This is a genomic window from Bordetella sp. 02P26C-1, assembly GCF_009763255.1.
GTDB lineage: Bacteria > Pseudomonadota > Gammaproteobacteria > Burkholderiales > Burkholderiaceae_B > Bordetella_A.
In genome coordinates, this window is the sequence record NZ_WSJB01000039.1 from 57,672 (window position 1) to 138,809 (window position 81,138).

Genomic DNA, 81,138 nt, shown 5'->3' on the forward strand with positions numbered 1-81,138 from the left:
CGGCAAATCGATACGATCTTGCTGCGTCTGCGTTTCGATCAAGGCAATAACGCGTTTATCGGACGGCAGTTCTTCGATGCGGCGCGCGATGGCGGGCAGGGCGGTTTCGTCACCGATCAGAATATGCCAGTCGAAATCCATGGGCACGACCATCGAGCCGCGCGGACCCGCGATGCCCAGATGTTGACCCGGCCGCGCCTGAGCCGCCCAGGCGCCGGCGGGACCGTGATCGTGCAGGACAAAGTCGATATCCAATTCTTGGGCGTCGGCGCGAAACTGGCGGGGCGTGTAGTCTCGCGCCACCGGCCGCGGCTGATCGGCTGGGAAAGAAGGGCCATCCGGGCCAAACGTCGGCAGCACGGGCAAGGCTTCGCCCTCTGGCAGCAGAACCTTTACGTGGTCGTCAAAGGACGCCGAGACGAAATCCTGGAGATCGCCGGTGAGGGTGACGCGCACCATATGTGGGCTCAATGCCGTCACACGGCGTACCTGCAGCAGGCGCGCTTTGAGGGTATGACGGACTCTCTGTACAGCGTATCGATCGGTGAACGTATGATCCATGGTGGTCCGGGATAAGGGCGAGCCGCCGTACGGCATCAATCTTCAACTGGTGTTCGCGTCGCGCCCGCGTGGGCGAAGTTGCGTTCCAGCACATCGAGCAGCCGGCTCAACGTCTGCACCTCCTCCGGCGATAAGCCTTGAAGCGCGTCCTCGAAAAATGCGGCGCGGCGCGGTAGTGCCTCGTCCACCACCGCCTGGCCGGCAGGAGTGAGCGTCGCATTGGTGACGCGATTGTCATGGGGATCGGCGCTGCGCGCGACCCAGCCCTGCTGTTGCATGGCCTGCAGCAAGCGCGTGAGCGAGGCGGGGTCCAGGCGGCAACGTTCGGCCAGCATCTTTTGCGAACACTGGCCGTTCTCATGCAGAGTAAATAGGATGCGCCACCGCGGCAGGGCATGGCCGACGCGCGCGCTGAACGCGGCCTGCATGGCGCGGTAGGCCTGTCCCAAGTGTTGAATGACTTCTAAACCTTGTTGATTCGGCAAAACGGGGTCTCCTGCGCGGCTGCCACAGAGCGGGGATGAGGAAATTGTGCCAGGGATATAGGGCAATCGTTGCCGCGCTGGCGGGGGCGCAATCGGGCATTCCGTGCCCAGGATCATACCCGGCTCGCCGGTCCGGCATCATGTGTCGGCAAGTGTGCGTATTTTAGAAGCCGTATTTGTCAGTAAGTTAGCGCGGATTCCTGCTGCCGGTTTGTTACCATATCGCCACGTCGCTAGCTCGAGGCGGCTGGAATCCTCGCGACCCTGTCGGTTAGCGGGGATTACCCTATTATTCCTAGTCGAGGTACCCGCGGGGCATCAATGAAAACGTGGTTCAAGCGCATAGTGATCGGCCTGGTAGTGCTGGTGATCGTGGCTGTTGTCGGCCTGGCCATCTTTTTGCTCACGTTCGACCCCAATGCGTACAAATACAAGCTGGAAGAGCTTGTGCAGGAACGCTATCACCGTACCCTGGCCATTGAGGGCGACGTCGAATTGTCGTTGTTCCCGCGTATCGGCCTGTCGGTGCAGGGCGTGTCTTTGTCGGAAGTCGATAGCCCGGACATCTTTGCCTCGATTGAAAGCATGCGGCTGGCCGTGGCTGTCTGGCCATTGCTATCGGACAATCTCGTCGTCGACCACGTCGCGATCGATGGGTTCAAAGCCCGCATCGTCCGGAAAAAGAACGGCCACCTGAATTTCGAAGACCTGGCCGGCAGCGATCTGGCATCCACCGCGAAACCCGTCGGGGCGGCGGACGCCGTGGTGGGCGCAATGGCGGGTGCCACCCGTGCGTTGACCACCGGCAGCAGTACGGCGCCGGCTTCGATGCAAATCGACATCGCAGGTCTGGAACTACAGGCCGGCGAATTGCAGCTGCAGGACGAGATTTCCGGCATGGCGGTCGCAGTCACCAATCTGACCGCCAATACGGGGCGAGTCACGTATAAACAGCCTTTCGACCTGAGTTTCTCCGCGCGCGTGGAGGGCGGGCATCCGCGGATGGACGCCACTCTGACGGGTCAGGGCTTATTGACGCTGGATCCGCTGGCCCGGCGTTTTGCGGCGCAGCGCCTGGACGTGCGCATGAATGGCAACGTGCTGGGTGCCGAAGCCAAGAGCCTGAGCGCGCGGGGCAATCTGGCCTTCAATGGCCAGACCTCATCGTTGGATGTCGGCGGGCTGGAGATTCTGTTCCAGGGCGATGTGCCCGAGCAACCATCGCCCATGAAAAATGTGGAAGCCAGCCTGACGGTTCCCAAGCTGGCGCTCGACCCGCACGAACTGAAGCTGCAGCTCGACAAGGTCGCCTTGCGCGCCAAGGGAGCGTTGCCGGGCGGGCCGTTCGAAATGGCGGCGGACGCGCCGGGCTTGAGCATTTCTCCTTCCGAGGCCACCGGGCAGGCGTTGACCGGACGAGTACGCTTGCAAGGGCTGGACGCGAGTTTCGGTTTGAACGGTATCAGCGGCAATGCCAGCGAGCTGGATATCAAGGAAGTCAAATTCGACAGCACGCTGACCGAGGGCGAACGCGTGGTGAAGGCATCGTTTGTCTCGCCGGCTACGTTTAACTTCTGGCAACGGGCGATCAGCCTGTTGACCCTGCGAGGCGAAGTCAATATCACCGACCCGGCCCTGCCCAAGGGCAGTCTGCAGATACCGGTCATTGGCAGCATGAATGCCAATATGCAGAAAGACCAGGCGGGCGCCAAAATCAGCGCGGTGCTCGAAGGCGGCAAGTTTGATCTGACCGCGGACGTCAAGCAGTTGTCGAAGCTGCCCGACATTACGTTTGCGCTGGCTGTCGATACGCTCGATCTGGATAAGCTCGCCCCGCCCGTGGCGGCCGCAGCGCCGGCACCGGCCGGAGATGGCAAGCAGGACGATCCTCAGAAAAAGCCGCAGGCGGAGTCGTCGACGGAGACAGCCGCCGCTGATAACGCGTTTGACCTCTCGATGCTGGTCGGTCCGAGCGCAAATGGATCGATCAAGATCGGCAATCTGATGGTGCGCGGGCTGAAAGCCAGCGATCTGACGGCCAAGATCAAACTCGAAAAGGGCAAGCTCGATATCTCGACGCTGGCGGCATCGCTTTACGAGGGCAAGGTAGGCGGCGCGGTGTCGGTCGACGCCGCCAACGGCAATCAAATTGCGACCAAGATGAGCCTGGCGGGGATTTCCATTGGGCCGCTGCTGACCGATCTGACCAAAAAATCCGTGTTGACCGGTACCGGAAGTCTCGCGCTCGATCTGAAGACGGCCGGTTCGAATTCGTATGCCTTGATCACCGGCTTGAATGGAGGCATGCAACTGCGCTTGCGCGATGGCGCGGTCACGGGCATCAATGTGGCGCAGACCTTGCGTGAATTGAAGGCGGCTTTCACTGGCGAAGCGCAGGATCCTTCGCTGGAGGCCGACCGCGCACGCACGACCGATTTCACTTCGCTTGAGGCCGATCTGGTGTTCGTCAAAGGCGTCGCCAACGCCAAGCGCCTCGATATGGCCTCGCCGCTGTTGCGCGTCACGCAGGGCGAGCCGGCACGGATCGATTTTGTGCAGGATACGTTCGATTTTCTCGCCAAGGTGCGCGTGGTGAATACGAGCACGGGTCAGGATGGCAAAGACCTGGAGGAATTGAAGGGCATCACCATTCCGGTCCTCATCAGCGGCACATTCGACAAGCCGGTCTACACGGTGCAATGGCGCGGCGCCGCGACCGATGTATTGAAAAAGAGTCTGGAACGCGAGTTCAAGCGCGCCGTCGAAGACGAACATCTCGCACCGAAGCTCGATCGCGCCATCAAGGGAATTCTGGGCAAATGACAGCTAGTGTTTATCAACCGATAGCCGAGTGCGGCACGACCGAACAATCCCAGGCAGCGGATTATCATCGCCGCTGGTTGATTGCTAACGATGCCGGCACGTGGTTGAACCGAGAGCTATGCCCGAGGCTTGCCGAGATCGCGGTGGAGCTGCGCATGGGCTATCTCGTGATGAAGGCGCCTGGGATGTTGCGACTGGATATCCCGCTGGATGTGATCGAGGACGATGACAGCGTGCGTCGTCAGATTCTGCTGGGCGATCAAACGGTGGATGTCGTAGACGAGGGCGATCTGGCTTCGGCTTGGGTGTCGAACTTCTTGGGGATTCCTAGCCGCGTGCTGAAGGTGCATCCTGAGATGGGCGAGGTTCGCTGGCCCGTTTAATCTCGGGAAAGGTTTATTGCGCCGTCGGGCCCTGACGCCATTGCATGACGGCGTGCGCGAGTAGGCCCGCAAGCAACCCCCAGAAGGCCGAGCCGATGCCCCAGGCGCTGAATCCGGATGCCGTCGCCAGCAGCGTAATCAGCGCCGGTTCGCGTCGAGCCGGGTTTGCCATCGCGCCAGCCATGCCGTTCAGAATGGCGCCGAGCAAGGCGAGCCCTGCTAATACTGCGATGAAGGCGGCCGGTAGCGCCTGGAAAAACAACGCGACCGCACCGGCAGCCACGCTGAGAATCACGTAGACCAGCCCATATGTCGCCGCTGCGATGTAACGGCGGCGCGTGTCGGGATGGGCTTCCGGGCCCGCGCATATCGCGGCGATGATCGCTCCCATGGTGATGCTATGCGCCCCAAAGGGCGCGGCGAGCAGCCCCAATAAACCCGTGATACCGACCAGCCGCGAAGCCGCCGGCCGATAGCCGTAGGCCTGCAAAATGGCTAGTCCGGGCAAGTTTTGCGAGGCCAGGGCCACCACGAACAAGGGAACCCCGATGCTGATGGCGGCCTGCCAGGTAAACGCGGGTGAGGTCCACACGAACTGCGTCGCATGCCAATCGATCTGGCCAAGCTGCAGCTGATCTTGCGCGGCCACTACGGCGAGCCCGACGACCATAACGCCCACCACCGCATAGCGTGGCAACCAGCGTTTGCCCAGCAGATAAATCGCGCACATCGATAGGGCAAGGGCGGGCTGCTCGCCGATGCGCGTGAAGATGCCGATTCCGAAATTCAACAACACGCCAGCAAGCATGGCGCTGGCGATTTCGCTGGGCACGCGGCGCATGATGGGATCTATCCATCCCAGTAGTCCGCAAGCCAAGGTCAGCAGCGCCGCGAGAATGAAGGCGCCCACAGCTTGGTCGAACGGTACGCCGGCCAGTGCCGTGACCAGCAGCGCGGCGCCGGGCGTCGACCATGCCAGCACGATCGGCATGCGCGTGCTCAAACTCAGGATGAGGCCGCCTGCTCCGAGCGCCAAACAGATGGAACCGAGCCACGAGCCAATGTGAATCGCATCCAGGCCGGAGGCCTGGCCGGCCTGAACCATGAGCACCGCTGTGCCGCCGAAGCTCACCAGCACAGCGATCAGCCCAGCCACAACGGCGCCGAACGAGAGATCTCGCGCCAGCGGCGCGCGCCGGGCGAAGGCCTGGGCGTCGGAGGCGCTCACGCGACGGTCTTGGTCAGGCGATGATATTTGGCCAGCAGGGCATCGCGGCCCTCGTTCCATTGCGGGTGAAGCTCGATGCACTCGACCGGACAAATGACCTGGCACTGCGGCTCGTCATAATGCCCGACGCACTCGGTGCAGCGGGCCGGATCGATGACGTAGAACTCCTCGCCCATCGAGATGGCGTCGTTCGGGCATTGCGGCTCGCAAACGTCGCAATTGATGCATTCTTCGGTGATCTTCAGAGCCATGGCAGTAACGCGCGCAGGCGCGGAGGGCAGAACGTGCTCATTGTACGCCCCACAGCGAGGCGCCGGGATCAGTGCCCCGCGCGCCGCACGAAGCTCAGTTACGCCCTTTGTCGGGCCAGGACTGTTCGCGATGTTCCTTGGCCTTGGCTTGCAGCCAGCGCTCAACGGAGGGGAACACGAACTTGCTCACATCGCCGCCCAATTGGGCGATTTCGCGCACGATCGTGCCCGAAATGAACTGATATTGATCCGAAGGCGTCATGAACATGGTTTCGACTTCAGGTAGCAAATGGCGGTTCATGCCGGCCATTTGGAACTCGTATTCGAAGTCAGAAACCGCGCGTAAACCGCGCACGATGACGCGCCCGTTCTGTTCGCGGACGAAGTCTTTGAGCAGCCCGGCGAAGCTGCGGACTTCCACATTGGGATAATGGCCCAAGACTTCCTGAGCGATTTCAACGCGTTCTTCGATACTGAAAAACGGCTTTTTGTTTCGGCTATGAGCAATCCCCACGACGACCTTGTCGAACAAGGACGCCGCGCGGCGCACCAGGTCTTCGTGGCCGCGGGTTAGCGGGTCAAACGTGCCGGGGTAGACAGCGGTAATCATGTGTGGCTCCGTATCCTACGAATAGACGTACACCTTCCTCCGAATGCTGGATTATTGACTTATTTCCGCAATGCAGCAAATTGCATCAAGCCGTAGTGCACGGCACCAGCTTTGTCTTGACGGATGACTTCAAATTCGGGTGGGGGTGACAGGGGCGCTTCGGACTCTACGTACACTAAGCCATCTTCGGTCAATATACCCGGCAATTGCGGCCAAAGCCGAGGTAACCAGTCCTGGTTGAACGGCGGGTCGAGCAGCACCAGATCAAAGCGCGATGCGTCCATTCGTGCGAGCACCTGCAAGGCGTCGCCCGCGTGGATGCGCACGGACTGTGCCTGCAACTTGTCGCGCAGGGCGCGCAGGGCGGCGAGCGCGCGGCGATCCTGTTCGACCATTTGCACATGACCGGCGCCACGCGAGGCGGCTTCGAACCCCAGCGCGCCGCTGCCGGCAAAGAGATCCAAGATCTGCTTGTCGCTGTAGTTTCCTGCCCACAAATGGGTGAGCCAATTAAACAAGGTCTCCCGCACCCGGTCAGGCGTGGGCCGCAGACCGGGAACATCTTCTGGTACTGAAATCGGCGTGCGCCGGTATTGACCGGCCACGATGCGTATGGGCTTGTTGCCCGTCGGGTTTTTTTTCAAAAAACGAACCTCCTCGCGCGAATATAGCAGCCGGCCCGGCTGGCGAGGCTGCTGCACCGCGGGGAAGCGAATATACTTCGCTCATGTTCCGTTTCTTCAAGAAAAAATCCCCGCCGCCTGCGCAGCCGGTGCAGCCCGATGTTGCGCCGCCGGCAGACACATCCCTCTCTGACGAGGCCCCTGCCGCGCCTGTGCAGACGCCTGTTGCGCCTGCGCCGGCCGTCCCCGTCAGTCATCCCGTCAGCACGCCCGAACCGACGCCACCGGCTGCTCCCGCCGGCGAGAAACCGGTAAGCGAAGCCGTGCCGTCTGTCCCGGTCGGATCGGCTGCCGCGCAGCAGGCCGATCAGGATCCGCCCACGCGATTCTGGAGCCGGTGGACCTCTGGTGGGAAAGCCGAGGAAACGAAAGTTTCCCCTCCGGTTTCCCCCGATTCTGGCCAGGCGCAAACTCCGCCTCCCGCCCCGGTGCCAGCTGCCGCTCCCGCCGAAGCGCCAGAGATTCAGGTGCAAACGCCCGTCACGGACGGCGCAGGAACACAAGCGTCTACGCCGGCGTCTACCCCTGTCGGTTCAGCGCCAGCGCCACAGGCAGTACCTGAGCCCGTGTCCGAGGTTGTCCCCGCTGCGGAGCCCACTCCCAAGAAATCCTCCTGGTTAGGCCGCCTCAAGCAAGGTTTGGCGCGCACGGGGCAAAGCCTCGGAAGCCTGTTCGTCGGCGTCAAAGTCGACGAGAACCTGTTCGAGGAATTGGAATCCGCGCTCATCATGGCCGACGCCGGCCTGGAAGCGACCGACAAGCTGCTGACCGCACTGCGTACGCGTGTGCGCAAGGAGCGTCTCGACGATCCGGCAAAGGTCAAGGCGGCCTTGCGCGAATTGTTGGCCGATCATCTGCGGCCGCTCGAGCGCCAATTCGATCTGCAGAAAGCCAAGCCCCTCGTGGTGATGATCGCGGGCGTCAACGGCGCGGGCAAGACAACCTCCATCGGTAAGCTGGCCCATACGTTCCAGCGCCAAGGCGCGAGCGTGCTGCTCGCGGCGGGCGATACGTTCCGTGCAGCGGCGCGCGAACAACTGGTGGAATGGGGCGCTCGCAATAATGTCAGCGTGATTGCGCAAGACGGTGGCGATCCGGCGGCTGTGGCATTTGACGCAGTCAACGCCGGCCGTGCGCGTCAGATGGGCGTGGTGATGGTTGACACCGCCGGCCGCCTGCCGACGCAATTGCACCTGATGGAAGAGCTGAAGAAGATCCGTCGTGTGATCGGCAAGGCAGACGGCAACGCGCCACACGAGGTATTGTTGGTGGTTGACGGCAACACCGGGCAGAACGTGCTGGCGCAGATTCGTGCCTTCGATGCCGCGATCAATCTGACGGGTCTCGTGGTGACCAAGCTTGACGGCACCGCCAAGGGTGGCACGCTGGCTGCCGTGGCGGCGGGCAGCAATGGCGTACGGCCGATTCCTGTGTATTGGATCGGTGTGGGCGAGGGCATGGAAGATCTGCAGCCTTTCGTGGCAGATGAATTCGCAGCCGCGCTGTTGTCGGATTGAGTCTGGCTTCCACGCCTGGTGTAGTGCTCTAAGCTTGAACTGAACGGCTTACACCGAGGTAATCGATGGCCGGTTGAATGGGGAACTTTCTCCATTTAACCGGCCAAGTTTTTATCAGGCGTGCTTCTTGTGCTTGCGAGCCTTTCGCTTGCGTAACGGCTTACCCGAGCCTAAATCGTCCAACGCGGCTTGGGCCTCAGTCGTTAAGTGATCCAGGCGTGCGCGGATCCAGCCCAATGCGAACCAAGCTTGGGGATGCTTGTCGCTCCATGCTTCGAACCGATCGTTCGCTACCGCCAGATCGTTGATCTCGCCCAGGACATCCTGCAGTTGCGACAGCTTTTTTCCATAGCTGCTCGCCTTGTCCTGAGGCAGTAGCGATTGGGCGAACGTTAGTCCGTAGCGCAGGCGTTTGCCGCGTTTGCGCAGTTCGTGGCGCGTGGGCAGGTCCAGCGACGCGAATTGTTTGCCCTGCTTGACGACTTGTTTGTGCCAACGTTGCAGGCGGCGCGTCAAAAGATCCGCGAGGGCGGGCGATGCCGTGCCTTCGGTGACCGGTGCGAGATCGTCCGCAGGCGGCTGGTCTTGCGCTTGATCGGCGAGCGCCTGCTGCGCTGTTTCCTGTTCGGGACGGTGTTGCGAATCTTGGCTGTCTTCCGATTCCAACCCCCGATCTGACGTTGCTTCAGACTGCGACGAAGCCTCTGGTGTGGCTTCTTCGGTCAATGTCTCGCTTTGCGCCGGCGCTGCGGCGCTAGACGTCGCGGGGGCATCCGCCATTGCCGCGGCACATGCAGTGCTAATCGGGGCGGGTGATTCCTGATCCCCAGCTGCGTTGTCCGCCGTTAAAGGCGTGGTTTGGACAGTCACACTCCAAGCTAAGGTGTCCAGGAGCCAACGCTGAAACTGCGGCCCGGCCGTGAATGCCTGGGTATCGAAGTCTGCGTTCTCTTCAGGCACCTCGATGGCTGGCATGCCCGCGCGTTGCAGCATGGGCAGCACCGTTCCGATCAATACATCACGGTCGCGGCCTTGTCCCAGCTGGCCGAACAACTTGCGTGCGCCATTCAAGACCGAAGGCGGGGGCGGCGTGATCCAGCCGTCCATCAGCCGCCAAGCCGAACGCAGACGGCGCATGGCGACGCGCAGCTGATGCAAGTGTTCTGGGCGGCCGGCCGGATAGATGCCCAAGGTATCGACCTCGGCCAGCGTGGCCGCGTTGCGGATGATTTGGTCCAGGCATTCGTCGGCAATACGGGCCATGGCCTCGTGTGGGGTCATGCCCGGTTCAAGGACCACGGACTGCGAGGGACGCGGGGCCCAGAAATCCGCGATGGCGCGCGTACGTTGCGCGGCGATCGTTTCGGCGGACTCCGTGCTGGCGTCTATCTCGGCGAGCTGTTGGGCCAGGCTAGCCAAGGCATCTCCGCGTTCGGATTTGCTGCGAGCGTCCAGCACCAGGCCGTGTTGCCGCTGCCAGCGACGCGCGACCGAGAAAATCGCGGCAGGGTCGCCCTCGATCAGTTCGAATTCCAGCTCGGATATCGGCAGCTCCAAAGAGCGGGCGCGTAATACGCCAGTGTCATAGGCAAGCTCGATCGTTCCCTCGGGCGTTTGCACGTTACGCAGCAAGCGTTCTACGTCGGTTTCGTAGCGCATGCTCAACTCACCCTGCAACGATGACAAGGGCGCCTCGAACTCGGTGCCGGTATAGACGGACAGATCGAGTTCCGGGCCGTGGCGGGGATGGTTGAGTTCTATACGCGTGATGCTGTTCGCGCCGGGCATTTTGAGCGTCTGCATCCAGCTGTCGCCTTCCAGGCGCAGACGCAGCGCAATGCGCGCGCGAGCCAGCTCGCGATCCGGCGTGTCGAAATACTGGGCGTGAAGGCGGATGCGGGTGGCTTGCCGGTCAACCGCTTTGGAAACGCCTGGGCGCGCCGAGGCCGGTACGTGCAACTTCAATTCTTGTTCTGACATGGTTCAGGTGCGAAGCCGAATAAACGGCCCATGTTAACCAATAGATGAGGAGGTTTGATGACCACCGGAAGGTTAGTGCACCTGATGCGCGAGGCCAGGTCCGGCCTGTGTGCCTCGCGCTGTCCGTCGGGACTTAGAGAATGCGCTTACGCGCTTGAGTGATGATGATCTCTGCCAGGATAACAATGGCGAAGATCGCGGCCAGCACCAGCGCGACACGATCCCATTGGAAAAGATTCAACGCGGTATCCAAAGCCATGCCGATGCCGCCTGCGCCGACCAGACCAAGCACGGCCGATTCGCGCACGTTGATGTCCCAGCGCAAGAGCACAATGGACCAGAACGCTGGGCGAATCTGTGGCCAGTAGCCATACCACAGCACCGCGCCGCCACTCGCGCCCGTGGCGGTGAGGGCTTCGACCGGGCCGCGCTGGGCTTCTTCGATGGCTTCGCCGACCAGTTTGCCGACAAAACCGATCGAGCGAAACGCAATCGCCAGCGTACCCGCCAACGCGCCAGGGCCGAAGATCGCGATAAACAGCAGCGCCCACACCAGTGAATTCACCGACCGGCTGGACACGAGGATGAGTCGCGCCAATTGGTTGATGAGACGATTGCGCGTCAAATTGTTGGCCGCGAGCAGGCCCACCGGCACGGCGAGGATGACCGACAGAATCGTGCCCAGGGTCGCGATGTGCAGCGTTTCCATCAGCGCGGCATGCACGCCTTCGAAGTAAAAACCCCAGTCGATCGGCCACATCCGGCCGATCAGATCCGCCATTTGCTCGGGCGCGTCGTACAGGAATTCGGGGATGATTTCGACACTGCGCACCGACTGTACAATCGCGGCGACCACGATCAGGTATAGAGCGAATCGCAGCAGCCGCTGGCCCGAGGTGTAGCGTTGCCAGCTACGCGGATACCCGGCCGCCTGCAGATGAGTGGAGGGCGTATTCATGCGTCCTCCTGATTCGACGACTTGCCACCCAGGCCGCGCGCGGCGTTGAAACGGCGGTTAAGGAGGGTGTCAAAACCCAGGTTATCCAAGAATACTGCCCGGACAAAGCGAGCCAGGATTTCGCCCAGCATGATGATGGCGATGAGAATGATCAAAATCGCCGCGACGAAATCGTAATCGAAGCGTTGGAACGCCGAGAACAACGTGCCCCCGATACCGCCCGCGCCCACGATCCCGACCATGGTGGAGTTACGCAGGTTGGAATCGAACTGATAGGTGGCAAAGCCGATGAATCGGGCAAACACCTGGGGCAGCACGCCAAAGATAATCACATTCGCAAAGGACGCCCCGGTCGCGCGCACGGCCTCGACTTGTTTAAGCGAGATTTCCTCGATCGATTCGGTGAAAAGCTTGCCGATAAAGCCTACAGACGCGACGGCCAGCGCCAGGATACCGGCGAGCGCACCAAAGCCGACGGCCTTGACGAAGAGAATGGCGACAATGACCGGATGCAGCGAACGGCATAGCGCCACCAGCGCCCGCGCGGGCCACGAGGCCCAGTTTGGCATCAGGTTACGCGCGCCGAGCAGGCCGACGGGCAAGGCGATCAAGATCCCCAGCACTGAGGCCAGGACCGCGATCTCCAGGCTTTCCGCCAGGCCTTGCCACAATGCGTCGGGTTGTTTGATTTCCGGCGGGAACATGCGGCCCAGCAGCGTGGCGGCATGACCGAGACCCGCGCGGAATCGCTCATAGCTGAAATCCAGCTGCCCGGCGGCATATAGCGCATACAGAAAAATCGCGACGCCGATCAGCTTGGTCTGCCACGACAATGCGAAAGGACGGCGAGTTACTCCAGCCACGATTCGCCTCCGTAAATGGTCTTGAGCATCGTGGGGTCCAGGCCCTGTCCATCGCCGTCATAGACCACGTGGCCGCCCGACATGCCGACGATGCGGCTGGCGTAGCGGCGCGCCAGTTCAACATCGTGAATGTTGACGAGCACCGGGATACCGTTGGCGGTGCCTTGCTCGGCCAAGAGCTCCATGATTTCCACGGAAGTCTTGGGGTCGAGGGAAGAGGTGGGTTCGTCGGCCAGGAGCAGACGTGGCCGCTGCATCAGCGCCCGCGCGATACCCACGCGCTGACGCTGCCCGCCGGACAGCGCGTCGGCGCGTTGATCGCCAAAGCCGCCCAGCCCGACGACATCCAGTAGCCGATAGGCCCGCTCGATATCGTCGGGTTCGAAGCGGCGCATCCATGCCTTGAACGCACTGCTATAGCCCAGGCGCCCGGTAAGCAGGTTCTCCATCACGGTCAGGCGTTCAACCAGGTTGTATTCCTGGAACACCATGCCGATCTGACGGCGAGCCTGCCGCAGGGCCGTGCCGCGAATGGCGGCGAGGTCTACCGAGCCTTCCTCGGTCTCAAGGAGGATCTGCCCGCGCGTGGGGTCAATGAGCCGGTTGATACAGCGCAAGAGCGTGCTCTTGCCCGTGCCAGACGGGCCAATGATGGCCGTCAGCCCTTGACCCTGCACGTGTAGGTCGATTCCTTTGAGGACGGGTTGGCCGGCCCGGTATTCCTTGACCAGGCCTGCAATGCGTAAAGACGTGGACATAATGCTTACTGCTTGCCTTTGCTCTTGGCGGTTTCCTTGTCGTAGGCGGCGCGGTTAAAGCGTTCGCCACCCGATTCGGCGACTTGGCGCACGATGGCCCAGTCTTTCTCGTACGTGACCGGATAGAAACGATCCGCGCCGTCGAAGGCCTTTTTCATTTCGTCCGGGAAGCGGTAGTCGTAGAAGCACTTGAGCATCTTGTCGCGGAATTCCGGCGCCAGATCGTGCGCATAGGCAAACGACGAGGTCGGGAATTTCTCGCTGCGATAGATCACACGGAAGTCGTCTTCCTTGATCTGCCCGCGCTCGGCCATGCGGTGGAACACGTCCGAGGCGACGGCCGCCGCATCGTAGTCGCCGGAATTGACGCCCATGACGGACTGATCGTGCTTGCCCGAGAAAATGACCTTGTAATCCTTGTCGGGCGTGAGGCCTTCCTTGGGGAACAGCGCGACGGGCGCCATGTGGCCGGAGTTCGACGAGGGCGAGGTGTGAGCGAGCTTCTTGCCTTTCAGATCGCCCAGGGTTTTGTACGGGCTGTCTTTCTTGACGATGACGATCAGGTTGTAGCCCTGGAATCCGTCCTCGTAGCCCTTGACCGCGAACGGCACGGCGCCGGCAATGTTGACCGCGAATGCCGTGGGGCCGGTGGAGAAGCCGCCCACATGCAGGCGGCCCGAGCGCATGGCTTCGATTTCGGCGGCGTTGCTCTGCACCTGGTAGAACACCACGCGCTTGCCCGTGCACTGACTCAGATAATCGGTAAACGGTTTGAAGATATTCGCGTAGACAGCCGGGTCTTCCACGGGTGTGTAGGTAAAGACCAGGGTGGAAGGCGTCTTTTGCTTGGCGGGATCAGTGGGGGTGTCGGCCACCAGATCCTTGTTCGCATCGCAATACATGTCGTCCAGATCGCCGCGATTCGCGCAGCTTTGGGCATCCGCCGCGTGTGCGGTCTGAAAGCCGAAGATCAGCGTGGCGGCCGCGGCCGCCCGCAACAGGTGCACAGCTTGCATGGTGTTGTCTCCTTAGGGTCCGGTTTTTCCGGATCAACCTAATTCAAACACAAAAAAACGAACCTGCAGAGCCGGGAAATCACCTAGCTTTTCTTTCGGGTTTTGTTCGGCTTTTTTCGTTTGGTCTGATTTTTTGATGAAATTGCCATTAATTGGTGGATTTGCGGTATCCGAGTTTGTGCGAGATCTTGTTTGCACAGACGCGCAGTGGTCCCGCAATCGCGCCATGCCAATCGACATCGAATAACCCCGATGGCCCCAGGCAGGTCAACGCCAGCGTGATATTGCCGGTGTGATCGAAAACCGGCACGGACAGCGCATCCACGCCCGGTAATGGGTTGCCAATCGCGCGGGCCATCCCGTGCACCCGGATGTCGGCCAAGCGCGCTTCCACGTCCGCGTACGCGACTTTAGGGGGCGGCTCGCGGCCGGCGATGACGGCGGTGTCGCCTACCTCGCGCTGGATATAGTGCTCGGCGACTTGGGGTGGCAGCCAGGCGGCGAACACCTGACCGGTGGCGGTGTGCAGCATCGACATGACCGTGCCCTTGCGCATGTTGACATGCACCGGATAGCTGGCCTCGATCATATGAATCATGGTGGGACCGTGCGAGCCGAGCACGGCCAGGCCTAGCGTATGGCCGATCTCGGCTTGCAGTTCGGCGATTTCGGGCAGCGCCACGCGCACGGGGTCCAATCGTTGCAGACTCACCAATCCCATCTGCAACGCGAACGGTCCAAGTTCGTATTGGCCGGTGAGGCCATCTTGCTGCACCAGGCCGACGCGCGTGAAACTCACCAGGTAGGGATGCGCCTTGGCCGACGTCATGCCTGCCGCATTGGCCAGGTCGCGCAGCGTCAATGGCTTGCCCGCGCTCACCAGGGCCGAAAGCAAGGGGAAGCCGACCTCAATGGATTGAATGCTGCGTCGGCCGTCCGGCGGCATGTTCGCCGCGGTCTTGCTGGCCGTCATGGCTGCCCCAGCGCGACACCGCGTGCCTGCAACAGCCGTTGCGCCATCTCGACAAAACCGCCGCCACCATGACGCGAGGCCACATAGGCGGGCCGGTGCGTCAGGCGATGCAAGAGCGCCTGAATATTCGCAACCCCGACGGATAAGGGAAAGAATTCGAACATCGGTTCATCATTCGGCGAATCGCCGATGAACAGACACTCGCCCAAATGCTTTTCAATATCCTGGCCCCATTCGCGTTGGAACAAGGTGCGCGTCATGCTGAGTTTGTTGTAGTCGCCAAACCAGCCGTTGACGTGAATCGAGCTGACCTTGGCCTGCGCGCCCGCTTCTTCGAAGATGGCCACGATGCGGCTGACGGCATCATCCGATAACGCCGGCACGTCCTCGCAAAAGTCGATGGCCAGATCGGCGACACGGTAATCCTGGTCGCTCGCGACGGCCGTGCCCGGGACTTCGCGCAGCACGCGGTCGCGGATGGCGTCCAAGCGCGCCCGATTGGCCTGACGAGTCTGCGCATCGGCCCAGTAATGGCTTTTCATGCGGCGCGCCTGCCGGTCGTAGGCGTAATAGAACGCGCCGTTCTCGCCTACTACGGCCTTTACCGGCCACATGCGGGCGATGTGGTCGCACCAGCCAGCCGGGCGGCCGGTGATGGGGATGATGGCTATGCCCGCGGCCTCCAGGCGTTCGAGCGCGTGGTACGCCTCGGCGGGCAGGCGCCCCTCCGTGGTCAAGGTATCGTCGATATCGGTGAGAACGACGCGCACGGAGGCGGCGAGAGAGTCGGGGAGAGACGCTAGTGCTTGCATGGCTGTCAGGAAGTCTCGATGGAATTTTTGTCTGCGCAGTGTACCGTCGTGCAATGCGGGGCGGGCAGGTTGTCTGAGCTTTACCATGGGGACGGCGCGGCGGGCGCCCGGCTGCTGCCCAGGTGCGGGTAAAATGATTTTTTTCAGCCAGTTTCCCGACGCCATGTCCGCCCCGCTTGCCTCCGTGTCTTCCGACACAGATTCCGAATCGTTTGGTATCGCCTCTGTCGCAGAGATCATCGCCGAGCTGCGCGCCGGCCGTATCGTCATCCTCGTGGATGAAGAGGATCGCGAGAACGAGGGCGATCTGGTGATGGCGGCCGAGTTTGTGACGCCCGAGGCCATCAATTTCATGGTGACCTATGGGCGGGGCCTGGTCTGCCTGACCCTGACGGAAGACCGCTGCCGCCAGCTGGATTTGCCGCTGATGGCCGCGCGTAATGGCACCCGCTACGGGACCAACTTTACGCAGTCGATCGAGGCCGCCGAAGGCGTTGAAACCGGTATTTCGGCCGCTGATCGCGCACGCACGATTCAGGTGGCGGTGGCGCGCGACGCCAAGCCCAGCGATCTGGTGCAGCCGGGGCATATTTTCCCCGTGCGCGCGGTTCCCGGTGGTGTTCTGGTGCGTGCCGGTCATACCGAAGCTGGCTGTGATTTAACCGCGATGGCTGGCCTGACGCCGGCCGCCGTGATCTGCGAAATTCTCAATCCCGACGGCACGATGGCGCGCCTGCCGGATCTGGTGAAATTCGCCCGTCAGCACAATCTGAAGATCGGCACCATCGCCGATCTGATCCAATATCGCAGCGAGCACGAGTCGGTCGTCAAGCGCATCGGCGAGCGCACGATGCAGACCGCGTGGGGCGAGTTCCGCGCCGTAGCCTATCAGGATACGGCCAGCGGATCGGTGCACCTGGCGCTGGTCCACGGCGACATCGACGGCGAGCGCGAGACGCTGGTGCGCGTACACGAACCGACTTCCATCCTGGATGCACTCGATCACGGTACGACCGGCCACAGCTGGGGCGTCGGCCGTGCCTTGCAGGCCATCGCCAAAGCGCCGGCTGGCGTCGTCGTGCTGATGAACTGCCAATCGTCCAGCGAGCACCTGTTCGAACAAATCGCGGGCTGGACCGGCGAAGACAAACAGGCCCGTACGGACGGCGGCGATCGCTACGGTTTGCGCACCTACGGTATCGGCGCGCAGATTCTGCGGGATCTGAACGTCGGCAAAATGCGCTTGTTGGCGCGTCCGCGCAAGATGCCCAGCATGGCGGGCTTCTCGCTGACCGTTACGGGTTACGATTGCGACCCTTCCACCTCCGCCAATTCTCAATAAGGCTGAACTATGAATCCTTACGTCCTTACCCCCGATCTGAATGGCGAAGGGCTGCACATCGGTATCGTGCGCGCTCGCTTTAACGAAGAAATCGGCCTGGCCGAGCTGGACGCCTGCCTGCAAAAACTCGCTGAACTCGGCGTGGATGAGCGCGACGTGATGGTCGCTTCCGTGCCGGGCGCGCTGGAGCTGGGCGTGGCGCTGTCGCACATGGCAGAAAGTTTTGAATTCGACGCACTGATCGCGCTGGGCGCGGTTATCCGCGGCGAAACCTATCATTTTGAAGTCGTCAGCAACGAGATGGCCACCGCCATCACGCGTATTTCGCTGGAAACCGGCATCCCGGTAGCCAACGGTGTGTTGACCGTGGACACCGATGAGCAGGCTCAGGCCCGCGCCGCGGAAAAGGGCGCTGATTGCGCCCTGGCCGCCGTGGAAATGGGCAATCTGGTCGCCGCGTTGCAACCCGAAGAGGAAGACGAGGACGACGAAGACGAAGACGACGAGGACGAAGATCTTGACAACGAATAAACCCACGGCGGACAGCGCCGCGCAAGCGCGCGCCAACGCTCGCAGCGCCCGTCGTCGTGCACGCGAATTCGCGCTGCAGGGCGTTTACGCCTGGTTGTTGCGTGGCGGCCAGGGGAACCAGGACGCGGGCGAGATCGACGCACACCTGCGCGATGCCGAGGACTTCTCCGAGGCCGATGCGCAGTGGTTCAAGACCTTGCTGCATGGCGTGTTCCGCGAGGCGCCGAGTCTGCGCGAGCAGTTCACCCCCTATATCGACCGTCCGCTGGCCGAGCTGTCGCCGGTCGAGCACGGGATTTTGCTGATCGGCAGCTTCGAGCTCGTGCATCATGTCGAAGTGCCGTACAAGGTGGCGATCAACGAAGCGGTCGAGCTGGCCAAGTCGTTTGGCGGCACGGATGGCTTCAAGTTCGTCAACGGTGTGCTGGACAAGCTGGCCGCCGACGTGCGCGCGGCCGAAGTCCGCGCAGCGGCCGCGCAACGGCGTTAAGCCCGGCGCGGCGCACGGTGCTGCGGATGAGGACGGTGCAAAGCGTGAGCAACTGGCTGACCCGTCTGTGCACTGGCGGCGTGCCCGCTCGCGCGCCGGATGCCGTGCGGACGCCCTCGGCTCACGGAGGGCGTCATGCCGTCTGAATTCGACGTTATCGCCAGGTATTTCACCCGGCCCGCACCCAACGGCACGTTGGGAGTTGGAGATGACTGCGCGCTATTTCCCGTCCCGGCGGGCATGCAGATCGCGACCAGCAAGGATCTGCTGATTGAGGGCCGCCATTTCTATCCCGACGTCGATCCCGAAGCCCTGGGGCATAAAGCCCTGGCCGTCAATCTGTCGGATCTGGCGGCGATGGGGGCGAAACCGATAGGGTGTTTGCTCGGTTTGGCCCTGCCGGGGGTGGATGAACCGTGGCTCGCGGCGTTTGCACGCGGCTTTCATGCTCTCGCAGACACCCATGGCTGCGCGTTGATTGGCGGCGACACCACCCGCAGTTCGCGGGACCTGACGATCAGTGTGACGGTCTTTGGCGCCGTGGCCGCCCAACATGCGCTGCGCCGCGATGGCGCGCGCGTGGGCGATCATGTCTGGGTCTCTGGCGCGCTGGGCGCAGCGGATATCGCGTATCGGCTGCTGGACGGCCAGTTGCCGGCCGACGAAGAGCGTCTGGCCGCTACACGGCGCGCGCTGGAATGGCCCATGCCTCGGGTAGAGCTGGGGCTAGCGCTGGCTGGCCTCGCGCATGCCGCGATTGATATTTCGGATGGGCTGGTGCAGGATCTGGGGCACGTGTTGTCGGCCAGCCGGGTTGGCGCTCAGCTGCAGTTCGACGCGCTGCCTGTCGCTGCTGCGCTGCAGGGCCTGGACCACGATACGCGCATACGTGCGGTGTTAGGCGGTGGCGATGTGTACGAGCTGTGCTTTACCGCAGCCGCCGAGAACGAAGACCGCATCAGGCAGGCAGCGGCCAACGTAGGCGTGCCTGTGACCCGTATAGGCCATGTGACCGAGGCGAGTGGCCTGCAGGTGCTCGCCTCTGACGGTCGCCCGATGGCGGCGCTGCCGCGCGGTTTCGATCATTTTCCTGGGTCTTGATTCATGACCGATTTCTCTACAGATTCCTCCTCGAGCTCGATGCGTGAACGCGTCAAAGTCGCGTATCCGTCGTTTGACTGGATCCGTGCGGAGCCGGCGCGGCTGGTCGCTTTTGGTTTTGGCAGTGGTCTCATCCGTCCCGCCTCGGGCACGTGGGGCACGCTGCTGGCGTGGCTGATCTGGGCCGTGGTCGCCGGGTTTTTGTCCGATTTGGTGATTGGCGTGGCGCTGGTCGCGCTGTTCGCTTATGGCTGCTGGGCGTGTCAACGCGCGTCGCAGCAGCTGCATGTCGATGACCATGTGGGCATCGTATGGGACGAGATGGTGGCGTTCTGGCTGGTCTTGTGGCTCACGCCCGACAGCTTTATCGCGCAATTGCTGGCCTTTGGGCTCTTTCGATTGTTCGATATTGCCAAGCCGCCACCCATCAAATACTTTGACTCTCGGATCAAGGGCGGTTTTGGCGTGATGTGGGATGATATCGTCGCCGCTGCTTACTCGTTGTTTGTCATGGCGATAGCCGTGCGTCTGGGAGTCTTTGCATGAATACCTCGCATAAATCCATCGCTGGCTTGGCGCCAGCAGCTTTGGTGCCCGCGCAGGCCGTTGGGCTGGCCGAGCAGCTGGGGGGCGCGCTGCTGGGGCGAGGCTGGATGGTGGGTACGGCGGAGTCTTGCACGGGTGGATTACTCGCGGCGGCCATGACAGCCGTTGCCGGCTCTAGTGGTTGGTTCGAGCGGGGGTTCGTGACCTACAGCAACTCGGCCAAGGTCGCGGAACTGAGTGTCTCCGAGGACACTCTGGATCGATTTGGCGCGGTGAGCGAAGAAATAGCGCTGGAGATGGCAAACGGCGTGTTGCTTGCCACGCCAGGTGCGCATATCGCAGCGTCTACCACTGGCATCGCTGGCCCGGGTGGCGCGACAGCGGGCAAGCCGGTGGGCATGGTGTGCTTTGGATTTGCGATGCGTAGCGCCGATGGCATTACTTCTCGGGCGTTGACGGAGATATTCCCGGGCGACCGGTCCGAGGTCCGGCATGCTGCGGTGGTGTTCGCGTTGCGCGGTTTATTGGAACTGGTCGGGCAGCCGGTGAATCAGCATCGCGCTTGATGAATCAGGATCCCGTTTTCAGGGATCCGTTCATTGCGTTGGCGCTTCGTTTTAACGCACCGCGTTGATCTCGTCGCGCAAGCCTTGCGCGGCGGTGGCGGCGGCTTCGCGCCAGTCATCGCCGCCGCTGGCATAAAGAATCGCACGCGAGGCATTGATCATCATGCCCGTGCCGGCCTGGGTACGCCCGGCATTCACGGTGGCGGTCACATCGCCGCCTTGGGCGCCGATGCCCGGCACGAGTAGCGGCATGCTGTCGCCGATGCGCTGCCGCACGGCGGCCAGTTCGTTGGGGAATGTCGCGCCCACTACCAGACCGTATTGGCCTGTGGAGTTCCATTTGTCCGCCACCAGGCCAGCGACATGCAGATAGAGCGGTTCGCCGCTTTCCAGCTTCAAGAACTGCAGATCCGATCCGCCGGGGTTCGAAGTGCGGCACAGCACGATGACGCCTCGATCTTTCCATCCCAGATACGGCTCGACGGAATCAAACCCCATGTAAGGGTTCACCGTCAGCGCATGCGCGCCATAGCGTTCGTAGGCTTCGCGCGCGTAGTTTTCGGCGGTCGTGCCGATATCGCCGCGTTTGCCGTCCATGACGATGGGCAGGTGGGGATACTTTTCGCGGATATGCGCGCACAGCGCTTCGAGCTGGTCTTCGGCGCGATGCGCAGCGAAATACGCGAACTGCGGCTTGAAGCTGCAGGCATACGGTGCCGTGGCATCGACGATATCGCGGCAGAACTGGAAGATCGCGTCCGGTTTACCGTCGAGCTCGCGCGGAAAACGCTTGGGATCGGGGTCCAGGCCCACCTGGAGCAGCGTGTTGCCGTTAGCCCAGGCCTGTTGGAGGAGTTCAATAAAGGTCATCGGATCAGTGTAGTTTCACGCGCGGATGCGTACGCCGCAAAAGCAGTCGCGCCAGCGCCAAGGTCGCAGTGCGCCAGAGTCCCAGCACCGCATGGTGGTGCATGAGATGCAGGCTCATGTACATCAGGCGCGCCAGTGTACCGCTGACAAAGAGGCCGCGTCCCGACAGCCGGCCCATCAGGCTGCCCACGCCCGCGTCCTGTCCCAGCGATACCAGCGAGCCGTGATCCCGATAGCGATAGGGCGCGGTCGGTTCCTCGCGTCCCCGTATACGGGCAGTGAGTTTGGGTGCCAAATAAGAGGCCTGCTGATGCGCGGCCTGAGCCCGCGCCGGCACGGTGCGCTTGCCGTCGCCCATGGGCACGGCGCAACAATCGCCCAGCGCCAGGATATGCGGGTCGGGCGATTCCAGGCGCTCGTTGACGATCAACTGGCCGACACGATTGACCGGCATGCCCAGGCTCGCCATCAAGGGCAACGCCTGTATCCCGGCTGCCCACATACATAAATTCGATCGGAACTCACGCCCGTCAGCGGCGATCACGCGATCCTCGCGCACTTCAGCGACCCGGCAATCCGTTTCCACGCGTATGCCCAGGTCCGTCAGGCGCTCGTGAGCTGCCTTGGCGATTTTCTCCGGCAGCGGTCCCAGAAGACGAGGCCCGCCTTCGACCAGCGTGATGACGAGATCTCGGTCGGCGCGAAAATTTGGCAATCCATAGGCCGCCACAATGCCGCCGGCCTCATGCAGCTCGACCGCCAGTTCCACGCCCGTCGCACCACCGCCCACAATGACGACATCGAGTTCCGCTGAAGGATCGTGCACCTTGGCCTGATCGACCTGCACCATGGCTTTCAGCATGGTCAGACGGAATGCCTCGGCATTCTCGGTGGAATCGAGCGTGACCGCGTGCGTTGCGGCACCTGGCGTATTAAAGAAATTGGATTCGCTGCCTAGCGCGAGCACCAGCGTGTCATAGGGTAATTGGCGTTCAGGCAGCACCATTTCACCCTGGTCATCGCGTACCTCGGCAACCTGGATCGTGCGCCGCTCGCGGTCCACGGCTTGCACTTCGCCCAACGCGAAGGTGAAGCCGCAGAGGTTGGCCAGCATCAGGTAGGACAAGCCCTCCTGGTAAATATCGAGCGTGCCGGCCGCCGCTTCATGGAGCGACGGTTTCCAGATATGGATGGGGCGGCTATCGACCAGGGTCACGCATTGCGGGCCGTGCTTGCGTCCGAGCTTTGCGGCCAATTCCAAGCCGCCCGCGCCGCCGCCGACGATGATGACTTGATGAGGTTGGCCAGATTCTGGCCGGGCCGATGCATGGTTCATGCTGTCGAGTATACGGGCCGTCGGCTCAGGCGTATATCGGATTCACGGCTGTTCACAAACGTTGCGAAATTATCAGAATCGCAGGCTTCACAGGAATCGATCGATTGCCACCGCGAGCCAAATGCCGCCGGTCAATAGCAACATCAGCAACACCGCGGCGCTGCCCAGGTCTTTCGCGCGCCCGAGCAAGGGGTGCGTTTCGACCGATATTGCATCGGCTAGCGCCTCGATGGCCGAGTTCATCAGTTCCACCACTAGTACCGATATGACGGTGCCAATCAGAATCGCCACCTCGGTGAGCGAGCGGCCGAGAAAAAAGGCCGCCGGGATCATCACCACGGCCAAGGCCAGTTCCTGCCGGAACGCGGCCTCATGGGTGAGAGCGGCACGCAGCCCTTGCAGCGAATAGCGCATCGCGTTCAGGACGCGGCGCAGACCGCCCGAGCTTTTGAAGGGCGAAATGTGCGGAGTAGCGGACATAGATCGAATATGGGTGAGGTGGACGGTGACCGCTTCAGATCGGCAGTCACAAGGCTTTGCCTAGTGGGGATCGATTTCAGGCTCGTCGGTGACCGGTGTATTCACAGGCGGCCGGCTGCCGAACCGCTCGGCGAACTCTCGGGTAAAGACCGCGCCAAAAAAGAAGATTTGCGCGGAATAATAAATCCACAACAGCAAGGCGATCATGGAGCCTGCCGCGCCATACGCGGAAACGGCGGCGCCGCGCCCCAGATATAAGCCTATGCCCCATTTGCCAACTAAAAACAGCGCGGCCGTCACGATAGCGCCGGGGATCACATCGCGCCAGGGAATATTGATGCTCGGCAGCAGTTTGAACACCACGGCAAAAAGCGCCGTGACGACCGCGAATGAAAACAGGCTGGACATCCAGTCCGCAACCGTGGCGAACGTGGAGTTCGCCCACAGCTCTCCGTAGTACGCCTTGGCCCCGCCCAGCGCTGCGTTCATGATCAAGGACAGCAACAGGAAGAGCGCCAACACCAAAACCAGTCCGAATGCCACCATGCGGCTGCGCACCAGGCCATGCAGGCCAGACTTGCGTTGTTGCTTGGCATCCCATAGTTCATCGAGGCTGGCTTGCAGCTCGGCAAACGCCGTCGTCGCACTGAACACCAGGATAGAAATGGAAAGCAGCGCGGCGATCCAACCTCCGCCCGATTCGTGCGCGCTGGCCAGCACGGTTTGCACGACTTCGGCGCCGCGCGAGCCGATCAGACCATGCACTTGATCGAAAAGCTCCGAGCGCACGGCCTCTTCGCCAAAGAACAAGCCGGCGACGGCAATCACCAGAATCAGCATGGGCGCTAAGGAAAACACCATGTACAACGCCAAGGCCGCACCCTTGCTGGAGGCCCGACGATCTGACCATTGCTTGGCCGACGCGACGATGAGTCCGTAGAGTTCAGACGGACGGAGGACTTTCAATAAGCGAGGCGGCAGGGGCATGGGCGTACAACGAGTGCGAGTCCGGGTGCCTGCATTGTAGGAGCCGAGCCTCGCTCGCGACAAACCGAGGGTACCCAGCGGAGCGTCAATGCCGTCGAACTATCGCCGCTGTGCCCGCGAAAGGGTCCTACTCGTCAAAATCGTGCCCGGGTGTCAAAGGGGTATAACGATAGGTGGCGGGCGTGCGGCTCAACTTCACCGGTGCCCCAAGCCCCCGGTAGCCACCTTGCATTTCGACCACCATCTGGCGGTGCAGCGTGTGTGGATGAGCCAAGGCTTGATCGACCGATAGCACTGCCGCCGCCGGTACCCCCAGGGCCATGAGCCGGGCAGCGAGGTCTTCGGCGTTTTGGTCGGCGAGCGATCGGGTCAGCTCGCCGCGCAACGCCTCCCGGTTAATAGAACGCGCCCCGGCCCGGCTAAAGCGCGGGTCGTCGACCAGTTCCGGGCGGTTAAGACATTGGCAAAGCAGGCCGAATTGTCGATCGTTTCCGACCGCGAGAAAGATCGGCCCGGTCGCGGTGTCCAATGCGTCGTAGGGGTAGATATTAGGATGCGCGTTGCCGGTAGGCCGGGGTTGAACGCCGTCCAGAAACCAGTTGGCCGCATGCGGGTGTAGCAACGATAGGCCACTATCGTAAAGGGCGGCTTCCACGAATTGACCTTTGCCGCTGCGTTGCTTTTCGTGAATCGCCAGTAAGATGCCGATGACGGCGTTCAGCCCGGTCACCATATCGACCACGGGCAAGCCCACGCGCAGGGGCGGCCCGCCGGCATCGCCATTGACGCTCATCACCCCGCTCATGGCTTGTACCGCGGCGTCATAGCCAGGCAGACTGCCCAGCGGGCCGTCGGTACCGAAGCCCGACACCCGACACCACACCAGCCCGGGGTGTTCCGCGCTGATCGCGTCGTAACCCAGGCCCCAACGCTCCATGGTGCCGGGTTTGAAATTTTCTACCAGTACATCCGCCTGGCCGATTAATTCGCGCACAGTCTGCTGTCCCTCGGACGAAGCCAGGTCCAGATGACGAATGCGCTTGTTGCGGTTTAACCCGTAATAGTATGAAGCCACGCCGTCTTTGAAGGGCGGGCCCCAGGTGCGCGTGTCATCGCCAGCCGGCGGCTCGATCTTGATCACCTCGGCGCCATGGTCACCGAGAATCTGAGCGCAATACGGGCCGCCGAGAATCCGCGATAAATCCAAGACCCGGACGCCCGCAAGGGCACCCGGTTTTGTGGCGTTGGCTTGTGCGTGTTGCATACGTTGTCGTCCGTGTGATCAATCAATGCTGGCGCCAGAGTCCGCCACCACTTTCGCCCATTTGTCGCGTTCTTGGAAAACGAATGCGCCCAACGCTTCGGGCGCCAGATCTGGCGCAGATTCCAATCCTTGCTTGTCCAGAAACTCCCGGACCTTCTCGTTTTGCAGTGTGCGCTGCAGGGCTTCGTTCAGTCGAGCGACGCGGTCTGGCGGCGTGTGAGCGGGCGCGACAATGCCAAAGAAAACACTCACGTCATAACCTTCATATCCCTGCTCGGCAATCGTCGGCAGATCAGGCAAAGCGCGCGAGCGCGATGCGGTAGTCACACCCAGGGCTCGCAGGCGACCGCTTTGTATATGAGGTATTGCGGTCAGCACGTCAGTGAAACTCATCGAGATCTGACCGCCCAGCAAGTCGTTGAGGGCGGGCCCGGTGCCTTTGTAAGGGATGTGCAAAAAATCGGTGCCTGCCACCGAGTTAAATAGCACGCCCGCCAGATGCGAGGATGCGCCGCTGCCTGACGAGGCATAGCTCAGCGTCCCCGGCTTGGCCTTGGATAGCGCCACTAATTCCTTGACGTTGGTCGCCGGCACGGATGGATGCACGACGAGGATATTGGGCAGATAGCCGACCTGAATGATCGGGTCGTAGCTCTTGACCGGGTCATAGCCCAGGTTTTTATACAGGCTCGCATTGATCGCCAGCGGTCCGGAAGTGCCAAGCATCAATGTATAACCGTCGGGATTGGCACGCGCGACGGCTTCCGCGCCGATATTGCCGTTGGCGCCAGCGCGATTTTCCACAATTACGATTTGGCCGAGGATGTCAGACAGCGTGGATGCCAGCACTCGGCCCATGGCGTCTGTCGGGCCGCCGGGGGGATAGGGAATCACCAGGGTGACCGGGCGATTGGGATAGCTCTCTTCCTTTGCCCAGGTGGGCAGCGCAAACAGTCCCGCAGTGGTGGCAAGTACCCGTAGTACGTGACGTCTATTCATGATGTGTCTCCTTGGTCTTTATTGTGCGCATGGCTTGGCCAAGCGGGGCCTCGGTAATGATCGTGTTCTGCGTGGGGGGTGTGAATCATGCCGCGCCCGCGGTCTCCTTCGGTGTCTCAAGCTCGGTATCGCCAGCCAGCGGGTCACGCGGTTGCAGGCGATGTTTCAAGACCAGACGGGCCAGGCGAGCGCGTTCCTCGTCGTTGGTCTGCGTGGCTTCCCAGTACATCGCACAGGCGCTAAAGCAGTGATAGAGCGCTGAGGCGACGCTGCGCGCCTGCGCGTCGTCGCCGGTCTGAGTGACGTAGTCGGCCAGCGCACAAGCGCGCGACAAGCTATGTTCAAGAGCCCGGGTGGTCTCATCAGCCGAGCAGGCGCTCAAGAGCGCTTCACCTTGTTGCTGTAGCGCCGGCAGCGCGCCCTCGCGGCGAATCGCACGTATGACGTCGAGCGCGACGATATTGCTGGTGCCTTCCCATATCGAGCCCAGATGGCTGTCGCGCACCAATCGCGGCTCTATCCATTCCTCGATATAACCGCAGCCGCCGCGTACCTCCATGCCGTCTCCGGTGACCTTACGGGCGTCACGGCAGGCCCGAAACTTGATCAGCGGCGTCAAGATACGCAGCAATGCATAGGCCCCCGCCTCGCCTGCGTCCGAGCGGCGCAGGGCCTGGGCAGTCTGGCACACCATGCTGCGTGCCTGTTCGGCCGGCACGCGCAGTTTGTCGAGTTGGCGCTGCATCAATGACATGTCGGCGAGCCTCTTTCCAAACGCCAACCGGTGATGCGCGACATATTCGGCTTCGAAGACCGCACGGCGCATGAGACCTGCCGCCCGCACGCCGTTCGACAGCCGAGAGTTGTTGACCATGTCCGCCATTTGCACGAACCCGCGCCCCGGTTCGCCCACCAGATAGGCAACCGCGCCTTCCAGTTTTATCTCGCCGCTCGCCATCGATCGTGTGCCGAGCTTGTCCTTCAGGCGCAAGATGCGATAGTGATTGTGTTGGCCATCGTCCAGCGTCTTGGGCAGTAGGAATAACGATACGCCCTTCAAGCCCGGCTGCCCGTTTTCGGTACGCGCCAGCACCATGGCGAGCTCGGCATCCGCATTCGAGCAAAACCATTTGTCGCCATGCAGGCGCCAGGTCCCATCGTCTTGGGCATAAGCCATGGTTTCCGTGGCCGCGATGTCCGAGCCCGCCGCCTGTTCGGTCATGAACATCGCGCCTTGGTATAAGTCCTCGAAGTCTAATGTCGTCAAATGAGGCAGATAGCGTTCGACCAGGGCCGGATCGCCGAACTTTTTGAGTGTGCGCGTTAATGAGTCCGTCATAGAGACGGGGCAGCACAGCCCGAATTCCGACTGGACGAATACGTAAGTGAGCGCGTATTTCGCCAATGGCGGCATCGCGCCATGCCAGCCGAACATGTCGTCTCGATGCGAGATCGCGGCCAGGCCGAACTCGGTAAAGGCGAGACGTTCCATTTCCACATAGGCGGGATGTTTATCGATACGTTGGTCATCCACGCCGGTGCGGCTGCGCGTGATGAGGGTAGGCGGATGCTTGTCCGCGGTATCGGCCAACCGGTCTAGTGAGTCACCGGCAAGAGCACCCAGCTGTTCGAGTTTAGGCGTGAGCACCTGCATCAAACTCGGATCGAGATAGAGCGCCAGCAGTCGTGCCCAAGTGGGGTCCGACTGGTATAGGTTGGCGCCGCGGGCGTCGGGAATGTTCTTGGACGCTGACATGGCATGACTCCTTTTTTGAATATTGTCGGAGCCGTAGTCATTCGAGTCTAATATTATGTGGGTATCGAACGTTCTGGTTTTCGTATGATTGAGCTTCGTCATTTCCGCTGTTTTATCGCTGTCGCGGAGACCTTGCACTTTGGTCGTGCAGCAGAGCGCTTGGCCATGTCGCAGCCGCCGCTTACCGTGGCCATTCAGCAGCTCGAGCAACGACTAGGGACCCGTCTATTCGAACGCAACAGCAAAGGCGTGCGCCTGACGGCTGCCGGGCAGGCCATGCTCGAAGACGCGCGGCGCGTCTTGGGGCAATTCGAACAGGCGCTGGTTCATGCGCGCGATGCTGCTGAAGGAATTTCCGGCCACGTGCGGATTGGATGTGTGGGAGCGATGCTTTATCGGGGCCTGCCGCAGGCTTTGGCCTCCTATCAACATGATTTCCCGGCAGTACGCGTTACGGTGTCAGAGCTCAATAGTCAGATTCAGGTTACCCAGTTGCTTCGCGACGAATTGGATGTGGGATTCGTGCATACGGCGCGCTTGCCCAAGGGGATGCAGCGTCAACTCGTGGTGAGCGAGCCGTTTATATGCTGTTTGCCAGCGGACCATGCGCTGGCGGCGCAACCGCGTATTCCGCTCAGTACCCTGGCCGATGAGCCGTTTGTGCTGTTCGCGCGTAGCGTTTCACCGGATTATCATGCGGCGATTCTCGATGTTTGCGCGCAAGCCGGGTTCTCGCCGCGTCTGCAACATGAGGTGCGTCATTGGCTCGCCGTTGTTGCGTGGGTCGCTCAAGGCCTGGGCGTGGCGCTGGTGCCAAAGGCAATGAGCCAGTCTGGTGTGCCGGGAGTGGTGTTTCGTCCCATCGATAATGCGGTGGCCATGTCGGAGTCGTATGTCATCTGGCGTGAAGACGGCGCAACGCCGGTGGCGGGCCACTGCGTCGAGCATTTGAAGCAGTTCTTTAATGAGCATAAGCGCGCGACCGTGAGCCAGACGTAGACGGCGGCCGGGGCGCTTTTCTGACGGCCCGCTGGTACGCGTGCCGGCCATAGCTGCGCCTTATAGCGGGGCGGGCGATGCATCCGCGAGACAAAAAAACACCCCCGAGGCGCAAACCTCGGGGGTGTTTTGTCTTGGCCACTCCCCGGCGAACCGGGGAGTTTTCGCTGGGAAAGCCTGGACTTAGAAGTCCATGCCGCCCATGCCGCCCATGCCACCCGGCATGGCCGGAGCAGCGGGCTTGTCTTCGGCCAGTTCGACCACGGCAGCTTCGGCGGTCAGCAGCAGGCTGGCGACGGAAGCAGCGTTTTGCAGGGCGGTGCGGGTCACCTTGGTGGGATCCAGAACGCCTTGCTCGACCAGGTCGGTGTACTCGCCGGTAGCGGCGTTGTAGCCGTAGTTACCCGAGCCGTTGAGCACGTTGTTGACCACCACGCTGGCTTCTTCGCCGGCGTTGGTGACGATGGTGCGCAGGGGCTCTTCGACCGCACGCAGGATCAGCTTGATACCAGCGTTCTGGTCAGGCGTGTCGCCTTGCAGGCCAGCGATGGCTTGCTTGGCGCGCAGCAGAGCCACGCCACCACCAGCAACCACGCCTTCTTCCACAGCAGCGCGGGTAGCGTGCAGGGCGTCTTCGACGCGGGCTTTCTTTTCCTTCATTTCGACTTCGGTGGCAGCACCGACGCGGATCACGGCAACACCGCCGGCCAGCTTGGCCACGCGCTCTTGCAGTTTTTCACGGTCGTAGTCCGAAGTGGCTTCTTCGATCTGCACGCGGATTTGCTTGACGCGGGCTTCGATCGACTTGCTGTCGCCAGCGCCGTCGATGATCGTGGTGTTTTCCTTGCCCACTTCGATGCGCTTGGCTTGGCCCAGGTCTTGCAGGGTGGCCTTTTCCAGCGACATGCCGGTTTCTTCGGAGATCACAACGCCGCCGGTCAGGATGGCGATGTCTTCGAGCATGGCCTTGCGGCGATCGCCGAAGCCAGGCGCCTTGACGGCGGTGGTCTTCAGGATGCCACGGATGTTGTTCACCACCAGGGTGGCCAGGGCTTCGCCCTCGACGTCTTCAGCGATGATCAGCAGCGGACGGCTCGACTTGGCGACTTGCTCCAGCACGGGCAGCAGGTCACGGATGTTGCTGATCTTCTTGTCGAAAATCAGAACATACGGATCGTCCAGAGCGGCAACTTGCTTTTCCGGGTTGTTGATGAAGTAGGGCGACAGGTAGCCGCGATCGAATTGCATACCTTCGACCACGTCCAGTTCGTTTTCCAGCGACTTGCCGTCTTCGACGGTGATGACGCCTTCCTTGCCGACCTTGTCCATCGCGTCAGCGATGATTTGGCCAATCGACGAATCGCTGTTGGCCGAGATCGAGCCAACTTGAGCGATTTCCTTGCTGGTGGTGACCGGCTTGGATTGCTTGGCCAGTTCAGCCACGGCAGCGGCGACAGCCTTGTCGATACCGCGCTTCAGGTCGATGGGGTTAAAGCCAGCGGCCACGTACTTCAGGCCTTCCTGGACGATGGCTTGAGCCAGAACGGTAGCGGTGGTGGTACCGTCGCCAGCGTTGTCCGAGGTCTTGGAAGCAACGTCTTTAACGAGTTGCGCGCCGATGTTTTCGAACTTGTCTTTCAGTTCGATTTCCTTGGCAACCGACACACCGTCCTTGGTGACGGTCGGGGCGCCGAACGAGCGCTCGAGCACAACGTTACGGCCTTTGGGGCCCAGGGTGGTCTTAACAGCGTTGGCGAGAACATTCACGCCGCGCACGATACGAACGCGGGCGTCATCGCCGAAGAGAACTTGTTTGGCAGCCATTGTGAGCTTCCTTCAGAATTCGTTCAGTGGATTACTGGATCACGGCGAGGATTTCTTCCTCGCGGATGACGAGCAGCTCTTCGCCGTCGACTTTGACCGACTGGCCGGCATACTTGCCGAAGAGAACCTTGTCACCGACTTTCAGGTCGACCGGCAGCACTTTGCCGTCTTCGGTCTTCTTGCCCGGGCCGACGGCCACGACTTCGCCTTGATCCGGCTTTTCAGCGGCGCTATCAGGGATAACGATGCCCGAGGCAGTCTTGCGCTCGTTGTCCAGGCGTTTGACGATCACACGATCGTGCAGGGGACGCAGGGCCATGAGGAACTCCTGTTTCTAATAAATAGAGGTGAAATGTTCGGATTCAGTGCCGGGAGGCAGTGTTAGCACTCACCGGCGGCGAGTGCTAATTATAGGGATGATGTTGGGAGGTTCAAGGGGTAGCGTTGTATCTGTTACATTTTGATGTAACTAGGCGCGAGAGTTTTGTGCGACTCGGAACCCACTGCAGGAAGGGTCGAGAGTTTCTAGCCGGTTGCGTGCTGGCTAGCGTAGTAGGGAAGCTATTGTTTCCTCGCCTGCAAGCTGCCCAACGCTTGGGTCAGCTCGCGGGCGTTGGGGCGCGTAGCAGCGAATTCTTGTGCGGCATCATAATCGGCGCCCGTGGCTATCAAGTGGATCGCAATGGTCGGTTGCCCGGCGGCCAGCGCAAAAATCAGCGATTTGGAGGGATCGGCGCCCAACTCTCGCAGGGGAATGATCGCTTCGTATTTTGATTCGATGACCGCTGTGCACAAGGCTTCGTGCGGGTCGACTCCCGCGTAGACCAAATTACGGGCCAAAGGCGAATTGCGTTCAGAAATGGCGGCAAGCAGTTCGCGTCCGCCCGTCGTCAACGTGTTGGCCAGGTTCTTTACCAGTTCTTTATCCTTGAACTGCGCATCGCTGAATTGAGACCGGTACAGATCGTAGGGTACCAAGTGATTTTTATCGACCAAGGTATTCACCAAGTCCGGGCGCGATTGTCTAAAACATACGCGGGCCACCGTCGCTGGGCTAGAACCCGAGGCTAACAGGAAGCCCAAGGCTTCGACATCGTTGTTGGAGATTGCGACGGAGATTGCTTGCGCATCGTTTGCGCCCAAGGCGACCAGCATGCGGGTTCGCCAGTGATCGCGTAATGTAATCGCTTGGTAGAGCGCGGTTTGAAGGGACATCGCGATCCCGAAGTTCTTGGCAGACGCCATCGCATAGTTTCGTGTGACGCTCCAATCATCGGCCTGGATCGCGCGTAGCAGCCGTGCGGCATTATCATGACCCTGCTGAGCCGCAAAGGCAGCCTCGCAATCTAGGCTCATGGCGCGCGACTTCGTATATCGCGGATCCCGTGCAAATAGATAGCTCTCTAGAAGCGCTGCGCAGTCTACATCCGTATTATTGTTAAGGATTGACGCGGCATGGGCGAATTGACTGGCTTCGGCGACAGCGGCGCTGGCGCTGTCGAAGACCCTTCCGACGCGCTCTGCATCCTGCGCGGGTATATGCCGGCCCGAGCCGATGGCCGCAGCGAGCAGTAGCTTGACCGCATGCTCGTTTTTTTCGTGTTTACTCATCTCATACAGGGCCTGCGATGGATCCGCGCCTGCCCCGATGAGGAGTTCGAGTTGCGCGAGTCCGTGGGCGCGAGGCTGGCCGGAGGCGAGTGTGCAGATGATCGAGTGTGTCTCGGCGCCAGCATCCAGCAGGAACTTGACCACGGCGGAGTCGCCACGCCGCAAGCTGGTCATCACTGCCTCTTGCGTGGGCACACCATGCGCGACCAGGAATCGCGCGGTCCCGAGATCCTTGCTGCTTACCGCCATCAAGAGGGCTTGGGTGGACAAGTCGCTGACGCCCGGTTGTGCGAGTAATAACCTCAAGAGCTGAGCTTGGCGCGTGTGTGCCAGATGATGCAGGGCTCCTGACGGGTTGACCACCTGGAGTAAGACTCGGAGGGCGCGGGTATCGCCGACTTTTAACGCGCGTATTAAAGATTCGTCAGCACCTTTGCCGTCCAACGACATAAGGTGGCGCACCATGTTTACGTTTTCGGTTCGAATCGCATGCGCCCACACGACGGCAAGGTCCGCTCCGCTGGCGACCAGAACTTTCACGGCATTTGCGCCGGCGAATGACAACGCCGCCTTGTGGTTGAACAGTAGTGCTTGTAGCCCTTGCGAGGGCTCGAGGCCTTCGGAAATGAGTCGATAGAGCGTTTTGATGTCAAGGTCTGCACAGGCGTCGTACAACTCGGCCTGGAGTCCAATGATCTGCGATGTAACTCCCGGAATATTGCGTCGCTTCGCGAGAGCATCGGCGGTATAGATGTTTCCACTGCTCTCTATTAACAGAGATGCTTTTGTATAGGTCTTGTTTTTCTGAGCTAAGCGCTGCGGCGAACAATTGACGTCATGGCCGGCGTGGATCGTCGCGCCTTTTTCGATCAGCATTTTGACCAGTGGCATGTGGCCATTTTCCACAGCAAGCATCAGTGCTGTGTAGCCCTCGCGATCGAACTCGTTCAACGCGGGATGATTCATCTTTCCGCAATGGGAGATCAAGTGGAAGGCAATGTCATCACGACGCAGTTTCAAGGCGAGGTGGAGGGGATTCTGACCTTGGTCGTTGAGGGCCGAGAGATCGGGCGATAGATGGTGGATGAGGTGATAGACCTCGGCCGCATCGGCTTTCTCGATTGCGCCGAACAGCGCCTCGGTGGGATCGCTGCCATAGGGCGCATAGTGCATGTCGTAGTCGGCGCGAATCGACGGAGGGTATAACGCTTCGAGTGAGGGTCGCATAGTTCAGGCCTGAGTGGATAGCGGCGGGAATACATGGCGGGCTGGTTGCCCGCTGTTGGCCGCGCCATTTAAGTGTTGACCTGAGTAACGCTCCCCGAGGGAAATATTGCACGACTGCTGGGACTTGGTGCGAGGATTGGTCCGATTCGATATTAGAAGAGGACTAATTAACCACCCCGGCTCGCGCGGTTCGTCCCAGCCATGCCAGGTGGCGGTAACCGCGACCGGCATGGCGGTTCAAGCAGCGACACCTAAACCGTATAGTTCAGCGCGAGTCGGCCGCCATCGACAAACAGGGTTTCACCCGTGATATAGCTGGCCGAGTCGCTAAGCAGATACGCGACTGCATCGGCGACTTCGGAGGGCTCACCCAGCCGGCGCATGGGGGTGCGGCTCATCAGACGGGCGCGGGCGACCTCGTCGGCCATGACAGCGTTCTTGGCGAGTTCGGTGGCGATGGTGCCCGGCGCGACGGCATTGACGCGGATGCCGTGATCGATCAGTGCCAGCGACATGACGCGGGTCAGTTGGGCGACGCCGCCTTTACTGACGTTATAGGCGGCGATGGACGGAATCGCCATTACGGCGTTGACCGAGCTCATGTGTACGATGGCGCCGCCGCCTTGCTTGACCATGGCGCGCGCGACGGCCTGGCCAACGAGGAAAGCGCCCTTTAGGTTGATGTTGATGACGGCGTCCCAGTCTTGCTCGGTGATGTCGAGAAAGTTGCTGGTCTTGACGATGCCGGCATTGTTGACCAGCTGATCGACGCGGCCGTAGCGGGCGAGGGTTTCGGCGAGGGCTTTTTCCACGTCGGTCTTGCTGGCCACGTTGCAGGCGACGAATTGACCGCGTTCGCCCAAAGAATCCGCCAGGGCTTGTCCGCGCGCCTGATCAACGTCCCAGATCGAGACCGATGCGCCGTCTTGCGCCAGACGTCGCACGCAAGCCTCGCCGATGCCTTGCGCCCCGCCGGTGACGATGGCGACCTTGTCCTGAAAATTAAATTGTGTGTTGCTCATATGCATTCCTGTAAAGCGAAGCCGGACGCGCGCAGCGTCCGGCATGACGAGCGCTTTAACGCTCGACGGTGCGATTCCAACGCGCGTTGAAAGCCGGGCGCGTGGCGTTGATGGCATCCCAATCCAGGATAGTGGCCGTGTCCATATAGCCCTGGAAAGTCTTAAGCGTACCCGCGTTTTGCTCGGATGCCTGAGTCTTGCGGTTCGACGGGAAGTGGCCACCGTATTCCAACGCGGCCGCTTGTGCTTCGGGGCTCAGCAGATACCGCGCGAGTTTCTGCGAGAGCTCCGGCTCGCTATTGTTGGCGATCACGCATTCGCCCACCATCAAAATGACCGAGCCCTCTTTGGGCTGAGCGTACTCCACTGGAATCTCGCGTTTTTTCAGGCGGGCGATGGCGGTGGGGGTCAGCGGGAAGATTGCGGCTTCGTCGTTCTGAATCATCTCGGCAAGCTTGGCCGAGTTGGGAATGTATTCGAGCACGTTCGGGCCGATGGTGTCAGACCACTTCTTGAAACCCGGGTCGGTATTCTTGTCATCGCCACCCACGATGCGGTTATACATCAGGAATGCATGCAGGCCAAAGGTGCTGCCGGAGGCCGATTGAAAGACGACTTTGCCCTTGTATTTGGGGTCCGCCAGGTCCATCCAGGAGGTCGGCGGCTCCCAGCCTTTTTCTTTGAAAATACGCGTGTTGTAGCCCAGCCCTGTCATGCCGATATCGATACCGGCGGCCATGCGGTCTTTCATCACGGCGGCGGGGTACAGGTCTTGGAAAACCGGGTCATCGTTCATCTGCTGGCACAGGCCCATGGTGATGGCGCGCGCCATGATGCCGTCATCCAGGAACATCACGTGCATCTGCGGATTGTCTTTGTATGCCTGAGCCTTGGCGAGTATGTCGGTGGATGTGCCCGGTACGACCACAATCTTGACGTCATTGGCTTTCTCGAACGCCGGGAAGACATGCTGCGTGAAAGCGCGTTCCATGTCGCCACCGTTCATCCCGATGTACAGGGTTTTTTGCTGGGCCTGGGCGCCCGTGGCAGACGCGGCCAGCATCAGGGCGCCAGCGATCCACATTCCCAGTTTGGCGCGAGCGCCGTGTTTGTGCTTGCTCATGAGTTCTCCAGCGTGTGCTCACCTGAACATGACGACCCGGCTGCGTGAGCGGCAGGCGCGTATCGCTCGATGCGGAAGGCATCAATGGGTACGGACGTTTCACCGTCCGCCACCAGTTGGGACAAGGCCTCGCCCACGGCCGGCCCGATCTGAAAGCCGGCCCCGGAAAAGCCAAATGCGTGAAACAGGCCGGGCGTGGTGCTGCTAGGTCCAAGAACCGGATTGTGGTCCGGCATGTTGCCTTCCATCCCGGTCCAAAAACGAATGACTTGCGCTCCCCGCAAGGGCGGTAGCAACTCGGCGGCGCGCGCCAGGAGGGTGGGCAGTTCGCGGCGCGAGGGTTTGGCATAACCCTCTGAGTGCAGCGTGCCCCGTCCGCCGCCGATCACGCAGTTGCCTCGCTGGACCTGACGCGCGTAGATGCCGCCTCCCTGTATGCCGAGGCTCACGTTCATGAAGACCGGTAGCGGCTCGGTCACCATCATGAGCGGGTGAATCACCGATTCGGGCACCGGTTCACCAAAGCGCGTTGCAATCTCGTTGCCCCACGCACCCGCGCAGTTCAAGAGATAACGTGCGTATAGCGTGTCGCCACCAGCGGTTCGAATGATGAAACGCTTGCCGTCGAATCGTGTATCCGTCACGTGTTGCTGCTCGCGCACATCCGCGCCTGCGCGCGCCGCCGCTTGTGCGAATGCCGGTGAAACCAGACGGGGATTCGCATGACCGTCATCGGGGCATAACGACCCTCCCGCGAGCCGCGGGTCGAGCCAGTCGAAGCGTCGGCGTAGCTCATCGGCTTCGATGATACGCAGGTCCATGCCCCATTCGCGTGTCCGATCGCGATAGGCGCGCAGTTGGTCCAGGTCTTCTTCGGTGCGGGCGAGCTTCAGGTGGCCGCTGCGCACATATTCGCCATCGGTGCCGATGAGCGAGTGCAGCTGCGCCCACAACTCATGTGCGCGTGCCGTGAGGGGCATTTGTTCGAGCGGGCGCCCCTGGCGGCGCACCCCCCCATAGTTGACGCCGCTTGCGCGCGCACCGCAGGCTCCCATGTCGAGCAAGGTAACCGGCACGCCACGATGCCGCAGGAATAGCGCTGCGCTGGCGCCAACGATGCCGCCGCCGATGATCACGACTTCTGTCTGTGCGATGGAGCTCATGGCTGCGACCTTTGCGCCACGGTGAGATGAATGGGAATCGGCTTGACGGGAGGCTGACCGCGTAATCGGCCCACCGCCTGCGGTGATACTCCGAGCGCTTGCGACAGGACTTCGGCCGCGCCGGCGGCGCACATGCGGCCCTGGCACCGACCCATGCCCACGCGAGTCAACGCTTTAGCGCGATTGAGTTCGCAGGCTTGTCCGGCGCGCGCGACGTCGCGCAGTGTCCCCACTGTGATCTCCTCGCAGCGGCACAGCATCACCTCATCATCGACTTGCCAGTCGCTGGGGAATGGAAAGGCGATCTCCAGTGCATCGCGCACGCGGTTGATCCGTGCCAGTCGTCGCTCCAGTTCAGTCGCACGCGCCCCGTCGTGGGCGAGCCCCGCATCGGCCAGTAGGGCGAGCGCGGCGCGTTCGCCCGCCAGTTCGGCTGCGTCTGCGCCAGCGATACCCGCGCCGTCGCCGGCAAGGTAGATGCCCGGTACGGAGCTGCGGCCCGCCGCGTCTCGACGAGGTAGCCAGTTGCGGTCGCGGTCATTGAACTCGAATTCGCAGCCCAACAGGCCAGCCAGCTGCGTTTCCGCGCGTAACGTCAGGCCGTAGCCGATCGCATCGCACGCGATCTCGTGGTCGCGGCCCCGGGCGTCGCGATAGCGCAAGCCATCGACGCGCGTGTCCCCGGTTACTGCCGTTGGCCGAATCCCGCTGCGCAAGGGCACGCCGTGCGCGCGCAACCATGCCATATAGCCCAGCCCACGTGCCAAAAGCGTTGGGGCTGCGAGCATGCCAGGCAAAGCGGCCAGCCGATCGCTGCTGCGCGAAGTGTCCAACACCGCGGCCACTTTGGCGCCGGCGCGCGCATACTGATAGGCCACCAGATACAGTAGCGGCCCCGTCCCGAGGAGTACGGTACGACTTCCGATGGCGCACCCTTGATACTTCAACGCGACTTGCGCGCCGCCCAGGGTGTACACGCCGGGCGTGAGCCAGCCCCGAAAGGGCAACACGCGGTCAGTGGCGCCCGTCGCCAGAATCAGGTGGCTGTATGGCACATCTCGCGATACACCTTGCTGTATCACATCGAGAACACCATCGTCGCCGTTCCACACGAGGCTGTCCGGCAAGTAATCGACCTGATCGCGGATACCTGCCATCGTGCGATGAATGGCGTCGGCCTTTTGATGCTCCGAGCCATAGAGCTGAGCTTTGCTGCGGGCAAAACCTTCTGGAGGTTGCCGATAGATCTGGCCGCCGGCGCGCGGAGCTTCGTCGATGATCGTGGGGCGTAGTCCTGCGGCGACCAGCGTTTGCGCGGCGCGTACGCCAGCGGGACCCGCGCCGATGATGACGGGTTTGATCGTCATGGCGCCTCCTTTACGATGCTGCCGCCGTGCACGGTGTGCGTGATCACGCGCATGCCATTTTCCACAAAAGTCGAGCAGGCGCGTACACGGCGACCGTCTTCCAATTGCACCCAGCAGTCCTGGCAGGCGCCCATCATGCAGAACCCCGCGCGTGGTGCGCCGCCGAATTCCGAATGGCGCAAGTGCTCGCCTTGCGTAAGCATGGCAGTAAGTAGCGTGTCGCCTTCAAGCGCGGCGACCGCCTGGCCGTCGACCGTGAACGTCAGTGTCGTGCGATGCGTCTCGGCGACGCGTTTGAGTAAAGCCACGATATCGGCCCCGTTTGTTTACTTTTGACCGACCAGCACGCGATCCAAACCGTAGACACGGTCGAGCAGCAGCATGGTGACGGCGGTGAGCGCGATGACCAACGCGGATACCGCTGCCATCATCGGATCTACCGACTCCGTGGCGTACATGTACATGCGCACGGGCAGCGTCACGGTGCTGGGCGCGGTGATGAAGACGGACATGGTCAGCTCATCGAAGCTGTTGATAAATGCCAGTAGCCAACCACCCGATACGCCGGGCAGAATCATCGGCAGCGTGACTTTGAGGAACACCGTTCGACGATTAGCGCCCAAGGATTCGGCGGCATGTTCGATCGAATGGTCCAGCCCCACCAGCGCCCCGATGATCAGGCGCATGACATACGGGGTGATAACCACGACGTGGGCAAGCACCAGCCACGCGAAACTGCCCGTTGTCCCCATCAAGGCAAATAACCTCAGCATCGCCACCCCCAGGACAAGGTGGGGAATCATCAATGGCGAGAGAAACAAGCCGTTCAATGCATCACGCCCGGGAAAGCGATAACGCGTGACGGCGATGGCGGCGGGGATTCCCAGGATCGTCGCGATGCTGGCCGATGAAAACGCGAGCCAGAGGCTGTTGCGAAAGGCCTGCATGAAGTCGGCGTGTTCAAACACGGCCTTGAACCAGCGCAGCGAAAAGGAGGTCGTGGGAATCGACAGCGTTGAGCTCGGCGTGAATGCCACCAGGCACACGATCACCAACGGCGCCAGCACAAAGGCCACTACCAGGAAATTAAACGCGAGGGCGATAGGTCCGTTCTTTTGCATCGCGTTCACCCCAGGCTGCGGCGGTAGGATCGTTCCACCACGCGGTTGTAGGTCATCATGATGATGACGTTTGCGATGAGCAGTAGTACGGCGATCGCGGCGCCCAGCGGCCAGTTCAACTCCGTCAGGAACTCGTCATATACGATGGTGGCCACCATCTTCAGTCGTCGTCCCCCCAATAACGCCGGAATGGCGAAGGAGCTGGCGGACAGGCCGAAAACGATAAGGCTGCCGGAGAGTATTCCGGGCATCGCCTGGGGCAGAATGACACGCCACAGTGTCTGCGCACGCGAGGCGTTAAGCGAGTAGGCCGCTTGTTCAACGGTGGGATCGAGCTTTTGCAAAGAGGTCCACACCGGAATGACCATAAATGGCAGCATCACGTGCACCAGACCAATGATGACGGCCGTGGGCGTGTAGAGCAACGAACCGAATCCCAGGGCGGACGACGCCGCGCCCAGCGGGCCGCTGGGGCCCAACAGCAGGCTCCAGCCAAAGGCCCGTACCACGAGGGAGATCAATAGCGGCGAAAGTACGACCAGCAGAAAAATGGAACGCCAGGGCTTGCGCATGCGCGACAAAATATACGCCTCGGGCGCACCGATAAGCGCGCAGATGAGGGTGGTCAGGCCAGCGATCCAGAACGTGCGCCAGAATATTTCCAGAAAGTAGCCGTCGGTCAGTACCTCGATGTATTGGTCTAAGGTATAGCCGGGCTGAATACCCGTGTTGTAGTCGAACTGTGCGAACGAGAGCAGCAGCGTCAGGCCGAGAGGCGTGAGCACCAGCGTCAAGAACAGCAGTGTCAGCGGCAGCGAGGCAAGCGCGGCCGGCGGCATTCCACCGGGGCGTTGGGAGGACTGCAATGTGGTCATGGTTGCGCCTCATCAGTCAAGATGCGCAATGTGTTGTCAGCCCAGTCCAGGCCCACCATATCGCCCGGTGCATGGGGCGCGCCGCCATCGTTGGGCGTGACCATGAGCAAAGGTCCGACGGGCGTATCCAGTTCGTATTGCCATTGGCTGCCCAGAAAATAACGCGTAGTCACGCGGCCATCGAGTTTGCCCTGTCCTGCAGCGACGGGCAGCAGTTTTTCCGGACGCAGCGATAGACATACCGGGTCTCCGGCGCGAAGGCCAACGTCGTCGGCGGGCACCGTTAACGGCCCCACCTGAATTCGGCTGTCGGAGCCACCCTGTGAGACCGTGGCGGCCAACATGTTGGTCTTTCCCACAAAACGCGATATGAAATGCGTGCGGGGATGCTCGTACATGCGATAGGGCGCATCGATTTGCGTCGCGCGACCGTCTTGCATGACGACCACACGGTCGCTGATCGACAGCGCCTCGGCCTGGTCATGCGTGACCATAATAGTCGTCGTGCCGGTACGACGCTGAATGTTGGAAAGCTCGAACTGCATCTCTTCGCGCAGCTGTGCGTCCAGATTCGATAACGGTTCATCGAGCAGCAGTACCGGCGGACGAATGACCAGAGCGCGGGCGAGCGCCACGCGCTGCCGCTGACCGCCAGAGAGCTCTCGGGGATAACGATCCCCGTATTTATCTAATTTGACGAGCGCGAGCGCTTCACGCGTGCGTTTATCCCGTTCACTACGTTCCACGCGGCGCATGGTCAGTCCGAATGCCACGTTTTCGCTGACCGTCATGTGCGGAAATAACGCATAGCTCTGGAACACGATGCCGAGGCCGCGCGTGTTGGGTTTCGCGTGTGTAATGTCACGACCGTCCAGCGTGATGCGCCCGCTCGTTACCTCGGCGAAACCCGCGATCATTTGCAATGTCGTGGTTTTGCCGCAGCCTGATGGTCCGAGCAAGGAGAGAAATTCACCTTGCTCGACCTCCAGACTCATTTCGGAGACGACGCAAAGATCGCCGTAGAACTTGGAGACTTGCTCCAAACGCAGAAATGCCATATCCGCCTCTTGTCCGCTATCGCGGTGGAAAGATCACTGGCCAATGCCGGTATCCGCAGTAGAACGAGGGCAGTGTAGAAATGCCGCTATAAAAATCTTATTAGTGTTTTTCCGTAGAAAAGAATGTTTTTTTATTTTTTTCCATGTGACAGAATTAGCGTCGTAATAAGCAGCTAATAATTCCATTGAAGGAAAGTGATGGCGAAGGTGGAGAAAGAGGATTCAGCCCAGGGCCTGTTGGCCCGCGCCTTTTCGGTTTTGCGGGTACTCGCTGACGCGAATGGGGAAAGGCTGCGTCTGACGGACATTGCTGCGCGGACAAACCAGGCACCGGCTACGGCTCACCGGGTTTTGCAGGCGCTGATTCAGGAGGACATGGTCGAGCAGCCTGCCCAGGCAAAGACCTATCAGCTCAGCGTGGGGTTTTTTGCCATGGCGGCCAGCGCCGGCAATCGCCACTCGACACTGCGCGACATCTGCCGCCCGGCGCTGTTGCGTTTATCCGGAATGCTTAATGACACCATTTTCTTGTTGGTGCGCCATGGGTTTGATGCGGTGTGCCTGGACCGCATAGATGGGCCTTTTCCCGTTCGCTCTTATACGGGCGATATCGGAGGCAAGGTCCCGCTTGGCCTGGGCCAGGCGGGGCTGATACTGCTTGCACGCCTGCACGAGGCCGAGCGCGAAGAGATCATCCGATTCAATATTCCCCGTCTACGCGACCTGGGATTCATGGATGAAATCACCGTGCGCGTGCGGCTAAAGGAATGTCTGGATCTGGGCTATGCGCTGTCGACCGGGCCGGCACTCTATCCCGGCACAATCGGGCTGGCGGTGCCCGTGACCGATCGCAGCGGCTCGGTCGTTGCAGCGATCAGCCTGGCGGCGCCGTCGGAGCGTGTGAGCCCGGAACGCCTGCCCATGATCGTAGAACTATTGAAGAAAGAAGCGGCGCAGATTGGGTCACAGATCAATCCGTTCGATCCCGCGCTGCGGCGGCCGAATAATTTTTTGGGGCAGGGCGGGCGTAGTGCTTGAGTGTTGGCGCAGGCACGTCGAACGGGCGCCGCGCCAAACGTTCAAACTCCGCTGTGTCGTGGCCGCAGCAAACGCATACCTGGCGCGCATGCGAGCGGATCAATTGACGCAAACGGTGCTGGTTATGGAGTCTGGCCCCTCGGTCCTGTTCCATCATCCACTGATAAAAACGCAGGCCAGGCGGGCAGCTCGGGCGACGTGACCGCATTTCGCTCGCATGGAAATACGCATCGCCGGCCATCAGCAGCCAGCTGTCATCCTGCAGGACGGCAATACCCGCATGGCCGAGCGTATGGCCAGGTAGCGGCAGCATGACGATCTCGGGCGGTAGCCCGTCGAGCTCTCGGACCCGTTCAAATCCAAACCAGGTTTCCCCTCGGGCCGGGGCATAGCCTTTCCAGCGCGCGCGCGAAGACCACTGCTGGGGGCGGAAACGTTGACGGTCCAGCCATGAGCTTTGACGCAGCGCCACATCTTGTTCCGTCTGCATCAAATGCACGGTGGCCGCGGGGAAATCATCGAGCCCGCCAGCATGGTCGAAGTCCAGATGCGTCAGTACGATATGGCGCACATCTTCGGCGCGATACCCGAGTGCCTCGATCTGACGACGCGCGGTCATCGTTTCGCGCCACTCCGGTTTGACCAGGGCCAGGAAAAATCCGCTAAGCCGGTCGCGTGGATGTTGCACGTCCTCCAGCCCCAGTCCGGTATCGATCAATACTAGATCGCCACTATCGAGCTCGATCAACACACAATGACAACAAAGCCTGCCGCGCCAGCGCAGCCACGAGGAACGACCATCCATCAGTCTGCCGCCCGCGGGGCAGGTCGAGATGCAGTTCAAATGAATAATTTTCACGTTTAAATCTCCTCTGCCTCGGCGCGCACGCGGGTGCAGGTCCAGAAACCCCGGCCGCTATCGCGTCGCTGAGTAATGACGCCGCTGATCAGGCAAGCTCCGTTCCCGGCCGGCGCACGCGTTACATCAACCCGGTGGTGTTTCGCTCTAAGACACGCTTGACATGGGTACGCTTCATGCTGCGCCTGCGGTACTGCAACGTTGCACTGTCAGGAGACTCCTATGACCACATCGCGTCCCGACCCGTCCCCGATCACGCCGGCCACGCCGGAGCCCAGCACCAAGTCACAAGTCGATATCGCCGCGGATGTGCAAAAGGGGTTGGGCGATTCCAATAAACACAACGACGACACCCCATCGAAGCCGACGCGATCCAAAGCCACCGAGTTCGACGGATCGCCCAAGCCTGAACCTGGCGATGACAATGTGTTCAAACCCACGGACGACACGCCTTCAGTACTGCCCAAGCGATCCGGTCCAAAGAACGGGGGCTGAATGTGAGCCACGCCACCGCTGCCGAGAATAAGAAATTGCGCTGGGCCGGCGTGTGGCTCGGCTTTGCCATGGGGGGATTTTTTGACGGCATCCTGCTCCATCAAATCTTGCAGTGGCACCATTTGCTCTCCGCCATACAAACGGGTGCGCTGGGGAGCCTGCGCGCGCAAGTAACCATCGATGGATGGTTTCACGCGCTGATGTATGTCATCGCCGCAATCGGATTATGGAATCTCTATCGTTATCGATCGACTAGCGGCAAATGTCCTGACTTTAGCGTGATATGGCCACGATTCTGGATGGGCTTTGGCGTGTGGCACATCATCGATGCGGTGTTCTCGCATTGGATTACGGGCATACATCGCATCAAAATGGACTCCAGCATGCCGCTGGCGTGGGATGTGGCCTGGGTCGTGATATTCGGCATATTGCCGTTGATATGGGGCTGGCGCCGACGCGATGGCGGTTCGGGAACGCCAAGCCGTACCGGTACGAAAGCCGTGCGGGTGATGTCTTTATTCATATTGTTCGCGGGGGCCGTGAATATTTTCCCTCTGCGCGGTAATGATGACACGACCGTCGTGGCGTTGGGTTCACATGCTTCCGTCCCGGAATTTTTCGCGGCGCTTGATACGTCCGACGCGAAAGTGATCTGGACGGCGGGGCAGGGCGAGGTGTGGGTGGTTCAGGGCTTATCCCTGCGTGCCCGCTTGGCGTTGTACCAAGCGGGAGCGGTTTATGTCAGTGGTACGGCCGCGCCAGCTGGTTGCGCGGCCTGGCTGCAATCAGGCCCCCGATTGTCTCGGGTCTGAGTCAGCGTCTTCGATTGGTTTCTCGTAGGCATCGCGATCCGGCCGGGTGCGTTCTCCACCAGCGGGGTATCCGGAGTTGCTGATTTTGTCATCGTTGCTCTGATTGGCTTTCGGCTTTTTCGCGAGCTCCTGCAACTTCGCGCCCAGATGTTCGGTTTGACCTTCAGGTTGGTGCGGACACATAGCGCCTCCTTGGTTGGATTAGGAATCGAATCATTAGGGAAACGTGACATGCAAATGCCGTGCCTGGCACACCGTAGGCATGCCAGTTGCTTCATGACTGTCACCCCAGATCGCGGGGGTGAATCATCCCAACTGGAGATCACGATGGACACACAGCATTCCCGCGCTAGCGAGCATTTGATGGACTGGCTGCGCGACGCGCATGCAATGGAAGAGCAAGCGGAAACCATGTTGAAGAGCATGGCTGCGCGTATCGAAAGCTATCCTGAACTGCATCAGCGTATCCAGCGCCACATCGAAGAAACGCGCGAGCAACAACGTCTGATTCGCAGTTGTATTGAGCGACGTGGGGGCGACACGTCGTTGCTCAAGGACATGGCTGCCAAGGCGATGGCAACGTTCCAAGGTTTCTCGGGGGCGTTCGCCTCGGATGAGGTCGTTAAAGGCAGCATGTTCAGCTTTGCATTTGAAAACCTTGAAATTGCCGCCTATACCCAGTTGCAAGAGGCCGCCACCTATGTGGGCGATCTAGAAACCGCGGAGATCTGCAAACGCATCCTCGTGGAAGAGCGCGCCATGGCGCAATGGATCGAGCACAACAGCGCGGCCCTTGTTCGTCATTTCCTTGCTCGCGCGGACGATCCGAACGCACAAGCCAAACGATAACCCAGCAGTACTGTCAACGCACGCCGTCGGCGCTGGCGCGAGCCAGCCGCGGCTAACCCAAAGGAGAGCTACATGTTCGCTCACAACAAACGCCTGCAATACACCGTGCGCGTCAGCGAGGCCAATCCCGGCCTGGCTAACTTGCTGCTGGAGCAATTCGGCGGCCCGCAAGGCGAACTCGCCGCGGCTTGTCGATATTTCACCCAGGCGATTGCCGAAGAGGATCCCGGTCGCAAAGATATGCTGTTCGATATCTCTACCGAAGAGCTGAGCCACCTGGAAGTCATCGGCACGTTGGTAGCGATGCTCAATAAAGGCGCCAAGGGCGTGTTGGCCGAGGCGACCGAAGCGGAAGCCGATATCTATCGTCGCTTAAATGGCGCGGGCAACGATTCGCACGTCACCCAGGTCCTGTACGGCGGTGGCCCGGCTTTGATTAACTCTGCTGGCCAGCTATGGAATGCGGGCTATATCGATTCTATCGGCGATCCAAGTGCTGACCTGCGTTCGAACATCGCGGCCGAAGCTCGCGCCAAGATTGTCTACGAACGTCTCATCAACGCGACCGACGATCCTGGCGTGAAGGAAGCGCTGGGCTTTCTGATGACGCGCGAGATCGCGCACCAACGATCCTTCGAAAAAGCCCTGTACTCGATGGAGCCCAACTTCCCGCCCGGAAAACTGCCCGGTGACGCGCGTTTCGCCGACGTGTACTTCAACATGTCGCAAGGCGAGGGGGATATGCGCGGACCTTGGAATAGCGACGAAAACTTCAACTATGTTTCCGATCGCGAAGAGCAAGGCGGTATCGACGGAGGCGGTGGCGTTCAAGTGATGTTGAGCGAAGAAGAAAATCTGGCCGTTCAGGCCTTGGCGATGCGCACGGCGTCCGATCCTGACTCGAATCCCACCACCGGAGCCGAGCTGGGCAGTGCGTTGGCGATGAAGGGCGATAAGCCGGTAAAGTAATCCGGTCATCCTCTGAAAAAGGGTACGCGTTTCGTGTGCCCTTTTTTTTGGCTTCGCTGAAGCCGTTTATTTGACCGCGTGCAACATGCCGCGGTCCTAAACGGGTCAAGCCTTAATGGCGGTGCTTATGATGCTTGTGCTTATGTTTTCCGTGTTTGGGCTTGCCACGATGGTCCGCGTATTGATATCCATGTTTATGCCGGCGTCCGTTGTCCCAGTGGCGGCGCTTTTTGTGATCATCATCGTCAGTGAGCACATTGCCCAGCAGGCCACCCGCAGCCGCACCGCCCACGGTATATAGCGGGTCCCCATCAGATAGCAGAGCACCTGCGACACCGCCTACCCCCGCGCCGATGATTGTGTTTTGCGTTTTATCGTCGGCAACAGCCACGCTACCGACGCCCAAGGCGAGCGTGGTGGATAAAAGGACCTGCGCGATACGTGAGTGGATCTTCATGGTGTTCTCCTGTACTGAAAATCGGCCTGTAGAAACAGGGCGATAGCCATTCAGTCTGTCGTCAGGAAAACCTTAACACTCACTCCATGTGTCAGTCGCTCAGGGTGCGCTACGGTGTGTATAACCTGTTTCAGCCGCTTTCGCAGGCGGGAAACTGCGCACTTTCCCGCGATTGAACCCTAGCAAGACTTACGATGTCCTGAATAAAAAATACTTTGTTTTCATGGGCTTAAGTCGTTTATGCTTGCCGTCTGATTGTCATAGAATAGATAATTATTCTCATTTTGGTTTGGGTTGTTAACGATGCTAGTGCCTTTTCTGATCATGCTCCGCGAGGGCATTGAGGCGGCTTTGATTGTGGGCATCGTGGCCAGCTATCTGAAACGTAGCGGATCGTCGTCGATGATGTACGGCGTCACCATCGGTGTGCTGTTGGCTGTGGCCCTTTCCTTTTTCGTAGGTGCCGGCTTGCAGGTTGCCGTGGCGGAGTTTCCGCAAAAAGAGCAGGAACTGTTCGAGGCCGTAGTCGGTCTGATCGCGGTGGCGATGCTGACCTCCATGGTGTTTTGGATGCGCCGAGCCGGGGCGTCGGTAAAGGGTGAGCTGCAGCATTCGGTGGACCACGCACTGGCCGGCGGCAGAGGACGCGCTTGGGCGCTGATTGGCGTGGTCTTTTTAGCCGTCGCCCGCGAGGGGCTGGAGTCCGTGTTCTTCTTGCTCGCTATCTTTCAGCAAAGTGCGGGGTGGCAGGCACCGTTGGGAGCGATCGCCGGACTGTCGTGCGCAATCGCGATCGGTTACGGCATTTATAGCGGTGGGCTGCGTCTAAACCTGCGACGCTTCTTTCGCTTGACCGGTGTATTCATCCTGTTTGTTTCCGCGGGTCTCATGGCCGGCGCGCTGCGCAAGTTTCATGAGGCAGGCGTTTGGAATCATCTTCAAACGGTCGTGTTCGATATTGACCACATCCTGCCTCTGGACAGCCCATTGGGCACCGTCCTGTCCGGACTGTTTGGTTATCAGTCCGCGCCTGTGATGGGCGAGGTACTGGTCTATGTAGTCTTCCTCGTGGTGAGTCTTTATCTATTCCTGCGCCATCGTGCTCCTAGACTTGCACCGGCGCGTGCCTCGGCTTGACCCTCTTAATACTGATTCACCATGTCATCATCAAAGCAGAATAAGCGATCGCCTTTAAAAGTCCTGGCTGTCGCGGCATCCGGGTTGTTGGCGCTGGCGGGCATGGCTTCGTTTTGGTGGGCATCGACCTTGCCTCGCGCGCAGACGGGCGACGAGTCCCACGCAGTACGCGTGACCATACGAGACAACGTGTGCGATCCCAATGACATCACCGTGCCCGCCGGACGGACGATCTTCGTCATCACCAATGCATCCTCGCGTGCGCTGGAATGGGAGATTCTCGACGGCGTGATGGTGGTGGAGGAACGCGAGAACATTGCGCCCGGCATATCGCAAACCCTGCGGGTCAAACTATCGCCGGGGCAGTTTCAGATCACTTGCGGGTTATTGAGCAACCCGCGCGGCACGCTGACTGTAACGCCGTCGGCGGCCTCCGATGCGGAAGCGGCCAAGCCCTCGCTGGTGGCCTATGTGGGACCGTTGGCGGAGTATCGCGTCACACTGCTCACGCAAGCGGCGGCCTTGCAGAAGGCCTTGCAGGCAGCGGCGGTGGCGGTGCAGGCGGGCGATCGCGATCAGGCCAGACAGGCCTATATCCGGGCGCATCAAGCGTATGCGCGCATGGAGCCCGTAGCCGATCTGTTTGCCGATCTGGATGCGCGCTTGAACGTTCGGTCGGAATACCTGCAGCAGCGCGAGAACGACGCGGCCTTTGTTGGCCTGTACCGCTTGCAGCACACGTTATATGGAAACGACGCGTTCGATCAGGCACGTCCGGTCATAGAGGCCTTGCAAGTCGACGCCGGCGCATTACGCGAACGGCTGCGCACGCTGTCCATCGAGCCGGCCAAAATGGCCTCGGGCGCAGCGCGCGTGATGCAGCGCATGGGTGATCGTTTTACGCAGGACGCCAAGTCGCTTCCCCCCGAACTACACGCCGACATCATGCTAGCCCAAGGGGAGGGCGCTGAGCGTATCGCGCAGTTGCTCGCGCCGCTCGTCGGCAAGTCAGACCCCGCGCTGCAACAGCAGATCGATCAGCGGTTTGCGGCGTGGCACGCGTGTCTGGACGCCTATCGGCAAGAGCCCGATGAGGCATCCGCCGCACGACTGTCACAGGCCGTGCAGTCGGTCGAAGAAACCCTGGCGCAGATCAACGACAAGCTGGGGCTGGAGTAGTTTTCTCTACAGGTGTAAAGATGTCCCTCAAGCATACGTTCCATCGCAACGCTTTATCGTCGGTGTCGCGACGCCGGTGGCTCACCGCCGCGGCAAATGTCGCGGGCATGGCGGTGTTGCCCCTGCCGGCGATCGCCTCAACGAACGACGGTCAAGTCACTGATGCGCCGGCTAGCACGCATGGCGATGACCGCATCAGTTGCTGGGGAGAACATCAGGCGGGCATCGTTACGCCCCGGCCCGCGGCGGGCTTGGTCGCGTCATTCGATATTATCGCCACCGATCGTAAAGAACTCGAAAGACTGATGCGCGGACTATCCGCGCGAATCGCCTTTCTCACCCAAGGCGGCGAGGTCCCAAAGCTGGACCCGCGCTTGCCGCCCGCAGACTCCGGCATCCTGGGGCCCCTCGTGCAGCCGGATGCACTGACCATCACCGTGTCGGTAGGCGCCTCTTTATTCGACGATCGCTATGGTCTGGCGTCGCGCAAACCGCGATATCTGAAGCAGATGAGCGCGCATCCCAATGACGCGCTCGATGCCGCGCTCTGCCACGGCGATCTGTCTATCCAGTTCTGCGCGAATACGCCAGACACCAATATCCATGCGCTGCGCGACATCATCAAGCAGTTTCCCGATCTACTGGTGCTGCTGTGGAAACAAGAGGGCAGTGTTCCGCCCGTGGCGAAAAAGCCCGGCGTGCCACTGGAGAGCGCCAGAAATTTCCTGGGTTTTCGCGATGGCTCGGCGAACCCCGATGCCCACGATCAGGACGCGATGCGACGGCTCGTATGGGTGGGGCCGGACGACAACGAAGAACCCGCATGGACCTATGGCGGCACCTACCAAGTCGTGCGCATCATCCGTAATTTCGTCGAGCGCTGGGACCGCACGCCGCTGCAGGAACAACAGTCCATCATCGGCCGCAATCGCGATACCGGCGCGCCGCTCGATGGCGGGCCGACCGAGCACGATGTGCCTGACTACAGCCGCGATCCCGAAGGCAAACTCACGCCGCTAGATGCGCATATCCGGCTGGCGAATCCCCGCACCGCCGCGACCGAGCAGAACCTGATTCTGCGCCGGCCGTTTAACTATTCCAATGGCGTGACAAAGTCCGGGCAGCTAGAGATGGGCCTGTTGTTCATCTGCTATCAGGCGAACCTGGAAAAAGGCTTCATCACCGTGCAAAAGCGCCTCGATGGTGAACCGCTAGAGGAATACATCAAGCCCATCGGCGGCGGTTTTTTCTATACCTTGCCAGGCATGCGCAATAAAGAAGACTGGCTGGGACGCGCGTTGCTGGCCGCCGCCTGAGTCCGCCTGAGTCATTAACCGTATAAGGAGATCCCGTGAACATTACTCGTCATCGATGGCTAGCTGCTGCCCTATCGTTGGGCGCGTGGACGCTGCAAGCGCATGCCGCCGTATCGCCGCTCGAACTCGTAGGTCCGGTTGCCGAGTACAAGCTTTATGTCAACGAGAACATAGACCAGTTCGTTACCGACACGCGCAAATTTACCGACGCCGTGAAAGCGGGGGATATTGAGCAGGCACGCGCCTTGTTCGCGCCCACGCGGATGAGTTATGAGCGCATCGAGCCGGTCGCGGAGCTTTTTAGCGATCTGGATGCCTCCATCGACTCGCGCGCGGACGATCACGAAAAGGCCGAAAAAGACCCCGGTTTCGGCGGCTTCCATCGCATCGAGTATGCGCTATGGGAAGAAAAGAGCACCGACAATGTCAATGCCGTGGCCGATACATTGATGGCCGACGTTTTGGAGTTGCAAAAGCGTTTGGCCAACTTGACCTTTCCGCCCGAGAAAGTCGTGGGCGGCGCCGCCGTGTTGATGGAAGAAGTCGCCGCGACCAAGATATCTGGGGAAGAAGACCGCTACAGTCATACCGACCTGTGGGATTTCCAGGCTAATTTCGAGGGCGGCTATCGGATTTTTGAGTTTTTGCGTCCGCTGGTGCAGCGCGAGAATCCCGCTTTTGTGGAAAAGACCGACGCGAATTTCAAGACCGTCTTTGACACGCTCGCGAAGTACAAAACCGCCAATGGCGGCTTCGAATCGTATGAAAAACTCAGCGACCGCGACCGCAAGGTCTTGGCGGGACGGGTGAATACGCTGGCCGAAGACCTGTCGCAGATGCGCGGGATGTTGGGGTTGGATTAAATCGCTGGGTCTTGGCAGAGCGGACTCGCGCGGCGGGGGCGGCGCTGACGCTCGTCGGGCGTTTGAGTTTCGCCGCCGGAAATACCCCGGGTTTATGAATAACTCGCTATTGCGGGTTAACATGGCGCTTGCTCCGGGGTGCACGCCAGTGCTGAGATTCAGACCCGCGAACTTGACCCGGTTCACACCGGCGTAAGAAGAGCAATGACTGGACCAGGTCGCGCCTCGCGCGACCGGGCGCAGGCGGGCTTCGGGGCTTTGTATAGGACACTCGAGAGCCCATGAATCCCATCGCATCGCCAGAGGCGGATCTGCTCGCCTTTATTGCCCAAGACGGTTGTACTGACGATCAGTTCGATCAACTGGCGCTTCGCCTGTTTGCCTATCAATACCAGGCGAATGTGCCGTTCAAACGCTTTTGCCAGCATCGCGGCGTCACCCTGCGCAGTGTGCGATCGTGGCGTGATATACCCGCCGTACCCATTGATGCGTTCAAGGCGATGGAGCTGAGATGTGAGCCGCCCAAGGACACCGAGCGGGTTTTCATGACCAGCGGCACGACCCGCGCGGATGCGCGGGGAAGACATTTCCACCCACGCTTGGATGTTTACGATCTGTCGATGACGCGCAATTTTGCTCGCCGCTTCATGCGCGGCGTCGAGCGTATGCCGATGGGAATTCTGTTCCCCGACGAAACCGTGATGCCGAACTCCTCGCTGGCGCATTATCTGGCGTTGGCGAAATCGGTGTTTGGCACACCGGACAGCGAGTACTTTATGTCCGCTGACGGTATCGCGCTTGACGCGCTGTGGCGGCGTCTGGAGCAGGCCGAGGCCAGCGGCCAGCCGTATGCGCTGCTGGGTGCGAGCTACAGCCTCGTTCATGTGATGGATGCGCTGCGCGAGACCGGCCGCGTCTTTCGCCTGCCGCCGGGCAGTCGCATCCTCGATACCGGCGGCTATAAACGCCAGTCGCGCGAGTTGCCGCTAGACACCTTTTATGCCGAACTGACCGAGTTGTTCGGCGTGCCGGGCGAGCTTTGCATCAACATGTATGGGATGACGGAGCTGAGCACACAGTTCTACGATGATGGCAACGCCGTGGTCCCCTCGGTGAAATCGGGACCGCACTGGATACGTTCGCGGCTCGTTGACCCGGCAACGGGTTTTACCGTGCCTGACGGTGAACGCGGCATACTGGTGCATTGCGATCTGGCCAATTTCAACTCGGTCACGACGATATTGACCGAGGACGTGGGTGAGCCCGCGGAGGGCGGCTTTTTGCTGCTGGGCCGGGCGGCTGGCGCGCAAGCCAAAGGCTGCTCGCTGGCTGTCGAAGAATTCATCCATTCCAGCGTGGCATGACGATGGTGCGGATCGAAGCCGGTTATCTGCCCGGGCTGACAGCCGATGAGGTCAGCTGGCACAGCTTGCACTTTGGTTCAGGCGCTCGGCAGCTGGAGGTCGCCGTGCCGGTGTTGACGGCCGCGCAGATGCAGGCGTTGGCATTGCGGGTAAAACAAGCGAGCGCGCGTCATCTGCGCACGATGTCCGTATCGGAGATCATCGCCATTATCGACCGCGCGATCGCCCGTCTGCTCGATCGCGATGACCCGTATCGTCGGCAGGCCGACGCTTGGTTGCCGGTGGTCAGCGGCTTCGATGCCGAGATGGTCAGAGTCGGACTGACAGGGTTTTTTAAAACCTTTCGCGCGCCGCAGCTACATCGATTCGTCGCCGAAGACTTTACGAATCCCAAAGTCCTGGATGCTTTTCAACCCGCGCCCAAGGGCGGGGCGGTACGCGCCTATGGCCCGGCTCTGCTGGCGCATAGCTGGGCGGGAAATGTCCCCGCACTGGCATTGTGGAGCTTTGTTTGCGGCCTGCTGGTCAAAGCCGGCAATATTGGCAAGCTGCCTAGCGCCGAGCCGCTGTTCGCCGGTTGGTTCGCGCGCCTGCTGGCCGAGGTGCATCCTCCTTGGGCAGAGTGTTTCGCTGTCGTGTGGTGGCGGGGGGCGGGTGACGGCAGCGCGGACGCGTTGTATGCCCAGGCTGATACCGTCGTGGCTTATGGTGGCAATGAGGCACTGCAAGCGATTCAACGGCGCCTGCCGGTGACGACGCGTTTCCTGCCGCATGGTCATAAGCTGGGATTTGGCGTGGTCAGTGCGTCGGCGCTGGACGCGTTGAAAGCGCCCGCGCTGGCCAGGCGTGCCGCCTGGGACGTGATGCGTTACGACCAGCAGGGCTGCTATTCACCGCAGGTCTTCTATGTGCAGCGCGGTGGGCAGGTCTCGCCGCGCGCGTTCGCAGACTATATCGCGGCGGAACTTGCCAATCTGCAGCAGCGCTATCCAAGGCGCGCGCTGGATCTGAACGAATCTTCCGCCGTGGCGAAATGGCGTCAGTCGATCGAATGGCGGATTCCTTTGGACAGTGGCCCGCAGAGCGCGGACTGTTTGATCGGTGAACCCGGAGCGCCGTGGAGTGTGGCGTATGTGGATGGAGAACTTGCGCTGGCGCCCACCGGGTTGCAGCGTAGCATCGTCATCGCTGTTATAGATAGCTTGGACGATATCGCATCACGGCTGGCGGGCCGCGAGGTCTACCTGCAGACCGCGGGCGTGGCCGCAAGTCCGGCAGAGCTGTATCGGCTTGCGGAACAACTTGGCGCCGCCGGCGTGACGCGGATCAGCGCCATTGGATCGATGAGTGTGCCCGAAGCCGGCTGGCATCACGATGGCCGTTTCAATCTGTTGGATCTGGTACGCATGACCGAAATCGAGCAGTCGGCCGAAGCTGCGGCGGATCCGTTCGCGGAGTATGAGCCATGAGCGCGGCCACTCCGTTTATCGATATCCATCGCGTGGTGTATGGCTATGCCCGCGACCACCGCATCGTCGATGACGTGAGCTGGTCATTGCAGCAGGGCGGCTTTCACTGTCTGGTCGGTCGCAGCGGCTGCGGCAAGACCACCTTGCTCAAGCTGGTTGCCGGGTTGCTGACGCCGCAACAAGGTCATATTCGTCGACAGGACGGTCGCTCGGTGGTCCCCGGCCCGCAACTCGGCTATATGTTCCAGGCGCCCACCTTGCTGGACTGGCAGCGCGTACTGGATAACGTGCTGCTGCCCGTTTCGTTGCAGCGACGCCCAAGCCAGGCGGATTTCGCCCGTGCGCGCGAATTGCTGGCGATGCTGGGGCTCGCGAGTTATGAGCAACGTTATCCGCGCGAACTGTCGGGCGGCCAGCAAAGCCGCGTGGCACTGGCGCGGGCGCTGGTACTGCAGCCCGAGCTGCTGCTATTGGACGAGCCATTCGCCGCGCTCGATGCGATCACCCGTTATGAGCTGCAGGACGATTTGCTGCGTATGTGCCGCAAGCAGCGTACGACGGTGCTATTCGTCACGCATGACATTGGCGAGGCGGTGTACCTCGCCGATCGTGTGGGCGTGATGCACGCGGGTCGCCTGCTTGCCGATATCGCGGTATCGCTGCCTGTGCCGCGCACGCAGGCCTTGCGGCATGGCGTGGCATTCAACGGGATCTGCGCCGGGATCTACGACACGATGATGAGGGCAGGGCAATGAAACAAGTGCTGAGGAACCGCACGCTTTCTATTGTGTTGTTGATTGTGCTGTTGGCTGGATGGGAATTCGCGGTGCGTCAAAGCGGTATTTCCGCCTTGGTCTTGCCGGCGCCGACCGCCGTGGCCACCACGTTATGGTCCACGCTTAGTAGCGGCTATCTCTGGCCGCATATCTCGGCCACGCTTGTTGAAATGTTGTTTGGGCTGGCAGCGGGCGGTGCGCTGGGAATGGCCATGGGCATCGCGCTGGCCGAGTCGGCGCTGCTCGACCGTGTGCTAAAGCCCTATGTGATTGTGAGTCAGGTCGTGCCCAAACTGGCGCTGGCGCCGCTTTTTGTATTGTGGTTCGGCTTTGGTATCTTGCCCACTGTGATCATGACAGCGTTGATCTGCTTTTTCCCTTTGATGGAAAACACGCTGACGAGCTTGCAGCAAGTCGATCCGCATCGCGTGCAACTGTTTCGCTTGCTGGGCGCGACGCGGATGCAGACGCTATTGCGATTGAAGCTGCCTGCCGGGCTGCCCGGCATTCTGGCCGGATGGCGCGTGGCGTTGGTCCTCGCACTGGTGGGCGCGGTAGTGGGCGAATTCATCAGCGCCAGTCGTGGTCTGGGCGCGGTCATTATTGCCGCGCAAGGCATGATGGATACGCCGCTCATGTTCGCCGCGCTTGTTGCCATCGCGGTGATCGGCCTGCTCAGCTATTACGCCATTCTGCTAATCGAACGTCAGTTGTTAAAGCCCTACGGCTATCAATCATGATTGACTCAAGGATATCCACCATGCCTTTCTCTCCGTCGCGCCGTGCGCTGCTCGCGGCTTTCGCAGGGTTGGCCACGCTGCCCTACGCCCGGGCCGCGCGTGCGCAAACACCCGCGCAGGGCAAGATCACCGTGGCCGGCTGGAGCAAGCCGATTTCGGAAATCACCAACTTGCTGGTCGAGCCGGACAAAGGTTTCTTTAAGGAGCAGGGCCTGGAGCTCGTTTACCTGCCCGGCGCGGGCGGGGGCGACGCCATACGCAATTTGCTTAGCGGCCAGGCCGATGTGGCCTTCACCGATCCGGGGTCGTTTTTTATGGCGTTGGACAAGGGTGAGCCGCTGCGCGCGATCTATGACATCTACCCGCAGAACGTCTTCAATGTCGTGTCGTTGAAGTCAAAAAACATCACTCGCCCCGAGGACCTGCGCGGCAAGCGCATTGGCGTCTATAGTTTGTCCAGCGGCACGCGCCAGAATCTGCTTGTGCTGTTGCATCGCGCGGGCCTGACGGAATCGGATGTCGAGATCGTGGTCACCGGCGTGCTGAATTTCGCGCCGCTCATACAAGGACAAGTGGACGCGCTAGCCGCCACGGACACCGGTTTGCTGGTGGGCCGTCGTCGCGGCCTGGGCGAGGTGAACGTCATCGAGGTGCGCGATCATCTGAATATTTCCAGCGATATGTTCGTCGTGCGGGAATCCACCTATCAGCAACAACAACCCTTGTTGCGTGCGTTTCTGAAAGCCTATCGCGATAGCGCGGTCTGGATGATGGCGAATCCGGACGAGGCCGCCACGCTTGCCATGAAACGCGCCATCGACGGCACGGATCGTGACATGAACGCTGCCGTCATCCAACTGCGTAATGCCGCCGCGCAGGCGATTCCCGGGCCTGATGGTGCGCGACGTCCTTTGGGCGCATTCGATATGGCCGCTTGGCAGCAAGCCGCCAATGTCTATCACCAGTTGGGCCTGATACAGCGGCCTATCGATGTGTCTCGCGTGCTGGATATGCGATTGCTGCCGGAGGCTATCAATGAATGACACCCGTAAATTCGTTGGCAAGGTCGTCTTGGTCACCGGCGCCAGTCGTGGCATAGGCGCGGAAATCGCCCGAAGTTTCGCGGCCGAGGGCGCGACCGTCGTCGTCAACTACCTCAGCAATTCGGCCGCGGCCGAGGCGGTGGTGGCTCAATGTCAGGCCGCCGGCGGCGATGCTTGGTGCCTGCAGGCGGACGTCACATCGCCAGAGGCCGTGCAAGCCATGGTGAGCGCGATCGAGGACGAGGCAGGGCGCTTGGACATCGTCGTCAATAACGCCGTAAGACAATACCGTTTCGATCCACGTCGGCGCGCGACCTTCGATATGCTGAAGTGGGCCGACTACCAATCTCAGTACGATGGCTCTGTCGGCGCGGTCTTCAATGTCTGCCAGGCCGTGCTGCCGCATTTCCGCCGGCGAGCGCAAGGTTGCATCATCAATATAGCCACCAATCTTGTCGAAAACCCTGTGGTGCCTTACCACGACTACACCACGGCGAAAGCCGCTCTGGTTGGCTTCAGCCGTAACCTCGCCACGGAGCTCGGGCCGCTAGGCATACGCGTTAACTGCGTGGCTCCAGGATTGGTCTATCCTACGGATGCGAGTCGCGATACGCAGGAATCGTTTCGCGATGCCCTCATCGCCGCGACGCCATTGCGACGCATTGCCAGGCCGCAAGACATCGCCGGGCCTGTCATGTTTCTTGCGTCGGACTGGAGTGGATTTATGACAGGCCAGGTGCTGTTCGTGGATGGGGGATTGGTGATGCGGTGACGCATTGGGCGGACGCCGCAGTGGCGGTCGACGGCTCGTTCCGGCCGCGAGAGCGTGGAGCGGTGTACTTATATTAAAGACATATTGAATGGATCTTGTCGCGCTTGAGTTTTTCTATGTGGTCGCCCAGGCTGGCAGCGTGTCGCGCGCCGCGTCCGATCTCGGGGTGGAGCAGTCGACGCTGACGCGGCATATCACGCGTCTGGAGCACAGCGTTGGCATGCGCCTGTTTCACCGATCCGGGCGGGGAATGGTGCTGACAGAAAAAGGCCAAGCCATGTTTCGCGCGGCCGAAGAGGTCGTGGGCGCGTTATCCCGTGCGCGCCGCACCGCCGCAGAGCTCGCGGCCTGCGGGCCGGCAAAGATCACGATTGCTTCGCAGCCTACGATCGCTAACGCCACGTTTGGCGCGATCGCTCATGCCCTGAAGCACGAGTTTCCCAAATCGAAGCTCCGATTCGTCGAGGGCCTGGGGTCTCACATCATCGATATGCTGCAGGATGGCGACGTGGACGTGGCGTTGCTCTATCAACCCACGCAATCCAAGCTTCTGGATTATGAAGAATTACTGCGCGAGGATTTGTACTGCATCTGTCCCGCGTCGAGCAGTGTTCCGCGTCGAGCCTTAAGTGGCGCTGACTTGCTGAGTCTGCCGATGGTGCTGCCCAGTACCGTGCATGGGCTGAAGACCTGGCTGGAAGCGCTGGCTCAGGAGATCGGCATAGCACCGAACATTGCCATCGAATGTGATGGCTCCACGCATTTGATGAGCCGTCTCGTGCAGCAGAACCATGGCTATACGATTCTGCCGATGGCGGCCGTGAAGAACGAACTCGCCGCGGGGACGATCAAGGCCGTCAAGATCGATCATCCCCGCGCCACGCGCACGGTGGTCCTGGCGACCCCGCGCGGTCGTGCTCAAGTCGATAGCTATTGGAAAGTCGCGCATCTCATCAAGCAGACCGTCGCGCAATTGGTGCAGTCGGGCCAGTGGCCCAACGTGCAGCCTACACCGGGATCCGCTTGTCCGGTGTGATTTGAGCGGGGTCGGTGACCAACTCGATCAGCGCCACGCCACCGGCGTCGCGGGCGCGCTGCAACGCGGCGGGGAAATCGGCTTCGTTTTCCACTCGTTCGCCATGTGCGCCCAATGACCGCGCCAGGGCGACATAGTCAGAACCATGAATCCGGGTGCCCGACACCCGGCCCGGGTAGTCGCGTTCCTGATGCATGCGAATGGTGCCGTACATTCCGTTGTTGACTACCAGAATGATGAGCGACGCGCCGAATTCGATGGCGGTGGCGATTTCTTGCGGGTACATCATAAAGCAGCCATCGCCGGCCACGCATACTACTTGACGTTGTCCCTTGTAGCGCAGCGCCGCGGCAACGGCGGCCGGTAGTCCATATCCCATCGCGCCGCAGGTCGTTGCCAGCTCGGTGCGCGGCTGACGATAACGATAGTAGCGATGCAGCCATACCGCATAGTTGCCCGCGCCATTGGTCATGATCGTATCGTCAGGCAGCGCATCGTTCAGATGCAGAATCACCTTTGCCAGGTCTACGCCGTTTGGACGCACCTCGGTCTGGCGACGAGACGTAAAGGTGACAAAAGCCTCGCGCGCCTTCGCGGTCCGTTGCGCCCAAACCGGTGCGCCCGGCGCGGGTAGGGCAGTCAGCGCGCGCAGCGCCGCCTCGGCGGTGACGGGGGCGGCAATATCCGGCCGATACACACGTCCCAACTCTTCCGCGGATGCATGCAGATGAATCAGCTTCTGGGCGGGCGTAGGCAACTCCAGCAACGTGAAGCCGTCGGTGGGCACATCGCCCAGGCGCGTGCCGATTGCAAGGATCAGATCCGATTCTTGCACTAGCGCCCGCAACGCCGGACTCATGCCCAGGCTCATATGGCCCACGTATTGCGGGTCTTCATTATCGAGCAGGTCTTGACGGCGGAACGCGCTGGCCACCGGTAAATTCCAGCTCGACGCAAACGCGCGCAAATCCGCGCACGCGGCGGCTGACCAGTTGCTGCCGCCCACGATCAACAAAGGACGTTCGGCCGCGCTAAGCGCGTCGCCAATCTGGTCGCGCGTGGATGCCGCCAGCTCCGGCAGCTGTAGCGTCATCGGCGCGCAATCGGGCGTCGCGATGACTTCCGTCAGCATGTCCTCCGGCAACGACACGACCACCGGTCCGGGACGCCCGGACACCGCGACGTTGAAGGCGCGCGCCAGCAATTCGGGCACGCGATCCGCTTCATTGATCTCGATCACGAGTTTTGCGATGCTGCCAAAAAACTGCTGATAGTCCACTTCCTGAAACGCATCGCGGCCGCGATCGTGACGGGCGATCTGCCCAACGAACAGAATCATCGGCGTCGAATCTTGTTGCGCGATATGCAGGCCGATGCTGGCATGCGTGGCGCCCGGGCCGCGGGTGACCATGCAGATACCTGGCTTGCCAGTCAGCTTGCCGTCCGCTTCGGCCATATTGGCCGCGGCGCCTTCGTGTTTGGTGACGATCAGTTCGATCTGGTCTTCAACATCCTTTAGGGCGTCGAGAACTTCCAGATAGCTTTCACCGGGAACACAGAAGACGCGCTCAACACCGTGAGCGACAAGGGAGGAGACCAGGGCGCGGCCGGCGGTTCGTTGCGATGGAGAACTCATATTAGCGAGATAAGGGTGACTGTGGGAGCCAGAGACACGTCGTGAAAGACGTGGCCCGGACGATGGACCGCAGGTTATCTCGCTTGCGCATGCGTGGCGCTGGGATTCTTGCATAGCTGCTCTGGGAATTTCGCATAACACGGGCGCTTGGTCCGATACATGCATGTGTGCGTAGCGTGAGGCACCCACAGAACATCATCCGTTGTCGTAAGATGAAGCGGGCTTATCGGGCTTTGTCGACGCCATCGTCGATGAGCAGGCCCGTGTGGGAACCTGACAATATCTAAAACTGAGGAGCAATGCATGTCGCGTGCAACCGACCATCCCCGTCGTTTCTTCTGCAAGGCAGGCCTCGCCGCCGTATTAGTGGCCACGACCGCGCTGCCGCTGACCGCGAACGCGGCCGAATGGCCAGATCGACCGATTACCTACACTGTTCCGTTCGCGCCGGGCGGGGCGACGGATATCATCGGCCGCATCTACAGCGTGGGCGCCGCTAAATATCTGGGTCAGCCCATCGTGGTCGAGAATATCGGCGGCACTGGCGGCAGCCTGGGTACGGCGAAAGTCGCGCGCGCCAAGCCCGATGGTTACAACATCGTCGGTGGCACCATCAGCTCGCACGCCATCAACGTGAGTATTTACCCCGATATCGGCTATGACCCGATCAAGTCCTTCAAGCCCATCATCCTGACTGGCAGCCTTCCGAACGTGTTGGTGGTGCGCGCCGACAGCCCTTATCAAACCGTGCAGGACTTGATCGAAGCCAGTAAAAAGCCAGGTGCGCAGTTCAACTTCGGCTCGGCCGGCGTAGGTAGTTCCCAGCATCTGACAGGGGAATTGTTTATGAGCCGGACCGGCGCCAAGATGCTGCATATCCCCTACAAAGGCAGCAGTCCATCGCTGCAGGCCCTGATGAGTGGCGAAATCGACCTGCTCTTTGACAACATCACATCGGCCGTCCCGCTGATTCAGGCAGGTCGCTTGCGTGCGCTGGGCGTGACGTCGGCGAAGCCTTCGCCGGTTTTACCCGGCGTCGCGCCGTTGGCCGAGCAAGGCTTGCCCGGTTTTGAAGTGGTTTCCTGGCAGGCGACGTTCGCGCCGGCCGATACGCCCGACGAGATCGTGCAAAAGCTGCACGCAGCCATGAGCCGTACCCTGGAACAACCCGAGGTCCGCAAGCAACTGCAGGATCTCGGCCTCGATGTCTCGGGAGCAGGTCCCGAGGCGCTGGCGCAGTTTCAGAAAGCCGAGGTCGAGAAGTGGGCCGATGTGGCTAAGAAGGCCAACATCAAACTGTGAAGCTACCTGGCCGGTCGACGCTGCTGCGTCAACCGGCCTACCGCATAGACGATCCAGACCCTGTATGGCGCGCCAGCACGAGCGATGGATTCCGCTCGCGGCGCAGGCTCTATGTTGGGCAGCGGTGGCGCGTGCCCGATCAGGTCCCAATACGCAGCGGCGCCACCAGCTTGCGTAACGCTGCGACGGCTGACAGTGCAGTAATACGGCCTGTCTTCGGATTCTCGCTGGGCACGTTTTGAATTTCCATGCTGAACTTGGCGTCTTCCGAGTCGACTTCGATGCGATGAATATTGCGTGAAACCGTCGGATCGGCCCATATTTCCAGAATGGTACGGTCCGGCCCCACACCCGCCAGCGACAAGGACACCGCGACATTCAAGTTCGCGGGAAAACCCGTTGCGGCTTCGCGCGCGGTACCAGAGTAAATACGCGTGGGCTCCTTGATCGCGTCCAGGTCAATGTTGTTTTGCACGACATAGGGCGCGCCGGCAAAGCCGAGGGGAGGCTTGCGGCTGACCATGCGCACCTCGTTGATCGTGCCCTCGGCGGCCGCTGTTACCGCGTCCAGCCCAATCAGCGCCCCAGTGGCCACGATGATCTGCCCGCCATGCTCGCGCGCGATATCGACCAGCTGTTGATTGAGCAGTAGCGCGCCGGAACTCAGAACCAGCAGTTTTTTGCCGGCCTTCAGCACCGGCTCCGCGATACGAGGCAATAGCGCGGCCGGTGCGCACTCGACGACGATGTCGCAGTGCTCGGCCAGATGATCGATGTCGGTATAGACGGGGGCCTGTTTAAAGGTATAGGCATCGCGCGCCTTTTGCACATCGCGTACGCCCAGCGCCGCCACCCGCAGGCCCGGTATGCCAGCGTCGATCTTCTTGGCGATCGTTTTACCAATGGAACCAAAGCCGGCGATGCCGACGCGTAAGGTGGGGGAGGGAGTGCCCATGAGAATTCCTTATGATGTCCTGAGGAAAGTATAGGCGCGAACGGCACTCTGGGAAGTATTCTCGGGTATAGCCGCGGTCGCAGTGCCGAGTATCACGTGGACCTTGTTGGCGTGTCACGCCGGCGGATGACGGTTCGCCACGGCCGGCCAGCCTCTGCCTAGGGAAAATGCCATGCCAAATGCGCGCCCAGCATGGCACTATGCAGTGTTCAAAATTTGGATGGCCGATTGATGAAGCTCTATCGCGATATGGATTCAGCCGAGCTGGATGCTCAATACAACGCTCGCGCCACGGTACCGGAATCGCTATTCCTGTCCATCATGCAGGAATACGCCGAACAAAGCCGTCGTGCCCGGGAAACGCTATCGTGCACACCCGACCTTGCCTATGGCTCGCATCCCGACGAAACCTTGGACGTATTCCGCCCCGGTCCCTCCGCATCGGCCCCGCGTGCGCCGGTGTTCGTGTATATCCACGGCGGCTACTGGCGTGCGCTGTCGAAGAACGAATCCAGCAGCATGGCGCCCGCCTATACGTCGGCCGGCGCAGTGTATGTGGCGGTGAACTACGCGTTGGCGCCAGCCGTGACACTCGATACGATCGTCGACCAATGCCGTCGCGCTGTGGCTTGGGTGTATCGCAATATCGAACAGTATGGTGGGGACCCCGATCGTATTTACATCGGTGGCAGTTCGGCCGGTGGGCATCTTTGCGGAATGCTGCTCGCCAGCGGCTGGCATACGCCGTTGGGCATGCCGCTGAATGCGGTCAAAGGCGCGCTGCTGCTCTCCGGCCTGTACGACCTCGCGCCGATTCCGCACACGCATATCAACGCATGGATGAAGCTCTCAGCCGAAGACGCCGCGCGCAACAGCCCGGTGAACTATGAGCCCGCCGCCGGCTGCCCTATCGTCGTTTCCTATGGCGATAACGAAACCGATGAGTTCAAGCGGCAAAGTAGGGACTATCTGCAGCAATGGCAGGCACGTGGCTACCCCGGCGACTATGTACGCGTGCCGGGGTTAAACCATTTCGATTTGGTATTGGAATGCGGCAAGCCCGACAGTCCGTTAGCCCGCGCAATGCTCGAGATGATGGGGCTGACTCGCGATTGAGCCAGCCCTGTATGTGGCGGTTAGCCGCCGCCTAGCACCTGATGTGGCAGCCACGTGGCGATTTCCGGCACAAGCATGATGGCCACCAGGACGAACACGACGACGCCCAGGAACGGCCATACGGATCGCACCGCCTCTCCAAACGGGATCTTGGCGATGCCGCTCGTGATGAACAACAATATGGCCACCGGCGGCGTCAGGCCGCCTATTTGCGTGATCATCACCATCAGGATGCCCAGTTGCAACGGATCGATGTGAAATGCCGTGCCGACATACACAATTGTCGGCACCATCACCACCACGACCGCCAGCCCGTCCAGGATCATCGTCAAGACCAGCATGATGACCACCAGGATCGCCAGCATCAACAACGAACTGTCCGTCACGCCGCGCAGGGTCGTCAGCACGGTGTCATTGAAGTCGAGATAGTTCAACAACCATCCGAGCACCCCCGCCATACCCAGTACCCCCGCCACCATGGCGGTGGTGACGGCCGCGTCCACGATCACGCCCGGCAATTCCTTCCACGGCAGACGGCGATACCACACCTTGCTCACGATCAGGCTGTATACGCACGCCACCACGCCGGCTTCCGTCGCGGTGAATATGCCGCTCAAGATACCGCCCATGATGACGACCGGCGCCATCAGCGCTGGCCAGACGCGCTTGGTCTCTTTGCATATTTGCTTGAACGTCGAGCGCGGCTGTGTCACGCGCAACGCCGAGTTCGACGGCAGATAAGACAGCGCATAGATCATCCCCATCAGCAGCGTGGCGATCAACAAGCCGGGAATAATCCCCGCCATGAACAGCCCGCCAATCGAAACGCCCGTGATCGAACCGTACACAATCATCGTCATGCTAGGCGGAATGATGGGGCCGATGGTTGCCGCCGCCGCAACGATCGCCGCGGCCATGCCCGGCTTATAACCCCGTTCCTTCATTGCGGGTATCGTCACCGAACCCACGGCAGCGGCTTCCGCTGTCGATGAACCCGAGATATTCGCCATCGCCGTGCAAGAGATGACTGCCGTATGCCCCAGGCTGCCGCGGATGTGACCCACCAACGCTTGCGAAAACTCGATCAATCCCGCGCTCAGACCGCCACGCGTCATGATGGCGCCCGCGAGGATAAAGTAGGGCAGGGCCAACAAGCTGAAGGAATCCAGCATGGAGAAGGCTTTTTGCGGTACCAGGGCCGGTACCAGCCCGGGGATCACCATGGCGCCCACCAAGCTGACCGAAGCGATAGACAGCAGAATGGGGATGCCCATGAACACCAGCCCCAGCATCACCGCGAAAATAATGACCAAGGTCATGCCGCCACCTCCGTCGACTTCACGCGTCGAACCATGTTGGAGAGCACGCTCAGCACCAGGTAGGCGCCTCCCACGACCATGCCTGCGTATACCACCGACATGCTGATACCCAGACCGGGGCTCATCTGATATTTAGTGACCTGCATCAACCGCCAGGTAAACGCCATCAGCGCCACGCCCAAGCCGATCCACAGCAGGTCGATGATCCAGACCATCAGGCGCTGCATCGCAGGCGGGAATCGTTCAAAGAATGTATCCACACGCAAATGCGCCATGCGGTTGTACGCCACCGGAATCGCCAGGAAGACCACCCAGACAAACGCGAATTTCTGGAATTCCTCGCTCCAGCTGAGCGAGACGTTGAACACAAAACGATTGAAGACCTGCAGCGTGCCCGCGATCACGATCGCAACGAACAGCAGCGTGATCAGGGCCTCGACGAACTTATTGATGTAACGCATCGGCTTTCCGGGATGACGTGACGAGAACGGGCGCATGCCCGCCAGTGCGCCCAAAGGGGAAGACCAGGTCTTCCCCTCCAGGTTGTTGTCGCGGTAGAACGGACTTATTGCGAAGCGCGAATCTCTGCGAGCAAATCGGTCGCACCGATGTTGGCGGCGATCTTGTCTTGCAGCGCGGTCGCTTTATCGCGGAAAGGCGTGGTGTCCACCGTGGTGATGGTCATGCCCTTATCCTTCAGGAAGTCCAACGCTTCTTGCTCGCGGATCGGCGCGAGCGAGCGATTGAGGTCGCTGGCGAACTTGGCAGCGTCCATCACGGTCTTTTTCTGCGTGTCGGAGAGCTGATTCCACTCGTTCATCGAGCAAGCAAAAACGGCCGGGCCGAGGAAGTGATTGGTGATGGCGACGTTCTTGCCGACTTCGTAGAGCTTGTTGGCAACTACAGCAGCCGCGCCGTGCTCGAAACCATCCAGCACGCCGGTCTGCATGGCCGTATAGATTTCGCCGAACGACATAGGCGTTGCATTCGCGCCCATGACGTTGATCGTTTCGACGTAGATCGGACTTTGAATGGTGCGGATCTTCAGGCCTTTCAGATCGTCCGCCGTGTTGACCGTCTTTTTCGCCGTGACGACGTTGCGAGCGCCCCAGTTGTTGGTCCAGGCCAGCACCTTGATGCCCGACTTCTCCAGGTCCGCCGCGATGGCTTGACCTACCTTGCCATCCAAGGTGCGGTTCATGTGGTCGTAGCCTTTCCACAGGAAGGGCAGGTCGATCACGCCGACACGCTTGGAGAAATTGTTCAGGATCGCGGTGCCCGCGACGGCGCAGGATGCCCCCGCGCCCAGCTGCATGCCCTCGAACACAGCGCGTTCATCACCCAGCGCGCTGGAAGGATAAATACGCGCCGACACCGTATCGGAATTATCGGCCAGATAATTCTTGAATGCCCATGCGGCCAGATGGTGCTCGGACGACAAATCGCCCGCGGCCGAATGCGAAATCTTGAGTTCTTTCTTGGATTGCGCGTGGGCGGCCGGGACGGCTGCCAGCATGATCGTGGACAGTACAGCTGCGACTAAAGGGCGGGCGCGAAAGCGCACGAGTGATTGGCTCACGATGTCTCCTCCTGTGAGATGAGTCGATGTGCAAACGAGATAAATCGTTTTAGTAGATCGATTTACCGGAAACATAGCATGCGGTGCCTTTGCTGCACAGTCTCAGCTTATTAGGCTTTACCCTAATTGCCTGAAACGGCTTGTTTTAAGCATGTTTACGCGACTCATGCCATCATGCGGCCAGCGTGATATATTGGCTAAAACGATTTACTAGAACGATATAGTTATCCGTTCCAAAAGAGGAGTCCGATGGCGACGATTCAGGATGTGGCGCGGCTTGCCGATGTCTCGGTGAGTTCGGTGTCCAATGTGCTCAACGGTCGCACCGAACGGATGCGGCAGGAGACGTACGTCCGTATTGAGCAAGCCATTGAAAAGCTCGGGTATCGGCCCAACCAGATTGCCCGGCATCTGAAGACCGGCAATATACCGATCTTGGGCTTGTTGGTACCCACTTCGTCAAACCCGTCTTTTGCCCATTTGGCCGTGGCGGTCGAGCAGGTGGCCCAGTCCAAGCATAACTATCGTGTGCTGGCGTGCAATACGTATCGCGATAAACAGCTCGAAGCCAAGATGCTCGATGATCTCATCGGTCTGGGCATCCGTGCCGTCATTGTTATTTCTTCTTTAAATGACGAGCGGCATATCGAAGCGGCCATCGCCAAAGGCCTGTCGGTGGTGAGTTACGACCTGGGCATCGACCCGGACAAGCCCGCCAAGCACGATCACGTCCTACCGGACAACCGACTCGCCGGACGGCTGGCCGCCGAGCATTTAATCGCGCATGGTCATCGGCGGCTGGCTTTCGTAAAACCAAAAGGCGAAACCAGCAGCCGTCGCGAAAAAATCGAAGGATTTACCGCTGCCGTGCACGCCGCGTCAGGCTGCAGCGCGCAAGTCATCGAGATCGAAGGCGGTTCGCGTTTCGGCGATAACGAGCTGGCCAAACTCGGCCACGAGGCCGCGCAGAAAATCGCCGCGATGTCGCCCCGGCCGACGGGCATCGTCGCGGTCAACGATATGACCGCGATTGGTGTCATGGCTGGATTAAGAGAATGCGGCTTGTCTATCCCGGGGGATGTGTCTGTCGTGGGTATGGACAATATTCCAGTCTCTGAATATGTGTGGCCGCCACTCACCACGGTCGCGATGCCCGTGCAGGAAGTCGCCGAAACCATGGTCGAGCAGGCGATCTCGCGTATCCATTCCCCCGATAATCCGCCGCGCGAATTCAGTTTTCCGCCGCGCCTCGTACAACGACAGTCGGTGTCCGCACCCGCGACGCCCGCCTGAATCCCGCCGCCTTCATTCCTATCATGACACGTATTTTTCTCACGCATAATCGCGCGGCATTGCGTCATTATTATGGCGATCGTGCCTTCAAGCTGTTGTCCGAACTGGGCGATGTACGCTTTCACGACAGCGATGCCGAAACGACGGCAGACGACATCATTCAACAGGCGAAGGATTGCGAGATCCTGGTGAGCTTTCGCGTTCCGCCGGTCGATGCTGCCCTACTGCAAGCCCTGCCGAATCTGGCTGCCGTCTGTCGAGTCGCGGTCGATATACGTAATATCGATGTCGAGTGCGCCAACCGTTTGGGCGTACTGGTGACGCGCGCCACACCAGGCTTCGGGGCTTCCGTGGCGGAATGGGTCATGGGTGTAATGATCAATCTGGCCCGACACATCCATACAGCGTCGGCGGTCTATCGCGAGGGGCGGATGCCCACCGCGTTCATGGGCCGCGAGTTACGCGGCGCGACCCTGGGCATCATCGGCTACGGCACCATCGGCCAATATGTGGCCAATCTCGCGCGCGCTTTTGGCATGAAGCTCATCGTGAACGACCCATACGCCAAGCTTGATGCGCAGGCGGATATTCAGCAGGCCTCGCTCGATGCCTTGCTGGCTCAATCCGACTTCGTCGTGTGCCTGGCGCCCGCAACGCCGGAAACCGCGAATCTGATGAATATTGAGCGTTTCGAACAGATGCAGTGCTCAGCGTATTTCATCAATGCGTCGCGTGCTGAGTTGGTCAATGAAGCCGATCTATTAAAGGCGCTCGACCATAATCTCATCGCGGGATGCGCCCTGGATGTCGGTTCCGCACGGGACCAGATGCCGCCGTTGCCGCTGGGATCGCATCCAAAAGTGCTTGCCACGCCTCACGTGGGCGGCCTGACACCGGAAGCCTCCGAGCATCAGGCGATGGACTCCGTGCGCCAGGTCCGGGCGCTGATCGAGGGCCGCATTCCCGATAACAACGTTAACGCCGCGTTCGCCACGCGCGCGCGCGACCGATTCGGCATTACCTTGCCGCAAGCATAAACGCAGACAGAGGCTTTCATGATTGAATCCCGCTGGCCCGTGCCCGCAGAGGGCTGCGACTGCCATCATCACATCTACGACCTGCACACCTATCCGCTCAAGCAGACGTCTCCCGTGTCGCCGCCGCATGGCACCTGGGAGGATTATTTGGCGATGCGCGCGCAATGGGGCATCACGCGCAGTGTGATTGTTCAGGCCATGGGATACGGTTTTGACAATCGCTGCACGCTCGACGCATTGGCTGCATCGGCGGGCTCCGCGCGCGCGGTGATCTCCATGCCGCAAGGCGCCAGCGACGCGCAGCTCGCGGCGCTGGCGCAAGCCGGCGTGGTCGGCGTGCGTTTTCAGATGGTGCCCAATAGCGGCAACATCATGACTTGGGACGACCTGCCCGAGGTGGCGCGGCGCATCGCGTCGCTGGGATGGAACATCAATCTCCAGCTCGATGGCCGCACGTTGCCGGACTATGAGGCCTTAATTGCCGATCAGCCGTGTAACGTGGTGATCGATCACGTTGGCAAGTTCCTGGAGCCGGTCACGCCTCAGGATCCCGCTTTCGATTCGCTGCGGCGACTGCTCGATACCGGCCGCGTCTGGGTCAAACTATCGGCCATGTACGAAACATCGCGTACGGGCGCGCCCGATTACCAGGACGTCGGTGTCTTGGCGCAGGCCCTGGCGCATGAATATCCCGAACGCTGTCTATGGGCGAGCAATTGGCCGCACCCGGGTCAGGTGCAACGTCCCAACGACCGCGATCTCCTGGCATTGCTGGACAGCTGGTGCCCCACGCAAACCGTGCGCGATCAGATCCTGGTCCATAATCCGGCTAAGCTATACGGGTTCTGACTGCCCGGTAGGTAAACGTGAGCGCGACGCATGATTTGCTCGATCAACTGGAAGGAAGCTGGCGCCTGAGGCGCGACATCGCGGCCGAAGGCGCGACAATGACAGGCGTCGCCCATTTCACTCGCGTGGCGGCCGACGTGCTGCATTATGAAGAAACAGGCACCTTGACACTGCGCGAGGGCCAGACCTTGTCGTGTTCACGACGCTATCGCTTCATCGCGCGCGGCGATGCGCTCGTGATACTGTTCGAGGACGAACCGGATCGCGGCAGACAATTCGTCTCGCTAGGGTTTGTCCCGGCTGACGCACATACCTTGGTGGCGGCCGACACGCATCTTTGCGGCCCCGACACCTACACCGTTGCGTACAGGCTTGCACTGCCAGCCGGGTACGAGACCGAGATCTCGGTGCAGGGCCCCCGCAAGGATTACACAGCGCTCAGCCGCTATACCCGGCTCGTCGATCCTGTCTGAGCGGCCGCGTCCCTCGTCCACATTTTCCGAAGCGCGGAGTTGCTCCAATCATGCGTCTTATCCGAACGCCCAGCATGGCGGCGCTGACAGCGTTTGAAGCGGCCGCCCGGCACGAAAGCTTCACCCTGGCGGCACGCGAGTTGTCCGTGACCGAGAGCGCCATCTCCCGGCAGATCCATCTGCTGGAGGAAAGCCTGAACGTATCGCTCTTCGTGCGCGTCAAGCAGCGTGTCATCCTGACGCGCCCGGGCCGCCTGTATAGCGAACAAGTGCGCGCTTCGCTACGCGCGTTGGAACAAGATACCCGGGCGATTGCCGCGCACGGCAGCGGTCGCGGCAATCTGGAATTGGCGGTACTGCCCACGTTCGCGCTGGAATGGCTGATCCCGCGATTGCCCGCTTTTTATGCCCGCTATCCCGATATACGTATCAATATGGGTGTGCGCACCGCCCCTTTCTCGTTCGAGAATGAACACTTTGATGTGGCCATTCATCATGGCAAAGCCATCTGGCCGCATGCCACGCTGGAGTTCCTGTTTGGTGAACGCATGGTGGCCATCGCCCGCGAGGATCTGATTGGCGGGCCGCTCACGCATGCCGAAGATCTGCTGGGATACACCTTGCTCTATTCGACGACGCGGCCGGAGTCCTGGCGTCAGTGGTTTGAGCTCGCCGGCGTGGACAGAATGCCGGAGTCCATCAATAGCGCGGGCTTTGAATTGCAGTCCATGGTGGTGCGCGCGGCCGAAGCGGGGCTAGGCATCGGCCTTGTGCCCGAGTTCTTCGTTCCCGAGGCAGCGTGGGAAAAGGGCGTTATCCGAGCGCACCCGCTCTCGATGCCGGCCGAGGACTCCTATCATCTGGTCTATCCCCTGGAGACGCGGGACAAATATCCGCTGCAATGCTTCAGGGAATGGATCCATGAACAGGCAGCCGCCTTTGCGACCGAATTGGAATTGCCGATGCAAACCACTTGATGACGAAAACTCATCATATGGCAAATTTATTTTGCTTTACGCCAGGGCGTAAGCATTGAACAATCAAGAGTTTGGTAAAAAACTGCGGAGATGTACCCAATGAACGGCGCCAAGAGCCTGGTTAAAACGTTGCTCGCTTCCGGTATCGATACGTGTTTTGCGAACCCGGGCACGAGCGAAATGCATTTCGTCGCCGCCCTGGATCAAGTGCCCGGCATGAAATGCGTGTTAGGCCTGCAGGAAAACGTGGTCACCGGCATGGCCGACGGCTACTACCGCATCGCCCGTAAACCCGCGTGCACGCTGCTGCACTGTGGCCCGGGCCTGGCCAACGGCATGGGTAACCTGCACAACGCTCGTCGTGCGCGCAGCGGCATCGTCAATATCGTGGGCGATCAGGCGACCTATCATCGCCCCTTCGATGCCCCGCTGACCGCTGATACGGCCGGCATGGCGCAAACCGTATCGCAATGGGTGCGCACCAGTGTCGATAGCGCACAGCTTGGCCGTGATGCTGCCGAAGCCGTGGCCGCCGCCCGCAGTTTTCCCGGCCAGATTGCCACGTTGATTCTGCCCGCCGATGTGTCGTGGAACGAAGGCGGTGTGGTCGGTGAAGCCCTCCCGGTACCCATGCCCGCCCCGGTCGATGGCAACGCGATCGAGAACGCTGCGCGTACCTTGCGTTCGCATGGGCGCGATACCTTGATTCTGGTGGCGGGCACTGGCGTGCTGAGCGCGGCGCATCCGTGGTTGTGGCGCATCGCCCAAGCGACCGGCGCCACCTTGCTCGCTGACTTCGTTACCTCGCATCTGTCGCGGGGTCGTGGCCGTTTGCAGCTCGAACGCACGCCGTACGTGATGGAACTGGCGATCAAGGCGCTGCAACGCTTTAAACACATCATTCTGGTCAACGCCAGGCCGCCCGTGGGCTTCTTTGCCTATCCGGGCCTGCCGTCGACACAGTACGCCCCGGACGCGCAACTGCAAGTGCTGACGCGCCCCGATCAGGATCCGCTGCCCGCGTTGCAGGCCTTGGCCTCGGTGCTCAACGCACCCGAAGTCGCGATCCCAGATCCCGGCCCGCGCCCCGAGGCCGCCACCGGCGCGCCCACGCCCGAAGGCTTGGCCCAGACCGTCGCTGCCTTGATGCCCGATCACTCCATCATCTCGGATGAAAGCGTGTCTTTTGGCCGCGGCTTTTACAAGTTCAGCCATGCCGCGCCGCCTAACGACTGGCTGCATCTGGCGGGCGGCGCGATTGGCGATGGCCTGCCCGTGGCTACCGGTGCCGCGATCGGCGCGCAGAAGCAGCGTCGCGTGATCAGCCTGCAGGCTGATGGCTCGGCCATGTACTCCCTGCAGTCGCTGTGGACGCAGGCGCGCGAGCAGCTGCCCTGCACGACGATCATTCTGAACAACAGCAAGTACAACATTCTCATTGGCGAATACGCCAACGTGGGCGCGACCCCGGGCGAAACGGCAATGAGCATGCTGGATCTGGGCAACCCGTCGTTGAACTGGGTGGGCCTGGCCAATGCAATGGGTGTCGAGGCCGCGCGTGCCACTACGCTCGATCAATGTGCTGACCTGATGCGCGCCAGCTTTGGCAAGCAAGCGCCCTTCCTCATCGAACTGATGGTGTAGTAGCGGCGCAGCCGCATCGGACGGGCACGTCCCGTGCGGTGCGGCACAGGTTCAGTGATTTTTGTTTTTTACCTGGATGGAGACACAATCCATGAAATATCGTCAGCTATCTCAAATCGTGGCCGCCGTTGTCATTGGCGGTACGGCGTTATGCGCCCAGGCTGACAATTACCCGTCGCGTCCGATCACGCTGATCGTGCCGTATCCGGCGGGCGGGACCACCGACATTGCCGCGCGCACGATCGCTCAGGCAATGGGTCCCATCTTGAACCAATCCATCGTGGTGGATAACCGCGCCGGCGCTGGTGGGAACATCGGCATGGGCGTGCTCAAGCGCGCCGATGCCGATGGATACACCATCGCTATGGGCACGATTGGCACCCAGACCATCAACCAGTTCCTGTACAAGGACATGCAATTCGATCCGGCCAAGGACTTCGCGCCCCTGGCCATGGTGTTCACCACACCGAACGTGATTGCGGTGCGACAGGATTCCAAGTGGAAGACCGCTCAGGACCTTTTTGCTGACGCCAAGCAGCGTAAGAACGAGCCCGTGACCTACGCGTCGCCCGGCATCGGCTCTTCCGTGCACCTGACCGGCGCCTACATCGAACAGGCCGCTGGCGTTGACATGCTGCATGTTCCGTTCAAGGGCGTCTCGGGATCCATGCCCGCGCTGATCGGTGGACAGATCGACGTGCTGATGGATAACCTGCCCAGCACGATCAGCCAGCTCAAAGACGGTTCCCGCGTGCGCGCGTTGGCCGTGACCTCGGCTGAGCGTTCTCCCTCGTTGCCCGATGTGCCGACGCTGGCCGAATCGGGGCTCAAAGACTTCGACGTGACCGCCTGGTTCGCGCTGTACGCGCCCGCCGGTACGCCCGACGACGTGCAGGCCAAGCTTATCGATGCCGCTAAAAAGGCATTGGCCACGCCCGCGGTGCAAGAGCAGCTGTCCAAGGTCGGCGCCGCGCCTGGCAACAAGACCGGCAAGGAATTGGCCGCCTTCGAAGCCGCCGAGCGCGAGCGCTGGAGCAAGCTGATCCAGGAACGCAACATCACCACCAACTAAGGTCGCGCGCGGACCGAGGCAGCCTCCCTCGGTCCGAGTCGCCGCAAGAGCGGTGGCCGGCTTTAAGATTCGCTTCATCTTTGGACGTATAGTCAAGATATGCGAATTCTATTGGCCGAAGACGATCTTTCCCTGGGTGAGTCCATTGAATCCTGGCTCTCCCTCGATGGCTATGTGGTCGATCGCGTCATGCGGGGCGACTTGGCCGAGACCGCGCTTGCCACGCACGACTATCAGTGTCTGTTGCTGGACCGGGGTTTGCCTGGCTTAACAGGCGATGCGCTATTACGCACGCTGCGCGCTCGCCGCAACACGATTCCCGTCATCATGATCACAGCCCGCGACGCATTGCGCGATCGTATCGAGGGGCTGGATCTGGGCGCGGACGATTATCTGGTTAAACCCTTCGACCTCGAAGAACTCTCCGCGCGTATCCGCGCCGCGCTTCGGCGGTACGAGGGACGCACCGACACGCGTCTGCAGCATGGCGATCTGTCGATGGACCCCGTCGCGAAGCAGGTGACCTACCAAGGCCGTTCCATCGATCTGACCGCGCACGAATTCGCCGTATTGCAGGCGCTGCTCAGGCGTCCCGGCCATGTCGTATCGCGCAGCCAATTAGAAGACGCGCTATACGCCTGGGGCGAAGAAGTCGAAAGCAACACCATCGAAGTCCACATCCATAACCTGCGCCGCAAGCTCGATCCCGGCGTGATCAAGACGATACGCCGCCAGGGCTACCGGCTGGCGGACTGATATGCGCGGATTTCGATTACCCCGGTTACCCCGTAGATCGCGATCGGACGCGCATTCCAATACTTACTCGCTGCGCCGGCGGCTGATCTCGACCACATTGGGTTCCAGCATTGTCGTGGGCCTGGTCAGCACGGCGATCGTGCTTGCCCTGGCGTGGAAAGAGGTCAACGATACGTTCGATGACACCTTGGAAGAAGGCGCGCGCCTCGTGTTGACCCTGGGCGAAGGAACGCCTTCTCACGCGTTGACTGCGCGTGACCGCAAAGACGATGGCAAGCCCGCGCTGCGGCTGGACTATCAAATCGTGTCGCCGGACGGGGTCGTGATCAGCCGAGGCGACGACGCGCCCAAGCGGCCTTTTGTCGATCCCGGCCGTCGCGATGACCGTTTCTACGATGTGTGGGTGTCCAAAAAACGTTGGCGGGTGTATGTGCGCCAGCACAGCTCTCGCGACTTTACCGTGCAGATCGGTCAGGAATGGGAAGACCGTACCGATCTTATCGCCGACATGCTGGAGTCCCTGGCGTGGCCACTGGTGGCGCTTTGGGTGCTGCTAGGGCTGGTGAACTGGTGGCTGATCCGACGCCTGACCGCGCCGCTGGATCAATTGGCACGGGGCATCGAGGCGAAATCTCCCAGCGATCTGTCCGCCATCGAGTATCAGGGGAGGGCACGCGAAATTCGCACCGTGGTCACTGCGTTGAATCGCATGCTCAGCCGGCTGGAGCACGCCTTGGAATCCGAGCGTCGCTTTACCTCTGACGCCGCGCACGAGCTGCGCACGCCGCTGGCCGCCTTGGCATCGCGCATACAGGTCATGCAGCGTCGTCTGGCCAAGGAAGGCCCGGAGGCCGCGGCCGCCGATTTGCAGCGTCTGCGCGACGATGTCGCACGCGGTACCGCGCTGGTCGAAAACTTGCTGCAGCTGGCTCGTCTGGATCCCGAGTCGGCGGAGACCCTGGTGTCCGAGCCGGTGCAGGCCCATGCGTTGATCGATGAGGCAGTCAGGTTGTGTGCCGCCGAGGCGCAGGCCCGTTGCGTGACGATCGACGTGAACTGCCAGGTGGATACGCTGTGCGGGCACTATGACAGTCTCTGCACGGCACTGCGTAACCTGTTGCACAACGCCATTCGTTACGGTCAGGAAGGCGGCCGTGTCGAAATCAGCTTCACGCGTCAGCGGCATGTGCAGACGCTGTCCGTGCGCGATGACGGACCGGGCGTCGCCCCGGCGGACATGGCGCGCCTGACGGAGCGTTTTTTCCGGGTGCTGGGCACTGGGGTGCAGGGCAGCGGACTAGGGCTTTCCATCGTGGCCCGCGTCGCGCATTGGCATCACGCTACGTTGCGCTTTGGGCCTGGGCTGGATGGCTGTGGTCTGGGCGTGATGATCGATTTTCCATTGGAGTCTGATAACGGCTCCAGACGCTCAGATTCGCTTAATATTCACGGGCTTTAATCGCATCATGTTCAACCACGGAGCTATCCGTAATAGGAGTCCAGCATGATCCAGACCGCACGTTTTTCCCGCTTTACCCGTACCCTGTTGGTGACCTCCGCGTTGTCCTGCGCCCTGGTCGCCGGCGCGCAAGCACAAGGCTATGCGGGCCCCAGCAGCGCGCCCGCCAGTGCGCGGCAGGGCTACGCAGGTCCGTCTTCGGTGCCGGTCACGACCGTCAAGGCGCTGACAGAAACCGGCCATGATGACCAAAACGCCGTGTTGCGCGGCCGTATCGTGTCGCATGACGGCGGCGACCACTACACCTTTGAAGACGACACGGGTCGCATGAAAATCGAGATCGATGACAAGCGCTTCCCCGCCGGGGTGCGTATCGATGAGAAAACCGTGGTCGAGCTGGAAGGCGAACTCGACCGCGATCGTCACGGAGTCGAGTTCGACGTCGATCGAATTCGCGTGATGTAACGCCGCGGATTGCGGGCCTCCCAGCGGATATCCAGCGCACAAAAAAACCTCGGCCGGTCATGCAGACCGGCCGAGGTTTTTGTCATGCTGCGGGCGTAGCCGGTACGGCTCCGGTAAGGCTGCGCCCAGTGCGTGAAGCTTACACGCCGACCACGGACACCGCCTTGGTGACCAGATAGGCTTCCAGAGCCTCGGGGCCACCCTCGGAACCGTAGCCCGAATCCTTCACGCCGCCGAACGGCAGCTCGGCCGAAGGCGTGGCGGGCTGGTTGATCCACACCATGCCGACTTCCAGACGGCGCGACAGTTCGGTCACGGACTTGAACGAACGGGTGAACGCGTAAGCGGCCAGACCGAACGGCAGGCGGTTAGCTTCGCGGATGGCTTCGTCCAGCGTTTCGAAGCTGCGGATACCCGCCACCGGGCCGAACGGCTCTTCGTTAAAGATATCTGCGTCCAGCGGCACGTCGGACAGAATGGTCGGGGCAAAGAAATTACCCGTGGTGCCGATACGCTCGCCGCCGGTGACCACGCGCGCGCCTTTCTCGCGGGCATTTGCCACGATCTTGTCCATGGCGATCAGACGGCGGTCGTTAGCCAGGGGGCCCAGCGTGGTGCCATCGGCCAGACCATCGCCCACTTTCAGGCTTTCGGCATGCGCGACGAAAGCCTTTTCGAAATCGGCCTTGATCGACGAATGCACCAGGAAGCGGGTGGGCGAGATGCAAACCTGACCGGCGTTGCGGAACTTCGCCGCGCCGGATGCCTTCACCGCCAATTCGACATCGGCGTCTTCGTGCACGATCACGGGGGCATGGCCGCCCAGTTCCATCGTTACGCGCTTCATGTGCTGGCCGGCCAGAGCGGCCAGCTGCTTGCCCACGGGCGTCGAGCCGGTGAAGGTCACTTTGCGGATGATCGGATGCGGGATCAGATAGCTGGAGATTTCAGCAGGCGAGCCGAACACCAGACCGACCACACCCTTCGGAATACCGGCATCCACAAAGCAGTTCAACAGGGCCGCGGGCGAAGCCGGGGTTTCTTCCGGTGCCTTGACCAGGAACGAGCAGCCGGTGGCCAGCGCCGCGCCCAGTTTGCGCACGACCTGGTTAACCGGGAAGTTCCACGGGGTGAAGGCGGCGACGGGGCCGACGGGCTCTTTCAGCACCATCTGCTGGGCGGCCGCATTGCGTGCCGGAACGATACGGCCATAGACGCGCAACGCTTCGTTGGCGAACCAGTCGATGATCTCGGCGCCGGCCATGACTTCGATACGGGCCTCGCCCAACGGCTTGCCTTGTTCTTGCGTCAGCAGGCGGGCGATGCTGTCGGCGCGTTCGCGCACCAGCACCGAGGCACGGCGCATGATGGTGCAGCGCTCATGGGCCGACATATCGCGCCAGGTCTCGAAACCACGCTGCGCTGCCGCCAGGGCGTCGTCCAGATCCTCGCGCGAGGCGTAGGCGACTTGGCCGATCGTGCTGCCCGTGGCCGGGTTGACGACATCGATGCGTTTATTTCCCTTGGCTTCGCGCCATTCGTTGTCTATCAACAGGAGAGTGTCGGGATAACTGCTCATGAGTGCTCCAAAGGCAATGTTGCGATCAATTCATCGGTTTCCCATACGAGCGCGCCCCGTGGATTGAGACAGTCGTGGAAAACCGGAAATAGCGATGGCCGTTGCAAGGCGGGCGAAATTAAACGTTAACGACTGCAGGCCTGATCTGTCAAAAACGCAGACTGAAATTGTATAGGGATAAAGCATCGGAAATGGCGTGGAACCGAGGAAAATCTATGGAACCTAGGGTCGACCCCAAGTTGACGATAGCGCACAATGGGGCTTGATGAACTAACACCCGAGGAGTCTCCCATGCTTGTGAATGCTTATGGCGCTTATGCTGGCGACCGTCCGCTGGAATCGTTGCAGATCTCGCGCCGCCAACCGGGCGTGCATGATGTCCAGATCGATATCGCTTATTGTGGGGTGTGCCACTCCGACTTGCACCAGGTGCGCTCGGAATGGGCGGGCACGCAGTTTCCTTGTGTGCCCGGGCATGAAATCGTGGGCCGGGTGTCGGCGGTCGGCGCGCAGGTCAAGAACTTCACCATCGGCGATCTTGTCGGCGTGGGATGCATGGTGGATAGTTGTCAGCGCTGTGCGGATTGCGAAGCCGGTTTCGAGAACTATTGCGATGGCATGGTGGGCACCTACAACTCGCCCACCAAGGACGAGCCGGGCTGGACCTTGGGCGGGTATTCCCAACGCATCGTGGTGCACGAGCGTTTCGCGTTGCGCATCCGGCATCACGCCAGCCAGCTGGCTGCGGTCGCGCCTTTACTATGCGCGGGTATTACGACCTACTCGCCGTTGCGTCACTGGGGCGCGGGCCCCGGCAAGAAGGTGGGCGTCGTCGGTATTGGCGGGCTAGGCCATATGGGCATCAAGCTCGCTCATGCAATGGGCGCGCATGTGGTGGCGTTCACCACATCGGACAGCAAGCGCGAAGCCGCGCTGGCCCTGGGGGCGGACGAGGTCGTGGTGTCGCGCAGCGCCGAGGAAATGGCAGTGCACGCGCAAAGCTTTGACCTGATCCTCAATACGGTGGCCGCGCCTCATGATCTGGACGCATTCCTGGTCTTGCTCAAGCGTGATGGCACCATGGTGCTCGTCGGTGCGCCGGCTACGCCGCATCCCTCGCCCAATGTGTTTAACCTGATCATGAGACGCCGCTCGATCGCGGGCTCGATGATCGGCGGCATTCCGGAAACCCAGGAGATGCTCGACTTTTGCGCGGAGCACGGCATCGTGGCCGATATCGAGATGATTCGCGCTGATGAGATCAATGAGGCGTACGAACGCATGCTGCGCGGCGATGTGAAGTATCGCTTTGTGATCGACACGGCGACCTTGGGTGCGTGAGCCTGCGAGAGGCGGGGGCTGATATATACTCCCACCTAGTATATTGTTCAGGTGTGTCATGCCGCATTCACCGGATGAGAAAAAGCGCGTGCTCGCACGTGTGCGTCGCGTGCGCGGGCAGTGCGATGCGCTGGAGCGCGCGCTCGAAGCGGGCGCCGACTGCGGGCCCGTGCTGCAGCAGATCGCCGCGATCCGAGGCGCGATCAACGGGCTGATGTCGGAAGTGCTGCAATCGCATCTGCGAGAGGGCTTCAGCCAGCCGCCAGCGTCGCAGGATCAATACGATGAGCGCGTGCAGGAACTGGTGACGCTGGTGCGCACCTACTTGAAATAACCACTCTGGGTCAGCATGGCTGACGCCGTTAGCCTTTTCTTTACGGAGCTATTCCATGAAATCACGCGCCGCTGTTGCCTTTGCCGCAGGCCAACCACTGCAAATCGTTGAGCTCGATGTCGAACCGCCTCGCAAGGGCGAGGTCTTGGTGAAGATTACCCATACCGGGGTTTGCCACACCGATGCGTTCACGTTGTCGGGCGAGGATCCCGAGGGCCTGTTCCCGGTGGTGCTGGGCCATGAAGGCGCGGGCATCGTGGTCGAGGTGGGCGAGGGCGTGACAAGCGTCAAGCCGGGCGATCATGTGATTCCGCTCTATACGGCCGAATGCGGGGAGTGTCTGTTCTGCAAGTCGGGCAAGACTAACTTGTGCGTGGCTGTGCGTGCGACGCAGGGCAAGGGTGTGATGCCCGATGGCACGACGCGGTTCTCGTACAACGGTCAGCCGGTCTATCACTACATGGGCTGCTCGACGTTTAGCGAGTACACGGTGGTGGCGGAAGTGTCGCTCGCCAAGATCAATCCGAAGGCGAACCCGGAACACGTGTGCCTGCTGGGCTGCGGCGTGACGACCGGCATTGGCGCGGTCCATAACACGGCAAAGGTTCAGGAAGGCGATTCGGTGGCGGTGTTCGGCTTGGGCGGCATCGGTCTGGCTGTGATTCAGGGCGCGCGTCAGGCGAAGGCGGGGCGCATTATCGCGATCGATACCAACCCGGATAAGTTTGGTTTGGCGAAGGTCTTTGGCGCGACGGATTGCTTGAACCCAAAGGATTATGACAAGCCGATTCAGGAAGTCATCGTGGGGATGACGGGCTGGGGGGTGGATCACTCGTTCGAATGTATCGGCAATGTCAACGTGATGCGCGCGGCGTTGGAATGCGCCCATCGTGGGTGGGGTCAATCGGTGATTATTGGCGTCGCGGGCGCGGGGCAGGAAATTTCCACGCGGCCGTTCCAATTGGTGACGGGGCGTCGATGGCTGGGGACGGCATTCGGGGGCGTCAAGGGGCGTTCGCAATTGCCCGGGATGGTCGAGGATGCGATGGCCGGCAAGATTGAGCTCGAACCGTTTGTGACGCATACGATGGGGCTTGAGGATATTAATGACGCGTTTGATCTGATGCATGCTGGGAAATCGATTCGCAGCGTTGTGCATTATTGATCTGACGGGTTTTTAGTTGGGTTGGGGGGCCGGGTTTTTCGGCCCCTTTTTAAT

The 81,138-nt window shown here is 60.9% G+C and carries 80 protein-coding genes and 1 riboswitch (1 of these 81 cut by a window edge); of the genes, 41 read left to right on the plus strand and 39 right to left on the minus strand.

Features of this window, described 5'->3' with window-relative positions; translation table 11 throughout:
* A protein-coding gene (locus tag GOQ28_RS18060) for a siderophore-interacting protein (RefSeq protein ID WP_160357411.1) crosses the window boundary here: on the minus strand, window positions 1–561 show its 5' portion. The gene continues 270 nt to the left of window position 1, outside the view; only the first 561 of its 831 coding nucleotides appear in the window; the start codon lies at window positions 559–561; its stop codon lies beyond the left edge, outside the window.
* Window positions 562–596: 35 nt separating this feature from the next.
* Window positions 597–989, minus strand: coding sequence for a MarR family winged helix-turn-helix transcriptional regulator (locus GOQ28_RS18065; RefSeq protein ID WP_442862116.1), 393 nt, complete (start codon window positions 987–989; stop codon window positions 597–599).
* A gap of 378 nt (window positions 990–1,367) precedes the next feature.
* Between GOQ28_RS18065 and GOQ28_RS18070 the strand changes: the two genes are divergently transcribed.
* Together GOQ28_RS18070 and GOQ28_RS18075 are read left to right on the plus strand one after the other, a co-directional pair.
* Window positions 1,368–3,869 carry an AsmA family protein gene (locus tag GOQ28_RS18070; protein ID WP_160357413.1) on the plus strand — a complete coding sequence of 834 codons (2,502 nt, stop codon included), beginning with the start codon at window positions 1,368–1,370 and terminating at the stop codon, window positions 3,867–3,869.
* Window positions 3,866–4,252 (plus strand): MOSC N-terminal beta barrel domain-containing protein, encoded by a 387-nt coding sequence (locus GOQ28_RS18075; protein WP_160357414.1) that lies wholly within the window; start codon window positions 3,866–3,868, stop codon window positions 4,250–4,252. The genes GOQ28_RS18070 and GOQ28_RS18075 overlap by 4 nt, the downstream gene beginning before the upstream one ends.
* Window positions 4,253–4,265: 13 nt before the next feature.
* Here the strand turns inward: GOQ28_RS18075 and GOQ28_RS18080 are convergent, their stop codons facing one another.
* The 4 genes from GOQ28_RS18080 to rsmD all read right to left on the minus strand — a co-directional run bounded on the left by GOQ28_RS18080 (window position 4,266) and on the right by rsmD (window position 6,985).
* The gene (locus GOQ28_RS18080; RefSeq protein ID WP_236844416.1) at window positions 4,266–5,438 is read right to left on the minus strand and encodes a benzoate/H(+) symporter BenE family transporter; all 1,173 of its coding nucleotides are present in this window, start codon (window positions 5,436–5,438) and stop codon (window positions 4,266–4,268) included.
* A 38-nt stretch (window positions 5,439–5,476) separates the two neighbouring features.
* Window positions 5,477–5,731: a YfhL family 4Fe-4S dicluster ferredoxin gene (locus tag GOQ28_RS18085; RefSeq protein ID WP_160350183.1), complete on the minus strand. Its 255-nt coding sequence runs from the start codon at window positions 5,729–5,731 to the stop codon at window positions 5,477–5,479.
* Between the two features lie 94 nt (window positions 5,732–5,825).
* Window positions 5,826–6,341 carry a pantetheine-phosphate adenylyltransferase gene (gene coaD, locus GOQ28_RS18090; RefSeq protein WP_160350182.1) on the minus strand — a complete coding sequence of 172 codons (516 nt, stop codon included), beginning with the start codon at window positions 6,339–6,341 and terminating at the stop codon, window positions 5,826–5,828.
* A gap of 59 nt (window positions 6,342–6,400) precedes the next feature.
* A complete protein-coding gene (gene rsmD / locus GOQ28_RS18095; RefSeq protein ID WP_160357416.1) occupies window positions 6,401–6,985 on the minus strand; it encodes a 16S rRNA (guanine(966)-N(2))-methyltransferase RsmD in 585 nt (194 codons plus the stop codon).
* A gap of 467 nt (window positions 6,986–7,452) precedes the next feature.
* Here rsmD and ftsY point away from each other — a divergent pair, with 467 nt between their 5' ends.
* Window positions 7,453–8,541 (plus strand): signal recognition particle-docking protein FtsY, encoded by a 1,089-nt coding sequence (gene ftsY / locus GOQ28_RS18780; RefSeq protein WP_442862117.1) that lies wholly within the window; start codon window positions 7,453–7,455, stop codon window positions 8,539–8,541.
* Window positions 8,542–8,655: 114 nt separating this feature from the next.
* Here ftsY and GOQ28_RS18105 read toward each other — a convergent pair whose 3' ends face one another.
* The 7 genes from GOQ28_RS18105 to GOQ28_RS18135 form a co-directional block, all read right to left on the minus strand.
* On the minus strand, window positions 8,656–10,521 hold the full coding sequence (locus GOQ28_RS18105; protein WP_160357418.1) for a CYTH and CHAD domain-containing protein: 1,866 nt from the start codon (window positions 10,519–10,521) through the stop codon (window positions 8,656–8,658).
* A 133-nt stretch (window positions 10,522–10,654) separates the two neighbouring features.
* Window positions 10,655–11,479: a phosphonate ABC transporter, permease protein PhnE gene (gene phnE, locus GOQ28_RS18110; protein WP_160350179.1), complete on the minus strand. Its 825-nt coding sequence runs from the start codon at window positions 11,477–11,479 to the stop codon at window positions 10,655–10,657.
* Entirely contained in the window at window positions 11,476–12,342 is an 867-nt protein-coding gene (gene phnE, locus GOQ28_RS18115) for a phosphonate ABC transporter, permease protein PhnE (protein ID WP_160357419.1), read from the minus strand. Before phnE (GOQ28_RS18115) ends, phnE (GOQ28_RS18110) begins: the two co-directional genes overlap by 4 nt.
* Entirely contained in the window at window positions 12,330–13,100 is a 771-nt protein-coding gene (gene phnC, locus GOQ28_RS18120) for a phosphonate ABC transporter ATP-binding protein (protein WP_160350177.1), read from the minus strand. Before phnC ends, phnE (GOQ28_RS18115) begins: the two co-directional genes overlap by 13 nt.
* Window positions 13,101–13,105: 5 nt before the next feature.
* Window positions 13,106–14,116, minus strand: a complete 1,011-nt coding sequence (gene phnD / locus GOQ28_RS18125; RefSeq protein WP_160357420.1) for a phosphate/phosphite/phosphonate ABC transporter substrate-binding protein — start codon at window positions 14,114–14,116, stop codon at window positions 13,106–13,108.
* Window positions 14,117–14,264: 148 nt separating this feature from the next.
* Entirely contained in the window at window positions 14,265–15,089 is an 825-nt protein-coding gene (locus GOQ28_RS18130) for an IclR family transcriptional regulator (RefSeq protein WP_160357421.1), read from the minus strand.
* Window positions 15,086–15,901 (minus strand): HAD-IIB family hydrolase, encoded by an 816-nt coding sequence (locus tag GOQ28_RS18135; RefSeq protein WP_160350174.1) that lies wholly within the window; start codon window positions 15,899–15,901, stop codon window positions 15,086–15,088. Before GOQ28_RS18135 ends, GOQ28_RS18130 begins: the two co-directional genes overlap by 4 nt.
* A gap of 163 nt (window positions 15,902–16,064) precedes the next feature.
* On the opposite strand from GOQ28_RS18135, the gene ribBA reads away from it, so the two are divergent.
* The 6 genes from ribBA (at window position 16,065) to GOQ28_RS18165 (ending at window position 20,477) form a co-directional block, all read left to right on the plus strand.
* Window positions 16,065–17,243: a bifunctional 3,4-dihydroxy-2-butanone-4-phosphate synthase/GTP cyclohydrolase II gene (ribBA, locus tag GOQ28_RS18140; RefSeq protein WP_160357468.1), complete on the plus strand. Its 1,179-nt coding sequence runs from the start codon at window positions 16,065–16,067 to the stop codon at window positions 17,241–17,243.
* Between the two features lie 9 nt (window positions 17,244–17,252).
* Window positions 17,253–17,774 (plus strand): 6,7-dimethyl-8-ribityllumazine synthase, encoded by a 522-nt coding sequence (gene ribH, locus GOQ28_RS18145; protein ID WP_160350172.1) that lies wholly within the window; start codon window positions 17,253–17,255, stop codon window positions 17,772–17,774.
* On the plus strand, window positions 17,761–18,264 hold the full coding sequence (gene nusB, locus GOQ28_RS18150) for a transcription antitermination factor NusB (protein WP_160350171.1): 504 nt from the start codon (window positions 17,761–17,763) through the stop codon (window positions 18,262–18,264). The genes ribH and nusB overlap by 14 nt, the downstream gene beginning before the upstream one ends.
* A gap of 135 nt (window positions 18,265–18,399) precedes the next feature.
* Entirely contained in the window at window positions 18,400–19,365 is a 966-nt protein-coding gene (thiL, locus tag GOQ28_RS18155) for a thiamine-phosphate kinase (RefSeq protein ID WP_160357422.1), read from the plus strand.
* A gap of 39 nt (window positions 19,366–19,404) precedes the next feature.
* A complete protein-coding gene (locus GOQ28_RS18160; RefSeq protein ID WP_160357469.1) occupies window positions 19,405–19,911 on the plus strand; it encodes a phosphatidylglycerophosphatase A family protein in 507 nt (168 codons plus the stop codon).
* The gene (locus GOQ28_RS18165; RefSeq protein ID WP_160357423.1) at window positions 19,908–20,477 is read left to right on the plus strand and encodes a CinA family protein; all 570 of its coding nucleotides are present in this window, start codon (window positions 19,908–19,910) and stop codon (window positions 20,475–20,477) included. Before GOQ28_RS18160 ends, GOQ28_RS18165 begins: the two co-directional genes overlap by 4 nt.
* A 51-nt stretch (window positions 20,478–20,528) precedes the next feature.
* Here the strand turns inward: GOQ28_RS18165 and pyrF are convergent, their stop codons facing one another.
* From pyrF to GOQ28_RS18200, 7 genes are all read right to left on the minus strand, one after another.
* A complete protein-coding gene (gene pyrF, locus GOQ28_RS18170; protein WP_160357424.1) occupies window positions 20,529–21,347 on the minus strand; it encodes an orotidine-5'-phosphate decarboxylase in 819 nt (272 codons plus the stop codon).
* Window positions 21,348–21,351: 4 nt separating this feature from the next.
* Window positions 21,352–22,683, minus strand: a complete 1,332-nt coding sequence (locus tag GOQ28_RS18175) for an NAD(P)/FAD-dependent oxidoreductase (RefSeq protein WP_160357425.1) — start codon at window positions 22,681–22,683, stop codon at window positions 21,352–21,354.
* Between the two features lie 87 nt (window positions 22,684–22,770).
* Window positions 22,771–23,163: a diacylglycerol kinase gene (locus GOQ28_RS18180; protein WP_160357426.1), complete on the minus strand. Its 393-nt coding sequence runs from the start codon at window positions 23,161–23,163 to the stop codon at window positions 22,771–22,773.
* Between the two features lie 60 nt (window positions 23,164–23,223).
* Window positions 23,224–24,150, minus strand: a complete 927-nt coding sequence (locus tag GOQ28_RS18185; RefSeq protein ID WP_160357427.1) for a YihY/virulence factor BrkB family protein — start codon at window positions 24,148–24,150, stop codon at window positions 23,224–23,226.
* Between the two features lie 127 nt (window positions 24,151–24,277).
* Entirely contained in the window at window positions 24,278–25,414 is a 1,137-nt protein-coding gene (locus GOQ28_RS18190) for a CaiB/BaiF CoA transferase family protein (RefSeq protein WP_160357428.1), read from the minus strand.
* Window positions 25,415–25,432: 18 nt separating this feature from the next.
* Window positions 25,433–26,413: a Bug family tripartite tricarboxylate transporter substrate binding protein gene (locus GOQ28_RS18195; RefSeq protein WP_160357429.1), complete on the minus strand. Its 981-nt coding sequence runs from the start codon at window positions 26,411–26,413 to the stop codon at window positions 25,433–25,435.
* An 85-nt stretch (window positions 26,414–26,498) separates the two neighbouring features.
* On the minus strand, window positions 26,499–28,169 hold the full coding sequence (locus tag GOQ28_RS18200; RefSeq protein ID WP_160357430.1) for an acyl-CoA dehydrogenase family protein: 1,671 nt from the start codon (window positions 28,167–28,169) through the stop codon (window positions 26,499–26,501).
* An 84-nt stretch (window positions 28,170–28,253) separates the two neighbouring features.
* Between GOQ28_RS18200 and GOQ28_RS18205 the strand changes: the two genes are divergently transcribed.
* Entirely contained in the window at window positions 28,254–29,168 is a 915-nt protein-coding gene (locus GOQ28_RS18205) for a LysR family transcriptional regulator (protein ID WP_202109772.1), read from the plus strand.
* Window positions 29,169–29,351: 183 nt separating this feature from the next.
* Here GOQ28_RS18205 and groL read toward each other — a convergent pair whose 3' ends face one another.
* The 11 genes from groL to GOQ28_RS18260 form a co-directional block, all read right to left on the minus strand.
* Window positions 29,352–30,992 carry a chaperonin GroEL gene (gene groL, locus GOQ28_RS18210; RefSeq protein WP_160350160.1) on the minus strand — a complete coding sequence of 547 codons (1,641 nt, stop codon included), beginning with the start codon at window positions 30,990–30,992 and terminating at the stop codon, window positions 29,352–29,354.
* 31 nt (window positions 30,993–31,023) lie between these two features.
* On the minus strand, window positions 31,024–31,311 hold the full coding sequence (gene groES / locus GOQ28_RS18215; RefSeq protein ID WP_094801319.1) for a co-chaperone GroES: 288 nt from the start codon (window positions 31,309–31,311) through the stop codon (window positions 31,024–31,026).
* 242 nt (window positions 31,312–31,553) lie between these two features.
* Window positions 31,554–33,830, minus strand: coding sequence for an ankyrin repeat domain-containing protein (locus tag GOQ28_RS18220; RefSeq protein WP_160357431.1), 2,277 nt, complete (start codon window positions 33,828–33,830; stop codon window positions 31,554–31,556).
* Window positions 33,831–34,081: 251 nt separating this feature from the next.
* Window positions 34,082–34,852, minus strand: a complete 771-nt coding sequence (locus GOQ28_RS18225; RefSeq protein WP_160350157.1) for an SDR family NAD(P)-dependent oxidoreductase — start codon at window positions 34,850–34,852, stop codon at window positions 34,082–34,084.
* Window positions 34,853–34,907: 55 nt separating this feature from the next.
* Window positions 34,908–35,936 (minus strand): ABC transporter substrate-binding protein, encoded by a 1,029-nt coding sequence (locus GOQ28_RS18230; protein WP_236844417.1) that lies wholly within the window; start codon window positions 35,934–35,936, stop codon window positions 34,908–34,910.
* A 35-nt stretch (window positions 35,937–35,971) separates the two neighbouring features.
* Window positions 35,972–37,138, minus strand: a complete 1,167-nt coding sequence (locus GOQ28_RS18235; protein WP_160357432.1) for an NAD(P)/FAD-dependent oxidoreductase — start codon at window positions 37,136–37,138, stop codon at window positions 35,972–35,974.
* A complete protein-coding gene (locus GOQ28_RS18240; protein ID WP_160357433.1) occupies window positions 37,135–38,505 on the minus strand; it encodes an FAD/NAD(P)-dependent oxidoreductase in 1,371 nt (456 codons plus the stop codon). The genes GOQ28_RS18235 and GOQ28_RS18240 overlap by 4 nt, the downstream gene beginning before the upstream one ends.
* Window positions 38,502–38,813 carry a 2Fe-2S iron-sulfur cluster-binding protein gene (locus GOQ28_RS18245; protein WP_160357434.1) on the minus strand — a complete coding sequence of 104 codons (312 nt, stop codon included), beginning with the start codon at window positions 38,811–38,813 and terminating at the stop codon, window positions 38,502–38,504. Before GOQ28_RS18245 ends, GOQ28_RS18240 begins: the two co-directional genes overlap by 4 nt.
* An 18-nt stretch (window positions 38,814–38,831) precedes the next feature.
* A complete protein-coding gene (locus tag GOQ28_RS18250) occupies window positions 38,832–39,626 on the minus strand; it encodes an ABC transporter permease (RefSeq protein ID WP_160357435.1) in 795 nt (264 codons plus the stop codon).
* A 5-nt stretch (window positions 39,627–39,631) separates the two neighbouring features.
* Complete coding sequence (locus GOQ28_RS18255; protein ID WP_160357436.1) at window positions 39,632–40,501, minus strand: ABC transporter permease; 870 nt, start codon at window positions 40,499–40,501, stop codon at window positions 39,632–39,634.
* Window positions 40,498–41,559 carry an ABC transporter ATP-binding protein gene (locus GOQ28_RS18260; RefSeq protein ID WP_160357437.1) on the minus strand — a complete coding sequence of 354 codons (1,062 nt, stop codon included), beginning with the start codon at window positions 41,557–41,559 and terminating at the stop codon, window positions 40,498–40,500. Before GOQ28_RS18260 ends, GOQ28_RS18255 begins: the two co-directional genes overlap by 4 nt.
* A gap of 198 nt (window positions 41,560–41,757) precedes the next feature.
* Between GOQ28_RS18260 and GOQ28_RS18265 the strand changes: the two genes are divergently transcribed.
* On the plus strand, window positions 41,758–42,597 hold the full coding sequence (locus tag GOQ28_RS18265; RefSeq protein ID WP_160357438.1) for an IclR family transcriptional regulator: 840 nt from the start codon (window positions 41,758–41,760) through the stop codon (window positions 42,595–42,597).
* Here the strand turns inward: GOQ28_RS18265 and GOQ28_RS18270 are convergent.
* A complete protein-coding gene (locus tag GOQ28_RS18270; RefSeq protein WP_160357439.1) occupies window positions 42,530–43,456 on the minus strand; it encodes an MBL fold metallo-hydrolase in 927 nt (308 codons plus the stop codon). The genes GOQ28_RS18265 and GOQ28_RS18270 overlap by 68 nt on opposite strands.
* A gap of 222 nt (window positions 43,457–43,678) precedes the next feature.
* Between GOQ28_RS18270 and GOQ28_RS18275 the strand changes: the two genes are divergently transcribed.
* The 4 genes from GOQ28_RS18275 (at window position 43,679) to GOQ28_RS18290 (ending at window position 46,581) form a co-directional block, all read left to right on the plus strand.
* Window positions 43,679–43,951: a hypothetical protein gene (locus GOQ28_RS18275; protein WP_160357440.1), complete on the plus strand. Its 273-nt coding sequence runs from the start codon at window positions 43,679–43,681 to the stop codon at window positions 43,949–43,951.
* Window positions 43,952–43,953: 2 nt separating this feature from the next.
* Window positions 43,954–44,763: a DUF2243 domain-containing protein gene (locus tag GOQ28_RS18280; protein WP_336603813.1), complete on the plus strand. Its 810-nt coding sequence runs from the start codon at window positions 43,954–43,956 to the stop codon at window positions 44,761–44,763.
* A 327-nt stretch (window positions 44,764–45,090) separates the two neighbouring features.
* Window positions 45,091–45,612: a ferritin-like domain-containing protein gene (locus tag GOQ28_RS18285; RefSeq protein ID WP_160357441.1), complete on the plus strand. Its 522-nt coding sequence runs from the start codon at window positions 45,091–45,093 to the stop codon at window positions 45,610–45,612.
* 72 nt (window positions 45,613–45,684) lie between these two features.
* Window positions 45,685–46,581 (plus strand): manganese catalase family protein, encoded by an 897-nt coding sequence (locus GOQ28_RS18290; protein ID WP_160357442.1) that lies wholly within the window; start codon window positions 45,685–45,687, stop codon window positions 46,579–46,581.
* A gap of 112 nt (window positions 46,582–46,693) precedes the next feature.
* On the opposite strand, the gene GOQ28_RS18295 is transcribed toward GOQ28_RS18290, so the two are convergent.
* Window positions 46,694–47,038 carry a glycine zipper 2TM domain-containing protein gene (locus GOQ28_RS18295; RefSeq protein WP_160357443.1) on the minus strand — a complete coding sequence of 115 codons (345 nt, stop codon included), beginning with the start codon at window positions 47,036–47,038 and terminating at the stop codon, window positions 46,694–46,696.
* 303 nt (window positions 47,039–47,341) lie between these two features.
* Here GOQ28_RS18295 and efeU point away from each other — a divergent pair, with 303 nt between their 5' ends.
* From efeU to GOQ28_RS18350, 11 genes are all read left to right on the plus strand, one after another.
* The gene (gene efeU, locus GOQ28_RS18300) at window positions 47,342–48,175 is read left to right on the plus strand and encodes an iron uptake transporter permease EfeU (protein ID WP_160357444.1); all 834 of its coding nucleotides are present in this window, start codon (window positions 47,342–47,344) and stop codon (window positions 48,173–48,175) included.
* A gap of 21 nt (window positions 48,176–48,196) precedes the next feature.
* Complete coding sequence (gene efeO / locus GOQ28_RS18305) at window positions 48,197–49,354, plus strand: iron uptake system protein EfeO (protein ID WP_160357445.1); 1,158 nt, start codon at window positions 48,197–48,199, stop codon at window positions 49,352–49,354.
* A 20-nt stretch (window positions 49,355–49,374) separates the two neighbouring features.
* The gene (efeB, locus tag GOQ28_RS18310) at window positions 49,375–50,670 is read left to right on the plus strand and encodes an iron uptake transporter deferrochelatase/peroxidase subunit (RefSeq protein WP_160357446.1); all 1,296 of its coding nucleotides are present in this window, start codon (window positions 49,375–49,377) and stop codon (window positions 50,668–50,670) included.
* A gap of 35 nt (window positions 50,671–50,705) precedes the next feature.
* Complete coding sequence (gene efeO / locus GOQ28_RS18315; protein ID WP_336603815.1) at window positions 50,706–51,533, plus strand: iron uptake system protein EfeO; 828 nt, start codon at window positions 50,706–50,708, stop codon at window positions 51,531–51,533.
* Between the two features lie 124 nt (window positions 51,534–51,657).
* Window positions 51,658–51,749: riboswitch (TPP riboswitch) on the plus strand.
* Window positions 51,750–51,814: 65 nt separating this feature from the next.
* On the plus strand, window positions 51,815–52,897 hold the full coding sequence (locus tag GOQ28_RS18320) for a LuxE/PaaK family acyltransferase (protein ID WP_160357447.1): 1,083 nt from the start codon (window positions 51,815–51,817) through the stop codon (window positions 52,895–52,897).
* Entirely contained in the window at window positions 52,894–54,366 is a 1,473-nt protein-coding gene (locus GOQ28_RS18325; protein ID WP_160357448.1) for an acyl-CoA reductase, read from the plus strand. The genes GOQ28_RS18320 and GOQ28_RS18325 overlap by 4 nt, the downstream gene beginning before the upstream one ends.
* Window positions 54,363–55,121: an ABC transporter ATP-binding protein gene (locus GOQ28_RS18330; protein ID WP_160350134.1), complete on the plus strand. Its 759-nt coding sequence runs from the start codon at window positions 54,363–54,365 to the stop codon at window positions 55,119–55,121. The genes GOQ28_RS18325 and GOQ28_RS18330 overlap by 4 nt, the downstream gene beginning before the upstream one ends.
* Window positions 55,118–55,882, plus strand: a complete 765-nt coding sequence (locus GOQ28_RS18335; protein ID WP_160350133.1) for an ABC transporter permease — start codon at window positions 55,118–55,120, stop codon at window positions 55,880–55,882. The genes GOQ28_RS18330 and GOQ28_RS18335 overlap by 4 nt, the downstream gene beginning before the upstream one ends.
* 20 nt (window positions 55,883–55,902) lie before the next feature.
* Window positions 55,903–56,925, plus strand: a complete 1,023-nt coding sequence (locus tag GOQ28_RS18340) for an ABC transporter substrate-binding protein (RefSeq protein ID WP_160357449.1) — start codon at window positions 55,903–55,905, stop codon at window positions 56,923–56,925.
* Entirely contained in the window at window positions 56,918–57,697 is a 780-nt protein-coding gene (locus GOQ28_RS18345; RefSeq protein ID WP_160357450.1) for a 3-oxoacyl-ACP reductase, read from the plus strand. Before GOQ28_RS18340 ends, GOQ28_RS18345 begins: the two co-directional genes overlap by 8 nt.
* Window positions 57,698–57,785: 88 nt before the next feature.
* The gene (locus tag GOQ28_RS18350; protein ID WP_160357451.1) at window positions 57,786–58,733 is read left to right on the plus strand and encodes a LysR family transcriptional regulator; all 948 of its coding nucleotides are present in this window, start codon (window positions 57,786–57,788) and stop codon (window positions 58,731–58,733) included.
* On the opposite strand, the gene GOQ28_RS18355 is transcribed toward GOQ28_RS18350, so the two are convergent.
* Window positions 58,705–60,369, minus strand: a complete 1,665-nt coding sequence (locus GOQ28_RS18355; protein WP_160357452.1) for a thiamine pyrophosphate-binding protein — start codon at window positions 60,367–60,369, stop codon at window positions 58,705–58,707. The two genes, GOQ28_RS18350 and GOQ28_RS18355, sit on opposite strands and share 29 nt — an antisense overlap.
* A gap of 303 nt (window positions 60,370–60,672) precedes the next feature.
* Here GOQ28_RS18355 and GOQ28_RS18360 point away from each other — a divergent pair, with 303 nt between their 5' ends.
* Window positions 60,673–61,671, plus strand: coding sequence for a Bug family tripartite tricarboxylate transporter substrate binding protein (locus tag GOQ28_RS18360; RefSeq protein ID WP_160350128.1), 999 nt, complete (start codon window positions 60,673–60,675; stop codon window positions 61,669–61,671).
* 139 nt (window positions 61,672–61,810) lie between these two features.
* Here the strand turns inward: GOQ28_RS18360 and GOQ28_RS18365 are convergent, their stop codons facing one another.
* Window positions 61,811–62,626: an aspartate dehydrogenase gene (locus GOQ28_RS18365; RefSeq protein WP_160357453.1), complete on the minus strand. Its 816-nt coding sequence runs from the start codon at window positions 62,624–62,626 to the stop codon at window positions 61,811–61,813.
* A 228-nt stretch (window positions 62,627–62,854) separates the two neighbouring features.
* Here GOQ28_RS18365 and GOQ28_RS18370 point away from each other — a divergent pair, with 228 nt between their 5' ends.
* Window positions 62,855–63,742, plus strand: a complete 888-nt coding sequence (locus GOQ28_RS18370; RefSeq protein WP_160357473.1) for an alpha/beta hydrolase — start codon at window positions 62,855–62,857, stop codon at window positions 63,740–63,742.
* 20 nt (window positions 63,743–63,762) lie between these two features.
* Here the strand turns inward: GOQ28_RS18370 and GOQ28_RS18375 are convergent, their stop codons facing one another.
* The 3 genes from GOQ28_RS18375 to GOQ28_RS18385 all read right to left on the minus strand — a co-directional run bounded on the left by GOQ28_RS18375 (window position 63,763) and on the right by GOQ28_RS18385 (window position 66,640).
* A complete protein-coding gene (locus tag GOQ28_RS18375) occupies window positions 63,763–65,061 on the minus strand; it encodes a TRAP transporter large permease (protein WP_160357454.1) in 1,299 nt (432 codons plus the stop codon).
* The gene (locus tag GOQ28_RS18380; protein WP_160350124.1) at window positions 65,058–65,522 is read right to left on the minus strand and encodes a TRAP transporter small permease; all 465 of its coding nucleotides are present in this window, start codon (window positions 65,520–65,522) and stop codon (window positions 65,058–65,060) included. The genes GOQ28_RS18375 and GOQ28_RS18380 overlap by 4 nt, the downstream gene beginning before the upstream one ends.
* Before the next feature lie 104 nt (window positions 65,523–65,626).
* Window positions 65,627–66,640 carry a DctP family TRAP transporter solute-binding subunit gene (locus GOQ28_RS18385; RefSeq protein ID WP_160357455.1) on the minus strand — a complete coding sequence of 338 codons (1,014 nt, stop codon included), beginning with the start codon at window positions 66,638–66,640 and terminating at the stop codon, window positions 65,627–65,629.
* A gap of 249 nt (window positions 66,641–66,889) precedes the next feature.
* Between GOQ28_RS18385 and GOQ28_RS18390 the strand changes: the two genes are divergently transcribed.
* The 10 genes from GOQ28_RS18390 to GOQ28_RS18435 all read left to right on the plus strand — a co-directional run bounded on the left by GOQ28_RS18390 (window position 66,890) and on the right by GOQ28_RS18435 (window position 76,665).
* Entirely contained in the window at window positions 66,890–67,933 is a 1,044-nt protein-coding gene (locus GOQ28_RS18390; protein WP_160357456.1) for a LacI family DNA-binding transcriptional regulator, read from the plus strand.
* A gap of 23 nt (window positions 67,934–67,956) precedes the next feature.
* On the plus strand, window positions 67,957–68,970 hold the full coding sequence (locus tag GOQ28_RS18395; protein WP_160357457.1) for an NAD(P)-dependent oxidoreductase: 1,014 nt from the start codon (window positions 67,957–67,959) through the stop codon (window positions 68,968–68,970).
* Window positions 68,971–68,988: 18 nt separating this feature from the next.
* Complete coding sequence (locus tag GOQ28_RS18400) at window positions 68,989–69,819, plus strand: amidohydrolase family protein (protein ID WP_160357458.1); 831 nt, start codon at window positions 68,989–68,991, stop codon at window positions 69,817–69,819.
* 17 nt (window positions 69,820–69,836) lie between these two features.
* On the plus strand, window positions 69,837–70,292 hold the full coding sequence (locus GOQ28_RS18405) for a DUF6314 family protein (RefSeq protein ID WP_160350119.1): 456 nt from the start codon (window positions 69,837–69,839) through the stop codon (window positions 70,290–70,292).
* A 50-nt stretch (window positions 70,293–70,342) separates the two neighbouring features.
* Window positions 70,343–71,269: a LysR substrate-binding domain-containing protein gene (locus tag GOQ28_RS18410; protein ID WP_160357459.1), complete on the plus strand. Its 927-nt coding sequence runs from the start codon at window positions 70,343–70,345 to the stop codon at window positions 71,267–71,269.
* Window positions 71,270–71,368: 99 nt separating this feature from the next.
* A complete protein-coding gene (locus GOQ28_RS18415; RefSeq protein ID WP_160350117.1) occupies window positions 71,369–72,913 on the plus strand; it encodes an acetolactate synthase large subunit in 1,545 nt (514 codons plus the stop codon).
* Between the two features lie 91 nt (window positions 72,914–73,004).
* A complete protein-coding gene (locus GOQ28_RS18420; protein ID WP_236844414.1) occupies window positions 73,005–73,985 on the plus strand; it encodes a Bug family tripartite tricarboxylate transporter substrate binding protein in 981 nt (326 codons plus the stop codon).
* Between the two features lie 99 nt (window positions 73,986–74,084).
* The gene (locus GOQ28_RS18425) at window positions 74,085–74,741 is read left to right on the plus strand and encodes a response regulator (protein WP_160357460.1); all 657 of its coding nucleotides are present in this window, start codon (window positions 74,085–74,087) and stop codon (window positions 74,739–74,741) included.
* Window positions 74,742–74,838: 97 nt separating this feature from the next.
* Complete coding sequence (locus GOQ28_RS18430) at window positions 74,839–76,200, plus strand: ATP-binding protein (protein ID WP_236844415.1); 1,362 nt, start codon at window positions 74,839–74,841, stop codon at window positions 76,198–76,200.
* 45 nt (window positions 76,201–76,245) lie between these two features.
* The gene (locus GOQ28_RS18435) at window positions 76,246–76,665 is read left to right on the plus strand and encodes a YgiW/YdeI family stress tolerance OB fold protein (RefSeq protein WP_160357462.1); all 420 of its coding nucleotides are present in this window, start codon (window positions 76,246–76,248) and stop codon (window positions 76,663–76,665) included.
* Window positions 76,666–76,804: 139 nt separating this feature from the next.
* On the opposite strand, the gene GOQ28_RS18440 is transcribed toward GOQ28_RS18435, so the two are convergent.
* Window positions 76,805–78,244: an NAD-dependent succinate-semialdehyde dehydrogenase gene (locus tag GOQ28_RS18440; RefSeq protein ID WP_160350112.1), complete on the minus strand. Its 1,440-nt coding sequence runs from the start codon at window positions 78,242–78,244 to the stop codon at window positions 76,805–76,807.
* 291 nt (window positions 78,245–78,535) lie between these two features.
* Here GOQ28_RS18440 and GOQ28_RS18445 point away from each other — a divergent pair, with 291 nt between their 5' ends.
* From GOQ28_RS18445 to GOQ28_RS18455, 3 genes are read left to right on the plus strand one after another with little or no spacing between them, the layout of a single operon-like run.
* Window positions 78,536–79,585, plus strand: a complete 1,050-nt coding sequence (locus GOQ28_RS18445; protein ID WP_160357463.1) for an NAD(P)-dependent alcohol dehydrogenase — start codon at window positions 78,536–78,538, stop codon at window positions 79,583–79,585.
* A gap of 58 nt (window positions 79,586–79,643) precedes the next feature.
* Complete coding sequence (frmR, locus tag GOQ28_RS18450; protein ID WP_160357464.1) at window positions 79,644–79,919, plus strand: formaldehyde-responsive transcriptional repressor FrmR; 276 nt, start codon at window positions 79,644–79,646, stop codon at window positions 79,917–79,919.
* A gap of 55 nt (window positions 79,920–79,974) precedes the next feature.
* A complete protein-coding gene (locus GOQ28_RS18455) occupies window positions 79,975–81,084 on the plus strand; it encodes an S-(hydroxymethyl)glutathione dehydrogenase/class III alcohol dehydrogenase (RefSeq protein ID WP_160350109.1) in 1,110 nt (369 codons plus the stop codon).
* The last annotated feature ends 54 nt before the right edge of the window (window positions 81,085–81,138 follow it).

Excerpts from the sequence above, each read along its gene's own strand:
- GOQ28_RS18065 (WP_442862116.1), bottom strand. The coding sequence starts at position 989 with ATGCAGGCCGCGTTCAGCGCGCGCGTCGGCCATGCCCTGCCGCGGTGG.
- GOQ28_RS18070 (WP_160357413.1), top strand. The coding sequence starts at position 1,368 with ATGAAAACGTGGTTCAAGCGCATAGTGATCGGCCTGGTAGTGCTGGTG.
- GOQ28_RS18075 (WP_160357414.1), top strand. The coding sequence starts at position 3,866 with ATGACAGCTAGTGTTTATCAACCGATAGCCGAGTGCGGCACGACCGAA.
- GOQ28_RS18085 (WP_160350183.1), bottom strand. The coding sequence starts at position 5,731 with ATGGCTCTGAAGATCACCGAAGAATGCATCAATTGCGACGTTTGCGAG.
- coaD (WP_160350182.1), bottom strand. The coding sequence starts at position 6,341 with ATGATTACCGCTGTCTACCCCGGCACGTTTGACCCGCTAACCCGCGGC.
- GOQ28_RS18105 (WP_160357418.1), bottom strand. The coding sequence starts at position 10,521 with ATGTCAGAACAAGAATTGAAGTTGCACGTACCGGCCTCGGCGCGCCCA.
- phnE (WP_160350179.1), bottom strand. The coding sequence starts at position 11,479 with ATGAATACGCCCTCCACTCATCTGCAGGCGGCCGGGTATCCGCGTAGC.
- phnC (WP_160350177.1), bottom strand. The coding sequence starts at position 13,100 with ATGTCCACGTCTTTACGCATTGCAGGCCTGGTCAAGGAATACCGGGCC.
- phnD (WP_160357420.1), bottom strand. The coding sequence starts at position 14,116 with ATGCAAGCTGTGCACCTGTTGCGGGCGGCCGCGGCCGCCACGCTGATC.
- GOQ28_RS18130 (WP_160357421.1), bottom strand. The coding sequence starts at position 15,089 with ATGACGGCCAGCAAGACCGCGGCGAACATGCCGCCGGACGGCCGACGC.
- GOQ28_RS18135 (WP_160350174.1), bottom strand. The coding sequence starts at position 15,901 with ATGCAAGCACTAGCGTCTCTCCCCGACTCTCTCGCCGCCTCCGTGCGC.
- ribBA (WP_160357468.1), top strand. The coding sequence starts at position 16,065 with ATGTCCGCCCCGCTTGCCTCCGTGTCTTCCGACACAGATTCCGAATCG.
- ribH (WP_160350172.1), top strand. The coding sequence starts at position 17,253 with ATGAATCCTTACGTCCTTACCCCCGATCTGAATGGCGAAGGGCTGCAC.
- thiL (WP_160357422.1), top strand. The coding sequence starts at position 18,400 with ATGCCGTCTGAATTCGACGTTATCGCCAGGTATTTCACCCGGCCCGCA.
- GOQ28_RS18160 (WP_160357469.1), top strand. The coding sequence starts at position 19,405 with ATGCGTGAACGCGTCAAAGTCGCGTATCCGTCGTTTGACTGGATCCGT.
- GOQ28_RS18165 (WP_160357423.1), top strand. The coding sequence starts at position 19,908 with ATGAATACCTCGCATAAATCCATCGCTGGCTTGGCGCCAGCAGCTTTG.
- pyrF (WP_160357424.1), bottom strand. The coding sequence starts at position 21,347 with ATGACCTTTATTGAACTCCTCCAACAGGCCTGGGCTAACGGCAACACG.
- GOQ28_RS18175 (WP_160357425.1), bottom strand. The coding sequence starts at position 22,683 with ATGAACCATGCATCGGCCCGGCCAGAATCTGGCCAACCTCATCAAGTC.
- GOQ28_RS18180 (WP_160357426.1), bottom strand. The coding sequence starts at position 23,163 with ATGTCCGCTACTCCGCACATTTCGCCCTTCAAAAGCTCGGGCGGTCTG.
- GOQ28_RS18185 (WP_160357427.1), bottom strand. The coding sequence starts at position 24,150 with ATGCCCCTGCCGCCTCGCTTATTGAAAGTCCTCCGTCCGTCTGAACTC.
- GOQ28_RS18190 (WP_160357428.1), bottom strand. The coding sequence starts at position 25,414 with ATGCAACACGCACAAGCCAACGCCACAAAACCGGGTGCCCTTGCGGGC.
- GOQ28_RS18195 (WP_160357429.1), bottom strand. The coding sequence starts at position 26,413 with ATGAATAGACGTCACGTACTACGGGTACTTGCCACCACTGCGGGACTG.
- GOQ28_RS18200 (WP_160357430.1), bottom strand. The coding sequence starts at position 28,169 with ATGTCAGCGTCCAAGAACATTCCCGACGCCCGCGGCGCCAACCTATAC.
- GOQ28_RS18205 (WP_202109772.1), top strand. The coding sequence starts at position 28,254 with ATGATTGAGCTTCGTCATTTCCGCTGTTTTATCGCTGTCGCGGAGACC.
- groL (WP_160350160.1), bottom strand. The coding sequence starts at position 30,992 with ATGGCTGCCAAACAAGTTCTCTTCGGCGATGACGCCCGCGTTCGTATC.
- groES (WP_094801319.1), bottom strand. The coding sequence starts at position 31,311 with ATGGCCCTGCGTCCCCTGCACGATCGTGTGATCGTCAAACGCCTGGAC.
- GOQ28_RS18220 (WP_160357431.1), bottom strand. The coding sequence starts at position 33,830 with ATGCGACCCTCACTCGAAGCGTTATACCCTCCGTCGATTCGCGCCGAC.
- GOQ28_RS18225 (WP_160350157.1), bottom strand. The coding sequence starts at position 34,852 with ATGAGCAACACACAATTTAATTTTCAGGACAAGGTCGCCATCGTCACC.
- GOQ28_RS18230 (WP_236844417.1), bottom strand. The coding sequence starts at position 35,936 with ATGTGGATCGCTGGCGCCCTGATGCTGGCCGCGTCTGCCACGGGCGCC.
- GOQ28_RS18235 (WP_160357432.1), bottom strand. The coding sequence starts at position 37,138 with ATGAGCTCCATCGCACAGACAGAAGTCGTGATCATCGGCGGCGGCATC.
- GOQ28_RS18240 (WP_160357433.1), bottom strand. The coding sequence starts at position 38,505 with ATGACGATCAAACCCGTCATCATCGGCGCGGGTCCCGCTGGCGTACGC.
- GOQ28_RS18250 (WP_160357435.1), bottom strand. The coding sequence starts at position 39,626 with ATGCAAAAGAACGGACCTATCGCCCTCGCGTTTAATTTCCTGGTAGTG.
- GOQ28_RS18255 (WP_160357436.1), bottom strand. The coding sequence starts at position 40,501 with ATGACCACATTGCAGTCCTCCCAACGCCCCGGTGGAATGCCGCCGGCC.
- GOQ28_RS18260 (WP_160357437.1), bottom strand. The coding sequence starts at position 41,559 with ATGGCATTTCTGCGTTTGGAGCAAGTCTCCAAGTTCTACGGCGATCTT.
- GOQ28_RS18265 (WP_160357438.1), top strand. The coding sequence starts at position 41,758 with ATGGCGAAGGTGGAGAAAGAGGATTCAGCCCAGGGCCTGTTGGCCCGC.
- GOQ28_RS18275 (WP_160357440.1), top strand. The coding sequence starts at position 43,679 with ATGACCACATCGCGTCCCGACCCGTCCCCGATCACGCCGGCCACGCCG.
- GOQ28_RS18285 (WP_160357441.1), top strand. The coding sequence starts at position 45,091 with ATGGACACACAGCATTCCCGCGCTAGCGAGCATTTGATGGACTGGCTG.
- GOQ28_RS18290 (WP_160357442.1), top strand. The coding sequence starts at position 45,685 with ATGTTCGCTCACAACAAACGCCTGCAATACACCGTGCGCGTCAGCGAG.
- GOQ28_RS18295 (WP_160357443.1), bottom strand. The coding sequence starts at position 47,038 with ATGAAGATCCACTCACGTATCGCGCAGGTCCTTTTATCCACCACGCTC.
- efeU (WP_160357444.1), top strand. The coding sequence starts at position 47,342 with ATGCTAGTGCCTTTTCTGATCATGCTCCGCGAGGGCATTGAGGCGGCT.
- efeO (WP_160357445.1), top strand. The coding sequence starts at position 48,197 with ATGTCATCATCAAAGCAGAATAAGCGATCGCCTTTAAAAGTCCTGGCT.
- efeB (WP_160357446.1), top strand. The coding sequence starts at position 49,375 with ATGTCCCTCAAGCATACGTTCCATCGCAACGCTTTATCGTCGGTGTCG.
- GOQ28_RS18320 (WP_160357447.1), top strand. The coding sequence starts at position 51,815 with ATGAATCCCATCGCATCGCCAGAGGCGGATCTGCTCGCCTTTATTGCC.
- GOQ28_RS18325 (WP_160357448.1), top strand. The coding sequence starts at position 52,894 with ATGACGATGGTGCGGATCGAAGCCGGTTATCTGCCCGGGCTGACAGCC.
- GOQ28_RS18330 (WP_160350134.1), top strand. The coding sequence starts at position 54,363 with ATGAGCGCGGCCACTCCGTTTATCGATATCCATCGCGTGGTGTATGGC.
- GOQ28_RS18335 (WP_160350133.1), top strand. The coding sequence starts at position 55,118 with ATGAAACAAGTGCTGAGGAACCGCACGCTTTCTATTGTGTTGTTGATT.
- GOQ28_RS18340 (WP_160357449.1), top strand. The coding sequence starts at position 55,903 with ATGCCTTTCTCTCCGTCGCGCCGTGCGCTGCTCGCGGCTTTCGCAGGG.
- GOQ28_RS18345 (WP_160357450.1), top strand. The coding sequence starts at position 56,918 with ATGAATGACACCCGTAAATTCGTTGGCAAGGTCGTCTTGGTCACCGGC.
- GOQ28_RS18350 (WP_160357451.1), top strand. The coding sequence starts at position 57,786 with ATGGATCTTGTCGCGCTTGAGTTTTTCTATGTGGTCGCCCAGGCTGGC.
- GOQ28_RS18355 (WP_160357452.1), bottom strand. The coding sequence starts at position 60,369 with ATGAGTTCTCCATCGCAACGAACCGCCGGCCGCGCCCTGGTCTCCTCC.
- GOQ28_RS18360 (WP_160350128.1), top strand. The coding sequence starts at position 60,673 with ATGTCGCGTGCAACCGACCATCCCCGTCGTTTCTTCTGCAAGGCAGGC.
- GOQ28_RS18365 (WP_160357453.1), bottom strand. The coding sequence starts at position 62,626 with ATGGGCACTCCCTCCCCCACCTTACGCGTCGGCATCGCCGGCTTTGGT.
- GOQ28_RS18375 (WP_160357454.1), bottom strand. The coding sequence starts at position 65,061 with ATGACCTTGGTCATTATTTTCGCGGTGATGCTGGGGCTGGTGTTCATG.
- GOQ28_RS18380 (WP_160350124.1), bottom strand. The coding sequence starts at position 65,522 with ATGCGTTACATCAATAAGTTCGTCGAGGCCCTGATCACGCTGCTGTTC.
- GOQ28_RS18390 (WP_160357456.1), top strand. The coding sequence starts at position 66,890 with ATGGCGACGATTCAGGATGTGGCGCGGCTTGCCGATGTCTCGGTGAGT.
- GOQ28_RS18395 (WP_160357457.1), top strand. The coding sequence starts at position 67,957 with ATGACACGTATTTTTCTCACGCATAATCGCGCGGCATTGCGTCATTAT.
- GOQ28_RS18400 (WP_160357458.1), top strand. The coding sequence starts at position 68,989 with ATGATTGAATCCCGCTGGCCCGTGCCCGCAGAGGGCTGCGACTGCCAT.
- GOQ28_RS18410 (WP_160357459.1), top strand. The coding sequence starts at position 70,343 with ATGCGTCTTATCCGAACGCCCAGCATGGCGGCGCTGACAGCGTTTGAA.
- GOQ28_RS18415 (WP_160350117.1), top strand. The coding sequence starts at position 71,369 with ATGAACGGCGCCAAGAGCCTGGTTAAAACGTTGCTCGCTTCCGGTATC.
- GOQ28_RS18420 (WP_236844414.1), top strand. The coding sequence starts at position 73,005 with ATGAAATATCGTCAGCTATCTCAAATCGTGGCCGCCGTTGTCATTGGC.
- GOQ28_RS18425 (WP_160357460.1), top strand. The coding sequence starts at position 74,085 with ATGCGAATTCTATTGGCCGAAGACGATCTTTCCCTGGGTGAGTCCATT.
- GOQ28_RS18435 (WP_160357462.1), top strand. The coding sequence starts at position 76,246 with ATGATCCAGACCGCACGTTTTTCCCGCTTTACCCGTACCCTGTTGGTG.
- GOQ28_RS18440 (WP_160350112.1), bottom strand. The coding sequence starts at position 78,244 with ATGAGCAGTTATCCCGACACTCTCCTGTTGATAGACAACGAATGGCGC.
- GOQ28_RS18445 (WP_160357463.1), top strand. The coding sequence starts at position 78,536 with ATGCTTGTGAATGCTTATGGCGCTTATGCTGGCGACCGTCCGCTGGAA.
- frmR (WP_160357464.1), top strand. The coding sequence starts at position 79,644 with ATGCCGCATTCACCGGATGAGAAAAAGCGCGTGCTCGCACGTGTGCGT.
- GOQ28_RS18455 (WP_160350109.1), top strand. The coding sequence starts at position 79,975 with ATGAAATCACGCGCCGCTGTTGCCTTTGCCGCAGGCCAACCACTGCAA.